Origin of the sequence: Arthrobacter sp. B10-11 (assembly GCF_033142195.1) — a bacterium.
GTDB lineage: Bacteria > Actinomycetota > Actinomycetes > Actinomycetales > Micrococcaceae > Arthrobacter > Arthrobacter oryzae_C.
Genome location: NZ_JAWMTH010000002.1, coordinates 626329 through 738015, shown reverse-complemented (window position 1 = coordinate 738015; position 111687 = coordinate 626329). Strand labels below are relative to the sequence as shown.

General features: G+C 66.2%; 112 protein-coding genes and 1 riboswitch (2 of these 113 cut by a window edge). Of the genes, 69 read left to right on the top strand and 43 right to left on the bottom strand.

The window, feature by feature from the left end:
* The 15 genes from RW112_RS09085 to RW112_RS09015 all read left to right on the top strand — a co-directional run.
* Window positions 1-406 carry the end of a Gfo/Idh/MocA family oxidoreductase gene (locus RW112_RS09085; RefSeq protein ID WP_317781425.1) on the top strand. The gene continues 773 nt to the left of window position 1, outside the view, so 406 of the gene's 1179 nt are visible here — the last part of the coding sequence; its start codon lies beyond the left edge, outside the window; it ends in the stop codon at window positions 404-406.
* A complete protein-coding gene (locus RW112_RS09080) occupies window positions 403-1422 on the top strand; it encodes a sugar phosphate isomerase/epimerase (protein ID WP_317781424.1) in 1020 nt (339 codons plus the stop codon). The genes RW112_RS09085 and RW112_RS09080 overlap by 4 nt, the downstream gene beginning before the upstream one ends.
* A gap of 91 nt (window positions 1423-1513) precedes the next feature.
* On the top strand, window positions 1514-1945 hold the full coding sequence (locus tag RW112_RS09075; protein WP_317781423.1) for a DUF3592 domain-containing protein: 432 nt from the start codon (window positions 1514-1516) through the stop codon (window positions 1943-1945).
* A 2-nt stretch (window positions 1946-1947) separates the two neighbouring features.
* Window positions 1948-2379 (top strand): DUF3592 domain-containing protein, encoded by a 432-nt coding sequence (locus RW112_RS09070; RefSeq protein WP_317781422.1) that lies wholly within the window; start codon window positions 1948-1950, stop codon window positions 2377-2379.
* Between the two features lie 216 nt (window positions 2380-2595).
* Window positions 2596-3333, top strand: coding sequence for a DUF5058 family protein (locus tag RW112_RS09065; protein ID WP_317781421.1), 738 nt, complete (start codon window positions 2596-2598; stop codon window positions 3331-3333).
* Window positions 3334-3356: 23 nt separating this feature from the next.
* Window positions 3357-4118 carry a hypothetical protein gene (locus RW112_RS09060; protein WP_317781420.1) on the top strand — a complete coding sequence of 254 codons (762 nt, stop codon included), beginning with the start codon at window positions 3357-3359 and terminating at the stop codon, window positions 4116-4118.
* Between the two features lie 14 nt (window positions 4119-4132).
* Entirely contained in the window at window positions 4133-5380 is a 1248-nt protein-coding gene (locus RW112_RS09055; RefSeq protein ID WP_317781419.1) for an amidohydrolase, read from the top strand.
* A gap of 99 nt (window positions 5381-5479) precedes the next feature.
* Window positions 5480-6478, top strand: a complete 999-nt coding sequence (locus RW112_RS09050; RefSeq protein WP_317781418.1) for an Lrp/AsnC family transcriptional regulator — start codon at window positions 5480-5482, stop codon at window positions 6476-6478.
* An 83-nt stretch (window positions 6479-6561) separates the two neighbouring features.
* A riboswitch (glycine riboswitch) is annotated at window positions 6562-6659 on the top strand.
* A 221-nt stretch (window positions 6660-6880) separates the two neighbouring features.
* Window positions 6881-8317 (top strand): L-serine ammonia-lyase, encoded by a 1437-nt coding sequence (locus RW112_RS09045; protein WP_317781417.1) that lies wholly within the window; start codon window positions 6881-6883, stop codon window positions 8315-8317.
* 26 nt (window positions 8318-8343) lie between these two features.
* Window positions 8344-9351 carry a lipoyl synthase gene (gene lipA, locus RW112_RS09040; RefSeq protein WP_317781416.1) on the top strand — a complete coding sequence of 336 codons (1008 nt, stop codon included), beginning with the start codon at window positions 8344-8346 and terminating at the stop codon, window positions 9349-9351.
* Window positions 9352-9381: 30 nt separating this feature from the next.
* On the top strand, window positions 9382-10218 hold the full coding sequence (locus RW112_RS09035) for a methylenetetrahydrofolate reductase (RefSeq protein WP_317781415.1): 837 nt from the start codon (window positions 9382-9384) through the stop codon (window positions 10216-10218).
* Window positions 10208-11680 (top strand): D-serine/D-alanine/glycine transporter, encoded by a 1473-nt coding sequence (gene cycA, locus RW112_RS09030; protein WP_317781414.1) that lies wholly within the window; start codon window positions 10208-10210, stop codon window positions 11678-11680. Before RW112_RS09035 ends, cycA begins: the two co-directional genes overlap by 11 nt.
* The gene (gene purU, locus RW112_RS09025; protein ID WP_317781413.1) at window positions 11677-12534 is read left to right on the top strand and encodes a formyltetrahydrofolate deformylase; all 858 of its coding nucleotides are present in this window, start codon (window positions 11677-11679) and stop codon (window positions 12532-12534) included. The genes cycA and purU overlap by 4 nt, the downstream gene beginning before the upstream one ends.
* 253 nt (window positions 12535-12787) lie before the next feature.
* Window positions 12788-13060: a hypothetical protein gene (locus tag RW112_RS09020; protein ID WP_305943006.1), complete on the top strand. Its 273-nt coding sequence runs from the start codon at window positions 12788-12790 to the stop codon at window positions 13058-13060.
* A gap of 50 nt (window positions 13061-13110) precedes the next feature.
* A complete protein-coding gene (locus RW112_RS09015) occupies window positions 13111-13854 on the top strand; it encodes a lytic transglycosylase domain-containing protein (protein ID WP_317781412.1) in 744 nt (247 codons plus the stop codon).
* 14 nt (window positions 13855-13868) lie between these two features.
* On the opposite strand, the gene RW112_RS09010 is transcribed toward RW112_RS09015, so the two are convergent.
* Window positions 13869-14513 (bottom strand): DNA alkylation repair protein, encoded by a 645-nt coding sequence (locus tag RW112_RS09010; protein WP_317781602.1) that lies wholly within the window; start codon window positions 14511-14513, stop codon window positions 13869-13871.
* A 141-nt stretch (window positions 14514-14654) separates the two neighbouring features.
* On the opposite strand from RW112_RS09010, the gene RW112_RS09005 reads away from it, so the two are divergent.
* Window positions 14655-15071 carry a hypothetical protein gene (locus tag RW112_RS09005; protein WP_317781411.1) on the top strand — a complete coding sequence of 139 codons (417 nt, stop codon included), beginning with the start codon at window positions 14655-14657 and terminating at the stop codon, window positions 15069-15071.
* Between the two features lie 25 nt (window positions 15072-15096).
* Here the strand turns inward: RW112_RS09005 and RW112_RS09000 are convergent, their stop codons facing one another.
* Window positions 15097-15312 carry a hypothetical protein gene (locus tag RW112_RS09000; protein WP_317781410.1) on the bottom strand — a complete coding sequence of 72 codons (216 nt, stop codon included), beginning with the start codon at window positions 15310-15312 and terminating at the stop codon, window positions 15097-15099.
* Window positions 15313-15510: 198 nt separating this feature from the next.
* Between RW112_RS09000 and RW112_RS08995 the strand changes: the two genes are divergently transcribed.
* Window positions 15511-16095 carry a histidine phosphatase family protein gene (locus RW112_RS08995; RefSeq protein ID WP_317781409.1) on the top strand — a complete coding sequence of 195 codons (585 nt, stop codon included), beginning with the start codon at window positions 15511-15513 and terminating at the stop codon, window positions 16093-16095.
* An 8-nt stretch (window positions 16096-16103) separates the two neighbouring features.
* Here the strand turns inward: RW112_RS08995 and RW112_RS08990 are convergent, their stop codons facing one another.
* Both RW112_RS08990 and RW112_RS08985 read right to left on the bottom strand, forming a co-directional pair.
* A complete protein-coding gene (locus tag RW112_RS08990; protein ID WP_317781408.1) occupies window positions 16104-16886 on the bottom strand; it encodes a hypothetical protein in 783 nt (260 codons plus the stop codon).
* Between the two features lie 133 nt (window positions 16887-17019).
* The gene (locus RW112_RS08985; RefSeq protein WP_317781407.1) at window positions 17020-17472 is read right to left on the bottom strand and encodes a DapH/DapD/GlmU-related protein; all 453 of its coding nucleotides are present in this window, start codon (window positions 17470-17472) and stop codon (window positions 17020-17022) included.
* 172 nt (window positions 17473-17644) lie between these two features.
* Here RW112_RS08985 and RW112_RS08980 point away from each other — a divergent pair, with 172 nt between their 5' ends.
* Both RW112_RS08980 and RW112_RS08975 read left to right on the top strand, forming a co-directional pair.
* Window positions 17645-18541, top strand: a complete 897-nt coding sequence (locus tag RW112_RS08980; protein ID WP_411709885.1) for an SGNH/GDSL hydrolase family protein — start codon at window positions 17645-17647, stop codon at window positions 18539-18541.
* A 75-nt stretch (window positions 18542-18616) separates the two neighbouring features.
* On the top strand, window positions 18617-18808 hold the full coding sequence (locus RW112_RS08975) for a hypothetical protein (protein ID WP_317781406.1): 192 nt from the start codon (window positions 18617-18619) through the stop codon (window positions 18806-18808).
* A gap of 46 nt (window positions 18809-18854) precedes the next feature.
* Here RW112_RS08975 and RW112_RS08970 read toward each other — a convergent pair whose 3' ends face one another.
* From RW112_RS08970 to RW112_RS08960, 3 genes are all read right to left on the bottom strand, one after another.
* On the bottom strand, window positions 18855-19202 hold the full coding sequence (locus RW112_RS08970) for a DUF202 domain-containing protein (RefSeq protein ID WP_317781405.1): 348 nt from the start codon (window positions 19200-19202) through the stop codon (window positions 18855-18857).
* A gap of 2 nt (window positions 19203-19204) precedes the next feature.
* Window positions 19205-19606, bottom strand: a complete 402-nt coding sequence (locus RW112_RS08965; RefSeq protein ID WP_317781404.1) for a YidH family protein — start codon at window positions 19604-19606, stop codon at window positions 19205-19207.
* 761 nt (window positions 19607-20367) lie between these two features.
* Window positions 20368-20697: a YegP family protein gene (locus tag RW112_RS08960; protein ID WP_317781403.1), complete on the bottom strand. Its 330-nt coding sequence runs from the start codon at window positions 20695-20697 to the stop codon at window positions 20368-20370.
* 251 nt (window positions 20698-20948) lie between these two features.
* Here RW112_RS08960 and RW112_RS08955 point away from each other — a divergent pair, with 251 nt between their 5' ends.
* The 5 genes from RW112_RS08955 (at window position 20949) to RW112_RS08935 (ending at window position 25069) form a co-directional block, all read left to right on the top strand.
* The gene (locus RW112_RS08955; protein WP_317781402.1) at window positions 20949-21503 is read left to right on the top strand and encodes a cysteine hydrolase family protein; all 555 of its coding nucleotides are present in this window, start codon (window positions 20949-20951) and stop codon (window positions 21501-21503) included.
* A 97-nt stretch (window positions 21504-21600) separates the two neighbouring features.
* Window positions 21601-22719, top strand: coding sequence for an FAD-dependent oxidoreductase (locus RW112_RS08950; protein ID WP_317781600.1), 1119 nt, complete (start codon window positions 21601-21603; stop codon window positions 22717-22719).
* 67 nt (window positions 22720-22786) lie between these two features.
* The gene (locus RW112_RS08945) at window positions 22787-23305 is read left to right on the top strand and encodes a hypothetical protein (protein WP_317781401.1); all 519 of its coding nucleotides are present in this window, start codon (window positions 22787-22789) and stop codon (window positions 23303-23305) included.
* A gap of 149 nt (window positions 23306-23454) precedes the next feature.
* Window positions 23455-24108 carry a DedA family protein gene (locus tag RW112_RS08940; protein ID WP_317781400.1) on the top strand — a complete coding sequence of 218 codons (654 nt, stop codon included), beginning with the start codon at window positions 23455-23457 and terminating at the stop codon, window positions 24106-24108.
* Window positions 24109-24121: 13 nt separating this feature from the next.
* A complete protein-coding gene (locus RW112_RS08935; RefSeq protein ID WP_317781399.1) occupies window positions 24122-25069 on the top strand; it encodes a ribokinase in 948 nt (315 codons plus the stop codon).
* 27 nt (window positions 25070-25096) lie between these two features.
* Here RW112_RS08935 and RW112_RS08930 read toward each other — a convergent pair whose 3' ends face one another.
* The 6 genes from RW112_RS08930 to RW112_RS08905 all read right to left on the bottom strand — a co-directional run bounded on the left by RW112_RS08930 (window position 25097) and on the right by RW112_RS08905 (window position 31877).
* Window positions 25097-25417, bottom strand: a complete 321-nt coding sequence (locus RW112_RS08930; protein WP_317781398.1) for a hypothetical protein — start codon at window positions 25415-25417, stop codon at window positions 25097-25099.
* A 55-nt stretch (window positions 25418-25472) separates the two neighbouring features.
* A complete protein-coding gene (locus RW112_RS08925; RefSeq protein WP_317781397.1) occupies window positions 25473-26867 on the bottom strand; it encodes an MFS transporter in 1395 nt (464 codons plus the stop codon).
* A gap of 217 nt (window positions 26868-27084) precedes the next feature.
* A complete protein-coding gene (locus RW112_RS08920; RefSeq protein WP_317781396.1) occupies window positions 27085-27465 on the bottom strand; it encodes a universal stress protein in 381 nt (126 codons plus the stop codon).
* 40 nt (window positions 27466-27505) lie between these two features.
* Window positions 27506-29476: a tripartite tricarboxylate transporter permease gene (locus tag RW112_RS08915; protein ID WP_317781395.1), complete on the bottom strand. Its 1971-nt coding sequence runs from the start codon at window positions 29474-29476 to the stop codon at window positions 27506-27508.
* An 8-nt stretch (window positions 29477-29484) separates the two neighbouring features.
* Window positions 29485-30717, bottom strand: a complete 1233-nt coding sequence (locus RW112_RS08910) for a tripartite tricarboxylate transporter substrate-binding protein (RefSeq protein WP_317781394.1) — start codon at window positions 30715-30717, stop codon at window positions 29485-29487.
* Window positions 30718-30797: 80 nt separating this feature from the next.
* Window positions 30798-31877, bottom strand: coding sequence for a PrpF domain-containing protein (locus tag RW112_RS08905; protein WP_317781393.1), 1080 nt, complete (start codon window positions 31875-31877; stop codon window positions 30798-30800).
* Window positions 31878-32152: 275 nt separating this feature from the next.
* Between RW112_RS08905 and RW112_RS08900 the strand changes: the two genes are divergently transcribed.
* On the top strand, window positions 32153-33067 hold the full coding sequence (locus RW112_RS08900; protein ID WP_305943029.1) for a LysR family transcriptional regulator: 915 nt from the start codon (window positions 32153-32155) through the stop codon (window positions 33065-33067).
* A gap of 32 nt (window positions 33068-33099) precedes the next feature.
* Window positions 33100-34278, top strand: a complete 1179-nt coding sequence (locus tag RW112_RS08895; protein ID WP_317781392.1) for an MFS transporter — start codon at window positions 33100-33102, stop codon at window positions 34276-34278.
* 64 nt (window positions 34279-34342) lie between these two features.
* Here the strand turns inward: RW112_RS08895 and RW112_RS08890 are convergent, their stop codons facing one another.
* Window positions 34343-35365 (bottom strand): LacI family DNA-binding transcriptional regulator, encoded by a 1023-nt coding sequence (locus RW112_RS08890; protein WP_317781391.1) that lies wholly within the window; start codon window positions 35363-35365, stop codon window positions 34343-34345.
* A 203-nt stretch (window positions 35366-35568) separates the two neighbouring features.
* Here RW112_RS08890 and RW112_RS08885 point away from each other — a divergent pair, with 203 nt between their 5' ends.
* The 4 genes from RW112_RS08885 to RW112_RS08870 all read left to right on the top strand — a co-directional run bounded on the left by RW112_RS08885 (window position 35569) and on the right by RW112_RS08870 (window position 41345).
* A complete protein-coding gene (locus RW112_RS08885) occupies window positions 35569-36879 on the top strand; it encodes an ABC transporter substrate-binding protein (protein ID WP_317781390.1) in 1311 nt (436 codons plus the stop codon).
* A 65-nt stretch (window positions 36880-36944) separates the two neighbouring features.
* Entirely contained in the window at window positions 36945-37871 is a 927-nt protein-coding gene (locus RW112_RS08880; RefSeq protein WP_317781389.1) for a sugar ABC transporter permease, read from the top strand.
* Window positions 37868-38698 (top strand): carbohydrate ABC transporter permease, encoded by an 831-nt coding sequence (locus RW112_RS08875; protein WP_317781388.1) that lies wholly within the window; start codon window positions 37868-37870, stop codon window positions 38696-38698. Before RW112_RS08880 ends, RW112_RS08875 begins: the two co-directional genes overlap by 4 nt.
* Window positions 38699-38762: 64 nt before the next feature.
* A complete protein-coding gene (locus tag RW112_RS08870; RefSeq protein ID WP_317781387.1) occupies window positions 38763-41345 on the top strand; it encodes a glycoside hydrolase family 78 protein in 2583 nt (860 codons plus the stop codon).
* Window positions 41346-41436: 91 nt separating this feature from the next.
* Here the strand turns inward: RW112_RS08870 and RW112_RS08865 are convergent, their stop codons facing one another.
* On the bottom strand, window positions 41437-42126 hold the full coding sequence (locus RW112_RS08865) for a GntR family transcriptional regulator (protein WP_317781386.1): 690 nt from the start codon (window positions 42124-42126) through the stop codon (window positions 41437-41439).
* Between the two features lie 106 nt (window positions 42127-42232).
* Here RW112_RS08865 and RW112_RS08860 point away from each other — a divergent pair, with 106 nt between their 5' ends.
* From RW112_RS08860 to RW112_RS08840, 5 genes are all read left to right on the top strand, one after another.
* Window positions 42233-42991 carry a 5-oxoprolinase subunit PxpA gene (locus RW112_RS08860; RefSeq protein WP_317781385.1) on the top strand — a complete coding sequence of 253 codons (759 nt, stop codon included), beginning with the start codon at window positions 42233-42235 and terminating at the stop codon, window positions 42989-42991.
* Between the two features lie 25 nt (window positions 42992-43016).
* The gene (locus tag RW112_RS08855; RefSeq protein ID WP_317781384.1) at window positions 43017-44354 is read left to right on the top strand and encodes an MFS transporter; all 1338 of its coding nucleotides are present in this window, start codon (window positions 43017-43019) and stop codon (window positions 44352-44354) included.
* 58 nt (window positions 44355-44412) lie between these two features.
* Window positions 44413-46131 (top strand): 5-oxoprolinase/urea amidolyase family protein, encoded by a 1719-nt coding sequence (locus tag RW112_RS08850; protein WP_317781383.1) that lies wholly within the window; start codon window positions 44413-44415, stop codon window positions 46129-46131.
* Entirely contained in the window at window positions 46131-47894 is a 1764-nt protein-coding gene (locus RW112_RS08845; protein ID WP_317781382.1) for an acetyl/propionyl/methylcrotonyl-CoA carboxylase subunit alpha, read from the top strand. The genes RW112_RS08850 and RW112_RS08845 overlap by 1 nt, the downstream gene beginning before the upstream one ends.
* Window positions 47895-48057: 163 nt before the next feature.
* Entirely contained in the window at window positions 48058-52938 is a 4881-nt protein-coding gene (locus RW112_RS08840; RefSeq protein ID WP_317781381.1) for an NAD-glutamate dehydrogenase, read from the top strand.
* A 37-nt stretch (window positions 52939-52975) separates the two neighbouring features.
* On the opposite strand, the gene RW112_RS08835 is transcribed toward RW112_RS08840, so the two are convergent.
* Window positions 52976-53341, bottom strand: coding sequence for a metalloregulator ArsR/SmtB family transcription factor (locus tag RW112_RS08835; RefSeq protein WP_317781380.1), 366 nt, complete (start codon window positions 53339-53341; stop codon window positions 52976-52978).
* A 341-nt stretch (window positions 53342-53682) separates the two neighbouring features.
* Here RW112_RS08835 and RW112_RS08830 point away from each other — a divergent pair, with 341 nt between their 5' ends.
* From RW112_RS08830 to RW112_RS08820, 3 genes are read left to right on the top strand one after another with little or no spacing between them, the layout of a single operon-like run.
* Window positions 53683-54048: a YegP family protein gene (locus RW112_RS08830; RefSeq protein WP_317781379.1), complete on the top strand. Its 366-nt coding sequence runs from the start codon at window positions 53683-53685 to the stop codon at window positions 54046-54048.
* The gene (locus RW112_RS08825; RefSeq protein WP_317781599.1) at window positions 54045-54761 is read left to right on the top strand and encodes a PAS and ANTAR domain-containing protein; all 717 of its coding nucleotides are present in this window, start codon (window positions 54045-54047) and stop codon (window positions 54759-54761) included. The genes RW112_RS08830 and RW112_RS08825 overlap by 4 nt, the downstream gene beginning before the upstream one ends.
* Window positions 54762-54774: 13 nt before the next feature.
* Window positions 54775-55389 (top strand): helix-turn-helix domain-containing protein, encoded by a 615-nt coding sequence (locus RW112_RS08820; RefSeq protein WP_317781378.1) that lies wholly within the window; start codon window positions 54775-54777, stop codon window positions 55387-55389.
* Window positions 55390-55455: 66 nt separating this feature from the next.
* Here RW112_RS08820 and RW112_RS08815 read toward each other — a convergent pair whose 3' ends face one another.
* The 3 genes from RW112_RS08815 to RW112_RS08805 form a co-directional block, all read right to left on the bottom strand.
* Window positions 55456-55650, bottom strand: a complete 195-nt coding sequence (locus RW112_RS08815) for a YegP family protein (protein ID WP_317781377.1) — start codon at window positions 55648-55650, stop codon at window positions 55456-55458.
* A 95-nt stretch (window positions 55651-55745) separates the two neighbouring features.
* Window positions 55746-57245: a SulP family inorganic anion transporter gene (locus tag RW112_RS08810; RefSeq protein WP_317781376.1), complete on the bottom strand. Its 1500-nt coding sequence runs from the start codon at window positions 57243-57245 to the stop codon at window positions 55746-55748.
* A 6-nt stretch (window positions 57246-57251) separates the two neighbouring features.
* Window positions 57252-58358 carry a RelA/SpoT domain-containing protein gene (locus RW112_RS08805; RefSeq protein ID WP_317781375.1) on the bottom strand — a complete coding sequence of 369 codons (1107 nt, stop codon included), beginning with the start codon at window positions 58356-58358 and terminating at the stop codon, window positions 57252-57254.
* A 255-nt stretch (window positions 58359-58613) separates the two neighbouring features.
* Here RW112_RS08805 and RW112_RS08800 point away from each other — a divergent pair, with 255 nt between their 5' ends.
* The 7 genes from RW112_RS08800 to RW112_RS08770 all read left to right on the top strand — a co-directional run bounded on the left by RW112_RS08800 (window position 58614) and on the right by RW112_RS08770 (window position 65603).
* Window positions 58614-59408: an alpha/beta hydrolase gene (locus RW112_RS08800; RefSeq protein ID WP_317781598.1), complete on the top strand. Its 795-nt coding sequence runs from the start codon at window positions 58614-58616 to the stop codon at window positions 59406-59408.
* A 117-nt stretch (window positions 59409-59525) separates the two neighbouring features.
* Window positions 59526-60872 carry a Na+/H+ antiporter NhaA gene (nhaA, locus tag RW112_RS08795; protein ID WP_317781374.1) on the top strand — a complete coding sequence of 449 codons (1347 nt, stop codon included), beginning with the start codon at window positions 59526-59528 and terminating at the stop codon, window positions 60870-60872.
* A gap of 113 nt (window positions 60873-60985) precedes the next feature.
* Window positions 60986-62350 carry an MBL fold metallo-hydrolase gene (locus RW112_RS08790; RefSeq protein WP_317781373.1) on the top strand — a complete coding sequence of 455 codons (1365 nt, stop codon included), beginning with the start codon at window positions 60986-60988 and terminating at the stop codon, window positions 62348-62350.
* Window positions 62351-62414: 64 nt separating this feature from the next.
* Window positions 62415-63416 (top strand): carbohydrate kinase, encoded by a 1002-nt coding sequence (locus RW112_RS08785; protein ID WP_317781372.1) that lies wholly within the window; start codon window positions 62415-62417, stop codon window positions 63414-63416.
* 10 nt (window positions 63417-63426) lie between these two features.
* Window positions 63427-63936: a YbhB/YbcL family Raf kinase inhibitor-like protein gene (locus RW112_RS08780; RefSeq protein ID WP_317781371.1), complete on the top strand. Its 510-nt coding sequence runs from the start codon at window positions 63427-63429 to the stop codon at window positions 63934-63936.
* Window positions 63937-63990: 54 nt separating this feature from the next.
* The gene (locus tag RW112_RS08775) at window positions 63991-64809 is read left to right on the top strand and encodes an HAD family hydrolase (protein WP_317781370.1); all 819 of its coding nucleotides are present in this window, start codon (window positions 63991-63993) and stop codon (window positions 64807-64809) included.
* 11 nt (window positions 64810-64820) lie between these two features.
* Window positions 64821-65603: a glycerophosphodiester phosphodiesterase gene (locus RW112_RS08770; protein ID WP_317781369.1), complete on the top strand. Its 783-nt coding sequence runs from the start codon at window positions 64821-64823 to the stop codon at window positions 65601-65603.
* Here the strand turns inward: RW112_RS08770 and RW112_RS08765 are convergent.
* From RW112_RS08765 to RW112_RS08755, 3 genes are all read right to left on the bottom strand, one after another.
* On the bottom strand, window positions 65600-67138 hold the full coding sequence (locus tag RW112_RS08765) for a putative bifunctional diguanylate cyclase/phosphodiesterase (protein ID WP_317781368.1): 1539 nt from the start codon (window positions 67136-67138) through the stop codon (window positions 65600-65602). The two genes, RW112_RS08770 and RW112_RS08765, sit on opposite strands and share 4 nt — an antisense overlap.
* Entirely contained in the window at window positions 67128-67469 is a 342-nt protein-coding gene (locus RW112_RS08760) for an STAS/SEC14 domain-containing protein (protein WP_317781367.1), read from the bottom strand. Before RW112_RS08760 ends, RW112_RS08765 begins: the two co-directional genes overlap by 11 nt.
* Before the next feature lie 123 nt (window positions 67470-67592).
* Window positions 67593-68621, bottom strand: a complete 1029-nt coding sequence (locus RW112_RS08755) for a hypothetical protein (RefSeq protein WP_317781366.1) — start codon at window positions 68619-68621, stop codon at window positions 67593-67595.
* Between the two features lie 142 nt (window positions 68622-68763).
* Between RW112_RS08755 and RW112_RS08750 the strand changes: the two genes are divergently transcribed.
* Window positions 68764-68919, top strand: coding sequence for a hypothetical protein (locus RW112_RS08750; protein WP_156037087.1), 156 nt, complete (start codon window positions 68764-68766; stop codon window positions 68917-68919).
* Window positions 68920-68970: 51 nt separating this feature from the next.
* Here the strand turns inward: RW112_RS08750 and RW112_RS08745 are convergent, their stop codons facing one another.
* A complete protein-coding gene (locus tag RW112_RS08745) occupies window positions 68971-70671 on the bottom strand; it encodes an ATP-binding protein (RefSeq protein WP_317781365.1) in 1701 nt (566 codons plus the stop codon).
* A gap of 37 nt (window positions 70672-70708) precedes the next feature.
* Between RW112_RS08745 and RW112_RS08740 the strand changes: the two genes are divergently transcribed.
* The gene (locus tag RW112_RS08740; RefSeq protein ID WP_317781364.1) at window positions 70709-71080 is read left to right on the top strand and encodes an STAS/SEC14 domain-containing protein; all 372 of its coding nucleotides are present in this window, start codon (window positions 70709-70711) and stop codon (window positions 71078-71080) included.
* A 38-nt stretch (window positions 71081-71118) separates the two neighbouring features.
* Entirely contained in the window at window positions 71119-71958 is an 840-nt protein-coding gene (locus tag RW112_RS08735) for a class I SAM-dependent methyltransferase (RefSeq protein ID WP_317781363.1), read from the top strand.
* A gap of 12 nt (window positions 71959-71970) precedes the next feature.
* On the opposite strand, the gene RW112_RS08730 is transcribed toward RW112_RS08735, so the two are convergent.
* From RW112_RS08730 to RW112_RS08715, 4 genes are all read right to left on the bottom strand, one after another.
* Entirely contained in the window at window positions 71971-72411 is a 441-nt protein-coding gene (locus RW112_RS08730) for a hypothetical protein (RefSeq protein WP_317781362.1), read from the bottom strand.
* Window positions 72412-72556: 145 nt separating this feature from the next.
* A complete protein-coding gene (locus RW112_RS08725; protein WP_317781361.1) occupies window positions 72557-72787 on the bottom strand; it encodes a hypothetical protein in 231 nt (76 codons plus the stop codon).
* A gap of 102 nt (window positions 72788-72889) precedes the next feature.
* Complete coding sequence (locus tag RW112_RS08720; protein ID WP_317781360.1) at window positions 72890-73822, bottom strand: NAD(P)H-hydrate dehydratase; 933 nt, start codon at window positions 73820-73822, stop codon at window positions 72890-72892.
* Window positions 73806-74552, bottom strand: a complete 747-nt coding sequence (locus RW112_RS08715; protein WP_317781359.1) for a histidine phosphatase family protein — start codon at window positions 74550-74552, stop codon at window positions 73806-73808. Before RW112_RS08715 ends, RW112_RS08720 begins: the two co-directional genes overlap by 17 nt.
* Window positions 74553-74776: 224 nt before the next feature.
* Here RW112_RS08715 and RW112_RS08710 point away from each other — a divergent pair, with 224 nt between their 5' ends.
* The 3 genes from RW112_RS08710 (at window position 74777) to RW112_RS08700 (ending at window position 77121) form a co-directional block, all read left to right on the top strand.
* A complete protein-coding gene (locus RW112_RS08710) occupies window positions 74777-74998 on the top strand; it encodes a DUF6480 family protein (RefSeq protein ID WP_317781358.1) in 222 nt (73 codons plus the stop codon).
* A 46-nt stretch (window positions 74999-75044) separates the two neighbouring features.
* Window positions 75045-75881, top strand: a complete 837-nt coding sequence (locus RW112_RS08705) for an alpha/beta fold hydrolase (protein WP_317781357.1) — start codon at window positions 75045-75047, stop codon at window positions 75879-75881.
* A gap of 115 nt (window positions 75882-75996) precedes the next feature.
* Window positions 75997-77121 (top strand): glycerate kinase, encoded by a 1125-nt coding sequence (locus tag RW112_RS08700; protein WP_317781356.1) that lies wholly within the window; start codon window positions 75997-75999, stop codon window positions 77119-77121.
* Between the two features lie 58 nt (window positions 77122-77179).
* Here the strand turns inward: RW112_RS08700 and RW112_RS08695 are convergent, their stop codons facing one another.
* Window positions 77180-77842 (bottom strand): DUF6766 family protein, encoded by a 663-nt coding sequence (locus RW112_RS08695; protein WP_317781355.1) that lies wholly within the window; start codon window positions 77840-77842, stop codon window positions 77180-77182.
* Window positions 77843-77898: 56 nt separating this feature from the next.
* A complete protein-coding gene (locus RW112_RS08690; RefSeq protein ID WP_317781354.1) occupies window positions 77899-78390 on the bottom strand; it encodes a DUF6328 family protein in 492 nt (163 codons plus the stop codon).
* A 193-nt stretch (window positions 78391-78583) separates the two neighbouring features.
* Between RW112_RS08690 and RW112_RS08685 the strand changes: the two genes are divergently transcribed.
* A complete protein-coding gene (locus RW112_RS08685; protein WP_317781353.1) occupies window positions 78584-79480 on the top strand; it encodes an SDR family oxidoreductase in 897 nt (298 codons plus the stop codon).
* Between the two features lie 43 nt (window positions 79481-79523).
* The gene (locus tag RW112_RS08680; RefSeq protein WP_317781352.1) at window positions 79524-80042 is read left to right on the top strand and encodes a hypothetical protein; all 519 of its coding nucleotides are present in this window, start codon (window positions 79524-79526) and stop codon (window positions 80040-80042) included.
* Between the two features lie 55 nt (window positions 80043-80097).
* On the opposite strand, the gene RW112_RS08675 is transcribed toward RW112_RS08680, so the two are convergent.
* Window positions 80098-81450: a uracil-xanthine permease family protein gene (locus RW112_RS08675; protein WP_317781351.1), complete on the bottom strand. Its 1353-nt coding sequence runs from the start codon at window positions 81448-81450 to the stop codon at window positions 80098-80100.
* Between the two features lie 241 nt (window positions 81451-81691).
* Here RW112_RS08675 and RW112_RS08670 point away from each other — a divergent pair, with 241 nt between their 5' ends.
* On the top strand, window positions 81692-82297 hold the full coding sequence (locus tag RW112_RS08670) for a malonic semialdehyde reductase (protein ID WP_317781350.1): 606 nt from the start codon (window positions 81692-81694) through the stop codon (window positions 82295-82297).
* 188 nt (window positions 82298-82485) lie between these two features.
* Here the strand turns inward: RW112_RS08670 and pgm are convergent, their stop codons facing one another.
* Window positions 82486-84147: a phosphoglucomutase (alpha-D-glucose-1,6-bisphosphate-dependent) gene (gene pgm / locus RW112_RS08665; RefSeq protein WP_317781349.1), complete on the bottom strand. Its 1662-nt coding sequence runs from the start codon at window positions 84145-84147 to the stop codon at window positions 82486-82488.
* 295 nt (window positions 84148-84442) lie between these two features.
* On the opposite strand from pgm, the gene RW112_RS08660 reads away from it, so the two are divergent.
* Together RW112_RS08660 and RW112_RS08655 are read left to right on the top strand one after the other, a co-directional pair.
* On the top strand, window positions 84443-85267 hold the full coding sequence (locus RW112_RS08660) for an NERD domain-containing protein (protein ID WP_317781348.1): 825 nt from the start codon (window positions 84443-84445) through the stop codon (window positions 85265-85267).
* 108 nt (window positions 85268-85375) lie between these two features.
* Window positions 85376-85828, top strand: a complete 453-nt coding sequence (locus tag RW112_RS08655; protein ID WP_317781347.1) for a DUF4190 domain-containing protein — start codon at window positions 85376-85378, stop codon at window positions 85826-85828.
* 64 nt (window positions 85829-85892) lie between these two features.
* Here RW112_RS08655 and RW112_RS08650 read toward each other — a convergent pair whose 3' ends face one another.
* The 3 genes from RW112_RS08650 to RW112_RS08640 all read right to left on the bottom strand — a co-directional run bounded on the left by RW112_RS08650 (window position 85893) and on the right by RW112_RS08640 (window position 89610).
* On the bottom strand, window positions 85893-87362 hold the full coding sequence (locus tag RW112_RS08650) for an oligopeptide:H+ symporter (protein ID WP_317781346.1): 1470 nt from the start codon (window positions 87360-87362) through the stop codon (window positions 85893-85895).
* Between the two features lie 84 nt (window positions 87363-87446).
* Window positions 87447-88877: an amidase gene (locus RW112_RS08645; RefSeq protein ID WP_317781345.1), complete on the bottom strand. Its 1431-nt coding sequence runs from the start codon at window positions 88875-88877 to the stop codon at window positions 87447-87449.
* Window positions 88870-89610, bottom strand: a complete 741-nt coding sequence (locus tag RW112_RS08640) for a peptidase E (protein ID WP_317781344.1) — start codon at window positions 89608-89610, stop codon at window positions 88870-88872. Before RW112_RS08640 ends, RW112_RS08645 begins: the two co-directional genes overlap by 8 nt.
* 112 nt (window positions 89611-89722) lie before the next feature.
* Between RW112_RS08640 and RW112_RS08635 the strand changes: the two genes are divergently transcribed.
* The 3 genes from RW112_RS08635 to RW112_RS08625 all read left to right on the top strand — a co-directional run bounded on the left by RW112_RS08635 (window position 89723) and on the right by RW112_RS08625 (window position 91445).
* A complete protein-coding gene (locus RW112_RS08635; protein WP_317781343.1) occupies window positions 89723-90049 on the top strand; it encodes a rhodanese-like domain-containing protein in 327 nt (108 codons plus the stop codon).
* 111 nt (window positions 90050-90160) lie between these two features.
* Entirely contained in the window at window positions 90161-91144 is a 984-nt protein-coding gene (gene pheA / locus RW112_RS08630) for a prephenate dehydratase (RefSeq protein WP_317781342.1), read from the top strand.
* Window positions 91145-91235: 91 nt separating this feature from the next.
* The gene (locus RW112_RS08625) at window positions 91236-91445 is read left to right on the top strand and encodes a hypothetical protein (RefSeq protein WP_043429215.1); all 210 of its coding nucleotides are present in this window, start codon (window positions 91236-91238) and stop codon (window positions 91443-91445) included.
* Between the two features lie 7 nt (window positions 91446-91452).
* On the opposite strand, the gene RW112_RS08620 is transcribed toward RW112_RS08625, so the two are convergent.
* Window positions 91453-92550: a diacylglycerol/lipid kinase family protein gene (locus RW112_RS08620; protein WP_317781341.1), complete on the bottom strand. Its 1098-nt coding sequence runs from the start codon at window positions 92548-92550 to the stop codon at window positions 91453-91455.
* A gap of 88 nt (window positions 92551-92638) precedes the next feature.
* On the opposite strand from RW112_RS08620, the gene serS reads away from it, so the two are divergent.
* Window positions 92639-93919, top strand: coding sequence for a serine--tRNA ligase (serS, locus tag RW112_RS08615; protein WP_305943082.1), 1281 nt, complete (start codon window positions 92639-92641; stop codon window positions 93917-93919).
* A 28-nt stretch (window positions 93920-93947) separates the two neighbouring features.
* On the opposite strand, the gene RW112_RS08610 is transcribed toward serS, so the two are convergent.
* On the bottom strand, window positions 93948-94991 hold the full coding sequence (locus tag RW112_RS08610) for a hypothetical protein (protein WP_317781340.1): 1044 nt from the start codon (window positions 94989-94991) through the stop codon (window positions 93948-93950).
* Window positions 94992-95264: 273 nt separating this feature from the next.
* Between RW112_RS08610 and RW112_RS08605 the strand changes: the two genes are divergently transcribed.
* Window positions 95265-96122 (top strand): HAD family hydrolase, encoded by an 858-nt coding sequence (locus RW112_RS08605; protein WP_317781339.1) that lies wholly within the window; start codon window positions 95265-95267, stop codon window positions 96120-96122.
* Here RW112_RS08605 and RW112_RS08600 read toward each other — a convergent pair.
* The 4 genes from RW112_RS08600 to RW112_RS08585 are packed head-to-tail and all read right to left on the bottom strand — an operon-like array spanning window position 96119 to window position 98353.
* Complete coding sequence (locus RW112_RS08600) at window positions 96119-96718, bottom strand: hypothetical protein (RefSeq protein WP_317781338.1); 600 nt, start codon at window positions 96716-96718, stop codon at window positions 96119-96121. The genes RW112_RS08605 and RW112_RS08600 overlap by 4 nt on opposite strands.
* Window positions 96719-96742: 24 nt before the next feature.
* Window positions 96743-97450 carry a hypothetical protein gene (locus RW112_RS08595; RefSeq protein ID WP_317781337.1) on the bottom strand — a complete coding sequence of 236 codons (708 nt, stop codon included), beginning with the start codon at window positions 97448-97450 and terminating at the stop codon, window positions 96743-96745.
* Window positions 97443-98078, bottom strand: a complete 636-nt coding sequence (locus RW112_RS08590; protein WP_317781336.1) for a hypothetical protein — start codon at window positions 98076-98078, stop codon at window positions 97443-97445. Before RW112_RS08590 ends, RW112_RS08595 begins: the two co-directional genes overlap by 8 nt.
* Window positions 98075-98353: a hypothetical protein gene (locus RW112_RS08585; RefSeq protein ID WP_317781335.1), complete on the bottom strand. Its 279-nt coding sequence runs from the start codon at window positions 98351-98353 to the stop codon at window positions 98075-98077. Before RW112_RS08585 ends, RW112_RS08590 begins: the two co-directional genes overlap by 4 nt.
* A gap of 149 nt (window positions 98354-98502) precedes the next feature.
* On the opposite strand from RW112_RS08585, the gene RW112_RS08580 reads away from it, so the two are divergent.
* A complete protein-coding gene (locus RW112_RS08580; RefSeq protein ID WP_411709884.1) occupies window positions 98503-100959 on the top strand; it encodes a phosphoketolase in 2457 nt (818 codons plus the stop codon).
* A 29-nt stretch (window positions 100960-100988) separates the two neighbouring features.
* Here RW112_RS08580 and RW112_RS08575 read toward each other — a convergent pair whose 3' ends face one another.
* The 3 genes from RW112_RS08575 to RW112_RS08565 all read right to left on the bottom strand — a co-directional run bounded on the left by RW112_RS08575 (window position 100989) and on the right by RW112_RS08565 (window position 103718).
* A complete protein-coding gene (locus RW112_RS08575) occupies window positions 100989-101741 on the bottom strand; it encodes a DUF429 domain-containing protein (RefSeq protein ID WP_317781333.1) in 753 nt (250 codons plus the stop codon).
* Between the two features lie 2 nt (window positions 101742-101743).
* Window positions 101744-103081, bottom strand: coding sequence for a carboxylesterase family protein (locus tag RW112_RS08570; RefSeq protein WP_317781332.1), 1338 nt, complete (start codon window positions 103079-103081; stop codon window positions 101744-101746).
* Window positions 103082-103226: 145 nt separating this feature from the next.
* Entirely contained in the window at window positions 103227-103718 is a 492-nt protein-coding gene (locus tag RW112_RS08565; RefSeq protein ID WP_317781331.1) for an inorganic diphosphatase, read from the bottom strand.
* Between the two features lie 151 nt (window positions 103719-103869).
* Between RW112_RS08565 and dacB the strand changes: the two genes are divergently transcribed.
* The 7 genes from dacB to folP all read left to right on the top strand — a co-directional run.
* The gene (gene dacB / locus RW112_RS08560) at window positions 103870-105462 is read left to right on the top strand and encodes a D-alanyl-D-alanine carboxypeptidase/D-alanyl-D-alanine-endopeptidase (RefSeq protein ID WP_411709883.1); all 1593 of its coding nucleotides are present in this window, start codon (window positions 103870-103872) and stop codon (window positions 105460-105462) included.
* Between the two features lie 166 nt (window positions 105463-105628).
* A complete protein-coding gene (locus tag RW112_RS08555; RefSeq protein WP_317781330.1) occupies window positions 105629-106747 on the top strand; it encodes a zinc-dependent metalloprotease in 1119 nt (372 codons plus the stop codon).
* A 69-nt stretch (window positions 106748-106816) separates the two neighbouring features.
* Entirely contained in the window at window positions 106817-107878 is a 1062-nt protein-coding gene (gene tilS, locus RW112_RS08550) for a tRNA lysidine(34) synthetase TilS (protein ID WP_317781329.1), read from the top strand.
* A gap of 29 nt (window positions 107879-107907) precedes the next feature.
* Complete coding sequence (gene hpt, locus RW112_RS08545; RefSeq protein ID WP_028270320.1) at window positions 107908-108459, top strand: hypoxanthine phosphoribosyltransferase; 552 nt, start codon at window positions 107908-107910, stop codon at window positions 108457-108459.
* Window positions 108460-108664: 205 nt separating this feature from the next.
* Complete coding sequence (ftsH, locus tag RW112_RS08540; protein WP_305943095.1) at window positions 108665-110734, top strand: ATP-dependent zinc metalloprotease FtsH; 2070 nt, start codon at window positions 108665-108667, stop codon at window positions 110732-110734.
* A 9-nt stretch (window positions 110735-110743) separates the two neighbouring features.
* Window positions 110744-111388, top strand: coding sequence for a GTP cyclohydrolase I FolE (folE, locus tag RW112_RS08535; RefSeq protein WP_317781328.1), 645 nt, complete (start codon window positions 110744-110746; stop codon window positions 111386-111388).
* 11 nt (window positions 111389-111399) lie between these two features.
* Window positions 111400-111687, top strand: the start of a protein-coding gene (gene folP, locus RW112_RS08530; RefSeq protein WP_317781327.1) for a dihydropteroate synthase. 648 nt of this gene lie beyond the right edge of the window; 288 of the gene's 936 nt are visible here — the first part of the coding sequence; its start codon is at window positions 111400-111402; its stop codon lies beyond the right edge, outside the window.

The window sequence follows — 111687 nt, the reverse complement described above, 5'->3', positions numbered from 1 at the left end:
CGGCAGCTTCGAGGTCTCCCGCGTGGCCGCAGGCCACGCCAACAGCCTCAACTTCGAGGTGTTCTGCGAGAACGGTGCGGCCAAGTTCGACCAGCGCCGCCCGGCCGAAATCCAGCTGTTCCTCAATGACGGTTCCGGCAACGAGAACGGATACCGCCAGGTCATCCTCGGCCCCGGCCACCCCTACATTGCCGGCGGCCTGGCCATGGACGCCCCTGAAGTCGGCTTCGGCCAGAACGACGCGTTCGGCTACCAGGCCCGGGCGTTCCTGGAGGAAGTGGCCGGCCTCAGCGAAGCGGAGTCGCTGCCCCGCTGCGCCACGTTCGACGAGGGCGTCCGCAATATGGAGCTGCTTGGCGCCGTCACGAAGTCCGCACTCAACAACGGAAAGAAGATCACGCTATGAAACTCGGGGTCTACAACGCCATCCTGCACGACCGCCCGCTCCCCGAAGCCCTGAAAGTCATCGCTGACCTCGGGCTCACCGGCATCGAAATCAACACCGGCGGGTTCCTGCCGGCCGTGCACGTCCCCGACATGGACCAGATCCTGGAAAGCGACGCCGCCCGCGACGACTACCTGGCGATCTTCGAGGGGACAGGCGTGTCCATTGCCGGCCTGAACTGCAACGGCAACCCGCTGCACCCGAAGCGGGAAATCGGTGAGAAGCATGCCGAGGACATCCGCCGCTCCATCCGGCTGGCGCACCGGCTGGGACAGGACCGCGTGGTCACAATGTCCGGCCTGCCCGGCGGCGAGCCGGGAGCCACCACCGTCAACTGGGTGGTCAACGCCTGGAACTCGGCGGCCCTGGACGTGCTGGACTACCAGTGGGGCATCGCCGCCGATTTCTGGAAGGAAACCGACCGCCTTGCCGCTGACCACGGCGTGAAGGTGGCCCTCGAGCTGCATCCGCAGAACATCGTGTTTAACACCGCTGACGTCCGCAAGCTCATCGAGCTTACCGGCGCCACGCACGTCGGTGTTGAGCTGGATGCCTCGCACCTGTTCTGGCAGCAGATGGATCCGGTCGCAGTGGTACGCGAACTCGGCCCGCTGGTGTTCCAGGCAGCTGCCAAGGACGTCCGCGTCAACACGGAGAACGCCGCGCTCTATGGCGTGCTGGACAACAGCTTCCGCCGGCTCGCGCCGGAGGAAAACCGCACAAACCTCGGCGGCGACGAGTGGGCCAACGAATGGCCCAGGAACTCCGCCTGGGACTTCGTCGCGCTGGGCCGCGGGCACGACACTGCGTACTGGACCGAGTTCCTCCGCGCCCTGTACGAGGTGGACCCCAACATGCTGGTCAACATCGAGCACGAGGACGTTTCGCTGGGCCGGATCGAAGGTCTCCAGGTGGCGGCCAAGGTGCTGCGCGACGCCGACGCGGCGCTTACCTCCTCGCTGCACCTCACGTCCTAGGACCGCCAGGTTCCGGCCGGCGGCCGCCCCGAATGAGGGGCAGCCGCCGGCCGATGGCATACTTCTTGGTGACTGGAACCTGGGGGGACACGTGAAGATCGCGCTGTACATCATTTGGGCGCTGTTTGTTGCCGGCGTAGTTTTTTCGATTGTCCGCCTTTCGCGGAAGACCAAGCGCCGCCAACAACTCACTGCCAGCTGGCCGAGGGTCCAGGCGATCGTCACCGGGAGCGTGGCCGGCTGGACAAACGGCGGAGGCGGAAGCAGCCGCAGCCGGCGGTTCTACCCCACCTACCAATTTGCGGATCCCCGCGGGACGCTGTTCGCCGGCGAATCCGAAGTGTCTTACGCCAACCAGCCCGCTCCGGGCTCGTCGGTGGAAGTGATGTATAACCCCATCAATCCCAACCAGTCGTTCCAGGTGTCGTCCCAGGACAGTACGGTGATCGGCTGCCTCATCCCATGCTTCGCGGCGATTGCTGCGGGGTCCTTCTTGTTTATCAGCATCGTGCCGGTGAGCTGAGCATGGAGTCCATAGAAGCGCTGTTCGTCGGGGTGCCCGCGTTGTTCCTGGTGGTGGGATTGCTCATCACGGCGTTCTCCCTGGCGGGCTCATTCCGACGGCGATACGCACAACGCGGCTGGGTGCCGGTTCAGGCTACAGTGACCGGCAACCTGCACGGGAAAGACGGTCCCGCCAGCAACGGCCAGCACCGCTTTGCCCCGTCCTACGAGTTCCAGGACTCCCATGGCCGGCGATGGCTTGGCCAGTCAGACATCTACGGTGCGGACCAGGAAATCATCGGCACACACATCCCGGTGCTCTACAACCCGGCGAACCCCGCTGAATCGACGCGGCCCGTCTTTGTCGTCTCAAGGGGCAGCCTCTCGGTAGGCCTCATCCTCGCCGCCTTCGGAGCAGGCGGAACGGCGATGTTCACCGCAGTGTTCCTCTAGCCGGGCTGATTCGCCCCGACGCTGTGCCCGCCCCTTTCCGCGGCCGGGAAATTTACACCAGCGCTTCATTTTTGTGATCTATCGGAAATCTGAAAACTGTGTACTTATGGACAACTCGTGCTGTAAAAATGAAACAAACAGGCACAAGGAGTTCATGAAGTATTAATTTCGGACACTCAATTGAAGAGTGTTCCCTCAGTTTCCCGAGGAGTAAACGTGGTTGTCGCAGCTGTCGATCCCGGTTCCACAGACATCACCCCTTTGATTCACCACCCAGTCCTGTGGGCGTCCGCGGTGGGCGTTTTCGCCGTCGTCATCCTCCAGTCGCTGATCTACTTCAAGGCGATCAGGAAGGCGGCGCCGGCCGCTGAGCTGACGCCGGTGCAGGTCAACAGCTCGGTCCGCTCCGGTGCCGTGGCGGCCATCGGCCCTTCCCTTGCCGTTGCCCTGATCGCCATTTCGCTCCTCCCGCTGTTCGGAACCCCCGCGGTCCTGACACGCATCGGCCTGGTGGGCTCGGCTGCCTTCGACGTTGCCGCAGCCGGCATTTCGGCAGGCACGCAGGGCGCGCAACTGGGCGGACCCACATACACCCAGAAGATTTTCGCCCTCGCCTTCGCCGCCATGACCATCGGCGGACTCGCCTGGATGCTGACGGCGCTGATCCTGACGCCCATCCTCAGCAAGGGCGACGCCAAACTCCGCAAGGTGAACCCCGCCGTGATGGCCATTGTCCCGACGGCGGCGCTGCTGGGCGCCTTTTTCACCCTCGCCTTCCAGGAAGTACTCAAGTCTCCCGTCCACCTCGTCACCATGCTCGCCTCCGCTGCAGCAATGGGCGTGTGCCTCCTGCTTGCCCATAAGCTCCGGCTTCCCTGGCTGCGCGAATGGGGACTTGGAATGTCCATCATCGTGGCACTCTCAACCGCCTTCCTCATGACCGCAGCCGCCTGAAACCCCCGACTGGAGCCATTCTGATGTCCACCATGACTTCCCCTGAAACATCCGCACGGTTTTCGGCCTTCGACCGCACCACGTCAATCTGGGGTCCCATCACCCTGGGGCTCGGGCTTCTGATCTCCCTTGCCGCGGCCCTGTACGCCGCCTTCGGCGCAGGCATGGGGGTGACACCCCTGGAGCTGATCACCGCCGTCGGCGCTGTCCTGGCCACTTTCGGCATCATCGCCGTGATTGAGCCGGTGTCCTACTTCCCCATCCTGGGACGGTCAGCCATGTACCAGGCCTTCCTGATCGGCAACATCGCCAACAAACTGCTGCCGGCTGCCATCGTGGCGCAGGCCAACCTGGGGGAGAAGCCGGGTACCCGCCGGGCGGAACTCATCGCCGGCAGCGCCATCATCGGCGCGGTGCTGGTCCACATCACCACCCTCATCCTCTTCGTCGGCGTGCTGGGCACATGGCTCGTGGGAATGCTCCCCGCGCCGCTCATCGCCACGGCCCGCAGCTACATCCTGCCCGCGATTTTCGGCGCCGTAGTGCTGCAGAGCGTGATGGCGATGAAGAGCCGCCGCACCACGATTGTGGCTGTTGTTGTGGCCGCCATCATCGTTTTCGTGGTGGTGCCGCTAGCTCCGGGGCTGACGTACTTTGCCACCGCGCTGGCTGTCATCATCACCATCGCAGCCTCCTGGTTTGCGCGCTCCAAAGCCCCGCAGGCCCTGGTTGAACCGGCCGCCGGCGACAGCGCGCGCGCCCGAATTTCCGAACCCACCCACTGAAAGGGAAGCCAACTATGACCACCACCACAGGCGTACGCCTGACCCCCGCCGTCGAAGTGCCCGAAGACTTTGTGGAGGAGTACGTCGGCGTCTACAAGCACCTGCATGCCCACCCGGAACTCTCGGCCCAGGAGTACAGCACCGCGGAGTACATCGAACAGCACCTTGCCGGCCTGGGCATCGAGTCCTTCCGTTGCGGCGTGACCGGGGTGGTCGGCGTCCTGAAGAACGGCGACGGACCGGTCATCGGCTTCCGCGCCGATACCGACGCCCTGCCCATCGCCGAACAGACGGGCCTTGACTACGCCAGCGAGGCCACCGGCACCCTGCCGGACGGGACCGTCGCTCCGGTGATGCACGGCTGCGGGCACGACACGCACATTGCCGCCGCGCTGGCGCTCGCGTCGCTCCTCACGGACCGCAGCGAACTGTGGGCCGGAACCCTGGTGCTCATCTTCCAGCCCGGCGAAGAGACGGCGTATGGCGCCAAGGCGATGATCGACGACGGCCTGTGGGACCGGGCTCCCAAGCCAGAGGTGGTGCTGGCCCAGCACGTCATGCCGGTCAGCCAGGGAAAACTCATGATCCGGGGCGGGCACATGGCCAGCCTGGCCGATTCGTGGAAGATCACCGTCCACGGCAAGCAGGCCCACGGCTCGCAGCCGGAAAAATCGATTGACCCTATCGTGGCCGCCGCCGCCATGGTGCTTCGCCTGCAGACCATCGTCTCCCGCGAGCTGGCACCTTCGACGCCGGCAGTCGTCACCGTTGGAACCTTCCATGCGGGCCTGAAGGAGAACATCATTCCGGACTCCGCCGAGTTCTCGGTCAACGTCCGGACGCCCGATGAGGACACACGCGCCACCGTGCTTGCCGCCATCCGGCGGATCATCTCGGCCGAAGCCGAGGCCTCGGCGGCGCCGGAACCCACCATCGTGGAACTGAACAGCTTCCCCCGCTGCTACAACGATCCCGCCTCCGCCGACCGCGTGACTGCAGCGTTCACAGCGGATTTCGGCGCTGATGCGCTGATCGACTCACCGCTCGGCATGGGGTCCGAGGATGCGGGGTGGCTCAGCGACGCCATCGGCGTGCCTGGCGTGTTCTGGGCCTTTGGCGCCTTCGACCCGGAGCTCTTCGAGGGCGGGGCAACACCCGCCGGGAACCATTCGCCGCAGTTCGCGCCGGACGCCCGTGCCGCCGTCGTCGGGGGAACGGGTGCCGCGCTCTCCGGAGTGCTAGCCTATCTGGGCCGGAACTGACTTGAGCGGGGCGGCGGCGCGTCCGCCGTCCCGGTTCCGTTCAGCGGGAGCAGGCTGCCGGCGTCGTACTTTCGCAGCCGCAATGAAAGGAGCCGGGACATGGAGCAGCTTGACGTCCTGGACCGGCAGATCGTGGCCGCGCTGGTTCGGAACGGACGCGCTCCCTGGCGCCTGATCGCCGATGTCCTGGGGCAGCAGGAACGCACCGTGGCGCGCCGCGGCAACAAGCTGCTCGAAGCCGGGGTGGTGCGCACAAACTCCTTCGTCAATCCATCATCCGTCAGTGCGCGGTCGGCCTTCCTGCTGCGCGTGACGGCGGCGCCGCGCAATCTTCGCAGTGTCTGCACTTGGCTGGCGGTGCAGGAAGAGTCGTCGTGGGTCACCGCACTGTCCGGCACGAACGAGGCCGTGGCGGAGCTGTTTCTTTCCCCGGATGAACTCGGCGGGCTTCTCTACCGGCGCCTGTCCGGGGTGGACGGTGTGCAGTCCTTCGCCATGACACCGCTGCTGGAGTATTTCCGGACCCCCAGCGGCTGGACTCCGGACGTACTGGACAAGAAACAGTACGCCGCGCTCCACCGCGACGAGGACGGCCGGCTGGCCGGAATCCGCACCGGCCAGCCGGGTGAGGCACTTGATGAAACGAACCGGTCGCTGGCCGAGCTCCTCCACCGCAACGGCCGGGCCACCGTGGATGAGCTGGCCTCCGCATTGTCGGTCTCCAAGGCAACCGTCAGCCGCCGCCTTGAAGCCATGACCAACTCCGGTGCCCTGTTCATCAGGGCAGTGGTGGATCCCGCAGTGCTCGGATTTCCCGTGGAGTCCCTCCTTACCCTGACCCGTTCCGGGAAGGCGGCGGAGGCGCCGGCGAAGTACTTGGCCAGCCTTCCGGTGACCCGCTGGGCCGCCGCCTCCGGTGAGGACGTGCTGGCCCAGGTGGCTCTGCCAGGCCTGGACGAACTCCGGCTGCTGCTCGACGATCTCCGGCAGATGGACACGGTCACATCCGTCCGGTCTTCGGTCTATGCCGAGATCTTCAAACGCAGCACCGTGATGTACCGGGACGGGATTCCGGAGCGCCCGGCACGGGCGGAATGATCCACACGAAGTAACTCTGTTGCATGTTGTCCGCCGGACGGGATAATGTGTGAGCCGTGTCACCGACAAGTGGCACACGCTTTTGATCTGCGGCGGGAGAGTCCTGCCGGTACGTTCAGCAGGCGCCGTAGGAGCAAATCCTCCCCAGGAATCTCTCAGGCCCACGTACCGCCGCGGCGAGGCAACTCTGGAAAGTAGTCCGGTCTCCGGGCTCACCGACGGTGCAAGCGGCACCCCGTAGCAGCAGGGTCCGCGGAAACTCTCAGGTCAGATACAGAGCGGGGAGGAACCCGAATCATCGTGGCGCCATGCGCCACCTGAATTATGGAGTTCCTCGTGACCGTTCAGTTGTTCCCCAAAACCTCCGCCCCGCTGCGCCCGGGCACCTAAGGACACCCGGCCATGGCTGTTGGTGTGTTTGATCTTTTTTCCATTGGAATCGGGCCGTCGAGTTCGCATACGGTGGGTCCGATGCGGGCTGCCGCGGTGTTCGCCGAGGAGCTGAAGGCGTCCGGTGACCTGGACCGGGTGGCGTCGCTGCGGGTGGACCTGTACGGTTCGCTGGCTGCGACCGGGCACGGGCACGGGACCATGACGGCCATCCTGCTGGGGCTGGAGGGTTTTCATCCGGAGAAGATCCTGCCGGCGGAGGTGGAGGAGCGGCTGGCGGCGATCGCGGAGACCGGGAAGCTGCAGCTGGCCGGCGCCGGTGACGGGCTGGGTGTGGCGTTGCCGTACGGGGTGAAGGACATGGTGCTGCGACCGTTGACCATCCTGCCGCGGCACACGAACGGGATGACGTTCACGGTTTCGGACGAAAAGGGGGAGGTGCTGCACCAGGCGACGTTCTTCTCCGTCGGCGGCGGGTTCATTGTCCGTGAGGGTGAGGAGGACGCGGCCCGGCAGGAGCTGGAGGAGTCCAAGAAGGAGCTGCCGCTGCCGTTCCGGACCGCTGCGGAGTTGCTGGGCCGGTGCCAGTCCAAGGGCCTGTCCATCGGGGAGATCATGTTCGTCAATGAACGGGCGTCCCGGTCCGGGGAGGAGATCCGCGAAGGGCTGCTGCACATCTACTCCGTGATGGAGGAGTGCGTCGCGGTGTCCCTGAAGCGTGAGGGGCTGCTGCCGGGCGGGCTGAAGGTCCGCCGTCGGGCCCCGGACTGGCACGAACGCCTGATGAAGGAGACCCGGGACCAGGATTCCCGGGACCCGGAGTACCGGGATCCGAAGTACTGGCAGGAATGGGTCAACCTGATCGCCCTCGCCGTGAACGAGGAGAACGCCTCCGGCGGGCGGGTGGTCACGGCGCCGACGAACGGGGCGGCGGGGATCATTCCGGCGGTGCTGTATTACGCCCTGCATTTCGCGCCGGGCATGGATAAGGCGACGCAGGCGGACCGGGATGATGTGGTGGTGAAGTTCCTGCTCACCGCCGGTGCCATTGGTGTGCTGTACAAAGAGCAGGCGTCGATTTCGGGTGCCGAGGTGGGTTGCCAGGGCGAGGTGGGCTCGGCGTCGTCGATGGCCGCTGCCGGTCTGGCCGAGGTGATGGGCGGCACTCCTGCGCAGGTGGAGAACGCGGCGGAGATCGCGATGGAGCACAACCTGGGCCTGACGTGTGATCCGATCGGCGGTCTGGTGCAGATCCCCTGCATCGAGCGGAACGCCATCGCTGCGGCGAAGGCGATCAATGCCGCGAAGATGGCGCTGTGGGGTGACGGGACGCACCGGGTGTCCCTGGACGAGGTGATCGTGACCATGCGCGAGACCGGCCGGGACATGTCCTCCAAATACAAGGAAACGGCCATGGGCGGCCTCGCCGTCAACGTCGTCGAATGCTGAAGTCGAATGCTGAAGGAAAGAGAACTATGACACTGGCACCAGAAGGCCGGAAGATGCTGCGTATCGAGCAGCGCAACGCGGCCACACCGGTGGAGCGTAAGCCGGAGTGGATCAAGGCCAAGGTCCAGATGGGCCCGGAGTTCGTCCAGCTCAAGAACCTGGTCAAGAAGGAAGGCCTCCACACCGTGTGTGAGGAGGCCGGCTGCCCGAACATCTTCGAGTGCTGGGAAGACAAGGAAGCCACGTTCCTGATCGGCGGCTCCGAATGCACCCGGCGCTGTGATTTCTGCCAGATCGATACCGGCAAACCCTCCCCGGTGGACATGTTCGAACCCACCAAGGTGGCCCGCTCGGTCCAGGCCATGCAGCTGCGCTACGCCACCGTCACCGGCGTGGCCCGCGACGACCTGGCCGATGAAGGTGTCTGGCTCTACGCCGAAACCGTCCGGAAGATCCACGAACTGAACCCGGGCACCGGCGTCGAACTGCTGATCCCGGACTTCTCCGGCAAACCCGAGCACATCGCCGCGATCTGCGACTCCAAGCCCGAGGTCTTCGCGCACAACGTCGAAACGGTCCCGCGGATTTTCAAGCGCATCCGCCCGGCGTTCCGGTACGAGCGGTCCCTGGATGTGATCACGCAGGGCCGGAACCTGGGCATGGTCACCAAGTCCAACCTGATCCTGGGCATGGGCGAGACCCGCGAGGAAATCTCCGAGGCCCTGCGCGACCTGCACCAGGCAGGCTGCGACCTGATCACCATCACCCAGTACCTGCGCCCGTCCGAACGGCACCTGCCGGTGGACCGCTGGGTCAAGCCGCAGGAATTCGTGGACCTCGCCACCGAGGCCGAGGAAATCGGCTTCCTCGGCGTCATGTCCGGACCGCTGGTGCGTTCCTCCTACCGTGCCGGCCGGCTCTGGGCCACCGCGATGCGCAAGAAGGGCTGGGAAATCCCGGCCGAACTCGCCCACATCGAGTCCTCCGGCAGCACACGCCAGGAAGCCAGCTCCCTCATCGCAGCACAGCGCTGAGAACAACGGATTGAGAACCAGAGAGGACCAATGATGTTCCCCACCAGAATCGAGATCATCCCTTCCGAGGGAATCGTTGACCGGATCCGGGCGCACGTGCCCGTGACCACAACGCTCACCGTCACGTGCCTGCCCCACCACGGCATCGAGCGGACCATGCGTGCCGCCGTGCAGCTGGGTGTGCTCGGCTACAACGTCGTCCCGCACCTCGCCGCGCGGAGCGTGCATGACCGCGCAGAGCTGACCGGAATCCTCCGCGACTGCAACGTTGCCGGCATCCGGGAAGTGTTCGTGATCGGCGGAGACCGGAGGCAGCAGGCCGGCCAGTACGGGTCCGCCCTTCCGCTGCTGGAAGACATCGCGCAGTACTCCGGCGGCATGATGCGGGCGGGCGTTGCCGGTTACCCGGAGGGCCATCCGGGGGTTGGCCCGGTGGACCTGCTGGATGCCCTGCTGGCCAAGCAGCACCTGGCCTCGCACGTCGTCACGCAAATGTGCTTCTCCGAGCCGAAAATCCTCGATTACGCCGCGCTCCTGCGCCGCGAAGGGGTGCAGCTGCCCGTCTGGGCCGGCGTGGCGGGGTCCGTCCCCCGGACCAAACTGGTCTCCCTGGCGACGCAGATCGGCGTCGGAAGTTCGCTGAAGTTCCTCAGCCGCAAGGGTCCGCTGGCGCGCAAGCTCCTCAGCGGTGACCGCTATTCGCCGCAAACCCTGGTGGCCGGGCTGGAAAGCCAGCCGGGAAACATCGCAGGCATCCATCTCTACAGCTTCAACAACCTTGATCCGGTCCCCGGCGGGCCGGACCAGGCGTCAACGTCCGCAGCACTCCAGTCCGCTTTGATCCGAGGAACAGCACGTGACAACTAAGACCCTGACTTTCCACCAGGAGCCGCACCTTGAACGGCAGCTAAGCAACCGGCACATCCAGCTGATCGCCATTGGCGGCGCCATCGGCACCGGCCTCTTCATGGGTTCCGGAAAGACCATCTCGGCGGCCGGGCCGTCCGTCATCTTTGTGTACATGATCATCGGCTTCATGCTGTTCTTCGTGATGCGGGCCATGGGCGAACTCCTGCTGTCCAACCTGAACTACAAGTCCTTCAGCGACTTTGCCGCGGACCTCCTGGGTCCCTGGGCCGGCTTCTTCACCGGCTGGACCTACTGGTTCTGCTGGGTGATCACCGGAATCGCGGACGTCATTGCCATTGCCGGCTACTCGAAGGAACTCTGGCCGGGGCTGCCGCTGTGGATCCCGGGCCTGGCCACCGTGGCCATCCTCCTGCTCCTCAACCTTGTCACGGTGAAGGCGTTCGGCGAGACCGAGTTCTGGTTCGCGCTGATCAAGATCATCGCCATCGCGGCGCTGATCATCGTGGGCATGTTCATGATTTTCACCGGGTTCCAGTCCGACGCCGGTCCTGCCACCTTCTCGAACCTGTGGAGCCACGGCGGCTTCTTCCCCAACGAATTCATGGGCTTTGTGGCCGGCTTCCAGATCGCCGTGTTCGCCTTTGTGGGGATTGAGCTGGTGGGCACCACGGCCGCGGAAGCCAAGGATCCGGAGAAGAACCTGCCCAAGGCCATCAACTCCATCCCCATCCGTGTGCTGCTCTTCTACGTGGGCGCCCTCATCATCCTGATGTCCGTCACCCCGTGGACCCAGTTCCAGGCCGGCCACAGCCCGTTCATCGCCATGTTCTCCCTGGCCGGACTGGGCGCCGCGGCCACTGTGGTGAACCTGGTGGTGCTCAGCTCGGCCATGTCCTCGGCCAACTCCGGCATCTACTCCACGTCGCGCATGGTCTACGGCCTGGCCCAGGAGGGCGACGCCCCGTCAGTCTTCAGCAGCCTGTCCCGCCGCAAGGTCCCGCAGAATGCGCTCTTCCTCTCCTGCGTCCTGCTGCTCTCCGGCGTGGTGCTGATGTACGCGGGCTCCGACATCGGCAAGGCCTTCGACATGGTGACCACCGTGTCCGCCGTCTGCTTCGTGTTTGTGTGGTCCATCATCCTGGCCAGCTACCTCGCCTTCCGCAGGCGCCGTCCGCAGCTGCACGAGGCGTCCAGGTACCGGATGCCCGGCGGCGTCCCCATGGTCTGGGTGGTGTTCGCCTTCTTTGCCTTCGTGCTGTGGGCGCTGACCACGCAGCCGGATACGCTGCTGGCGCTGCTGGTGACGCCGGTGTGGTTCATCCTGCTCGGCGCCGCCTGGCTGGTACTGCGCAGCCGGCCCGCGCACCTGGCCCGTTACGCCACGTTCCAGGCTGAACTCGCCCAGGACATGGAGCCCGGAACGGCCCTCACCCGCGAACTGGGAGACGTGAAGAAATGAGCCCCGCCGAGCACGTCCTGACCCTCGACTGTGCCGAGTCTCCGGGCATTGTCCACGCAATTTCTGGATTCCTGCTGGACCACGGCTGCGACATCATCGACAACAAGCAGTACGGGGACCGCCAGGAGGGTCACTTCTTCATGCGCGTCCACTTCGCCTCGGCGCCGGAGGCCTACAGCACCGAGGAGCTGCGCCGGGACTTCACGTCACTGGCGCACAAATGGCAGATGAACTGGCAGCTGGAGCCGCACGGCCGTAAACGCCGCGTCCTGGTGATGGTGTCCAAAATGGGCCATTGCCTCAACGACCTGCTCTTCCGGGCCCGTACCGGGGACTTCCCGGTGGAGATCGTCGCCGTGGTCTCCAACCATCGCGAGCAGGAGGACCTGGTGCGGTGGCACGGCATCCCGTTTTTCCACCTGCCGGTCACGAAGGACACAAAGCCGGACGCGGAGGCGCGCCTGATGGAGCTCGTCGACGCCTTTGACGTGGAACTCGTGGTGCTGGCCCGCTACATGCAGGTCCTGAGTGACGAGCTCTCAGCCAAGCTCGCCGGTCGGACCATCAACATCCACCACTCGTTCCTGCCCAGCTTCAAGGGTGCCAAGCCCTACCACCAGGCCTACGAACGCGGCGTTAAGACCGTGGGTGCTACCGCCCATTACGTCAATGCGGAACTCGACGAGGGCCCGATCATCTCGCAGCAGGTGATCGACGTGGACCACACCTACACCGCGGACGACCTGGTGGCCGTTGGCCGGGACGCCGAATGCGCCGCGCTGCGCAACGCCGTGCGCTGGCACTGCGAAGGCAGGGTCCTGCTGCTCGGCAACCGCACGGTGATATTGCGGTAAGGCGCTCGCTTAGAAGTACGACGTCGGCGGGTCACCCGGGAAGGTGGCCCGCCGACGTCGTACTTTCCTCTTCACCCCGGAGTTTTTGTCCAGATAATGGGGGCTCAACGTCCCGGAAGTCGCGTTATGTGGACAAAAACTCGGCGATGCCGTGACGTCCGACTCGTTCGCCGCTGTGGGGGAATGCCGGGACCCCGGAGGGCCTTGAACTAACCGGGCCCCGACTACCGGTTTGCCTCTCGAGAGGACCTCTTTGCCTACTTTTATTCCGTTCACCGTTTGCGCCACTGTCCGCGAAGACCACAAGCGCTCTTTCCGCACGGACATTGAGCGTCTCACCTCCAGCCATCGCGGATGGGCGCCGCTGGACGTGGTGAAGTCCACCAACACGCAGGCGTTTCTGCGGGGAGCGGTGCCGAACGGCGCCCACACTGCCACGGATGCGAGCCTGGCCCGCTATCTCCAGGAGCGGCTGGTGGCCGACAGTGACATCCACTTGGATCTCACCGTCAGTATGGAGCGGTAAGTTATACCCGGCTGACTAACAACACGCCGGAAACGAGAACCACTAAGTCCATGCTCCGACTCAAACGCCTTGCGGTCTTTTGCCTGTTCGCGACCTGCGTCATCAGCGGGCTCCTGTTCTGGGCGCTCGGCCAGTCCGGCGCGGCCGGGCTGCGGGGCCAGCCTCCACCGCCGCAAGCTGGCATGAAGCTCACTGCACTCCCGGATTTCAGCGCCCGCGCCGTGGACATTACCGACGGCACTGTGGATCCGGAGTGGCTTGCCAGGACGGCGAAACAGACCGGCATACCTGCCCGGGCGCTGCAGGCTTATGCAGCCGCCGCGGAGCTCGCCAACACCGCCACCCCCGCGTGCCGGGTCGGATGGAATACCGTGGCCGCCATCGGCTTTGTGGAGTCCGGACACGGGAGCCATGGAGGCGGGAGTCTGTCCGGCACCGGGCAGGCAAGCGGGCCGATCATCGGACCAAGCCTCGACGGCGGCGGTTTCGCCGCCATCCCCGACACGGACGACGGCGTCCTCGACGGCGACGCTGTCTGGGACCGCGCCGTGGGACCCATGCAGTTCATTCCCACCACGTGGGACCTGGCAGGGCGGGACGGGAACGGAGACGGAATCGCCGACCCGCTGAACATCGACGATGCCGCACTCAGCGCCGCCTCGTACCTGTGCCGGGGCGGCCGTGACCTCACCACCGCCGGGGGATGGAGCGGCGCAGTGCTCTCCTACAACCAGTCCGATACCTACCTGCGGCAGGTGCGCGACCAGGCCAACGAGTATGCGGCGCTGTCCTGAGCCGGAAACTCAAGCTACATGGCGTTCTGTCGACGGACCATTTCGGCGATCCAAATGGGCGCGAAAGGTGACGTGCAGTTCGGCGGCGTCGGGTAGTCCTTGAGGACCTGCAGGCGTTCACCGATCTCGATGGCACGGGCGCGGTGGCCCGGGTGCTCGATCCCGATCTGCGCCAGGCAGTTGTTCATCGCCCACTGCAGGCGGTCCGGGGCTTCCTTCATCTCCGCCTCAATGACGTCGAGCAGTCCTGCGAGGTCGAGGCCCTCGGGCTTCTTCGCCACGCGCTCAGCGGTCAATGCCCAGCCGGCACTCGCGACCACCGGATCCGGATCTGCGAACCACGCCAGGCGCAGCTCTTCGGAATGCGGGTTTTTCTTCACCACATAGTTCACGAACCAGTCGTGCACCTTGGGGGTGCCCGCTGCGCGCACCATGACGTCCAACTGGTTACGCTCGAATGCCTTCGGGCGGCAGATCAGGATCGCCAGCAGCTTCGCCGCGGTGTCTTCCGTCTTCCAGAGCTGGAGCGCGAGGTCCTGCTGCGTCTTCAGCCGCTTCGCCAGCGCGCGGAGCTTGCTGAGGTTCACACCGTGATCATCACCGTGTTTCTCGTTCACCTCGCGCATCCTCGGATCCTCGAGGGCGGCCAGCTCAGCCATCACCTCTGCCACCGTCGTCTCGGCCACTTCCGCCTCCTGTTCATCGCGCGTGAGGTTCAGCTTAGTGGGCGAATGGATGAGCAGCGCTCAGGAGGTCCTGTGGCCCTGTTACCAGGGAAGGCCGGCAAATAGCATGGCGTCATGGAACAACTGCAGGACATGAACGCTGACGAACCGGCATTGTCAGCCACCACGGTTTTCGCCAGTCTCGCGGAGTTGAGGGACGCGCCCGGCTATAGCCCGAAGGCAATCGCCGAACGGCTGGTCAACTCGTTGGGTGCAGATGCTGCGGCACCGCTGCTGGGCATCAGCGTGGAACTTCTGGAACGCTGGGCGTCGGGCCAGGATGCGCCGGATGCGGGCGGCCGGCTCGAGCTTGCGGACCTGGATGCCCTTGTAGGGCACCTCCACTCCGCTTTCACGCCGGCGCAGGCAATGGTCTGGATGTGCAATCCCAACGTGCAGCTGGGATCCAGGCCAATCGACGTTTACCGTACCCAGGGATCGGCACGGGTGATCGGTGCCATCCGGGCCTACGTGCAAGGGGATCTCGGCTGATCGTCAGAACGTGATGACGCGCAGGTCAGGCGCTGAGCGATTCTTCTGCCTTCGAGCGGATGAACTCGTGATCCTCCGGCGATAAGACCACCTCGCCATGCTGGCCACTTCCTGAATCTTCCCCTGTTGCCTTGGAGATAATTGTGGTGATGGTCCGGGGCAGAATCCGGCACCCCGGGTTGTCGATGAGCCACTTCTGCGTGGGCTGGTCGAGCCGGTCCCAATGATCCCTGATGTTCATCTGAATCGATGCTGCCTTCCTGCTGAGTGCGGGCGGAACGGTGTGCAACATGACAGGCTATGGAGTCCCTTGAAGGTGGTTCCGGCTCAAGATACGCCTGACGGATGACGAAGGCAAGGCCCCTGGCCCTGCGCCTGCGTCGTCGTAAACGTCATGGACAGTTCCGGACCGGGCATGCCGTCAAGGCAGAATGGAGGCATGACCCTTACGACGTTCGCCCTTGTCCGCCATGGCCAGACTGACTGGAATGCGCAGCGCCGCCTGCAGGGATCCACTGATATTCCACTGAACGACGTCGGCCGCGGACAGGCGCGCGACGCCGTCGCCGCCCTGTCCGGCCATAAGTGGGACACCATCGTGTCCTCGCCACTGAGCCGTGCGGCGGAAACTGCCCACTTAATTGCCGAAGGGCTGGGACTCAGCGTCGCCCGGCACGTGCCGGAACTCACCGAGCGCAGCTTCGGGCCGGCGGAAGGGCTGCAGGCCGGCCCCGAACTTGAAGCCCTCCGCGTTCCCGGCGGCTTCCGTGGCGCGGAGAGCGAGGACGAAGCGGCCTCCCGCGGCCTGGCAGCCCTGGAAGGACTGGCCGAAGAGTTCCGCGGCCGCCGCGTCCTGGTGGTGGCCCACGGCACACTCATCCGCGTCAGCCTCAGCCGCGCTATCGGCCGCACGCTGCAAAGCGTCGACAACGCCGTACTCAACCTGGCCCACCACCACGCCGTCGACGGCTGGCAGCTCGAATACTTCAACGGCGAGCGGGTGACGGCTGCCGTCGAAGCCTGACCTTCCGCCTAGGACGGGTAGTACTCCTCCGTCGGGGCGAACCCCGCCCGGTCCACTCTTCGGTGGTAATGCACCCCTGCAATGCCGCCCGCGACGGCGCCGAGAAGGGCCAGGGCCGCGACGGCGATGAGGGCAATGACGCCTGTGGTGCTCAGCTGGCCCTGATTCAGGGGAAATCCAAGAAACTCGCTGAGTGTGGTGAGGACATTGAGCTGCCCGCCGAGGCCGCCAAAAAGAACCACACCAACCACAATCGCGCTCATAAGCACGGCCCACAGCCACACCATGAGCCCCTGGCCGACGCCGTTGAAGCGCGCCATCCGCCCTGCAACGTACCCGCCCAGGAAATACGCGAGGAAGGGGATCGCCAGGAGCATGGCGGCACCCGTCACACCACCGGGCCATGGTGATGACTGGCCTGCACCCGACACCAGGTCCGTGCCGGCCAGCAGCCCTGCCCTCACAGCCGCCAAAGCCAGTGCCGCCAGCAGGACAGTCATTGCGGTGGCCGTCAGCCAGCCGAAAAAGGCCGATCCGATCTTGATGCCGCCGAACCGCTCCTCTTCCCGGGCAACGACTGCTTCGCGGATAGCGGCCACCGCCACTTCGGGGAAGAAAGCCCCGGCCGTGCCGCCGGTCTCATCGGCGTACCCTTGGCCCCCGCTGTCAGGTGCACCACGGTCGTCGGGGGTGGCGCCGTCATCCAGGGCAGCGCCGTCGGAGGGGATCCCGCCGTCGGAACTTTCGGCCCCGCGCCCTTGCCCGCCATCGGGATCCCATGGGCTGCCCATCTCGCGTCCCCGCTCTCAATGCTCAAACGGTGGGTATGCCTCCACGGTAGTCGCACGCCGGCGTGCTCCGCGAGAGCCTTTAGGCCCCCCTCTGGAACCGCCGACTTTGGCACCGCTCACGCGTCATGCGCGCTCAGGCGGCCTTGCGTGTTTTACGGCTGCCGTCCGGGCGGGACCGCTGGGAAGCGGCCGCGGACGACTTGCTTCCGGCCGTGATGTAGCTGCCCGAGGCGACTGTGCTGTCGCCGTGCAGGCGGACTCCGTGGCCAATGACCGCGCCTCCTCCGATCCTGGAGTGGCTGCCCACCCGGACCCTGTTTCCAACCACCGCTCCGGGCCCCACATACACGGCATCGCCAATCACCACGCGGTGGCCGATGCGCGCCCGCCGGTCGATCCAGCTGCCGCCGCCAACCCGGCAGCCCCTGCCCACCAGGGCGCCGGCCTCCACATAGGCAGTCGAACTAATGAACGACGTCTCATCCACGTCCGCACCGCGGCCGATCAGACCGCCGCCATTCGGGTGCCGGCGGTAGCTGATGACCTTCCCGGCGTCGTCTTCGACTGTTTCGATTTTCCTGCTCATGACCTTCCTGTCAGTCCGGCGCAACCCGTAGCTGCGGACACTCGTTTTAACGTCTGCGGAGCGGCGGGCATTCCATTGACAAAAACGGCATTTGGTCCCTTTTGCGGAACATGTGGGCCGCTCCGGTGGTTAATGAGAAAAAGGGCGCAGGCTTCCCACAAGGAGGTGCGTGGTGGCCACACAGGACAAGGATCTGTCAGGGCGGGGGATCCGCGGTGGCGGCGGCAGTGCGGAGTACGCCGCCGGTGCCGGCGGGCACCCATGGCGCAGGTACGTCGCCTTGGGGGACTCGTTTACCGAAGGAGTGGGGGACCCCGACCCCCGGCGTCCCGGCGGAGTGCGCGGATGGGCCGATCGCGTGGCTGAGGAGCTAGGTAATGGCTGTGCGGACTTTACCTACGCGAACCTTGCCGTGCGTGGCTTGCTGCTGGAACAGATCCTGGCCCGGCAGGCCGGGCCGGCGCTGGCTCTGGAGCCGGATCTGATCACAATTTCCGCCGGCGGCAACGACCTGGTCTTCCACGGCAGCGACCCGGACAAGCTGGCGGACAAGCTCGATGCCGGCGTCGGGCTCCTAAGTTCCAGCGGTGCCACCCTGGTTCTTTTCACAGGTCCCGACTGGAGGTTGACGCCCGTGCTGGGCCGCAACCGGACCAAGGTTGCGGTTTTCAACGAAAACATCCGCGCGATCGCCTCCCGGCATGACGCCGTCATTGCTGACCTGTGGGGTTTGCGTGAACTCCGGGACCCGCGGATGTGGGATCGGGACAGGTTGCATCTTTCCCCGCTCGGCCACCACACCGTGGCAATGAGAGTGCTCGATGCACTTGGTGCACCGCATGTGCTGGTGCAGCCGGAACCCGGTGTGGCACCCGCAGACCTGGTGCAGGCCAACTGGCGGCAGGCCAGGGCTGAAGACCTTGAGTGGGCCCGGAGGTACCTGCTGCCGTGGGCTGTGCGCCGGTTCCACCGGCGTGCCCCTGCTGTGGAACACACGGCGAAGCGGCCGGCCGCGGATCCGGTGAACAGTCCGGGGCAACCTGCCATCGCCATGGAGGGCCAGGGGTAGGCCGGAGTACGTCAGGCGTCGCTCATGCTGGAGTGTCGTCCCTCCGGTGTCGGTGCCCTGCCATAAACTCACTCAGTGGCAGATTCCAGCACCGACCCCAGTGCAAACACAGGCAGTGCGAACACGGTGGTGATCCCGGTACTCGAGGGCCAGACCTGCATTGGTGAGCTGCTTCCGGACTTCAAGGACATCGTCGGAATGAGCTCCGCTGAAGGGGTGCTGACAGCCGCAGGCGAATCTGCAGACGGCCAGCAGATGCTTTTCTAACCGGCTGCCCGTTGACTGGCCGGCTGTGCCGGCTGCCCACCGGCCCTTACGGCTGCAGCGGCAGGAACAGTACCGTGTAGATCCCCAACAGGGCGAGGACGACGACGCTCGCGGCAACTGCCGCCGTCGAACCTGCATGCGGTGCCATGGTTTCGTGCCTGATGCCCCGAACGGCGCGATGGAAACGCCTTTTCTGGGTGAGGTTGATGGCAACTGCCGTGACGATGGCGCCCCCGACGAGCGTTCCGACGAACCAGCCGTGATGGGGCAGCCACCGCAGGAAGACTGCTGCTGCGATCACCATCGACATCGTGGTGCGGCTCCAGGCGAGATCGGTCCGTTCAGGTTGAAGACCCGCGTCGCCGTGCCAGGCGGAGTCGCGCTGGGCTGTCACGGTCAGGCCGGCCGGGCGATCACGAAAACCACCATGATGGCTGCCACGAGGGCTCCTCCGATGGCCAGCACCGGGGCGATGAGGGGCAGCGGCAACGGCGCCTTTGACCGCATGGCGCGTTCCACGTTCACCCACCGGAAGAACGAGCCGCCGCCGATCACCAGTGCCAGGACGAGCAGCAGCACTGCGATGGTCTTGCGCAATTCCGGGCCCAGGAGGTCGGCCATAAAGGCTTCGACGGCCACGCCGCCGGCCAGCAGGGCCAGCGAAGTGCGGATCCACGCCAGGAAGGTGCGCTCGTTCGCCAGGGTGAACCGCGGATCGGGCTCGGTGCCGCCGCGGAGGATCCGGGAAGCGAGCCAGCCCCTCGTGTCCGGCTCTCCGGTGTTCGGATCTTCTGGCAACGTGAATCCTTCCGTACGCGGCAGGGCAGATGTGCTCCCTTCTCTTGCCTACCATGTTTCCGGCCGTGGTGCCGCACGCTTGGGTGCACGCCGGGGCTGATGGTCCGCCGGATTCCGTGCCCAATTGGGTAGCGTTGTACGTCGTGAGCACCGGACAGAGGATTGTGGGCACTGCGTCGCTGTGTTGTGCCGTCGTCCTCCTCATGGTGGCGTTGGCTGCGCCGGCGGCCTCTGAACCGTGCCCTGCAGGCCAGGTTCCGGTGACCCCCGGCGGCGTCTGTGTTCCGTTGAGCCCCTTGCTTCCCGGACCAACAACGCCCACGACGGCGGTCCCGACCGCGCCGGCACCCTCGACCACGGTGACACCGGACCCTGCACCGGGAGGCCCTGTTCCCGGCCCAAACAGCCCGACGGCGACCGCCCAGCCGCTTGCGCCGGGAACCGAACCGCCGGGAACCCAACTGCCCGAAAGCCAGGCGCCCGCAAGCCAGGCGCCGGGAACCGACGCCAACGCTGCCGGGAACGCGACCGGGACGCCGTCACCGGGATCTTCCGCAGTTCGGGCATCTGCGGTTCCCACGTCAGCTGCCGAGACGTCGCCTACCGTTCCGGCGGCGCCACCTGCCCTGCAGCAAACGAGGCCCCGGGCAACGTTGGCTACGGCGGGCTGCATGCTTGTTGCCGGCGGAATCCTGCTTGTTGCCGGGGCCGCAGTCGGCTTCAGGCTGCGCCGTCCCGCGGCCGGGGTGCGCGGGGCGTGATTACGCCACTCCCGAGAGGTGCGGCACGGCCGCGGGCCGCCGCACTGCCGCGTGTTTGCGGAAGCCGTCAACCGGGGTCCGCCGGGGTTCGCAGGCCGCGGTGACCGGTGCCGGCGTCGCAGCAGCCGAGGTCGGAACCGAATTGCCGGCCGGGCAGAGGTCGCTGATCAGGCCCATTCCCGCGCACTCGCGGACTGCCTCGATGGCCGCCACGGCTGCGGATTTGTCCCGGTACGGAGCGGACACGGCCAGTTCGGTTCCGTCGGGCGTGGTGAGCCGGAACCGGTACTGCGCTTCTGCGTCAACGAAAACTTCAAACTTGCCGGCCATAACTAATCCTTCCGGTCTGCGGAGCCCGTCCGCCGGCGGCTTCGCCGCGAAACAGGCCGAGCGCATCTCTGCGAACATCTTCCGCTGGTCTGGTCGAACGATCAGAATTGATCCGTTCATCAAGTGCTTTAAGTCTGTCGCGGCCCCGTGCAGGCCCACAAGACCGATCAAGTTAAGCCCACGTAAAATGCATGCAACGGATCGCCGCCCGGGTCCCGTCGAAGGCCCCGGCGCGTACAAAGGAGCTCGCTATGACCAAACTGTCGGATCGACCCAACACCGCCTTGATGGTGATCGACGTCCAGAACGGCGTGGTGGCCGATGCGCACCAGCGTGACGCCGTCGTGGCCAACATCGCCACCCTCGTGGACCGTGCCCGCGGCGAAGGAGTGCCCGTCGTGTGGGTCCAGCACTCGGATGAGCAGCTGGAGAAGGGCAGCGGGGCCTGGGAACTGGTGCCCGAACTGAAGCGCCGGGAACAGGAACCGCTGGTGCATAAGTCCTTCGCGGACTCCTTTGAAGACACCGACCTGGAAGATGTGTTGGCCAGGGAGGGCGTGGGCAGGCTGGTGGTGTCCGGAGCGCAGACTGACGAGTGCATCCGTTCCACGATCCACGGTGCCTTTGTGCGCGGCTACGACGTCACGCTCGTGGGTGATGCGCACACCACTGAGGACCAGAGCGAGTGGGGAGCGCCGACGCCGGACAAGGTCATCGCGCACACCAACCTCTATTGGAAGTACCACACGGCTCCGGGGCGGACGGCGGCGGTTGAGGAAACGAAGGACGTAACCTTCGCAGGCTGAGGCGGTCCGCTAGCCGCTCCGTCGCAGGAACTTTGGCAGAATGGAACGGCGAAAGGCCTCATGAGGAGGCCGCGCGACTGGGTTGGGTGGAGCTGTGGTGGATGTTGATGTCGTTGTAATCGGCGGAGGGGCGATGGGCTCCGCTGCTGCCTGGCAGCTTGCCCGTCGCGGGCACTCGGTCAGGCTCCTGGAACAGTTCGAACCGGGCCACCACATCGGCGCCTCGCATGGTGCCACCCGCAATTTCAACATGGCCTACGCCGAGGCCGATTACCTGGACCTGGTCACCGAAGCCAAGGACCTCTGGGACGAGCTTGCCGGCGAAACGGGCACGCAGCTGCTGGACCTCGTGGGGCTGGTGAACCATGGCAACGTCGGCAGGCTGCGGGACGTCCGTGCGTCGCATGCGGAGCGCGGCATCGACAGTTACTTCCTTCCGGCCCCTGAAGCTGCGGACCGCTGGCGAGGCATGAATTTCCGGGGCGAGGTCCTGGTGGTTCCCGGCTCGGGGCGGGTCCGCGCCGCCGATGCGCTGCTGGCGCTGCGCCGGGCCGCAGAGGCGCACGGCGCCCGTTTTGAATATTCGACGCCGGTCCGGGACATCCGCGTCGTCGGCGACGACCACGCCGTCGTCGTGACTGACTCCGGCGAGATCAGCGCGCGCCGCGTGGTGGTCACCGCCGGTGCGTGGACCACCAAACTGGTGGGGAACCTGGTCCGGCTCCCGGGACTCGTGGTGACGCAGGAGCAGCCCGCGCACTTCACGCCGCTGGATGACTCGCTGACCTGGCCCAGCTTCAACCACAACCCCGATCCCGGCGATCCCCGCGACGCGTACTGGTACAGCCCCGTCTACGGAATGCTCACTCCGGGCGAGGGCATCAAAGCCGGGTGGCACGGCGTGGGACCGGTGACGGACCCTGACGCTCGCAGCTTTACTCCCGAGCCGGTCCAGCTGGAGGCGCTGGTGCGGTATGTCCGGGAGTGGCTGCCGGGAGTGGACGCGGCTTCAGCGGTTCCGATCAGCTGCACGTACACCAGCACGGCTACTGAGGACTTCGTGCTGGACCGCTTTGGCCCGGTGGTGGTGGGCGCCGGCTTCTCCGGCCACGGGTTCAAGTTCACGCCGGCGGTCGGCCGGGTGCTGGCAGACCTGGCCGACGGCGGCAGTGGACGCCCGCTTCGGCTCCCGGCACGCTTCGCGGCCAGCCGTTAGGCTGCCGCAAACCCCGCGCTGCCGTCCGGCGGGACGGATTGTCCCGGAGCGGGTAGCGTGGGATCACATGTGCAACGGTCGACTGGTTCTCTGCGTCCTCGCGGTGCTGTCCGTCGTCGCTGCCGGTTTCCTGGCCTTGGCGTTGCCAGCAAGCGCCGCGCCCTGCCCGGACAAAGAGCCTCCGGCCGCTTCCGGCCGCGTCTGCGATTCCGGCGGACCGCCTTCCCCTGCTCCCACAGCTCCGGCACCTGCCGGTCCCGTCCAGGGCGGGGCCGGCTCCGCCGAAACTCAGCCCATCGTCACTGACCCCGGCGTGGCCAACGTGCCGGCACAGGAAACCGTGTCCGGGGAGGGCACGGCTCCGGCTCCTTCGGCGTCAGCCGGAACGCCGTCGGCCGGCACCGTCACGCCTCCGGGAGTGGCGACGTTCCCGTCCCGCTCAGCCCGGACCCTGACGGCCGCACCGCCGGATTCCGGCGCGGCCGGGTCCGGTCCCATGGCCGGATACCTGGTTGCGATCGGGGGCGGAATGCTCCTGCTCTCCTCGGTCTTCGGTTTCATGCGGTTCCGCCCTGCTGCCCGGTGAGCTTTCAGCTCCCGTTCAGCCGGCTCGGATAGGCTGACGGCGCAAGGCCGTTGACTGCGGGCGCCATCCGGGGCTGGTGTTGACGGTGCGTCCGGCCAACGAGGGGTATGAACCGTGCCGCAAAAGCCCGAACTGAAGCGGGGCCAGCCATGATGCCCGCAAACACCGTGGACGAGCTCACCGGGATAGCCGGTTTCGCAGCGCGCGGCATTGATGCCCTGGGGGAGTGGGGCGTGGGGCTCTTCACCTTTGCGGAAACCATCATCCCGCCCATCCCCAGCGAGGTGATCCTGCCGCTGGCCGGCTTCCTCACCAAGCAAGGGACCATGAGCCTGGTCCTGGTGTTCATGACCAGCACGCTGGGCGCATATGCCGGCGCCCTGCTGCTGTACTGGCTGGGGGCCAGGCTGGGCCTGGAGCGGGCCATCCGCGGGCTCTCCAAGCTGCCGCTCATGGACCGGGAAGACTTCGAGAAGGCCGCGGACTGGTTCCAGCGCCACGGCAAGTCGGCCGTGTTCTTCGGCCGGTTCCTGCCGGGCGTGCGCAGCCTGATTTCGTTGCCCGCCGGTGCGGAGAAGATGAACCTGGCCACCTTCAGCGTCTTCACGATCGCCGGGAGCGGGCTGTGGAATGCCCTGCTGATCGGCCTGGGTGTCCTGCTCGGCGCGCAGTACCACCTCATTGAGGAGTACTCCAAGTACCTCAACTACGCCGTTTATGCCGCACTGGCCGTCGCGATTGCCTGGGTTTGTGTCCGGGCGTACCGGCGGCAGCGGGAGCGCGTAGGCCAGAACGAGCGTTAGGGAAGTGGCTGGGATGGGCACGGAAGCGCACGGCCGGATCGTCGTCGTCGGCTCCCTGAATGCGGACCTGACCATTTACTGCGAACGGCTCCCGCTGCCGGGTGAGACGGTCCACGGCACCGGGTTCGCTGTCAATCCTGGCGGCAAGAGCGCCAACCAGGCCGTGGCGGCCAGCCTGCTGGGCGGGGCCGTCAGCCTCATCGGTGCCGTGGGGGACGACTCCAACGGCGAGATGCTCCTGGCCTCGGCTGCCGGGGCCGGTGTTGACATCTCGCGCGTGCGCACCTCGGATTCCGCTGGCACGGGAGTGGCCGTCATCGCGGTGGACGAGCACGGCGAGAACCACATCATCATTTCCGCGGGCGCCAATGGAACCCTGTCACCCGCCGATGTCGCAGCGTCCGCGGACGCATTCGACGGCGCCGCCGTGGTCTGTCTCTGCCTCGAAGTCAGCCTCGATACCGTGGACGCCGCTGCCCGGATGGCGCACGACGCCGGCGCAACAGTCCTGCTGAACCTCTCGCCGTACGGCGAGGTCCCGCAGGCCCTTGCGGACCTGTGCGATGTCCTGCTGGTCAACACGCATGAGGCGTCGCTCTTTCTCGGTTCGGAAATTCATGATGCGGACGACGCCGGCTGGGACCGCATCCGGGATCGTTTCGCCGGACGCGGCCTGCAGCGGGTTCTGGTCACTTTGGGGGCGAACGGTTCGGTGGTTCTGGATTCGCTGGCCGACGGTGGGGACCGCGTGGTCCGGATTGCGCCGGTCAAAGTCCACGCCGTCGACACCACTGGTGCCGGTGACGCGTTCACAGGCGCCGTGGCCGCACGGCTTGCTGCGGGGGAGCCGCTGGCTGACGCCGCGGCGTTCGCCTCCGTGGCTGCGGCTCTCGCCACCACCCGCAAGGGCACGCAGGCCGCCTATGCCGGAGTGGCGGACGTGGAACGGATGCGGGGTTAGTTCTTCCGCCCGGGCGGAACCGCGGATCTACTGTGCGTCAGTGGGCGCTTCTGCGGCGTGCTTTCCATGGGGCGCAGGTTTGATGACAGGCATGGCCGCTGTATCGAAGAACTGGAAGTCCGCCGCCGGGACACGGATGGTTCCGGCGGCCTCCGCCTTGTCCCGGATGAAGTTGTGGTCCGCCCGGGAGAGTACGATCTGGCCGTGCGGGTCGCGCTCGATGTCCCCCTGCGCTTCCTCTTCGATCTTTGCCGACATGGCCCGGGGCAAAACCAGGCATCCCGGATTCTCCAGGAGCCACGTCCGGGTCTCGGAATCGAGGCGGTCCCATCTGTCTGTGAGGCTCATATGCTGCCGTCCTGTTGTGCCATTCTGGATAATTCCGTCCAGACTACGCCCAGCGTCAGTCGGATGATAAGACTTCCTGCCCTTCTGCCGCCCGTGCATAGGACGCCGAGACCCGGCGGTAGACCGGGGTGAGGAAGGCCAGCAAGGCCGCAATGATCATGATGATCCCGGCGATCAGGAACACCAGGGCGATGCCGCGGGACGTTCCCTCGCCCAGCAGCGGGGCCAGTTGGGCGGCGCCTTCGGCAGACCGTGCGTACGGAATGATCCAGACCTGGGCGATCGGCGCGATGAGGAACGCGGTGATCGGCGCTGCCGCGGACTCGAAGGCCATGGCGAATCCGAACACCCGGCCCTGCCGGGGGAGGGGTACTACCTGCTGGATGACCGTCTGCTCGGCGGCCTCCACGAAAGGTATCAGGACCAGGTACAGCCAGATGCCGGCGATGTACAGCCACGCCCACTCCCGCAGCGTGAACACCGATCCGAGGAGCCCCATGACGACCACTGCGATGAGCATGGTGCGCAGGGGGTTGGACCCGAGCCCGAACTTGCCGATCAGTGCGCCGCCCACGAGGAACCCGGTGGAGCCGACCGCGAAGACGGTGCCCCACACCTCCACGGGGAACATTTCCAGGCCGTACGGATCCATCAACGCCATGTAGACGCCGCCGATGAAGTTGTTGAATGTGGTGAACAGGATCAGGGCGAACAGTCCGGCGATGGCCAGGACGGCGGCGAGGGAGCCGCGCAGGTCGAACGCGCCGTGGGCGTCCGTGGCGGCCACCCGCACCTCCTCCGGAAGGCGGAGCGTGAGCAGGTGCGCGAAGGCCAGCCCCGAAAGCACGACGGCGACCAGAACCGTCCACCCCATGCCCAGGAGCCCCACCGACAGCCCGGAGAGCACGGAGGTGACGATGAAAGCCAGCCCCTGCACCATGCCGACCATGCCGTTGGCGTTGGCCCGCCGGTCCGGCTCGATAAGGATGGTGACTGTGGTGGAGAGGGCGACGTTGCGCATGTTCTCCACCACCGCGCCCACCAGGATGACGACGGCGAAGATCCAGAACCACGGAGTTGTCAGGTCCAGCATCCGGGCAGTGGGCGTCAGCAGGAACATGACCCCGGACAGCACGAACATCACCAGTGTGAAACCGGCGGCGAAGCGCATCACGGCCAGCTTGCGGTAACGGTCCACGAACGTGCCGAAGCTGATGCTGGAAAGGGCGATCAACAGCATGTAAGCACCTCCGATCACCCCGGTGGCGATCACGTTGCGCGTCTCCAGGTACACCCAGAACGTCAGGGCGAACCACAGGTAGCTGGTGGTGATGTTGGCGAGGGCGGTGTTCACCAGGATCCCGGCGAAGGTGCGGGACCTCTGCTCCGGACTGCGCAAGGAGGAGTCGACACCGTCAGGAGTGGCCAGCCGCGGTTCCTGCTCGGTCATGCGACCAAGTTTACTGACAAGGGACCGGTGCGGACACGGTCAGCGGGGATTTCGCAGGGGGAGTCATGGGAGGAGGCAGGGTGACCTCGGGGTCACCCTGCCTCCTTGTGCATGCTGCGCCGTCCCCGCGCCCGTCCGTCGGGCTACCTGTTGCGATGGAGTGCGGAAACTGCAGCACGCGGGCCGGACGGAAGGTCCGGCGGTCTGTGCCGGCGGTTCAGAGCTTGTCGGGCCGGACGGCGAGCACGGGGCACGTGGCGTCGAGGAGAATCCGCTGAACGGTGCTGCCGAGGATGAGCTTGCCCACCATGGATCGGTGCCGCAGGCCAATGACGATCATCTCAACGTTGCGGTCCTGTGCGATCTGGATGACGGCGTCGCCTGGATCTGCCAGGACGGACGCTTCCATGGTCAGCGTGAGCCCGGCCGCGGTCAGCTGGCTTTCCAGCTCCTGCAGTTCCTGTGTGTCCAGGTCGTGGTGGCCACGGCCGATGTTCACGATGAGAAGGTCCGACCTTCTCAGGTGGGCTTCCTTGATTCCTTCAGTCAGGGCCTCCCTGCCCTCGGGGGCGGGTGCGTAGGCTACGAGTATGGTCATGGGTTGTCCTCCAATGGCTTCGATGACGTGGCGTCGGTTTCTAGACGAGTGTGTTGAGCCAGCCCTGGGGCAGGTCGATCGGCAGCAGCGACGGGAGGGCCAGGAGTACCACGTAGAGCACGCCCGTGTAGATGACGGCGACTTTGAGCCGGGCCCGTGCGACGATCAGCAGGAAAGCCGGGATGAAGATCATGACTGCGACCAGGTAGCCGAGGACGGCTGTGAGCGCCAGGAAGCCTGTCATCCAGACGAAGGTTTTCAGCGCGAACTTTGCGTCCAGGGTCCAGCCCGCCTTGTCGGTCCTGGCGCGAAGACGTGTCCGGATCTCAATGAAGAGCAGGATGCCGGAGAAGACCAGCCCACTGATGCTCACCAGCTGGGGAACCAGCCTGGCTTCCGGAGAGAACCCCGCGGATGAGATCAGCGCCGCGGCGAAGGCCAGGGCGAAGATGCCTGACGCGGCGAGCGACCAGGTGGAATTCTTCAGCGGGGCCTCGTCATCCTCGGGCTGCTCGTCCCGGTGTCCGTCGTCGAGGTTGGTCTTGCGGCGGGCGCGGATGAACTTGATGAACGCCCAGATCATCGGCAGGACCAGGATTGCCAGGAAGACCAGCACGCCGGGGCGTGCCATCCAGTCGAATCCTTCGTACAGGCTGTCCGTGAGGAAGTAGTAGCGTTCCAGCGGGATGGCCAGGACGAAGCCGATCAGGAACGGCGCCCGGGGGAACCCGGTCGACTTCAGCAGCCAGCCGAAGACGCCGAGGATGACCATGATCCAGAGGTCGCCGAGCTGTCCGCCTTCCTGGAAGGAGCCCAGGAGCATGACGGCCACGAGGCCCGCCGCCAGGACCGCGAACGGGACCTTGGTCAGCTTGGCGAGCTGCTTGACGCTGAGGAAGCAGAACAGCGCGCCGAGGATCGAGGCGATCGCGAAGGACCAGACGATCAGGTACATCAGGTCAAGGTGTTCGGTGATGATGGAGGGCCCCGGCTGGATGCCGTAGGTCAGGAGCATTCCCAGCAGCATGGCTGAGGGAACACCGCCGGGGATGCCGAACAGCAGGGTGGGGATCAGGTCGCCGGCTTCCACGGAGTTGTTGGCGCTCTCGGGGCCCACGATGCCGCGTGGGTCGCCCTTGCCGAACTGCCGCTTGTCCTTGGCCGTCGCCACGGCCTGACCGTAGGCCAGCCAGGTTCCTGCGGTGGCGCCCACGCCCGGCAGGACGCCTGCCCAGATGCCGATGAGTGCTCCACGGATGACCTGCGTCCAGTGGCTGAGCCACTCCCGGATGCCTTGTCCCCAGCCGCCGCCGAGGGTGATGGTTTCCTTCTGCCCACGGCGCTGGCTGGCGCGCGACGCAATTTCGGCGAGGCCGAAGATCCCCAGGGCTACGGCTACCAACGACAGGCCGTCGCCAAGGAACAGGCTGCCGAAGGTGAAGCGCTCCTCCGCCGTGGTCGGTGACGTTCCGACCATGCCGAGGACAAGGCCAAGGAGGCCGGCCGAGACACCTTTGATGATGTTTCCCCGTGACAGGACAGCGGCAAGCGCTACACCGAGGACGGTCAGCATAAAGAGTTCGGGGCTGGCAAAGGACAGGACCAGGGGCCGGGCCAGCGGGATCGCCAGGGTCAGGCCGACGGCACCGATGATGCCGCCGGCCATGGAGGAAAGGAAGGCCAGTGTCAGGGCGCGGGCTGCCTGTCCCTTTTTCGCCATGGAATATCCGTCAAGCATGGTGACGCTGGCTGATGCCGAGCCCGGCGCCCCGAGCAGTACGGCGGAGACGGTATCTGAGGTGTGGACAACGGCAAGGGCGCCGATGAGGAGCGCCAAAGCCTGGGGCGGTTCCATGCCGAACGTGATGGGCAGGAGGATCGCGACGGCTCCTGTGCCGCCCAGTCCCGGGATGAGGCCCATGATCAGACCGGCCACGGTGCCGATCAGGAGCATGATGAGCAGGGAGGGGTCAGCGAGGGATGCCAGCGCTGCCATTGCGGAGTCAAGCATGATGGTCCTTATTCAACGTGGATGTTGTATTTGCTCGCGAGCAGGCCCGTGACATAGGACCGGACGGAGCTGCTGACGGTGTAGGCGTCCCGGACGCGGTCGGCCACGCCGGTATCCGCGACGAGGGGATATCCGCCGAGTACTTTGGAAGCTTTCTCCTGGAACCCGCGGTCCGTGCCGAGTTTCTCGCTGGACTGGCGCAGCAGCTCGTAGGCTTTCCCGGGTGTCTCCTCAGGAACCCACAGACCTTTTTGATATGTGTAGGTCAGTCCGAGCAGGGTCTTGTACGCCTCGAACTTTTCGCCTGCGGGCTTCTTCCCGTGCAGTGTTTCGTAGGCTTCTGCGACCGTGGGAACGTCGGGGAAGTTAGGATCGCGCACCACGTCCCCGGCGTCGTTCAGCTGGCCGAAGGACATCAGGACGACGGCTTTGCCCTCCTTGACGATGCCCGCGACGGCGGAGCCATAGGCCGACGTCGTCTGGTAATCCAGGTCGATTTCGCCCCGTTGCAGAGCGAGGTTGACCGGCCCCCGGCCTTCGAAACCGAAGGTGCTTGTGACGTCTGCTTCGAGCAGGTCGAAAGCTACCAGGGTGGTGATGTCCAGGCCTGTGGCGCTGATCCCGCCGAACTCCAGTGGCCGGTCCCGGTTGATCAGGTCCTGCACGCCGGCCACTCCGGCTTCGGCGCGGGCGTAGATGACGCCGCCGGTGCCGTTGACGACGACGGGCTTGAGGTCCTCGAAGGAGTACTTCACGGCCGAACGGCCCAGCACCCACGGCACCACTGTCGATGCCGTCCCGACGAGGATCTCCGTGCCGTCGGTCTTGGCGGACCGGGCGAACCGGTTGGTGCCCAGGATGCCTTCGCCGCCGGCTTCGTTCACGGGCGCAAACCCGGGACGGCCGGGGACGTAGTTTGTCAGTTCGGTCCCGATGAAGCGCGCCCAGGTATCCGTTCCGCCGCCGGACGCGAGGGGGATCAGGAACTCCAGGGTTTCTCCGCTAAAGTCCCCGTCCTCGGTGCTGGACGGCGGGTTCAACAGGCTTCCGCCCAGGACGGTGGTCGCAGTGCCCAGCAGCGCGAAGGCGCCGACGGCGGCAAGGATGGTGCGCCGGGAGTGCTTGGGCGGATCGGGCTGCTCCGTTGGTTCAGCCTGCCCGAATGCCTGCCCGAATGCCTGTCCCGTGGTGCTTTCAGGGGAGAGCCCGGGCGGCTCCAAGGATGACTTATTGCTCGTCATTGAGGAATCCTTTGGTTAGTGCCTTCCTCAATGCAACACCACTTCGGGTCAACGAGAGGAAGGCTATTTTTTGGTTCCGCTTACCAGGACTCTGGCAGCAGCAGTTCTGCGTCAGCGATGCGCCGGGAGCTTCGGATGGTTCCGACGACGGGGACGCCGTCGCGGGTCTCCGCCCATGTCTGGACGAGCCCGGCAGGGGTGCGCATGATCAGCCCGGATGAGCCGTCAGCTGTCAGGAGCTCCCGGACCACGGTGCCTTCGTGCTGTGCGGCCATCGTCAACGCGACGCTTCCTGTGATTGCCAGGGCGGGATGGAGCCTGCCCATGGAGAGCATCCTGACGTTGAGGTCTGCTTCATCCTCCGCGGTGGCTCTGCCAACCAGTGCCAGCTTCGGAATGGCCCGCTCAGCCTCAGCACGTGTCGCGGCAAGGCCCATGCGGACGGCTGCATCCCTGCGTACGTCGTCCAGGTGCACAAGCAGCGCAGCCTGGCCGTCAATCTCCGCGGCCGTTTCGTCTCCCCTGAGGCCAAGCGACTCGGCGTCCAGAATGATCAGCGGTGCACCCGCGTCAATGAGCGTAGCCGGAACTTCACGCCCGTCGAACGTCACCTTCTCCACCGGTTCCCCCGTGGGAAACAGCTTCCCGGTGGTCCTGCCTGCGGGATCCAGGAAGCCCATGCCGACGGACAGGCCGGGGAATGGAACGCCCGGAATGACCTGCGTGCCGGGATCCTGAAGTTTGCCGTCCGGGGTGGGAACCTTCTGCAGTATGAGCTGATCGGTGTTGGTGTTCAGTGTCCGGACCGAGGTGCTCTCACGGCCGGCATCCACCCAGCCCCGCTGAATGGCATACGGGGCGACCACGGCTGAGCAGTTGCCGCAGTTGCTGCCCCAGTCCACCCTTTGCTCATCGACGGCGACCTGCGCAAACGTGTAGTCGACGTCGGCCTCGGCGCTGAGGGAACGGGACAGGATGACTGCCTTGCTGGTGGTGGAGGTTCCGCCGCCTACACCGTCGATCTGGCGGTTGTCGGGGCTGCCGAACAGACGGAGGAGGACTTCGTCGACACTCTTGCCGGGGACCTGGAGGTTGTCCCACTCGAACACCCAGCATTTGCTGGTCCCGCCTCGCATCCACGCTGCTGGGATTCTAAACATGATTGCTTCCACACCTTCCTGGGCCCTTCATTGGGCCTTAACGCCATGCCGGCTGGTCTAAGTGTGATCCGCGGCTCATGTGAATTACAAACGCTAAATTATGCAGGAGTATGCACTTTTGCTTCAATCACTGCGCGGAGATCCGGCTAATTTTGCGTGCTTTGCCCTTACTCCCGTCTCCAAACCTCCGATGTCGCGCCGAATTACCGGTCCCGATGAAGCGTGGGAATAGGATTGTGAGGGGGGAATAAGAAACACTTCAAAGGAGGCGGGCTGTGCTGAACGTCCGAAGGCTCGAATTGTTGCTCGATGTGGTGGAACTGGGATCCATTACCGCTGTTGCTGAAAAGCATGTGTATTCGCCGTCGGGGGTGTCGCAGCAGCTGCGGCGGCTGGAAGCCGAAATCGGCCAGCCGCTTCTGCAGCGGCAGACGCGCGGCATGGTTCCCACCGATGCCGGGCATGTCCTCGCATCACACACCCGCCGTATTCTGCGGCAGATGGCTGCTGCCGAAGCGGACCTGGCGGAAATCGCGGGGCTCCACCGGGGCAGCCTCACCATGGGGACGTTTCCCACCCTGGGCGGGTCGTTCCTTCCTATCGTGATCAGCAGGTTCAAGAAGGAATATCCGGCGATAGAGCTGCACGTCCGCAGCAGCCGCTTTGAAGAACTGGTTGAAATGCTCGAAAACGGCCAGGTGGGGATGTCCCTGCTCTGGGACTACGAATGGAACCGGATCAATCCGGAAGACTTTGCCCTCACAACCGTTTTCGAAGACGCAACCGCACTCATCGTGGGCAAGGACCACCGCTTGGCACGCCGGAAGCAGGTGGACATGGCGGACCTGGCCTCGGAGGAATGGATCGTTCGCGGAGATCAGCATCCCGTCGTCGAAGTGCTGCAAAGGAGCGCAAGCGCCGTAGGGTTCACGCCCCGCATCGCTTTCCAGGCCAACGACTACCAGGAAGCGCAGGCCATGGTCAGTGTGGGCCTAGGCATAGCGCTGGCCCCCCGAACAGCGGTGGTCAACAAACACCCCGGCGTCAGCATCGTGTCCCTCGGCTCGACGGCGCCGTCCCGGCGGGTGCTCCTCGCGCACCGCCACGACAGAGTGCGCGCAGCCGCCGAAATAGCCTTCCAAACGACGCTCCTGGAGGTCGCCAAAGATACAACCGCGGACTTCCGGTGAGGGACGGCAGGCAGTCGCGACGCTGGTTATGGATGCTCATCGCATCCGCAGTGCTGTGCCAGATCGCCCTTAATCTGGCGCGGCCACTCATCTCCTACAAGGTGCTGGCCCTCGGCGGCGACTCCGTTGCGGTGGGCCTGACCTCGGCCTCGTTTGCGCTTCTTCCGGTCGCGATCGCCCTGTGGCTCGGGCGGATGTCGGACCGCCGTGCGTCGATGAAGGGAATCACCCTGGCCGGGACGCTTTTGCTCGCAGCCGGTCCGTTCCTGCTGTCCACCGCCCCGTCCCTCCTGCTAGTCGGCGTCGCCAGTGCAGTGCTGGGCATCGGGCACTTGTGCTTCACCATTGCCGGGCAGTCCGCTATCGCCAGGTTTGTCCCCCTCAGCCGCATGGACGCGGCCTTTGGCTGGTTCACCGCGGCATTCTCCCTGGGCCAGCTCGTTGGTCCGCTCCTGGCGGGCCTGGCCATGGGATCTGCAGGGAACGCGCCCGCGGACGCCCGGCTTATGGACGCCAACACGGCACTGCTGCTCGCCGGTGCAATCTCGATGCTGGCCATTCCGGTCGCCCTGGGGTCCTCGGTGAAGGATCGGGCACCCGCACGGGAGGCCGCGGACGCGCCGACGCCGCAGAAATCCCCCTCGAAATCCGTGGCCCACCTCCTGGGCATCCCTACGGTGAAGACCAACATGCTGGCCAGTCTTGCGCTGCTGGCCACGACCGACATCATTGTTGCGTTCCTCCCGCTGCTGGGAGAAGAGCGCGGGATCGCCCCTGTTGGAATTGGCGTCCTGCTGGCCATCCGGGCAGCTGCCTCGATTTCGTCCCGCTTACTCCTTCCCGTGATGCTGTCCCGCTGGAGCAGAACCGGGCTCATCACCGCCAGCCTTGCGGGCGCGGGGGCCACCTTGGCGATCCTGCCATGGGTGTTCTCGAATCCTTTGCCGGCTGCCGTCCTGTTGGCCATCGTGGGATTCTTCCTGGGGCTGGGGCAGCCGATCACGATGACCCTAATTACCCAGGCTGTTCCCCCCGAGTCACGGGGGGCAGCGCTGGCACTGCGCCTGCTTGGCAACCGGCTCGGGCAAGTTGCCTTGCCGATCAGTGCAGGACTGCTGGCCGCCCCGGCGGGGCCGGGCGGTGCCCTGTGGATGTCCGCGGCAGTGTTGTGCGCCGCGTCCATAAGATGGCCAAGGAAGCCCAAAGCCTGACGGCCCCCTCGTCGCAGTCCACTGCGACAGCGAGCTTTAGAGCACCTGAGGGGTGGTCGTTGGACTAGCGCGGGGGCCCGGATGTCTTGCGGATGACAAGCTTTGGCGGAACGAGGGTGGACACGGGTTCGCTGCGGCCCTCGATCCGTTCCACCAGGAGCCGGGTGGCAATGGAGCCCATCTCGATGCCCGACTGGTCCACGGTGGTGAGGGCGATCTGGGGGAGGGCAGCGGCCAGGGCGTTGTCGTAACCCACCACGGAGAAGTCCCCCGGGACCGGTATGCCGAGATCATAAAATCTGGCGAGCACGCCGAAAGCTGCCATGTCGGTGCCCGTGTGCACCGCTGTGGGAGGAGTGGCCCGTCCGAGCATCTGGTCCGCGGCCACTGCTCCGCCTTCCTGGCTCCATCTGGATTCCAGGAGGTCAACCTCATCTTCGAGGCCGTTGCGGACCATTGCTTCCACGTAGCCCTTGGCCCGGACGGACTGGGGCATGGTGCTTTCGTTTTTCTCCCTGCCAATGTGCAGGAGGTGGGTGATCCGCCGGTGGCCCAGTGACACCAGGTGGTCAACGATCAAGGCGCTGCCGGCAATGTCATCGCTGGCCACGGTGTCATAGTTCTGGCCCGGGCCGTGGCGGCCGAGAACCACGGTGGGAGTGCTGCGCCCGATTTTCTCCAGTTCCTCTTCGGTCCCGAAGGGGGCGATAAGCACAAGACCGTCCATCTTCCTGTCCATCATGGCCTCGATCATGCGCTGCTGTTGGTTCAGTCCCCTGTTGGCCTCCCCGATAAACACCTGGTAGCCCCGAAGCTCCGCCTCCGCCCGGATCCCTTCAATCAGCACCGAGACAAACGTGTTGGAGAGGTCAACCACAAAGACGCCGAGGGTGAAGCTGCTCCCGCGCATGCCGCGGGCGAGGGCTGATGGCCGGTATCCCAGGGCGTCCATGGAGGTTTCCACGCGCGTTTTCATAATCTCGCTGACCCCGTAGGCTCCCCGGAGGACCTTGGAGACTGCAGCACGGGACACCCCGGCGTGGAGCGCGACGTCACTGATGGTCGCCCTCTTGGTCTGTCCCGTCACAACGCCTCCCTCCTGAGTGGTCGTAGAAGAAATTGTAGACTGATCTACGAAAATCTCTTGCGTTTGAATGTGAGCTCCCTTACAGTGGAAAAAGTAGACCGATCTACACAACCATCTTCAAGAGACAGTATTTTTTCCTTTCGACTCATTTGAAACGTTCCACAGGACCGCCAAAGGGCCTGCGGCTTTACAAGGAGGTAAAGATGATCAGGACCCCACGGCGCTGGTCCGTCCTCGCCGGAAGTGTCACGGCGGCAGCACTGGTACTCACCGGATGCTCGGCCGGCGGAGGCGAGAGCAGTGATGCAAAGACCATCACCTGGCTGGTCGACAACACCGAGAACACCCTCACTTATGCGGAAAAACTCGCCGAAGACTTTCATGCGGCGAACCCGGACATCAAAGTAGAGATTGAAACCAGGCCGCAGGGCGGCGACGGCGACAACATCGTCAAGACCAAGCTTGCCACCGGCGACATGGCCGACGTTTTTTCCTACAACACCGGTTCGCTCTTCCAGCAGATCAATCCCGAACAGAACCTCGTACCGCTGACCAGCGAGCCGTTCATGGACAACGTCTCAGAGTCCTTCAAGCCCGTTGTGACCGCGGGAAGCGAAGCCTATGGCGTGCCGGTTGGAACCGGTTCGGCCGGAGCTGTCCTCTACAACAAGAAGGTCTACCAGGACCTGGGCCTGTCCGTTCCAAAGACCTGGGCTGAGTTCATGGAGAACAGCCGCAAGATCAAGGACGCCGGCGTTGCTCCAATCATCCAGACCTACCAGACCACCTGGACGTCCCAGCTGTTTGTCCTGGGTGATTTTGCCAATGTGGCTGCCGCCAATCCCGCTTTCGCAGAGGACTACACCGCGAACAAGGTCAAGTATTCGACCGACCCCGCGGCCATTAAGGGCTTCGAACACCAGGAGGAGGCCTTCAAGGCGGGGCTCTTCAACGAGGACTTCGCCTCCGCCACCTATGCGCAGGGCTTGGAGAAGCTGGTCAACGGCGAGGGTGCCCAGTACCCCATCCTGAGCTTCGCCCTCCCGGAGATCAAGGTGAGCTACCCGGACCAGCTCAATGATCTGGGGCTGTTCCCGCTCCCCGGTGATGATGCTTCGAAAAACCGCCTGACCGTCTGGCTGCCCGGAGGCGTCTACCTGCCCAAGTCGACGGAAAACGTTGAGGAAGCCAAGAAATTCCTGGCCTTCATCGCGAGCAAGGAAGGCTGCGCGTCCCAGACAGCGGCCGTCGGGGCCAACGGTCCGTACCTGGTGGAGGACTGCACACTCCCTGATGATGTCCCCGCCGCCGTGAAGGACATGCTGCCGTACTTCGAGGACGAATCCAAGAACAGCCCCGCGCTGGAATTCCTCTCCCCGGTCAAGGGCCCCGCCCTTGAACAGATCACCGTCGAGGTCGGCTCGGGAATCCGTTCGGCCAAGGACGGTGCCGCCCTCTACGACGAGGACGTCAAAAAGCAGGCGCAGCAGCTCAACCTGCCCGGCTGGAACTAAACCTCCTACACCACCACGCCGTCCGGGCCGCGCTCCGGCCCGGACGGCACTATGGAGACACTCACATGACAACCAACACCACAGTGGCCGTTCCGGCCAAGCGGTCCCTGGACGCCGCAGCTCCCAAAAGGAGCAAGGGCAAGTCGGCCTATCCGTACTGGTTCTACCTGCCTGCCGCCGTCGTTTACACGGTTCTGTTCCTCGTTCCCACCTTTGCCTCGTTCTTCTTCAGCTTCACCCGCTGGAACCTTACGGAGTTCACCTGGATCGGGATGGACAACTTCGTCCAGTTCTTCTCTGAGCCGGCGCTACTCAAAGGGCTGACCAACACCTTCATCTACGGTGTGGTCACTTCCGGCCTCAAGGTCATCCTCGGAATGCTCCTGGCTGTGCTGCTGACATCGCAGATCATCGCCCGCGGCTACCTTCGCTCCGTCATATTCTTCCCGGTGCTCCTGAGCAGCATCGGCGTTGGGATCGTCTTCACCGTGCTGATGGACCCGTCCAGGGGAATGATCAACGAGGCCCTGGCCGTCGTCGGCATTGAAGGACCCAAATGGCTCACCGACCCCGCCTGGGCACTCATGTCAGTGGCGTTCGTGGATGTCTGGAAGGGCGTCGGCCTGGCAACGGTGATCTTCATCGCCGGCATTGTCTCCATACCGTCCGAGTATTTTGAGGCCGCCAAAATGGACGGCGCCAGTTCGTTCAAATGCTTCTGGAACATCACTGTGCCGCTGGCCCGACCGGCCACCGCTACCGTGATCATCCTCTCCCTCATCGGCGGCCTGCGTTCCTTCGACCTGATCTGGGCCATGACCAAGGGCGGCCCCGGGTTCACCTCCGACGTGATCGCCTCCGTGATCTACAAGCAGTACCAGGCAGGCTTCTACGGACTGTCCACCGCCGGAAACGTGGTCCTGTTCCTGATTGTCACCGCCATCATCGTGCCCCTGTCCATGTTCCTGAACCGCAAGGAGGTGGAAGCATGACCGCCGCCCTGAAGCGCTATGGCCTGGGCATACTGGCCATCAGCGTCACTATCGTCATCTTCGTCATCCCGCTGCTCTTTATGGCTTTGACCGCCATGAAGGACCGCAGGGAGGCAAACCGGCTCGAATTCTCCTGGCCCACCAACTTCGCACTGGTTGAGAACTTCCAGGAAGTCCTGTCCGCCCGCCGCTTCATGTTGGTCACCGCCTTCATCAACAGCACCATCCTCACCGTGGCCAGCGTCGCCATCATGGTGATCCTCGCGGCGATGGTGGCATGGGTCCTGCAGCGCCGGCGGAGCCGGTGGAACCCGCTGATCAACTTCCTGATCCTGTCCGGCCTCATCATCCCGCCTGCTGTCGTCCCCACCATCTGGGTCCTGCAGGGACTGGGGCTCTTCAAGACCCTGCCCGGCCTGATCCTGATCGAAGTGGCCTTCGGCCTGTCGTTTTGCATCATGCTCTTCCGGGCATTTATCTCCACGATCCCGCGGGAACTGGACGAGGCCGCGGTCATCGATGGCTGCGGGCCCGTGCGGCTGTTCTTCCGCGTGATTTTCCCGCTGCTGCGCTCCGTCATCGTCACCGTGATCGTGGTTCAGTCCGTGGCAGTGTTCAACGACTTCCAGCACCCGCTGTACTTCCTGCCAGGCGATGCGAACGCCACCGTGCAACTGACGCTGTTCAATTTCCAGAGCCAGTTCACCACCGCATACAACCTGCTCTTCATGAACATCCTGCTGATCACCATCCCTCCGCTGGTCATGTACCTGTTCTTCAACCGCCAGATCGTCGCCGGTATGACGGCCGGAGCCGTCAAGGGCTGACGGCCCGCCACTCAAGACCCGAGCCGGGACGCTGCCGTCCGGCGCCTAACAAGGAGATACTTCTATGCCCACCACAGTCCAGGCGGTAACTTTCGAGCACCTGCCCCAGGCCCTCGGGATCGGGACCCCCGTTCCCCGGATCTCGTGGAAAACGAAAGCCGAACCCGGCTGGACGCAACAGGCGTACGAGGTGTCCGTCACCACATCCGCCGATGCGTGGACGAGCGAACGGATTGCCTCCGGCGACTCGGTACTCGTCCCCTGGCCGGGCCAGCCCCTCGGGTCGGCCCAGCGCGCCGAAGTGCGTATCCGGGTGTGGGGCGCAGGCGAGGAGGAGCCAACTGAATGGAGCCTTGCTGCGCCCGTGGAGACCGGGCTGTTGGACGCCTCCGACTGGACTGCCACGGCGGTTTCCCCCGGCTGGGATGAGGACCCCGACGCCGACCGCCGGCCTCCCCTGTTGCGCCGGAGCTTCATGCTTCCCCGCCCGGTGGTCTCCGCCCGCCTGTACGTGACGGCGCACGGCCTCTACGAAATGGAGATCAACGGCGCCCGCGTGGGCGACGATGCCCTCTCACCGGGGTGGACGGTCTACGGCAAGCGGCTGCGGTACTACACCTACGACGTCACGGACCACGTGGAACAGGGCGAAAATGCGATCGGCGCCTGGCTGGGGGACGGCTGGTTCCGGGGCCGCATCGGATTCCAGGGCGGGCATGCAAACATCTACGGTGAAAAGCTGGCGCTGCTTGCGCAGCTGCAGGTAACCCACGATGACGGCTCCACCACAGTCGTCGGCACCGACGGTGGCTGGAAGGCCGCCTTTGGCCCGATCCTGTTGTCCAGCCTCTACAAGGGGGAGAGCTACGACGCGCGCCAGCTGCCCCAGGGATGGAGCAGTCCCGGCTTCGACGACGGCGGCTGGCAGTCCGTCGTCGGCGTCGAGCGTGACCCCCGTACTCTCGTGGCGCCCGAAGGGCCGCCCGTCCGCTGTACCGGCGAAGTCCGGCCCGTGCGGGTGTGGGAGTCGCCGTCCGGAAAGACCTTGCTCGATTTCGGGCAGAACCTTGTGGGCAAGCTCCGGGTAACCGTTCAGGGTGAGGAAGGCGCCGTGGTGACCCTGCGGCATGCGGAGGTCCTTCAGGACGGCGAGCTCTACACCCGTCCCCTGCGCGGGGCCGACGCTACGGATGCCTACACCCTGGGCGGCGGGGAAACTGAAACGTGGGAACCCCGCTTCACGATCCACGGCTTCCGCTACGCCGAGATAACCGGATGGCGCGGCGGGAACGTCGCTGAGAACGTCGTGGCCTGCGTCTATCACACGGACATGGAACGCACGGGCTGGTTTGAGTGTTCGAATGCGGACCTCAACCGGCTGCACGACAACGTGCTGTGGAGCATGAAGGGCAACTTCGTCGACATCCCGACCGACTGCCCGCAACGCGACGAGCGCCTTGGCTGGACGGGGGATATCCAGGTTTTCGCCCCCACCGCGAGCTTCCTCTACGACTGCTCCGGCATGCTGGCCTCCTGGTTGAAGGATGTAGCGGCCGAGCAGCTTCCTGATGGCACGGTGCCCTGGTACGTGCCGGTCATCCCCGGCGGCAACTACTGGAGCCCCATCCGTCCCGGCGCGGTGTGGGGTGACGTCGCCGTGCTCACGCCCTGGATACTTTATGAACGCTTCAACGACGCGAAAATCCTGGCTGACCAATATGAAAGCGCCAAGGCCTGGGTGGACCTGATAGACCGCCTCGCCGGCAGCGGCCACCTGTGGAACACGGGATTCCAGCTGGGAGACTGGCTGGATCCCACCGCACCGCCCGAGGATCCCACCCAGGCGATGACGGACAAGCACCTCGTTGCCACTGCCTATTTCGCCTGGTCCGCCCGGCATCTGGCGAAGTCGGCCGCGGTATTGGGAAAGACCGACGACGAGCTTCGCTACCTGGAACTCAGCCGTGCGGTGGAAGTGGCTTTCGCCCGTGAATATATCCATGGCGACGGCCGCATGACCAGCGACGCACAGACTGCCTATGCCCTGGCGATCGCGTTCGGGCTGTTCCCCGACGACGACGCCAGGCAGCGGGCCGGGCGGCGCCTCGCCCGGCTGGTGCACGACGGTGGAAACAGGATCGGGACAGGCTTCGCCGGCACTCCCGTGGTCTCGGACGCACTCACGGCGGCAGGGGAGCTGGAAACGGCCTACAATCTCCTGCTCGAGAAAGAGTGCCCCTCCTGGCTGTACGCGGTGGCGCAGGGCGGCACCACCATCTGGGAGCGTTGGGATTCCATGCTTCCGGACGGCTCCATCAACCCCGGCGAGATGACGTCCTTCAACCACTACGCACTGGGTGCGGTGGCGGACTGGATGCACCGCGTGGTGGCCGGAATTGCTCCGCTGGAGCCCGGGTACCGGCGGATCCTGTTCCGTCCGCAGCCCGGGGGAGGGCTCACGTCAGCCTCCGCCCGGCACGAGACGCCCTACGGGATGGCGTCGATCGCGTGGCAGCGGAATGGCGCGGGCTACACGGTGGAGATCGAAGTACCCACCGGCGCTACAGCCCGGGTCGAGTTGCCCGGGCAGGAACCCCGGGACGTCGGATCCGGAACGTTCGACTATTCAGTGGCCCCTGTGAGCTAGGGGCCGGCTGTCCCGCTGGCGGGCGGTTATGGAGCAGGGGCGGCACCACCGTGGGTGGGGCCGCCCCTGCCCGTATGTCAGGGCCGCGTCCTCATTCCCCGTGGACTTCGGCCTGCTTTGCCTCGGAACGGTCCAGGTAGGCCAGCAGCAGCTCGGCGGCCCGTTCGGGTTCGCCGGCCTCGAGGGCCTCGCAGATCTCCTCGTTGTCCTTGAGGTAGCCGCTGTAGAAGTTGGCATCCATCGTGGCTTTGTGGAAGAACAGCCGCATCTCTGCCAGGACCTGGGACATGATCGTGTTCAGCCGGCGGCTGCCGGCCAATGCGACGATCGCCCTGTGAAAGTGCTGGTTGGCGGTACCCAGCCCCTCGTCGTCGTTCGCTGCTGCGGCGATCTTGCCTTCCTCCACCGCCGCCCGCACGGCTGCCACTGCCTCCGGGCTGCCCCCGCCACGGATGGCGCTGACTTCGATGGTCCGGCGGACGGTGTAGACGTCGTGGATATCGCCGGGCTCAAGGCTCGCCACAAAAACCCCCCGGTTGGGGTGCCGCACCACCAGCCGTTCGCTGGCCAGCTCGGCAAAGGCCTCGCGCACCGTGTTCCGGGAGACGCCGAGGTCCTCGGCAATGGTGGATTCGGTCAGGCGTGTGCCGGGGAGCAGAATTCCTTCGGCCAGCTGCAGGCGCAACTCATCTGCCACCCTGTCCGCCACCGAGGGCATCGCAACACGCAGCCTCGCGGCGGCGGCGGACGTGCCCTGAACTGCTGCTTCGGAAATGGCCATACTCCAGAATTTACACGATCGTCACATCGTTGAATCGAAGGATTGTTGAACAATCGCTAAATTTGGTGCATCCTAGTAGGAGGAACCCGATGAGACGAGGATCACAATGGTGTACATGGACCTGAACAGCGACGTAGGCGAGTCCTTCGGCCGCTGGACCCTGGGCGACGACACGGCAATGTTCCAGTCCGTGTCCAGCGCCAACGTGGCCTGCGGTTTCCACGCCGGCGATCCCACGGTCATCCGCCGCACCTGCCGCGAAGCCGTGCAGGCCGGCGTCATGATCGGCGCCCACGTGGGCTACCGTGACCTCTCCGGCTTCGGCCGCCGCTTCGTGGACATCGACCCCAACGAACTGGCTGACGACATCGTCTACCAGATCGGCGCGCTGCAGGCTCTGGCCGCCACCGAAGGCGGCCGCGTCCGCTACGTCAAGCCGCACGGCGGCCTGTACAACGCGATCGTTTCCCACACCGCACAGGCACGCGCCGTCGTCGACGCCGTCAAGTCGATCGACGCCGGCCTCCCGATCCTGGGACTGCCCGGCTCGGAAGTGCTGCGGCTGGCCGAGGCCGCCGGACTCCGGGCCGTCTCCGAAGCCTTCGCCGACCGCGCCTACAACCCCGACGGCACGCTCGTCTCCCGCTCGCTCCCCGGAGCCGTCCTGCATGACCCGGCCCGCGTGGCCGAACACGTGCTGCGCATGGCCACCGACTCAGCCATCCGCACCGTGGACGGCTCCATCCTGAAAATCAACGCAGACAGCATCTGCGTCCACGGCGATTCCCCCGGAGCCGTTGCCATGGCTGTCGCAGTCAAGGCTGCGCTTTCCGACGCCGGAATCACCATCAGGGCTTTCGCCTAAACCGCATTCGCTTAAGGACAAAACCATGACGACACACCACACGGCCGCCCGCTCCGGCCGAAAGATCCCGCCCGGAGCCGTGAAGGCCTACATCGCCAGCCTCACCGGCACCTCGCTGGAGTACTACGACTTCGCCATCTACTCGGTGGCCTCCGCCCTGGTCTTCCCCAAGATCTTCTTCCCGGGCAATGACGAGTTCGTAGGACTCCTCCTCTCCTTCTCCGCCTTCGCCGTGGGCTACCTGGCACGCCCCATCGGCGGCGTGGTCTTCGGCCGCCTCGGTGACAAGATCGGCCGCAAGCACGTCCTGGTGGTCACCCTGATGCTGATCGGCGTCGCCACGGTGCTGATCGGCCTGCTGCCTGACTACTCCGTGATCGGAGTGGCAGCCCCCGCCATCCTGGTGCTCCTGCGCCTGGCCCAGGGCATCGGCGTCGGCGGCGAATGGGGCGGTGCCGTCCTGCTCTCCAGTGAATTCGGTGACGCCAACAAGCGCGGCTTCTGGTCCTCCGCCGCCCAGATCGGCCCGCCCGCCGGCAACCTGATGGCCAACGGCGTCCTGGCACTCCTTGCCGCAACCCTCAGCACCGAAGCCTTCCTCTCCTGGGGCTGGCGCGTAGCCTTCCTGGCCTCCGCACTGCTGGTTGTCTTCGGCCTGGTCATCCGCCTCAAGCTTGAGGAAACCCCCGTGTTCAAGGCCATCGCGGCCCACGGTGAACAGCCCAAGGCACCCATCACCGAGGTGTTCCGCAAGGAACCCCGCGCCCTCGTGGCAGCTGCCCTGTCCCGCGTCTGCCCCGACATCCTCTACGCACTGTTCACCGTTTTCGTGGCCGTTTACGCCACCAAGGAACTCGGCATGACCACGGGCAACGTCCTTACCGCCATCCTCATCGGCTCGGCGTTCCAGCTGTTCCTGATCCCGCTGGCCGGCGCCGTCACGGACCGCTTCAACCGCCGCCTCGTCTACGGCATCGCCGCGGTGGGCACGGCACTCTACATTCCGGTGTTCTTCCTCATGATCGAGGGCAAGTCCGTGCTGATGCTGACCGTCGGCGTAGTGATCGGCCTGGCGTTCCACGCCTTCATGTACGGCCCGCAGGCCGCCTACATCACCGAGCAGTTCCCGGCCCGGCTGCGCTACGCCGGCAGCTCGCTTGCCTACACCCTGGCCGGCGTGATCGGCGGCGCCGTGGCACCCCTGATCTTCACCGCCCTCTACGCGGCCTCCGGTGACTGGTTCCTGATCGCCGCTTACCTCCTGGTGGCCTCCGCCGTCACGGTGGTGGGCCTGACCCTCGGCCGGAACCCGCAGACCGCTGAAGAAGAGCGCCTCCTGCACGACGTTCCCGCCACAGCCTGAGGTCCGAAACCGTCCACCAGACCACCAGCAACGAGCAAACAAATTGATTGAGGCAGCCATGGAAACCCTGAGCGTGCACAAGGTCCTTTCGGTGCGGCCCGTGGGAACGCGCGCGGTGCTCGCGGAGCTCACCGGAACGCAGGACGTCCTCGCCCTGCAGACCCTGCTCCTGGAATCGCCGCTGCCGGGCCAGACGGACGTGCTGGCGGCCGCAGAGACCGTGATGGTCCGCGCGGACTCACCGGCGGCCGCCCGCCGCATGGCCGCGCTCCTGCTGGAACTGGACCTCACCGCTCCCGCCACCCGGGACGGCGGCCTGGTGTACATCGATACCGTGTACGACGGCGAGGACCTCGCCGAAGTGGGGCGGCTCACCGGTCTGGGAATTGACGGCGTTATCGAAGCCCATTCCCGCCAGGTCTGGACGGTGGCTTTCGCAGGTTTCGCACCGGGGTTCGGCTACATGGTGGGGGAGAACAAGGTACTGGAAGTTCCGCGCCGCAGCTCGCCCCGCACCGCCGTTCCCGCGGGATCGGTGGCGCTGGCAGGCAACTATTCAGCGGTGTACCCGCGCAGGTCCCCGGGCGGCTGGCAGCTGATCGGCCGGACCGGGGCCCGCATGTGGGACCTCAGCCGGGCCGAACCCGCTCTCGCCAGCCCCGGCCATCGCGTCCAGTTCCGGGCCGTCCGCGATGTGGTGACCATGGCACCGGAGCACGACGCGTCCGGAACGGCGCCCGGCGCCGGGCAACTCGCCGGGATTCCTGACCGGGAAACTGCCTCCGGGCTGCGGATCGTTTCACCAGGGCTGCAGAGCCTCATCCAGGACCTCGGCCGGCACGGCCACTCCGCCCTGGGCGTCTCTGCCGCCGGTGCGCTGGACAGGGCCTCGCTGCGTCGCGCCAACCGGCTGGTGGGCAACAGCCCGTCCGCCGCGGCCATCGAAACGGTGGCCGGCGGACTCCGGGTCCAGGCTGCCGGCGACCAGGTCCTGGCCGTTGCCGGGGCGCCGTCGGCACTGACTATTGACTCGCCGTCAGACGCTGAATCCGACGCCGATACCGGCGCCGCCTCGGGCACTGCCCAGCGCAGGCGCACCGTTCCCATGGCCACCCCGTTTGCCCTGCTCGACGGCGAAATCCTTACCATTGGTGCGCCGGAAGCCGGCTTCCGCAGCTACCTCGCCGTCCGCGGCGGAGTGGACGCCCCGGCGGTGCTGGGCAGCCGTTCCACGGACACCATGTCCGGCATCGGCCCCGCGCCTCTGGCCCCGGGGCAGCTGCTGGCAGCCGGCGACGTCACCGAGTCCGGTGTCGTCGGCAGTCCGGAACTGCAGCCGGACTTCCCCGGTACCGGGGTCACAGTGCTGGACATCGTGCCCGGCCCGCGGGCCGACTGGTTCGACGAGGCCGCCCTTGAGTCCCTGTGCGGACAGGACTGGGTGGTAAAGCCTCAGTCCAACCGCGTGGGCATGCGGCTGGACGGCACGCCGCTCCAGCGCAGCCGCCAGGGCGAACTGCCCAGCGAAGGCACCGTTGCGGGCGCCATCCAGGTCCCGCCGGAAGGACTTCCCGTGCTCTTCCTGGCGGACCATCCCATCACGGGCGGCTACCCGGTGATCGGCGTGGTGGTGGACCACCAGCTGGACCTTGCCGCCCAGGTGCCGATCGGCGGCAGCATCCGCTTCCGCCGTGTTGCCGGGCAAGCGTCGGCCGGACCGAATTCCGCTGAACAAAATGCCCCTGAACAGACTTCCCCAGACAAAGTGAGTAACTAATGCGCAAGGTCCTGATCGCCAACCGTGGTGAGATCGCCGTCCGGATTGCCCGAGCCTGCGACGACGCCGGGCTGGAGTCCGTCGCCGTGTATGCGGACATCGATGCCGATGCCATGCACGCCGGTGCTGCCAGCGAGGCCTTCAGCCTGGACGGGAACTCCCCGGCAGACACGTACCTGAACATCCCCAAGCTGCTCGACGTGGCTGCCAGGTCAGGTGCCGACGCCGTCCACCCCGGCTATGGCTTCCTCTCCGAGAACGCCGACTTTGCCCAGGCCGTCCTGGACGCCGGACTTGCGTGGATCGGCCCGTCGCCGGAGGCCATCCGTCAGCTCGGCAACAAGATCACGGCCCGCGAGATCGCCGTCCGCGCGGGGGCTCCGCTGGTGGCCGGCAGTGACGGTCCCGTGGATTCTGCAGCGGAAGCCCGCGCCTTCGCTGAGCAGCACGGCCTGCCCATCGCCATCAAGGCGGCCTTCGGCGGCGGCGGCCGCGGCCTGAAAGTGGTCCGCGCGCTGGACGAAGTGGAGGAAGCCTTCGACTCCGCCGTCCGTGAGGCCGTGGCAGCCTTCGGCCGCGGCGAATGCTTCGTGGAGCGCTATCTGGACCGCCCGCGCCACGTCGAGGCGCAGGTGCTGGCGGACACCCACGGCAACGTGGTGGTGGTGGGAACCCGCGACTGCTCCCTGCAGCGCCGGCACCAGAAGCTGGTGGAGGAGGCGCCCGCCCCGTTCCTCAGCGACGGCCAGCGCCAACAGATTTACGACGCCGCCAAGGCAGTCTGCCGGGAAGCCGGCTATTCCGGCGCCGGCACCGTGGAGTTCCTCGTGGCAGCGGACGGCACCGTGGCATTCCTGGAGGTCAACACGCGCCTGCAGGTGGAGCACCCCATCACCGAGGAAACCACGGGGATCGACCTGGTCCAGGAGCAGTTGCGGATCGCTGCCGGGGAAACCCTGCGCATCACGGCGGACCCGGAGCCCCGCGGCCACTCCTTCGAATTCCGGCTCAACGCCGAGGATGTGGGACGCGGTTTCCTGCCCTCGCCGGGGACCATCGCCGAATTCCGCGGCCCCACCGGCCCGGGCATCCGCCTGGACACCGGCGTCCGCCCGGGGTCCTTTGTGGCCCCGCAGTTCGACTCGCTGCTGGCCAAGCTGATCGTCACCGGCGCGGACCGCCAGCAGGCGCTGCGCCGGGCACGCCGGGCACTCGCCGAGATGGAGATCACCGGGGTGGCCACCGTGCTGCCTTTCCACCGCGCGGTCCTGGAGTCGCCGGACTTCACCTCCGAGGCCGGCCTGGGCATCCACACCCGCTGGATCGAAACCGACTTCGCGGACCGGATCCCGGCTGACCCCGGCTACAGCACCGCCGCCCCCGACGGCGAACGCCTCACCATCACGGTGGACGTGGACGGCCGCCGCATGGCTGTGGGGTTGCCCGCTGACCTGCTGGACGGCTGGGCCAGGTCGGGCGGAGGACTCCCTGCCGGCGTTTCGGTAAATGCCGACGGCGGCCCTGCCGGGTCGGGCGCCGAGGCCGCCCACCCGGGGGAGCTCCGCTCGGACATGGCCGGAACCGTCGTGAAGTGGCTCGTGGAGCCGGGCGCCGAAGTGTCGGCGGGGGACGCCGTCGTCGTTCTTGAGGCGATGAAGATGGAAACGCAGGTGGCCGCCCACCGCGACGGGACGGTCACGGACCTCCGCACCCAAGCCGGAGGCGTGGTCGCTGCGGGAGCGGTGCTGGCACTGATCGGGTAGTCGCGGCCGGAGGGGCGCAATGCCGTGGTCCGTGTCGGGCGCTCGGCATACACCCGCGGACGCTGGACGTGCCCCCGGTAGGCGGCCATGATGAAAACATGCGCGGTTGCCGATTCACCGGCGCCGGTTGCGGCGGGGCTCCGCGCACTGGAGGCGCAGTGGCATGGCACACAAAACCGGGTCCGTGAGGCACGCCCAGGACGGCGGGAAATTTGAGCCGGACGGGCAGTTCCTGGCCGCGTACTATGCCCATGTCGCCGCCGAGGACCTTCAGAACTACGCGCCGGAGACCCTCCGCAGCAGGGCGATGCACCACCTGACCGTGGCGACGTCGCGCGCACCGGGGGAGGCCGCCGTCGGAATCTTCAACGAACCGGATGCGCGCATCATTGAAGTGGCCGCTGAAGACATGCCGTACCTGGTCCAGTCCCTCACGGCAGAGCTCACGCGCGACGACGCCACAATCCGCCTGCTGGTGCATCCGGTGTTTGAGGTGCGTCGCGATCCCGTCTCCAACGTGCTGTTGGAGGTCCGGCCCGGGCCCGCGAGGGAAGGGCTCACTGTCGGGCCTGCACACGGAGAGGGCGGAGATGCGGACGTGCCGGTCGGAGTGCCCGGCACTGCGAAGCGGCAGCCCGAGGCGTGGGTGGCGGTGGAAATCGGCAGGATGCCGGACGAGCCGTCCGGCGAGGCGCTCGCGAAAAGGCTGAAAGCGGTGCTGGCCGATGTCCGTGCCTGTGCCGAAGACGCACCGGAAATGGACCGCAGATTTGCCGACGCCGTCGCTGCCGCGGGCACCGTTCCGCCGGCAATGGTTCCGCCGGCCGGGCAGCTGCGCGAGCTTCTGGGCTGGCTGGGGGACGGCAATTTCATCCTGCTCGGCTACTGCGAGTATGAACCCACGACGGCGGACGGCCAGGAGATCACTCCGCGCCCCGGCTCTGCGCTGGGTCTGTTACGGCACCGGCCGGCGGCCGGCGTCCACCGCGGACACGGAGGGGAGGTGCGGATGCCGTGGCCGAACGCGTGCACCCTCGCGACCTCGGACCTCCGGTCCACCGTGCTGCGGGCCTCCTACCTGGACGAACTGCGCCTGCAGCTGCTGGACGGTGACGGTGCCGTCGTCGGGGAACGGCGGTTCGTGGGGCTGTTCACGCCGGGTGCGGCCCACCAGTCCGTGCGCCGGATCCCGGTGATCCGTGAAAAGGCCCGGATGGTCCGGGAACGGCTGGGACTCCAGCCGAGGTCGCACCGGGCCAAGGACCTTGTGGCTGTCCTCGAGTCCTTCCCGCGCGACGAGCTCTTCCATGTCGGCATCGACGACCTCACCCGGCTGGCGTCCGAGATCCTGCGGGCCGAAGAACTCCGCCGCCCCCGCCTGTTCCTCCGCCCGGACAGCTTCGGCAGGTTCATGTCCGCCCTCGTCTTCTTCCCCCGCCGGCGGTACAGCACGGCGGTGAGGCTGCTGATGGAGCAGGAACTCAAGGCCGCCTTCCACGCGGAGGCCATCGACTTCGAGGTACGGCTCACCGATTCCCCCATGGCGCGCATCTTCTTCCGCATCCTGCTCACCGGTACTGCCTCGTCCGCGCCGGACGTCCCGGGGCCCGGCGTCGGCCCCGCACAGCTGGAGCGGCGCTTGATCTCAGCCACGCGCTCGTGGACGGAAGGGCTGGAGGAGGCTGTCCGGGAGCATTTCCCGGCATCAGAGGCTGCCCGGCTCACCGCCCTCTGGTCCGACGCTTTTCCGCCAAGCTACCGGGCAGACCATGAGGCGGAAACCGCACTTCAGGACATCATCAATTTCGAATCCTTCGACCTGGACGGCGCAGGCGGCCGGCCGGCCGGCAACCCGTTGCTCACCGTCCATTGGCCGGGAGAAACTTCTTCGCCGGGCAAGGACGCCAGGCTCCGCCTCTACCTGACCCGGCCGCGCAGCCTCACCCAGATCCTGCCGCTGCTGCACAACCTGGGGCTCGACGTCCTGGACCAGAGGCCGTTTGAAATCAGGCGCGGGACGGGCAGCAAACTGTACCTCTACGATCTGGGCGTGAACTATCCCCCCGGCGTGGACCCGGCCGCCACGAGCGGACTGCTCGCAGATGCTTTCGTCGCCGCCATGCGCGGGGACGTCGAGTCGGACCGGATCAACACCCTGGTCATCCGCGAGGGCGTGGACTGGCGGCAGGCCTCCATCCTGCGGAGCTACGCGAAATACCTCCAGCAGCTGGGGAGCGCCAACTCCTACGGCTTCATCGCGGACACCCTGACGGCCAATGTTCGGGCAACACATGCGCTGCTTGCCTTGTTCCACGCCAGGTTCGACCCCGAACTGGATGCCCGGCGCAGGTTCCGGAACACAGCCGCCGCCCGGGCAGAGCTGCTGTCCGCAATTGACGAGATCCCGGTCCTCGACGCCGACCGGATGCTGCGTACGTTCATGAACCTGGTGGAAGCCACGGTGCGCACCAACTTCTACCAGGACAAGCCGCACCTCAGCTTCAAACTGAATCCCGCGGCCATCTCCGCCGCCCCGTTTCCCCGGCCGAAATACGAGATCTGGGTCTATTCGCCGCGGGTGGAAGGCGTCCACCTCCGGTTCGGGGAGCTCGCCCGCGGCGGCCTGCGCTGGTCCGACCGGAGCGAGGATTTCCGGACGGAAGTCCTGGGGCTGGTCAAGGCGCAGAACGTGAAAAACTCCGTCATCGTGCCCACCGGCGCCAAAGGCGGTTTCTACCCGAAACAGCTGCCGGACCCGGCAGTCCACCGGGACGGCTGGCTCGCCGAGGGGCTGGAGTGCTACCGCACCTTCATCAAGGGCCTGCTGGACCTGACCGACAACCTGGTCACCACGGCCACGGAGCAGGCAGTAGTGGCTCCGCCCCGCGTGGTGCGCCACGACGGTGACGACTACTACCTCGTGGTGGCCGCGGACAAGGGCACCGCGTCCTTTTCCGATGCAGCCAACGCCGTGGCCCTGGAGTACGGCTACTGGCTGGGGGACGCCTTCGCCTCCGGCGGATCGGTGGGGTACGACCACAAGGAGATGGGCATTACCGCGCGCGGCGCCTGGGAATCGGTGACCCACCATTTCCGCGAACTCGGCATCGACCCGCAGCGCGAGGAGTTCACCGTGGCAGGCGTGGGGGACATGAGCGGGGACGTCTTCGGGAACGGGATGCTGCTCTCGCCGCACATCAGGCTTGTGGCGGCCTTCGACCACCGGCACATCTTCCTCGATCCCGCGCCCGACGCCGCGGCCTCCTTTGAAGAACGACGCCGGCTCTTCAACCTGCCGCGCTCTTCCTGGGAGGACTACGACCCGTCCCTCATCAGCGAGGGCGGCGGCGTCCACTCCAGGCGCGCCAAGGCGATCAGCATCACCGAACAGGTCCGGACCTGCCTGGGCCTGCAGCCCGGAACCGCGGCTCTTCCGCCCCATGCCCTGCTTCAGGCCATCCTGCGGGCGCCCGTGGACCTGCTCTACAACGGCGGCATCGGCACGTACATCAAGGCGTCCTCGGAGAGCCACGCGGACGTGGGCGACAAGGCGAACGACCCGATCAGGATCAACGGCAGCGAAGTGCGCGCACGGGTCGTGGCCGAAGGCGGAAACCTCGGCGTCACCCAGCGCGGCCGCATCGAAGCCGCGCTCGCCGGTGTCCTTCTCAACACCGATGCGATCGACAACTCTGCCGGTGTGGACTGCTCCGACCATGAGGTCAACATCAAGATCTTCGTGGACCGGATGATTGCGACAGGGCGGATGCCGGCCACGGAACGCACCGCCTTCCTGCAGTCCCTGGTGGACGACGTGGCCCGCCAGGTGCTGGCCAACAACGCGGACCAGAACGTCCTCCTGTTCAATGACCGGCATCTCGTCCTCGAATGGAGTCCCGGCTTCCAGCGGACCATCGAGTGGCTGGAAACCGCCACGGACCTGGACCGCGAGCTGGAGGCTTTGCCCGGCACCGAACAGATTGAGGAACGCGTGCGGCAAGGACAGGGACTGACCACCCCGGAACTGGCCGTGCTCGCCGCCTACGCGAAGACGGAACTGGCCAGGGAACTGACGGCCAGCGACCTCGCCGACGATCCGTGGTTCAAACGGGTCCTTCGCGGCTATTTCCCGCCCCGGCTCGCTGAGCGTTTCGACGCGGAGCTCGATGCACATCCCCTGCGCAAACAGATTGTGTGCACCGTGCTGGCCAACGACATGATCAACCTGGGCGGGATCACGTACGCCTTCCGGGCCATCGAAGAAACCACGGCCACCCCCGCAGCGGTGGCCAGGGCCTTCGTCGTCGCCCGCGAGGCCTACGACCTGCCGTGGATCACGCGCAAGCTGGCAGCCCTGCCGCCAGAGTTCCCCAGCGAACACTCCGCCGGAGTGGCCATCCACATGCGCCGGGTCCTGGACCGGGCAACACGCTGGTACGTCACCCATGACCACCGAGACCAGCCTGTCACCGAGGCGCTGGCACGGATCATGCCCACCATGGAGCTGCTGCGGACACGGACAGCCGACTACCTGCGCGGCTCCGACCTTGACCGCGTGCAGGACCGCCTGGCCCACTGGGACGCCGTCCGGCTCCCGCACGACCTGGGCGCGCGGGCGGCGGACATGCTGGAAAGTTTCGGGCTGCTGGACATCTCACTCGTGGCCGGGCAGACCGCCGAGCCGATCGAGGTGACCGCGGACCTCTACTACGCAGTCTTCCAGCGCATCGGCGCCGCCAGCCTGCTGCTGCGCATCACCGACCTCCCCAGGCAGAGCAGGTGGGAAACCCTTGCCCGCGCCGCCCTGCGCGACGACGTCTATTCTGCCGTGGCGGACATGACTGTCTCCGTGATGCAGATGACCCCGGTGAGCGACCCCGGCCAGTCCGATTCGGTGGAGCGCATCGTGGCGTGGGAGCGCGGGCACCAGGAACAGCTGGCCAGGATCAAGGACACCCTCGCCGAGGTGACCAAACCGGGGCAGGTGGACATCGCCTCGATCTCCGTGGCGCTGAAACTGCTCCGGACCCTGGTGCGGCAATAGGAACTCTGCGCTACTGGTCGGACCGGCCTCTCCGGGGCTAGCGGGCGGCGGGTTCCCCCAGGGGCTCATCCAGCGTCATCAGCGAAAGTCGGGTGGACTGCAGGACCGTGCCGAGTAGCGACCGGGCCGAGAGGAGGAGGCTGCTCACCTCAGGGCAGGAGAGTTCGTAGAAGAGCCGGCCCTCCTGGCGCGAGGGCACAATGAGGCGCTGGCGGCGGAGCACCCCGAGATGCTGCGAGAGGTTCGAGGGCTCAAGGCCCGTCTCGTCGCGCAGCCGGCTGACGGCCACCGGGCCGTCAGTGAGAATCTCAAGGACCCGGATCCGCGCGGGGTGGCCCATGGACTTGAACAGTTCGGCCTTGACCTCACTGAGGACCACGCCTGCGGGCAGATCGTTCTTCATCGGGCCTCCCTTCGTACGTCCACAATTCGGCGATAAACATAACGCCTGTTCAACTTTTCAACGACATACAGCCTATGACAGACAGAAAGGTCTGTCTCCAGACAGCGTGAATCGGCGCGAATCCGCATCTATATCGTAGCCCCGGCCGCCAAGGGATGATCGGTGGATTTAGTACGCGGGCACCTCTTGCGCTGACAGCTTGAGTAGTTCAGACTTTCATGAATTCATCAATTTCAGACGGCCGATGGCAAGCGCCCGGCCACACATGGATGGATTCAGGCTGCTTCCGCTGACAACGGCGTCACCGGGAGTGGCATGATCCCAACTTCCAGGAGGGTTCAATGGCAGGCATGTTTGAACTATTCGCCGAGGCGGATGCATCCTTTAGATTTCGGCTGACGGCTCCGGACGGGACAGTCATGGCGCTCTCCAGGTCCTTCCCGGACAAGCGCGCCGCCATCGCCGGGATCGCCGCCGTGCGCGAGTACGCAGGAATGGGCTTCATCACCGAAATCCCGGCACCTAAACAGGCACCGACACAGGCAGCTGCGCAGGCACAGGCACCGGCAGCATTGCCGAACCGTTCCCGGCTATCGTCCGCAGCGCGCACCTTCGGCGGCCGGGCGGCACGCCGCAAACGGCAGGTCCTTGTCCGGTGGCGGCAATCGCTCAGGCCCCGGGTAGTCACCAATATCCCTGCTTGGTGAATCCCATGGCCGCGCGGAAAGTCCACCAGGCGAACTCCGGCGTTCCTCCGGCGGAGCAATGCCTTGCCGGGACGTTCCGGTACGACGCTGCGACCGGCAGGCTCGACTGGTCCGACGAGGTGTACATCATCCACGGCTATGGCCGCGGGGAAATTGTGCCCACCCTCGACCTGTTCCTCTCGCACAAGCATCCGGACGACCGGAACCGGGGCCGCGATATCTTCTCCCAGATCCGGCTCACGGGCGGCAGGTTCTTCAGCTTCGACAGGCTCATCGACGCCCGCCTGCGGGAGCACAGGATCCTGACAACGGGGGAGGGGGTCCTGGACCCGGGCGGCACGCTGAGCCACATTGCCGGTTTCGTCATCGACCTCACCGCCACGCTCCGGCGTGAGACCGAACAGTTCGCCCGGGCAGCCGTCACGGCGTCCAATGCGAGCCGCAGCACCATCGAGCAGGCCAAGGGAATCCTGATGGGCGCCCTGCATATAGGGGCGGAGGAGGCCTTCAACCTGCTCGTCAGCCACAGCCAGCACACCAATATCAAGCTGGCAAGGGCTGCGGCGAACCTTGTGGACCTGGCCAACAACGCCAAGGACCCCACACTTCTGGACGGCTTCATTCAGGCCCTTCGGCGCGGACCTGCGCGGCGCCTGCCCGGAGTCATGGGCGTGCACGGTCCGCCGCAAGGTCACCCGCAGCGCTCCATGTAAAATTCGTTCTACCATGACTGCCGAAGACGCCAACCGTTCATCCCTGCTGCCCGCCAGGGCGCTGGCGGGCCGGGATGACCCCGTGGACCGCATCCTTGCCGCCGCGTACGACCTGTTTTCCCGCCGCGGGATCCGCGATGTTGGCACCAACGAACTCATCAGTCGATCCGGCGTGGCGAAGGCGACCTTCTACCGGCATTTCCCGTCCAAGGATGCCCTGGTCCTGGCCTTTTTGGCGCTCCGGGACCAGGTATGGACCGTGGACCTTATCGTTTCCGAAGCCCGCCGTCGGGGCAACACCCCGGAAGAACGGCTGCTCGCCGTTTTCGATGTCTTTGGCGACTGGTTCCATCGCGACGACTTCGAAGCCTGCACGTTCATCAACGTCCTGCTCGAGATGGGTCCCGAACATCCGCTGGGAAAGGCGAGCATCGGTTACCTGAGCCGGATCCGCGGTCATATCCAGGCACTTGCCGAGGAAGCCGGGCTGAGCCGCACCGAGGAATTCGCACGGTCCTGGCACATCCTGATGAAGGGCTCAATCATTTCCGCCACCGAAGGGGACTTCCTGGCGTCAAAGCGGGCCCAGCAGATGGCCGGCTGGCTCATCGAGCACCACCGCAGCTGAGCGGTCAGGCGTGTTGCAATGGACGCCAGGCCAGCCATGCGGGGCCCCGCGCCCCGTGGCAGCCCGTTACTGAGGAGGCGGACTGCTGTAATCGGCGATGTGCGCGGTGGCAGCGTGCTCGCGGATCTCGGTAACTCCGGAAGCGGCCGCTGCGCTGTCCCGGTAGATTCCCGAGACGGCCAGGATGTTGCCTGCGCCGTTGACGAGCCGGATGCGGACGCCGCCGTTTTCCGCGACGACGAGTTCGAATTTTCCTGCCATGCTGAACCTCCCCCAAGGTGGTGAGCCTGCCGGGTTGGCCGCAGGCTGCTTCCTCCACCATAGATGACAATTCTTGTCACACGAACTACACAACGTTATGTGGCGTTGAGCTTTCCCGCGAGCCGCTCGCGCATCCGGGTGCTCGCGGCGTTCAATCCGATCAGCTCCACTTCCCGGCCATGCCTGCGGTACTTCTCGGTGACGGCGTCGAGGACGGCGATGGTGGAGGCATCCCACAGGTGGGAGGCATGGAGGTCGATGATGACCCGGTCCACCGTGGGCGCGGCATCCCTGGCATATTCGAACTGGGTGTAGAGATCGTTGGAGGAGGCGAAGAACAGCTCGCCGTCCACCGTGTACGTCGCCACCGTCTCGCCGTTGAGCTGGATCTCCGTCCGTTCAACGGTGGCAAAGTGGGCCACCCGCCGGGCGAACATGGCCATGGCTGCCAGCACACCGACCCCCACCCCGATGGCCAGGTTGTGCGTGGCCACCACGGTGCCCACGGTGATGAGCATGACGGCCGTTTCGGACTTGGGCATCCGCTTGAGCGTCTTCGGAGCGATGGAGTGCCAGTCGAACGTGATGGCGGAAACGAAGATCATCACGGCCACGAGCGCAGCCATGGGGATCAGGCCCACAATGTCACCCAGCGTCACTACCAGGACCAGCAGGAAAACGCCGGCAAGGAACGTTGAGACGCGGCTGCGTGCGCCGGAACCCTTGACGTTGATCATGGTCTGGCCGATCACGGCGCAGCCGCCCATGCCGCCCAGGAAACCGGTGACGATGTTGGCTACGCCCTGCCCCCAGGATTCGCGGGTTTTGTTGGAGCGGGTGTCCGTGATGTCGTCAACGAGTTTGGCCGTCATGAGGGATTCCAACAGGCCCACCAGTGCCATGGACAGGGCGAACGGGGCCAGGATCTGGAAGGTCTCCAGCGTCAGCGGCACGTTGGGCAGGAAGAACGTCGGCAGGCTTTCCGGAAGCTGGCCCTTGTCCTGGACGGCGGGAACGTCGATATTGGCCAGCACAGCAAAAAGCGTGAGGGCCACAATGGCCACCAGCGGGGATGGAACGGCGGAGGTGAGCCTCGGGAGGGCAACGACGATCACCAGGCCCACGGCCACCAGGGGATAGACCAGCCACGGAACGTTGATCAGCTCGGGCAGCTGGGCCATGAAGACAAGGATGGCCAGCGCGTTGACGAAGCCCACCATCACCGAGCGCGGAATGAAGCGCATGAGCCGGGTGACCCCCAGAAGCGCCAGCAGGATCTGGAAGACCCCGGCCAGGATCACAGCGGCGATCAGGTAGTCCAGCCCGTGGCTGCGCATCAGCGGGGCGATCACCAGGGCAACCGCTCCGGTGGCCGCGGAAATCATGGCGGGCCGGCCGCCCACGAAGGAGATGGTGACAGCCATGGTGAAGGATGCGAACAGCCCGATCCTCGGATCCACCCCGGCAATGACGGAGAATGCGATGGCCTCGGGGATGAGTGCCAGCGCCACCACCAGCCCGGCCAGGGCTTCGGTCTTGAGGCGGCGCGGGGAACGGAGCGTAGCCCGGACGGACTGGAGTTGCTCGGGCTTCATGTCTTCCTAAAGCTTGGTCTGGCGGTAGCGCTCGATCTGCTTCAGCCGCCGCAGGAGGCTGTCGCGCCGGGGGTGCGGAACGACGTCGGGCGCCTCTGCGGTGAGGTCGATGTGTTTGGTGCCGTACTGCCACAGCAGCAGGTCATCCAGCAGCCGGTCCGGGCCGGGGGAGTACCTGTGGTCCAGTGCCTTGCGGACTTCGGTGATCCGGTTGGCGCTGAGCAGCTCTGCCAGTTGTACGGTCTGGTTGAGGCCGTGGGCCGCCATGAGTTCGGCTGCCCAGCCCCAGTCGTCATCCACTTTACGGTCAACGTGCGGCAGGAGGGTCCGCCAGACGTCGCGGATCCGGTTCGGCGTGAGCTGAGCTGCACCCTCCCCGTCGGTATCCCAGTAGCCGCGGACCTCCTCGTAGCGTTCATGCAGGTCCGCAAAGGCGCCTTCCACGGTTTCCAGCATTGCCGCCGTGGCGGTGAACTGGCGGTCGAAGTGCGGGGTCCAGGCCCGCGGGTCCTCGGCCTTGAAGCGGATGTCGTGCTCTATCTCGCTCCACGCGTGCGCGAAGACCGTGCGGATCTGGCACTCAAAGAAGTAGCTGCCGTTGGGCTGGAGGTCCGGATTGAAGACCTGCTGGTACTCCTTCACCGCCTCGTTCTGGATGGTCCGCAGGATCAGGTGGCGGCTGGAGTATCCGTAGGTGCCGGACTCAATGGAACCGATGTCTTTTTCGCGGTCGCCGCGGCAGTCGAAGAGCTGGCGCTGCCGCTTGATCAGGTTGGCCACCACGGCGTTCTCCGCCGGCAGCTTGGTGATGACGCGCACGCCCACCATGTCATTGAGGGTCCGGAACGGGTCGGGGAACTTCAGCACGGGCGGTCCGCCCGGTTCCAGCGGCTTCTCCGTGCGGGAAATCTTTTCCTTGAATGACTCCACTGTCTTGGTGCGCCCCGTGACGAACAGGGGAGTAACCTCGGTGTCCTTGAGCATGCTCCGCAGCGTCAGCAGGACTTCCCGGGTGACCAGCTTCAGGGCAGGGCGGACCCGCTCGTAGAGCTCCACGTTTTCCTGCACGGATTCGCGCAGGCCTGCGTCCAGGCGGTCCCAGTTGGTAGCCATGCTTCCAGCTTACGGGCGGCGTGCGACAGCCACGGGGGTGACACCCTTGCGTCTGTTCCTCGTTGGAGCCGCCGCGGTGCGGGACGCCGCCGTCGGACGCGCCGGCGCAAAGCTGTCCGGCACCCAAGGTAGGCTCGGCACATGGCTGATGTGCGGCGTCGGACCCTTCTTTCACGGGGCCTGCTTGGCGCCGCCGCAGCAGTGACACTGGGGGCACTGTCCGCTTCCTGTTCGTCGGGCCCGAAGGAGGACGCAGTGAAGCGGCACAAGTACCAGTACGGCGACGGCCCCAGCCAGTGGGGTGAACTCTTCCTGCCGGAAGCCCCGGGCACCCGCGGCGTGGTGGTGGTCATTCACGGCGGGTACTGGCGCTCGCAGTACGGTGCCGAACTGGGCGAGCCCCTTGCCAGGGACCTTGCCATGCACGGAATGCCGGCGTGGAACCTGGAGTACCGGCGCGCCGGAAACGGCGGCGGCTGGCCCCACACCTTCGAGGACGTGCTGGCGGGTATCGACAAACTGAGGGACGTCGCCGCGATCCACGGGCTGGGCCTCGACAAAGTGGTCGCATTGGGCCACTCGGCCGGCGGCCACCTGGCCGTCTGGGCGGCCGGCCGGTCCCGGCTCGCGCAGCTCGGCGCACCGGACCCCGACCGCCAGCTGCGGCGGAAGAACGACGACGACGCCGTGCACCTGACCGGGGTGGTCAGCCAGGCCGGCCTGCTGAACCTGGCCGCGGCCGAAAAGCTAAACCTCAGCAACGGCGCAGTCAGCAACCTCCTTGGCGGGTCGTCGGAAAGATACCCCAAACGGCATAAGTACGCGGACCCGATGAGCGCGGTCCCGCTGCGTGTTCCCGTCTACGCAGTGCACGGCAGCGACGACGACGACGTCCCGGTCAGCCAGTCCACGTCCTACGCCGGCGCGGCCAAAGCCGCGGGTGCGCCCATCCAGCTGCTGCACGTGCCCGGGGACCACTTCGCCCTGATCGACCCCAAGGCGCCGGCCTACCGGAAGTGCCGGGACCTGGTGCAGGAACTCCTGGGCTGACCCGTAATGCGGCCATCACGTTTGGCCCGGGGCAGCGTGCGTCGCCTAGACTGGACGAAGGTGAGCCGGGAAGTCTGGTCGGCATGGTTTTGTCGACTCAACTTTTAGGACTTCCCCGTGAGCCAAACACCCCCGCCCGGCGCTAAACCGCGCACCATCCTCGGCTACGGCAGCTACGCGGAATCGCTGCGCATCGGCGAGATCCTGCGCAAGGAGACCGTAGGCGGCGCCCTGCTGGTGGCCGCGGCCGTCATCGCCTTGATCTGGGCGAATTCACCGATGTCCGGCAGCTACTTCGCGCTGCGGGACTTCCGGATCGGCTACGAGCCCTGGCACCTCGAACTGAGCCTCGGCGCCTGGGCCGCCGACGGGTTGCTGGCCATTTTCTTCTTCCTGGTGGGACTCGAGCTCAAGCGTGAGTTCGTGGCGGGCGACCTCCGCCAGCTCAACAAGTCGATTGTGCCCGTGGCGGCCGCGGCCGGCGGCGTCCTTGTCCCGGCGCTCATCTACGCGGCAGTGAACATCTACAGTCCGGAAACCCTGCGCGGGTGGGCCATCCCCACCGCAACGGACATCGCGTTCGCCGTGGCGGTCCTGGCCATCATCGGCTCCCACCTGCCCAGCGCCCTGCGCATTTTCCTGCTCACCCTGGCAGTGGTGGACGACCTCATCGCCATCAGCATCATCGCGTTCTTCTACTCCAGCGACATCCAGGCTGCGCCGTTGCTGTTCGCCCTCATCCCGCTGGCGCTGTATGCCTTCCTTGCCCAGAAGTACCGCCGCTTCTTCGGCGCCCACTTCATGGCTGCCTGGGCCATCCTCCTGCCGCTCGGCATAGCCACCTGGGCGTTGGTGCACGCCTCCGGCATCCATGCCACGGTGGCCGGGGTGCTGCTGGGATTCGCCGTGCCGGTGCTCCGTTCCAGGGCCAGCGGAGGTCCGGAAGCCGGACCCGGGCTCGCGGAAATCTTCGAACACCGTTTCCGTCCCATCTCCGCGGGCGTGGCAGTGCCCATCTTCGCTTTCTTTTCCGCCGGCGTGGCCGTGGGCGGCTGGGATGGCCTGGGTTCCGCCCTGTCCGGCCCCGTGGCCATCGGCATCATCATGGCCCTGGTGCTGGGCAAGCCCCTCGGCATCATGGGCACCACCTGGATCCTCACCAAGGCCACCCGGGCACGGCTGGACTCATCGTTCAAGTGGATCGACGTCTTTGGCGTCTCCCTCCTGGCCGGAATCGGCTTTACCGTCTCCCTGCTGGTCGCCGAACTCAGCTTCGGCCACGGCAGCCTGCATGACGACCACGCCAAGGTGGGCATTCTGGCGGCGTCCTTCCTCGCCGCAATCCTGGCCACCGTGGTGCTGCGGACCAGGAACCGCCAGTACCGCCTGGCGGAGGAGCGGGAGAAGGTTGACTCGGACCAGGACGGCATCCCGGACGTCTACGAGCACGAGAACCAGGCCTGACGGCACGGGAACCCTTGCCGTGTGATACCCCTGTGGGTATGGTCGAGTAAAGGGCAGGCGCGGGGCCCGACGCCCCGGCGCCGCCGCCCGCCGCCACGGTCGAGGAGGAAATCATGGACGTCGTTGTCATCGATACCCCGCAGCTGGGGGACCGGAGCTACCTTGTGCACGACGGTACGGTGGGGCTGGTCATCGATCCACAGCGGGACACCGACCGCGTGGAAGCCGCTGCCCGTGAAGCGGGCGTGACCATCACCCACGTCGCTGAAACCCACCTGCACAACGACTACGTCACCGGCGGCGTGGAGCTGGCCAAGGCGCACGGCGCGAAATACCTGGTCAACGCCGCGGACCCTGTGCAGTTCGAGCGTGAAGCCATCACGGACGGCCAGACGGTCCGGGTGGGATCCCTGACAGTGAAGGCCGTGGCCACTCCGGGCCACACCCACACGCACCTGTCCTTCATTGTGGACGACGGCGACAAGCAGGCCGTCTTCTCCGGCGGGAGCCTGGTCTACGGTTCCGTGGGCCGGACGGACCTTGTGGCGGCGTCCGACACGGTGGGCCTGACCCACGACCAGTATGCTTCCGCCCGCCGGCTCGTGGCCGAAGCCCGGCCCGATGCTGCGCTGTTCCCCACCCATGGCTTCGGCTCGTTCTGTTCGTCGGGCCCCGCCACCGGCGCCGGTTCCTCCACTGTCGGCGAGCAGCTCACGGCCAACCACGCGCTGACTGATCCGGACGAGGACCACTTCGTCGAGGAACTCATCGCCAACCTCACCGCCTACCCTTCGTACTACGCGCACATGGGGGCCATGAACGCCAAGGGGCCCGGCCCCGCGGACCTCACCGTCCCGGAATCGGTGGACCCCGCCGAACTCGCCCGACGCCTGGAAGCCGGCGAATGGGTGGTTGACCTCCGCCGCCGCGTGGCGTTTGCCAGCAACCACCTGAAAGGCAGCGTCAGCTTCGAATACGGCAGCGGCTCCAATTTCACCACGTACCTGGGCTGGGTCCTGCCGTGGGATGAACAGCTCACTCTGGTGGGCTCGCGCGAGGACGTCGAAAAGGCCATCCGCGACCTCTCCCGCATCGGCATCGATTCCCCCGACGCCGCCGTCGGCACGGAACCGAAGGCACTGGCCCCCGATGCCGCCGTCGCCTCCTACCCGCGTGTGGGCTGGGACGGCCTGCTGGCCGGCCGCGCGGACGGCGACACGGTGCTCGACGTGCGGCGCCCCGACGAATTCGCGGACTCCCACGTTGCCGGCGCCGTCAACGTCCCCGTGTACCAGCTCCTGGCCCGTTTGGACGAGGTCCCGGCCGGGAAGCTGTGGGTCCACTGCGGAACGGGCTACCGCGCCGGAGTCGCCGCCAGCCTGCTGCAGCGTGCGGGCAGGGACGTGGTCCACCTGGATGCGAAGTTCGAGGATGCCTCGGCCGCCGGAGTTCCCATGGGCAAGGGCGCTACGGCCTAATCAACCCACATCACGCTCGCGTCATCAGGAGCGCGCGCACCCCGTTCTCTGGCAGAGTATGACCATGCTCACAGTTATTGGCGAAGGCCTGGTCGATGTTGTCCAACGCTCCACGGGGATCGAAGCCCACGTGGGCGGCAGTCCGCTCAACGTGGCCGTGGGACTGGCACGGCTGGACCACCCCGTGCAGTTCATCGGCAGGTTCGGGCGCGACGCCTACGGCGAGTCCGTGGCCGCCCACCTGAAATCCAGCTCGGTGATGGTCCCGCAGGGCCCGGACGCCCTGCCCACCAGCGTGGCCACTGCGTTGATCGACGACGACGGCGCCGCCACCTACACCTTCGACCTCGCCTGGGAACTTCCCGGCCTCGCGGACCGGCTGCCGTTCATGCTGCAGGGCACCACCCTGGTGCACACCGGTTCGATTGCCACCATGCTGGCGCCGGGCGCTGCGGAGGTGCTTGCCGCCGTCGAGCATGCGCACCCTTCCGCCACCATCAGCTTCGACCCCAACTGCCGCCCCAGCATCATCACAGACGTGGACTATGCCCGCCGGCAGGCGGAAAAGTTCGTGAGCCTGGCAGACGTGGTGAAGGCCTCCGATGAGGATCTCGAATGGCTCTACCCCGGCGTGGACGTCCTGGATTCTGCCCGGCGGTGGCTCTCCCTGGGCGGGCCCGAGGGGCCGGCCCTGGTAGTGGTGACCCGCGGCGCGGCCGGCCCGTGGGGCATCACCGCCGCCGGTGAAGCGGAGTTCCCCGCGCCCACGGTTGATGTTGCGGACACAGTCGGGGCAGGGGATTCCTTCATGGCCGCCCTGATTTCCGGGCTGGTGGACCGCGGCCTGGCCGGTGCGCAGAACCGGAAGGAGTTGCGCGAACTGCCGGCCGAATCACTCCGCGAACTGCTGGCCCATGCCGCATGGGCCGCCGCCGTCACCGTGTCACGGCCGGGAGCCAACCCGCCCACGAGGGCAGAGCTGAACCACTTCGAACTCGAGAGCCTGGAGCGCGACGCGGCGCTCGCCGGCGACGACCTGAGGAATGCCGACTCCGCCAGCAACTGAAAGGCAGCAGATGTCCCGCCACGATTCCCCGACCCTGCACGTCACCAGTGAGTCCTTCCGGGACGGCCAGACCCTGTCGCCCGCCCAGCGCAGCGGCAAGATGCGCGCCGGAGGGCAGGACGAATCGCCGCAGCTGAGCTGGAGCGGCGCTCCGGCCGGAACCAGGGGCTACGCGGTCACGCTGTTCGACCCCGATGCCCCGGGCCGCGGCGGCTTCTGGCACTGGGCCGTGCTGGACCTGCCTGCTGCTGTCACGTCGCTTCCGGCCGGCGCCGGTTCCGAGGGCGGCGGGCACCTTCCGCCCGGTGCGCTGCAGTTGAAGAACGACGGCGGTTTCCACGGCTACCTGGGGGCCGCGCCTCCGCCGGGGCACGGGCCGCACCGCTACATCATCACGATCTACGCCCTCGACGTGGAGAACCTGGGGCTCGACGCCGGGTTCAGTCCGGCCAAGCTGGAATCGAAGCTGGCCCCGCACATTCTGGGCCGAGGGACGCTCACGGGAATCTTCGAACGCTAAGCCCGTCCGCCTCCCGCGAAACTGCCCACAGCCGGGCCAACGTAGACTGGCAGTATGCGGCTGGTAGCAAGTGACATTGACGGAACGATCCTCGGGCATGACGGAAAGATCAGCGACCGGACCATCCGCGCCTTCCACGCCTGCCGTGACGCCGGCGTCGAACTGGTGTTCGTGACCGGGCGCCCGCCGCGCTGGCTGCACCCGCTGGAGGACCAGCTGGGACATGCCGGAACCGTGATCTGTTCCAACGGCGCCGTGGTGTGGGACCTCGAGGAGGCCCGCCTGGTTTCGGCCCGCGCCCTTGCCCTGGAGGCGGTCTTCGAGGCCCGCCGCATCATCAAGCAGCTGCGGCCGTCCGCCCTGTTTGCGGCGGAAACGCTCACCGGCTTCCACCTCGAACCCGGCTTCATCGAGAACGACTCCAGCGAACTCCTGTCCGAGTTCACCCCGGCCCCGCTCGCCAGCACCCTCACTGCTGAGGACGCGGTGGTGAAATTCCTGGCCATCGTCCGGGAAGGCACCGCCGATGACTTCCTGGCCGAAGTGTCACCGGCGGTGGCCCACCTCGCGTCGGCCACCCACTCGGCCCCCACCGTGGCCATGCTGGAGCTCGCCCTGCCGGGCGTCAACAAGGCCGTGACCCTGGCCGAGTACGCCGCCACCCTGGGGATCGACGCGGCTGACGTGGTGGCGTTCGGGGACATGCCCAACGACATCGAGATGCTGCGCTGGGCCGGCAACGGCTACGCGATGGCCAGCGGCCACCCGGAGGCCATCCGTGCCGCCGGGCAGCAGGCGCCGCATTTCGACGACGACGGCGTGGCCCAGATCCTTGAAGCCAAGCTGGCCGAACTTGGCGTGAAGCACGCCTAGGCAGGCGTGGAATGATGGAGCCGCAGCCTTTCTTCGCCGCCGGAAGCGCCTCCGCGCGCATTGCGATGGCGCACCGCGGATTTTCCCCGGACGGGCTGGAGAACTCGATGGCGGCGTTCCGTGCCGCCGTCGAACTCGGCTACCGCTACCTGGAAATGGACGTCCACACCACCGCCGACGGCGTGCTGCTGGTGTTCCACGACCCGTCGCTGGACCGCGTGACGGACGGGCAGGGCCGCATCGCCAGGCTCCCGGCCGGGACGGTGGCACAGGCCCGGATCGGCGGCGTGGAACCCATTCCGCTCTTCGAAGAACTGCTGCGTGCCTTCCCGGAGGTGCGTCTGAACCTGGACATCAAAGACTGGAATTCCGTGTCCAGCCTGGCCGCGGCCATTGAGCGGCACGGCGTCCACGACCAGGTGCTGATTGCGAGCTTCTCGGACCGCCGCCGCCGTGCAGTGGTCAAGCGGTTGAGCCGGCCGGTCGCGGGGTCGGCCGGAATCGTGTCCAACGCGCTCTTCACGGTCCTGGGCCCGGTACTTCCGAGGCCGGTCATCCGCCGGGCGCTGCGGGGCATCCACGCGCTCCAGGTACCGGTCAGCTACGGCGCCGTCCGGGTGGTGACGCCGGGCTTTGTCCGCCGGGCCCACCGGCACGGCCTTCAGGTCCACGTGTGGACCATCAACGACGCCGCGGAGATGCACCGGCTACTGGACCTTGGCGTCGACGGCATCGTGACGGACCGGGCTGACCTCCTCAAGAAGGTTCTCCAGGACAGGGGTCAGTGGGACTAGCCGCCGTGGTTGGCCGCCCGCTGAGCGTCCAGCACCGCGGCGAACTCGTCGGCCGGGACTGGACGCCCGAAGTAGTATCCCTGGGCGCTGACGCACCCGATGCTGGCCAGATGCTGCGCCTGTTCGGCGGTCTCCACCCCTTCCCAGACTGCTTCGAGGCCGCATGCCCGGATCAGCTGGAGGATCGCGGCGATCAGGTCCGGCTGGGCGGGGTCGGTGCCCAGGTCCTTCAGGAGGGACCGGTCCACTTTGACCTTGTCCACCGGAAGCCGGCGAAGGTAGCTGATGGAGGAGTAGCCGGTGCCGAAGTCGTCGATTTCCAGCCCGACGCCCAGCTTCCGCAGGCTGTTCAGGGAGTACCGGTCCAGCTCGTTGCCGCTGACGATCGCACCCTCGGTCAGTTCGAGGACCAGCAGTTCCGGGCTGATTTCGGCCCCGGTGAGGGCGTCCCGGACCTCTTCGATGAACTCGAGGCGCTGAAGGTCCGCGGCGGCGATATTGATCCGCATGGAGAAGTCGTCTCCCGCGAGCCCCACGGCCCGCCACTCCCGCAGTTGTTCGACGGCGGCGCGCAGCACCCAGCCACCCAGCTCGGAGATGAGGCCGGCATCCTCAGCGAGGGGAATGAATTCATCCGGCATCACCATGCCGCGGGACGGGTGCCGCCAGCGGACCAGCGCCTCTGCGCCCTCGATCCTCCCTGAAGCCAGCTCGACCACGGGCTGGTAGTAGAGCACCAACTCGGACCCGGAAATGGCTGCCCGCAGGTCCTCAAGGAGCTGGCTCCGCAGCTGGCGGGCATGCAGCATTGCCGGCTCGAACACCTTGAGCCTGTTGCGTCCGCCGGCCTTGGAGGCATACATGGCCACGTCAGCTTCCATGAGTAGCTGTTCAGCGCTCTGTCCGGTTCCGCCGATGCACAGTCCCATGCTGGCGCCGCACTGGACGGCGTCGTTTTCGAGCTCCACCTGGCTGTCCAGGGCGGCGAGGATGCGGTTGCCCACACTCGCGGCGCGGGCGAGGGTGGTGGACGGCATCAGGACGGCGAACTCATCGCCGCCCAGGCGGGCCACGGTGTCCGTGTCCCGGACGGACGCTTGGATGCGTTCGCCGACGGCGGCCAGCACCTGGTCCCCGGCGGCGTGGCCCAAGGAGTCGTTGACGCCCTTGAAGGCATCAAGGTCCAGCAGGAGGACGGCGGGCGGCAGGCCGCCGACCTCGGCCTCCGCGAGGGCGTCGTTGAGGGCGCTGACCAGTGCTGTGCGGTTGGCCAGGCCCGTCAGCGAGTCCGTCAGCGCCATCTTCTGCATTTCAAGATGCGCTTCGTTGAGCAGCCGGGTGCGCAGTTCAACGCGTTGTTCCAGCTCCTGGTACATGATCTGGAGGTCTTCGGCGAGGAGGTTGGTACCCATGATGACGGCATCCAGCTCATCCCTGGCGGGCGATACTTCGATCCTGGAGTGGAGCTCTCCTGCGGCAAGGCGGACGATTCCGTCCAGCAGCTTGCCAAGGCGCGGATCGCCGTCAGTGAACATGGGCGGTTTCCTTCAACCACTCGAGGGCCTCAGGCTCGGACGTAAAGTACCTGGCCGGCCCGGACTTGAAGTCGCCGCCAAGGATGAAATGCGCCAGGATCCGGTCCACGGGGGTCTGGCCCAGCAGTGCCCAGGCGGCCACTGTGCCCACGTTGCTGAAAACCGCCCTCGCTGCCCTGCTGACGGACGCAACGTCCGTGACATCCATCAGCACAGCCAAGGCGGAGCCGGGGTGCGGGGTCTGGAGGCCGGCAGCCAGCAGGCGTGCCGAATGCTCATCGAGGTGCTCGTCCCGGGGGAGCACGATCCGGACGATGTGCTGTTGTATCAATTCAAGCGGCTTAGGCATTCATCCCCCGAACATATAAGAGGCGCCGTTTGGCCTCCCAGGCACCACCGACCTCCGGAGAGGCTTGGGACTAAAAATACACTGTCCATCCGCGTTCGGAGTGCGCTAGCTGACACCGGCTGCAAACGCGCGGACCTGGGCGCTCCGTTCGGAGGCGGCCGCGTCGTCGAAGAGGGCGGCGGCATCCGCCAGTCTCTGCAGCGCTTCGTCGCGCTCACCGTTGGCCAGGAGGGATTTCCCCAGCAGGAACGAGGCCTCGCCCGCCGTTTGGGTGGCCAGGATTCCGGCTTCGGTGCAGAGCGGCCTGAGCATGTCGATTGCGGTGGCCATGTCGCCCGTCAGGAAGTGCCAGTGCGCACGGACAAAGGACATTTCCAGGAGGTCGCGGTTGCTGCCGCCCACCACTTCGGTGGCGAGTTCGGCCCGCTCAATGCAGCGGAGCGTGGCAGGTTCGGTGAGCTCGGCCTCCAGGCGCATCACTGCCGACGCGCGGTTGAACCTTGCCCAGAGGTCAACGTCCTTCGACGGCGAAAGGCTCTCTGCCGCCATGTCGTGGTACCGGCCGCCGTCCGTCACCCGGCCGGTAAGGAACGCGACGTTTCCTATCACCCAGTAGGCCTTCCCGGCGGTGTCCTCGTCCACGAGGTCGGTCAGAAGACCCTCCAGCATGAGGCACTGCTCCCACGCCTCGTCGAGCCGGCGGCTTTCCGCGAGGGCGGCGATGAGCGCCCGCTGTGCCTGGATATGGAGGTACACGTACTCCGGATTGCCGGCGACAAGCGTGGCAGCGGATGTTGCTGCGGAAACGGCATCGGGCAGTCGCCCCAGGCCCTGCTGCGACAGCGCCAACAGAATGAAGGCCCGTGCGCCCAGGGCAGGTTCCGCGGTGGAGAGCGGGTGGCCGGCCAGGTACGTGATCAGCTCCATGCACTCCTGGATTTTCCCCAGGTCCTTGAGGCATTCAGCCTGGAAGAGCGTCATGTTCCACCAGGCGGTCTGGTCGCCCTCAAGAAGAGCCAGTTCCGCAGCTCTGCGTGCCTCGTCCCGGGCCCGCGAGTACTCGCGGCCTTTCCAGCTTTCGCGGGCCTGCAGCTCGGCGACCACATGCGGTAACAATTTCCGTGGATTCGGCATATTTCCGATTATCCCCCGGAAAGGATCAGCACCTCACACTTGCGGCTAAGTTTCCCGCTGTTACCGGGAATCAATTGATCTTGTGACCGTATACTGACGCTTGTAATGAGTTTTTGCGCCTAATTGATTGAAAGGACCGCGGATGAAGAAGATTGCCGCAACATTCTTGCTCACCGGCGTCCTGGCTGTCGCAGGTTTTGCTGCGCCCGCCACGGCCGCTCCCAAGTCGGATACTACCGTCAGCACTTCAAGCAAGGCGCCCACCACGCAGGCACACATCGGCTGGTGGCCGGACTAAGCTCGATGCGCTAACACTGCCCCTGGATTCCGCATCCGGGGGCGGTGTTGTTTAAGGGCCGGAAACGGGCAGTTGCACGCTGATGGTGGTGCCTGCGCCCAGTTCCGAACTGACCGCCAGGTATCCCCGGTGAGCCTTGATGATGTCGTAGGCAATGGCGAGTCCCAGGCCACTGCCCGGGACGGCGGTGGACGTCGCGTTGGAGGCACGGAAAAACCGGGTAAAAAGATGCGGGATTTCTTCTTCGGGGATTCCTACGCCTGTGTCGCGCACACGCACATTTACGCCGGGTTCCCCGTCCGTCATTGCCTCAAAGCGGCAGCTGACAACAATCCGGCCTCCGCGGGGCGTAAATTTGATGGCATTTGAAACAAGATTCGTAAACACCTGCTCCAGCTGAACTTCATCAGCAATTATTCCGGCATCCCTGTCACAAAGCTCCAGCGAGATGGTCACATCCCCAAGTTCCGCGAGCGGACGGAGCGCCACGGTCACAATCTGGAGGGTGTGCCCCAGCTGGACAGGCCCCGGATGGAGGGTGGCGCCGTCGTAATCCTGGCGCGAAACCGTGAGCATGTCCTCGATCAAGCGGCGGAGCCGCTCGGAGTTACGGACGATGATGTCCAGCATCCGGTCCACCTCGGCGGGCACCGGCCCGCCCACGCCGTCCTGGATCATGTCCAGGTAGGCGGAGATCGACGTCAGCGGGGTCCGCAGCTCATGGTTGACCGTGGCCAGGAAGTCGGTTTTCGCCTGGTCAAGCTGCCGCAGCTGCTTGACCACCTGCTGCTGGGCGCTCATCAGGTGGCTCTGGATGAGGCCGTACGCCACGTTGCCGGCGACGTGTTGAATCAGCGATATCTCGGTGCGCGTCCAGACCCGAGGCTCCTCCAGCTGGGCAATCCAGATAACGCCGAGCGATGCCTTTCCCTCGCCCACGGGCACGAACGCGGAGGCCCACGGGCCCATGCGCTCAGACCACGCCGCCAGCTCCTGGTCCTCAGGGGCCCACTCGTGGAAACGGTGGTCGTCCACGGCGAGCACTTCGGCGTCCGCCCACAACCGGTCCGCAACCTTATGCGCCGAGGACTCTTGGATACCGAGTCCCTCCGGCAGGGCTGCAAGGCCGGGGCGGTGCCACTGGGCAGCGATCCGCGGCACGCGGTGGTCGTCAAACGTGGTGAAGAGGACGCGGTCAGCGCCGAACGTTTCCCCGAATCCCGTCACCAGGTATTCCGAGATCTGGTGGGGGTCGTGGGTCGCGCGCACGGCGGCGGACACCTCCCGGAGCTTTTCGCGCAGCCGTTCGGCGCTTTGCCGGGCTTCGGAGCGCTGCGCAGCGCGACTGATCAATACGTCCGCCCGGTGAACCAGTTCCGCCGGCGCGGCGGGTTTTGCTATGTAGTCAGCCATACCCAGCATCCGGACGCTGTCCGTCGCGGATTCGTCTGCCAGATCCACCAGAAGAAGCAGCGGCGAATCCACCGGGGGGCCTGCCAACGAATGATCCGCGACGACAATGCTGGGACGGTGTTCCGCGAGCAGTGCGGCCAGGCTTTCGTGGCTGGAGGCCTTGGAAACCTCGAACCCTGCGGCCGACAGAACCGCGGCGGTAGCGGACAGGCGACTGCTGTCCGGATCCGCCACGATGGCTGTGCGTGGTACCAGTGAATCCTCCTGTGCCTGAATAACCACACTGCCCCCTTCGGTCCACGGTTGAGTACATTGTAGGGTGACATCAGTCGCACGCATTCCGTGCGTGCTGGCCCTGGCGGAAGGAAGGCTGGATATGTCCGGAAATCGCGAGGTGGAAAGTGAAGCGGACTTGACGCTCGGCGCCGACGGCGTTGTCCGGCTGACATGGCCACGGGACGCTGTAATAACGGGCCCGGATGCAGAGCGTGCCATGCTCAGGGTCAACGAGTTGTGCGGCGAAGACCGGCATCCCATGCTGGTGAACATGGCCACCACCGCTGATGTGACCCGCGGCGCCCGCGCAGTGTTCGGGCGGCCGTGCCAGGCATCCCGGATCGCACTGCTGGGTGCGTCACCGGTTGACCGGGTCCTGGCGAATTTCTTCCTGGGGATCAACTCAGTGCCGTGCCCCACGAAGTTCTTCACGTCCGAGCGTGACGCCCTCACCTGGCTTGCCTTGACGTAGTTCCTTCGGCGTTAACGTGGTGCCCCTATATTTGGACAATGCTCGCTGCCCTAAGAAAATACCTGATGGTCCCCAAGCTATTGCGGTTGTCCGCGGGCGCACCGAAAGACCACCACCTTGCCTGGGACAGGTTCTGGTCCGGCGTAAAAACCACCGGGGCCAGCGGCGACGTTCTGTGGGATTCCGGCAGCGACCACGAGATGCAGGGCTACCTCGGCAGGCTTCGCCTGCACCTGGACCCGGCCCTGCCGGTGGTGGACATCGGCTGCGGCAACGGCAGCTTCACCCGGCAACTGGCCAGGCATTTCCCGCATGCGGTGGGCGTGGACGTCTCGGACCACGCAGTCCGGCGCGCCCGCGCCGAATCGGACGGGCTGGCCAACATCTCCTACGCCGTCCGTGACATGACGGCTGCCGGTGCCGGGAGTTGGCTCGGGGAAGAGCTTCATGCCCTGGGCGGAGGCAGGGGCGGGGGCGGTGCGCCGCGAGCCGGAGCGAACGTCTTCATCCGCGGCGTCCTGCACGTACTGGGGGAACGTGACCGCTGTGCCCTGGCCGAGAACGTCCGTGCCATCACGGGGGTCAACGGCCGCGTCTTCCTCGCTGAAACAGACTTCCGGGGAAACGCCATCGATTACGTGTCACACCTCGGCGCGACCCTTCGGTCCATCCCCGCGCCCCTCGAAGGAGCCATCCGCGGGTTGCCGATGCCGGGACGCTTCGGCCCCAAAGAACGGAGCCTGGCATTCCCGGCCAGCCGTTGGACACTGATCGAGGACGGCCCGACGACGATCGAGACCATGCCCTTGTCCAACCCCGTCCGCGCCGACCTTATCCCGGGCTATTTCGCCGTGCTGCGGGCCAGAAACCGGGACTAGTTCCTGCCGTCGCTAGCCGCGGCCCATGCTGGTGCTGGGGTCGCCGTCCGCCTCGGACGGATCAGCCCGCAGCTCGTCCGGGTCAGGCCCGGGAAGACCGCCGGGGCCCGGTGTGTCATGCGCGGATGCGACGCCCAGGCCGGTATTGCCCCCATCCGGGCCTTCACCCGGTTCCGGGCTCCCGCCGGGTTCCGGGATCTGATGCGGATCATCCAGCGGCGGGGCGTCGTCAGGCCTGGTCTGGGGCCGCTCCGGCGGAGTCCCCGGCGGGGTTTCCCCTGGATCCACGGTATCCGTGGCATTGGAACCCTCACTGATGGAGGAATGAACCCGAATATCCTCCTTCGGGTTGCCCGGATCCGGCACATGTCCGTCGTCAGTTCTGGGCGCCGTGCCCGCCAGGTCCTCAACAGCGTTCCTGGCAGCCTCTTCGATGCTGTCTCCGATACCCATCGATCTGCTCCTCACTTTTCCACCGGCACTGCCTGTCGGCAGGAACCGATAAGCAGTGGTGCTGTCTCTCCAGATTTATCAGCATGCTTATGAATAGTCCAGAGCCCGACGGCGGACCCGTGGGTGCGTTTGTAGAAGCTGCCGGTCAGTGCCCGCGGTGGAAGAGGTTCGAAATCCTGCTGTGCTTCTGATTGGCGGCGCGGCCGTGGACCCGGGGAACGGGCTTCCCGGCAGTCCTGACATGGATGCCTGCAGCCCGGGTGGACTTGGGACCTGCCGCCCTGGCGTTCATCCGGGTTTCGCTGTCCGACTTGTTCGGCTTCAGATCGAGGTGCTTCATGAACTTTTTCATGACGCGGTCCAGAAGATTTGCCATGACAAGAATCTCCAATCTGTTCTGGCGGGCCCTTGCGGGCCCTGTTCTTTCAGCTCGGTTCTTTCAGCTTTGCACCGTGGCCGAGGCGCCTGCAAGGGTTCGTCAGGTACCAAGTTCCATCATCAGGGCCGGCAGCTCGTCGGCAAGCTCCCGGGCCAAGTACCCAAGGCTCCCGAGCCGGCTCGCCAGCCTGTCGCCGGCGGCGGCGTGGAGATGGGTGCCCCAGCAGGTGGCCTGCGCATCCGATGTTCCCCGGGCTCTGAGCCCTGCGATGGCCCCGGCCAGGATGTCACCGCTGCCGGAGGTACCCAGGCCGCCGTATCCGGTGGTGATTTCCCAGACCCGGACGCCGCCGGTGCCGTCGGAGTCGCCGGCGATGACGCCCTGGCAACTCACCACTGCACGGTAGCGCCGGGCGATCTCGGCAACGTCCTGATGCAGGTCCTTGACGTCCCGCCCCAGCAGGATTCCGGACTCGGTGATGTTCGGCGTCAGGATGAGCCGCCCGGCCCACGGACCGAGGTCATTGAGGAGATCCGGAAGGCAGCCCAAGGCGTAGGCATCAAGCACGACGGCGGGCCTGTCGGCGGACTCACCACCGGGGCTGTCGACGTCGGCGTTCGTGGAATCGAGTTTCAGCAGCTCCCTCAGGAGGGACTCCGTTTCCTCCATGTCATCCAGTCCCGGGCCCACCAGGATGGCCGCTGCTTTTCCCAGTTCGTCGGATAGAGCGGATACCCCGTGGCCCTGGACGGCGCCGTCGTCCGTTTCAGCAAGGCCCACCACCCCTGCCTCCGGCAACGCCACCGCCACCTGCACCGCCGTCGAACCCGCCACCGCCAGGGTGAGCCGGCCCGCGCCGGCGCGCAAGGCGGCGGTGCCGGCCAGGAGTGCGGCACCCGGAGTTTTGCGTGCACCGCCGATGACCAGCACAGATCCGCGGTCGTCCTTGCCGGACCCGCCGCCCGGCAGCGGCCAGCCGCGCAACAGGGTGGGAGTGACGGGCTCGGCTGCCGGTTTAGGCGGGGTGGACATTGGCGTCTCCCGCGTGTTCGGTCACCGCAACACCTTCGCTGACCAGGTGGTCGGCCATGTTGAAGCTCTCCAGGATCCAGGGGCCGGTCCCGTCCGGACGGACGAACCGGGTGAGGGAGGCGTTGAGGACGGTGGACGTCGCGGCGATATCCAGGACCTCCGGCTCGGTGAGCCCCTCCAGGATGTAGCGGAACAGCAGGATGAGGGCGTCGTGGCACACCAGCACCACCCGGTCAGCGCCCGGCTGACGTTCGAGGTCAGCCAGCAGGGAGCGAAGGCGAAGCACGACGTCGGCCCAGGACTCGCCGCCGGGCGGCCGGTAGTAGAACTTGCCCAGCCACCGCCGACGCGCCGCTTCCTCCGGAAGTCGGGCTTCCACGCCCGCGGAGGTCAGCATGTCCAGGATGCCCAGTTCCCGGTCGCGGAGCCGTTCGTCGATGAGGATCGCTGCCGGCCAGCCGCCGGTTTTCACGGCGAGTTCGGCCGTCTGGCGGGCACGGACGTACGGCGAGGACCACACCGCCGCGGCGCGCTGCTCATCGGGGAAATCAGCGAACAATCGGCCGAGGGCCAGCGCCTGGTCCCGTCCGGTGGCCGAAAGCTCCACGTCGGCATCCCGTGCCGGCACCTCGATGACATGGGCTCCGGACTGCCTGGCCATCGTGGCGGCCACGTTGCCCTCGCTTTCGCCGTGGCGTACCAGCAGAAGCTCGGTCAATCCCGTACTCATGGAACCCTTTCCTGAAGAATGTCGGTCATCGGATTGCGGCATTGCTACCCCCTTGGTCCGGGCCTGTTCCCCAGGCCGTCATCGCGCATTCATCGGCTGTCGATAGCTCAGGAAGGCCCACGTTACTACTGCCGGTGCGTCCTTGTCGCGGCATCCAGGGAAGGCTAGGCTGGCCACCCATCGGCTTGCATGTCTTTCCCTTCCCCGAAGAACGGATGAAAACCATGAGCAGTTACCACCCCGAGAACGACCCCTCGAATCCGGACCGGCCCGGCCGGGACGAAGCGGAGAAGGACGGTCTGGCATCCAAGGATTCCGGTGCCACTGCAAACCCTGACCCGCTGGAAGGCAACATCACCGGCTTGGAGCCCGGCGGAGGAGTTCCGCCCGGCGAAACGCCTCCGGCGGAGGACTCGATGAGTGGGGACCAGGGGCACGAGGAATAGCGGAGTCACCGCCGCCGCGGGCTATCCTCGACGGATGAAGGATGCCGTGGCAACAGAAGTCGAGGCCGGCGGCCTTCGGGGACGGATGTACGTCTCGCGCGCCGTATCCGGGGCCCGGCCGGGCGTTCCCGTTCGGCCGGGCGCTCCCGTTCGGCCGGGGTCCGCGGCGGAGGACCCCGCTGTTGTCCTCATTCACGGCATCGGAGTCTCGCACCGGTACCTTGCCCGGCTGCACCATGTGCTTGCAAGGACGGTGGACACCGTTTCGATCGACCTCCCCGGCTTCGGCTCCTCGCCACGCCCCGACCGCCAGCTGACGGTCGCGGACCACGGACGGTTCATCCACGACGTGCTGGATGGCGCCGGAGTGGGGCCTCGCGTCCTGGTGGGCCATTCCATGGGGGCGCAATTCGTCCTGGAGGCGGCCCTGCAGCGGCCGGACCAGGTATCGCACGCGGTACTGATGGGACCCGTGGTGGACGTCCGGCACCGCACGGTCCTCCGCCAGATGCTTGCGCTGACCAAGGACGCGCTCCTGTTCGAAACACCGGGCTCGAACGCAGTGGTCTTCAGCGATTACCTGCGGTGCGGCCCGGGCTGGTACTTCAAGCAGCTGCAGGTCATGATGGACTACCGCACCGAGGAGCGGATCAGGGAACTCGGCACGCCCGTCATGATCCTGCGCGGCGCCACGGACCCCATCGCCACAGGCGAATGGTGCCGGATCCTGGCCCGGCGGGCACCCGCGGGCACGTTGGCGGAGGTCCCGGGCTGCGGGCACGTGGTCCAGTACACCGGCACGGCGCAGGTGGCCGAGGCCATTAGCGGCTTTGCCGGCCTCCCCGGTTCCGAGGCTCCGGAACAGATGCTGCGCCGCCGGTAACCAGCCGTCGAAGCGCGCCGCTCTGCGGAACCCTTCGTTGCTGCACCGTTCTTTACATTGCAGGTCTTTACACTGCAGGCAAGCGCTTTCCGGCGGATGCTGGCAGGATAGACCCATGCGCATTCTCATCGCTCCGGACAAGTTCAAAGGGTCATTGACCGCTGCCCAGGCAGCCAGCGCCATTGCCGAGGGCGCGCTGCGCGTCTATCCGGATGCCGTGGCCACGCAGTTTCCAGTGGCCGACGGCGGGGAAGGCACCCTCGAGGCCGCCGTCGCGGCGGGCTACGAAGAGCGGCTGAATGCCGTCGTCGGACCCATCCTGGCGCCTATCGGTGCGGCCTGGGCCCTCCGCAAGGACGCTTTTGGCGGTACCACCGCCGTCATCGAAACCGCACAGGCATCCGGGCTGGCGCACATGGAGCCCACGCCGGCGAATGCGCTGCGGGCCCACAGCTACGGCTGTGGGCAGCTAATCGCCGCAGCGTTGGACGCAGGAGCCACGGAAATCGTGCTGGGCGTGGGCGGTTCGGCAATGACCGACGGCGGCAGCGGCGCCTTGCGCGCGCTCGGCCTGAAGCCGCTGGACGCCGCCGGAAACGTGGTTCCTTTGGGCGGCGGTTCCCTGGCGGATGTTGTGGGCGTTGACGTTTCCGGACTGGACCCCCGGCTGGCCGCCGTGAAGTTCCGGATTGCCGTGGACGTTCAGAACCCGCTGTTCGGAAATGAGGGAGCGGCGCACGTCTTCGGCCCGCAGAAGGGGGCCGACGCGGACGCCGTGGAACTGCTGGACGCGGGGCTCCGCAACTGGGCATCCGTTCTCCGGCAGGCCACGGGCCACGACGTCAACGTTCCCGGAGCCGGCGCGGCCGGCGGCTTCCCGGCGTCATTCCTGGCTTTCAGCGGCGCCACCCTCGAAGGCGGCTTCGCGCTGGTGGCGGGCCTGACCGGCCTCGCCGGCCAGTTGGCTGAAGCCGACCTGGTGATCACCGGCGAGGGTTCCATGGATTCGCAGTCGCTGGAGGGCAAGGCTCCGATTGCGCTGGCGGATGCTGCACATGAGCGGGGGATCCCCGTCATTGTGGTGGCCGGCCGCATCCTGGTCACGCCGGAGGACCTCGCCAAGCATGGCGTGGTGGCTGCGGCGCAGCTGCTGGACGTCGCAGCCAGCCCGGAAGACGCCGTCGCCAACGCTGCCAAGTACCTTGCCTGGGCAACCAGCCAGGTCCTGGAAGGCGCCTGACAGACGCGCTGGACAGAGACGCCCGACGGCGGCCGCCGGCTAGCAGCGGCCGGGGCCGCTAGGCCCCGGTCTCGTAGTGCGGTTCGGCCACCGGCTTGGACTCGGGCGATCCCCGTTCACGCAGGTAGACGGAAGCGCCCACCAGCACGGCAACGGCCAGGAACTCGCTCTGCCAGTTCTGGAAGGACTCGAACCAGAACCGGCTGGTGGCGAGGTATCCGAGCAGCGTCACACCCGGCTGCCCGTGGCTTTGCTGTTCCTCGCTGTACTCTTCGCTGCCGCCAATGGCATGGATGGTAAAGGATGCGAGGAACAGCAGCAGGAACATGATGGACAGGGAGTGCTCATACAGCTTCAGCACTAGCCCGCCGCGGCGCACCGGCCATGGCGTGGATGCCTTCACGGTCGCATCCCGCGGGTCCTGGTCCTGCGGCGCGGTACGGCCCATCGGTTTGGATTCCGAGGAGCCCTTCTGGAGGAGGAAGACCGTCAGGATGACGTACATGCCCATCTGCAGGAACTCCGATTCCCAGTTCTCGAAGGTGGCTTCAAGGAATGCCCCGGTGCCAAGGTACTCGGTGATGGTCACTGCCGGCTGGCCGTGGGCCGTCTGGTCTTCGCTGTAGTCGCTGGCCCCGCTAATGATCATGCCGCCGAAAAACACTAGGAAAAGTCCGATGTTGGCCAGCAGCAGCCCGTGTTCCTTAGCCCACTTCTTCATGGCGCCTCCCGATGAGTTTGATCGAACCGGGCGAGGATTACGCCCGGGCCTTTCGGCTAGTCCTGGGATGCCCGCTTGTGCAGCCACATCGGCACGAAAACAAGCAGCAGGATCATGACGGCGAGGAGCCCGCCGCCAGCGAGAAGCCCGGCCTCCCGTCCGGCGGTCACATCGAACACCAGCGACGCCGTTCCGGCGCTCAGGAGTGCGACTCCGGCCAGGGCCACTTTGGCAATCCGGTCAGCACTCTCGACGAGGGTTTCCTTCAGCTGCTTCCGGAAGAGCCTGCGATGCACGCTCACGGGGAGGAGGATGAGGGCCGTGATGAGTGCGGCCAGTACCACGTTGGCTAGATAGAGGCCCACCTGGTAATCGTCCAGTCTCTCGAAGCGTTGCTGGAAGGGAATGGTCAGGAGAAAGCCTGCGAGGATCTGGACGCCGGTCTGCAGTACCCGGAGTTCCTGGAGCAGTTCCGCCCAGTTGCGGTCCATCTGCTCGTTAACGGTCTCGTTCCTGCCGTCGCCAACCACGGCATCGTGTTCTGACATGGACTCACCTCCGGGCCTGGCGCGCGGCGCGCGCAACTGACTCTCAACCTAGGCTTGAAGCCTCGCACTAGCAATACTAAGTTTGCTGACTAATTTGTCCAAAACGGTGGACTTGCCCTGTCCGCTGGGATAGTTTCGAAGAGCCGGTCACGCACCGGACGCAGGCAAAACCGAGACATTAGCGAGGTGGAGAATGACCGAAAACAAGCAGGACCACCAGCCGCAGGACCCCCGGACGGGCTACCACGAGGGGCCGTTCCCGGAACAGGTGCAGGAACAGCCGGGGCTCACGGCGCCCATGGAGCCGAAGCCTGATCATGGCGAGGAAAGCTACGAGGGAAGCAACGCGCTTGCAGGCAAGGCGGCACTCATCACCGGGGGAGACTCAGGGATCGGAAAAGCCGTGGCCATTGCGTTTGCCCGCGAGGGGGCCGACGTCGCCATTTCCTACCTTCCCGAAGAGCAAGCCGACGCCGAGGACACAGCGGCGTGGGTCCGGAAGGCCGGGCAGCGGGCTCTGCTGCTGCCGGGCGACGGGCGCAGTGAAGAGTTCAGCACCAGGATTGTGGAGGACACGCTCGCGGAGTTCGGCCACCTGGACGTGGTGGTCCTGAACGCGGCCTACCAAAAGAACCGCGACAGCTTTGAGACGCTTCCCACCGAGGAATTCGACCGCGTTTTCAAGACCAACCTCTACTCGCTGTTGTGGACGGCCAGGGCCGCCGTGCCGCACCTCAAAGCAGGGGCATCCATCATCACCACAGCATCGATCCAGGCCTTCAACCCGTCGCCGGGCCTCATCGACTACGCCATGACCAAAGGCGCGCAGGTGGCGTTCACCAAGGCACTGGCCCAGGAACTCGGGCCCAAGGGCATCCGGGTTAACGCGGTTGCCCCGGGGCCCATCTGGACGCCGCTGATTCCCGCCACCGAATGGCCGGAGAAGCTGCCGAAGTTCGGCCAGGACACTCCGTTGGGCCGGGCAGGTCAGCCCGCGGAGCTCGCGGCCGCCTACGTCCTGCTCGCCTCGGATCACGGATCCTACATCTCCGGCGCCGTTCTTCCGGTGACGGGCGGCAAGGGCCTCTGATCCCCAGACTCACCAAACAAGTGCGACCAGCAGGAGGTATGACATGACGCAGGAGAACCAGGGAACGCCCATCGAGGAAGAAGGCGGTTACGGAACGCCCACGGTCGAGCAGGAAATGGGTGGTGCCGACACGAAGAAGTTTGCCCAGCCGCGTGAGGAAGAGGCATTCGACGCGGCGGGCTTAAGCCAGGACAGCCCGGATGGCGAGACCTACCCCGCCGGGGCGCCGGACCTCAGCCAGTTCGGCGCCGAAGACCAAGACAGCGCAGGAGAACCCGGAGCGGGACGCTTCGGAGGAACGGAGGACCAGATGAGCGCAGAAAATGAAAGCGCGGACCCCGGCTTCGAGCCGGACACCACGGGGACAGATGGCGGTGACGCGGCGGTGCCTTCTTCGGAGGCGGAAATGGACGAGTCCAACACCGAGGATCCCGATGCCGGGCGGCCGTTCTCCTCGGAGCCGGGGCAGGACGCGGCCGGGATTCCGGACGGCAGCGGCACCGACCTGCCGGACAGCAAGGCGCCCAAAGACCGCGACGACGACACCTTCGACGCCGGATAATCCAAGGCCGGGTTGACGGGCGGGCGGCTTATGAAAGCCGCCCGCCCGCCGTCGGTTACCGCCGCTTTTTCGGAGTCCGCTTGGCGGCGTTAATGGCGGCCTTGGCTGCCGGGGGCAGGCCCGCCTGCTCGGTCTCCGGTTCAGCCACGCTCCCGCGGGCCTTCGCGATCGCCGTCATGCCGTGGTAGATGACCAATGCGGCGGCGGAGCCCAGGGCGATGCCGGTGAACGTCAGTTCGCCGATGGTCCAGGTGTAGTCGGCGATCCCGATGATCAAGGCCACCGCGGCGGTGGTCAGGTTAACCGGGTTGGAGAAGTTGACCTTGTTCTGGACCCAGATCTTGACGCCCAGGACGCCGATCATGCCGTACAGCATGGTGGCCGCACCGCCCAGCACTCCGGCGGGAACCGTGGCGATCAGTTCGCCGAATTTGGGCGAGAAGCTGAGGATGATCGCGAAGATGCCAGCCACCCAGTAGGCGGCCGTCGAGTACACCTTCGTGGCGGCCATGACACCAATATTCTCGGCGTAGGTGGTGGTTCCCGAACCGCCGCCGAAGCCGGCCAGCACGGTGGCGGCGCCGTCCGCCATCAGGGCACGGCCGGAGACGCCGTCGAGGTTCTGGCCGGTCATGGCGGAGACGGATTTCACGTGGCCGATGTTTTCGGCCACCAGCACAAGCACCACGGGGACAAAGAGCCCCACGACACCCAGGTGGAATTCTGGCGTCTGGAACTGCGGCAGGCCCACCCAGGCCGCTGAGTCCATCTTGGAGTAGTCCACCTCACCGCGGATCATGGCCACCAGGTAACCCGCCACCACGCCCACCAGGATGCTGAGGCGGCCCAGGATGCCTTTGAACAGCACGCTGACCAGGATGATGGTGGCCAGGGTGATCACCGCGGTGACAGGGGCGGCATCGAAGTTGTTTTTTGCTGCCGGGGCGAGGTTCAGTCCGATCAGGGCCACGATGGCTCCGGTGACAATGGGCGGCATGAGCCGGTTGATCCAGCCGGCTCCGAATTTCTGCACCACGGCGCCGATGACGGCCAGCCCGGCGCCGGCGAGCACCACTCCGCCCAGCGCGCCGGGAACACCGAACTGCTGCTGCGAGGCCATGATGGGGGCGATGAACGCAAAGCTTGAGCCGAGGTAGCTGGGCACCCGGCCCTGCGTGATCACCAGGAAGAGCAGCGTTCCGATGCCGGAGAAGAACAGCGTGGTGGCCGGCGGCATGCCGGTGATGATGGGCACCAGGAACGTGGCACCGAACATGGCCACCACGTGCTGCATCCCCACTCCGATGGTCAGCGGCCAGGTTAGGCGTTCACCGGGGGCCACCACCTCGCCGGGGCGGACCGACTTTCCGTTGCCGTGAAGCTTCCATTTGGTACCAAGCATGCTCATGGCCGGGAGCCTTTCAAAGAAGTATGTGTCGGGAGGGGGAAGGAATCTTCCGGAGCAACATTACCGCGCAGGCCGTGCGGCGCGCCCCGGCCGGCAGGCGTACAGGCAGGCACCCGTTCCCGCGGCGTGGGGAACGTCACGCGCAGTCACGGGAAGAGGAACTATTCGCTTGAAGTTGCAACTATAGAAACCAGAACCGCCGGCCGCCTCCGGGTGAGCGGGCCCCTCGAAAGGTATGCAGATGACAATTGCCCATGAAGAAGCAGTGATCGACGCAGCCGCAGTGGATGCGATTTTCGCTGAAGCCCGTACGGCCAACGCCTTCACCGGTGAGGTCACGGATGAGCAGGCCCGCGCCATTTACGAACTGACCAAGTTCGGCCCCACGGCTTTCAACTCCCAGCCGCTCCGCGTGACCTACGTCCGCTCCGATGAAGCCCGCGCACAGCTCGTGGAGACCCTCTCGGCGGGTAACCGCGCCAAGACCGCTTCCGCTCCGCTGGTCGCGGTCCTCAGCTACGACACCGCCTGGCAGGATCAGTGGGACAACTTCCTGCCCGGCTACAACGCCCCCAAGGCCATGTACGATGCGTCGCCGGATCTCGCGGCCAGCACGGGCAACAACAACGCACACCTCCAGGCCGGCTACTTCATCCTGGCGGTCCGCTCCCTCGGGTTCTCCGCCGGCCCCATGACCGGCGCTGACTTTTCCGCCATTGATGCGGCGTTCTTCCCCGCCGGGGACCAGAAGAGCTTCCTGGTGGTCAACATCGGCCAGCCCGGTCCGGACGCCTGGGGCGAAGCGAAGCCGAAGTTCGCTTACGCGGACGTCGTACGCACGGTCTAGGCGTCGTACGCACCGTCTGACCCTCTCTCACTTAATGCACGTTAAGCAGCGACGCTCTCTCACTTACTGCACATTTAACAGCGATGCTCTCTCACTTTTCTAAAGAAAGTGAGAGAGCATCGCTGTTTTTCCGGCATTAAGTGAGAGAGCGTCGCTGTTTTTCCGGCATTAAGTGAGAGAGCGTCGGGTCAGGCGATAACCCCGTCAACCAGTGCCTTGGCTTCGGCCTGGACCTCCTTGAGGTGCTCGGCGCCCTTGAAGGACTCTGCGTAGATCTTGTAGACGTCCTCGGTGCCGGACGGGCGGGCGGCGAACCACGCATTCTCGGTGACCACCTTCAGGCCGCCGATCGATGCGCCGTTGCCCGGAGCCTCGGTGAGCTTGGCCGTGATCGTCTCGCCGGCGAGTTCGGTGGCGGTGACGTCCGACGGCGACAGCTTGCCGAGCGCTGCCTTCTGCTCGCGCGTGGCGGCGGCGTCGATCCGGGCGTACACGGGATCGCCGAACTGGTCGGTGAGGCCCTTGTAAAGCTGCGAAGGAGACTTGCCTGTGACGGCCGTGATCTCCGAGGCCAGCAGGGCCAGCAGGATGCCGTCCTTGTCCGTGGTCCACACGCTGCCGTCCATCTTGTTGAAGGACGCACCGGCGGATTCCTCGCCGCCGAACGCGCCTTCGCCGGACAGCAGTCCGGGAACGAACCACTTGAAGCCCACGGGAACCTCAACGAGTTTGCGGCCCAGGCTCTCGGCCACGCGGTCGATGATGGAGGAGGACACGAGGGTCTTGCCGATCACCGACTCCGGGTTCCACCCCTTACGGTGGCGGTAAAGGTAATCGATGGCGACGGCGAGGTAGTGGTTCGGGTTCATCAGCCCGCCGTCCGGTGTGACGATGCCGTGGCGGTCGGCGTCGGCGTCGTTGCCCGTGGCGACATCGAAGGGTGCGGACCCGTCCGCACCAACAGACATCCGGTTGATCAGCGAGGCCATGGCGGACGGCGAGGAGCAGTCCATCCGGATCTTCTCGTCCCAGTCCAGGGTCATAAAGGCCCACTGCGGATCAACAGTGGGATTCACCACTGTGAGGTTCAGGTGGTGGCGCTCCCCGATCTCCCCCCAGTAGTCCACCGAAGCGCCGCCCATGGGGTCGGCGCCGATCCGGACGCCGGCCTCGCGGATGGCGTTCAGGTCCAGCACGGACGGGAGGTCGTCCACGTAGCTGCTCAGGAAGTCGAACTTCCCGGTTGTCTCAGCTGCCAGGGCATCCGCAACCGGGATGCGCTTGACGCCGCGGAGCCCGTTTTCCAGGAGTTCGTTGGCCCGGTTGGCGATCCAGCCGGTGGCGTCAGTGTCCGCAGGTCCGCCGTGCGGCGGGTTGTACTTGAAGCCGCCGTCACCGGGCGGGTTGTGGCTCGGAGTGACCACGATGCCGTCCGCCTGCGGTGCGCCGGCAGGGGCGTTCCGGTTGTGGGTCAGGATGGCGTGGCTCAGCGCAGGAGTCGGCGTGTAGCCGTGGCGGGCGTCGATCAGCACATTCACGCCGTTGGCTGCCAGGACTTCGAGCGCGGAATTTTGGGCCGGTTCGCTGAGGCCGTGCGTGTCTTTTGCCATGTACAGCGGGCCGGTGATGCCCTGCCCGGCACGGTATTCCACGATCGCCTGGGTGATGGCCACGATGTGGGGCTCATTGAACGAAGCCTTCAGGCTGGACCCCCGGTGCCCGGAGGTGCCGAACGCAACGCGCTGGCCCGGATCGCTCAGATCGGGGGAAACATCGTAGTACGCATCCAGGAGCGCAGTGAGGTCAACAAGGTCTTGGGGTTGGGCAACTGTGCCCGCGCGGCTAGCCATGGCACCAGCATGCCAGACGACAGCGGGGCACAACACGGTTTGTCCGGAATCCGGCCCCTATGACGCCGAATTTCATCCGGCATTTACCAATTTATTGCCTTTTGCATTTATTAAGGGGCAGTAATTCGCCGCAGAAAAGCGAGTAGTGGCGCCAAAACTACCTATATACCGGCTGTCCGCAGGCTGCTAATTTTCTAAACAAATTACGACGGCGGTGCCCTCCGCCGCCGTCAGCGTTGCAGTGAATCCAGTTGCGGCGTACCCGGTTGCGGCGAATCCAAGGGGAGGTCAGTTCATGGCAGCAGGCGACGGAGCGTCAGAGCAGTCACGGCTGGCCGCAGAGCGCATCGCTCGGCTCAAGCGCCGGCTGGACCATCCCGAGCGCGCCGCCGAACCGTGGGGTGCCGGCACGGAGGGGGGGCGCCTTACCGCGAACCGGCTGGGCGAACTGACCCCGCAGGGCTGGTTCCTGCTGCACGACGTTCACTGGCCCGGGCGGCCGCTGGCTAGTCTTGACCACGTGCTGGTGGGGCCCGGAGGAGTTGTGGTGGTGGATGCCAAGACGTGGTCCGGCAACGTTGAAGTCCGGGACGGCGTCCTCAGGCAGAACGCCTATTCACGCAACCCGGGAGTGGAGGGCGCCCTGGGGCAGGCGGCAGCCGTGGCTGCGCTGCTCGACGCGCCCCACCGCCACCTGGTCCGCTCCATCATCTGCCTGACCGGCCAGCCGGACTTCGCCGACGTGACGGGCTCCGGTGTCGCTGTGCTGGGCATCAACCACGTAGTTGCGCGGGTGGCGGCACTCCCGGCAGTACTTGACCCGCCGACGGTGGTCGGCCTTTATTCTCGGCTGGGACAACAATTGACCCAGCCGCAGTCACCCGGAGCGCGAAACTACCCTCATGTCCCCACCCGCTCGAACCAGGGTGCGGTGTATCCGCCGCCGCTTCCCAGCCGCTATCACGGCTCAGCGGCCGGCAACGTCACAGGCGGCCCCGTCTCCCTGCACATGGGGAGATCTGCACAGGACCGCGGGCGACAGTTGGCGGCCGGTTTATGGACCCTGCTGCTCCTGGGGGTCGTGGTGTTCTCACTGTCGGTGCCGCTCTGGGCCCGGTAGTCGTCCGCTGGCTGGCTTCTCAGCTGGAGGGTCACGGGTCTATCACGGCCGCCCACCTCCGGGCGGCGCGTTGATAGGCTGGGTTAGCCACCAAAAAGGGGATTTCCCATGACGAACCAGCCTGCCTCCGGTGATGAGGGGACGCCCGAGGGCTACCAGCCGCCGTCGTATATTCCACCGCAAGGGTCACAGCCAGTGCCTCCCGGACCGTATGGCCAGCCGCCAGCCTATGGCCAGCCGCCGGCTTACGGCCAGCAGCCCGGACCGTACGGCACCGCCTACGGGCAGCCCTCCTACTACGGCGCGCCGCCCGAGCCCAAGGGACTCAGCATCGCGAGCCTGTGCTGCGGCATCGCGGTGTTCCTCGGGCTGGGTCTTTTCATCCTGCCGCAGATTGCCGCCGTGGTCCTGGGCCATCTGGCACTGCTCCGGGAACCCGCAGGCCGCGGGCTCGCCATTGCCGGCCTGGTCCTTGGCTACCTCGGCCTGGCGCTTACGGCGATTGTGCTCACGTTCGCCGTGGCGGCGATCTTCGCCGCAGCCAACAGCTACGGCTACTGAAAGGTCCGGCTGGCTGCAGGACTCCACCGGACCTTTCGACGGCGGGCGACGGCGGCTCATCGGCTCAGCGTACGCCGCCCATGAGCTTCCTGATGGCCGGCGAGGCTGCCGCGAGGCCGACGGCGAGCACCATGGCGGTGCCGCCGATGCCGATGAAGTACGGCAGTTCGTCGTCGGGGTTGTACAGCCCGGACAGGATGCCCGCCAGTGTGGTGCCGAGGGAAACCGAGAGGAAGAACAGGGCCACCATCTGCGTGTGGAATGCCTGCGGGGCCAGTTTGGTGGTGACGGACAGCCCGATGGGGGAGAGGAAGAGCTCAGCCAGGGTGAAGAGCAGCAGGATGCCGACCAAGGCCAGGAGGGGCGTCTTGCCGCTGCCGGCCAGCGGGATGAAGGCCAGGAAGGCGAGCCCCATCACGAACAGGCCGATGGAGAACTTCAGGGCCGAGCCCGGCTGCCTGTTGCCGAGGCGGGTCCACAGGGCTGCCATGATGCCCGCGAAGATGATGATGAACACCGGATTGATGGACTGCACCCAGGCTGCCGGCATTTCCCAGCCGAACACGTTCCGGTCCAGTTTCTCCTCCGAGTACACGGCAATAAACGTGAACTGCTGCTGGAAGAGCGCCCAGAACGCCGCGGAGGCGACGTACAGCGGGATAAAGGCCACCACCCGCTTGCGTTCGGTCCCATTGACCTTCCTGCTGGAGAAGATCAGGCCGAAATACAGCAGGGAAGCGCCGATGGCCGCGTAGGCCATAGACATGGCCAGGTTTTCCGCGTTGACCGCCCCGGTGGCCAGGAGGACCGCCACCGCGGCGGCAATGCCCAGGAAGATCAGCCCGTACCGGGTGCGCTGGTTTGCCGGGAGCGGGTTGGGCACGCGGTGCGCCTCGTCGGGAAGTTTCCTGCGCCCAAGCGCGTAGATGCCAAGCCCAAGGGCCATGCCGGCGGCGGCGGCGCCAAAGCCCCAGTGGAACCCCTGGCTTTCCTGCAGCCAGCCGGTGACCAGCGGGCCGATCAGCGCGCCGGCGTTGATGCCCATGTAGAAGATGGAGAAGCCGGCGTCGCGGCGCTCGTCCTTCTCCCCGTACAGGGTGCCCACCAGCGCGGTGGCGTTGGCTTTCAGGCCGCCGGAGCCGACCCCCACCAGCACCAGGCCGGCAATGAGTCCCGGGATGCCGGGCACCAGGGCCAGGGCAATGTGGCCGGCCATGATCAGGACGGCCGAGCCGAACAGGACGCGTTCCGAACCGAAGAGCCGGTCAGCGAGCCACGCGCCGAGGATGGTCGAGAGGTAGACTCCGCCGCCGTAGGCGCCCACCAGGCCGGCGGCCAGGCCCTGCTCGATTTCCAGGCCGCCCTGGGCGGCCGTGAAGTACATGTAGTAGAGGAGGATGCCCTGCATTCCGTAGAAGGAGAAGCGCTCCCACATTTCCACGGAGAAGAGGCTGGCCAGCATCTTTGGGTGGCCGAAAAATGACGTGTCGCCCGGCGTCGTGGCGGGGCGATCGGATAAATGAGTGGTGCTCATTTACTTAAGAGTGGCACTGCGGTGCGTGATTGTCACATTCCCGCAGGGAGGAATCAAGGCGGACTCGCTGGCCGGACGCTCCGGTTAGAACCCGATCTGCGCCGCCACTTGCAGCAGCAGCGCCTCGGATCCGATCGGCCCCACCAGCTGGATCCCCATGGGCAGGCCGGCGCCGGGCGAGCCTTCCGTCCAGTGCACGGGGATGCTGATGGCGGGCAGGCCGCACACATTGACCATGCTGGACCACGGAGCGAATTCGCATTGCTTCCGGTAATCGCCGTCGGCGTCGCCGGCCCATTCCGAGGCGGGCCAGTAGCCGTCCCCGTGGGAGGCTCCCGTGAACCAGCCCACGGGACGCGGTGTCTGGGCCAGTGCCGGCGTCAGCATGAGGTCCCACTGGGCGTACTGGGAGACTGTGTCGCGCTCGAACTGCCGCAGGAAGCCCAGGGCCTCGTTGAGTTTCGACGCACTCCTTTGCTGCGCGCGACGCCGGAACGTGCGCGTGAGCGGGGTCAGCAGCGCTTCGCGCTGCGGCGCAATCCGGGCGCTCCCGACGCCGGCCGTCCACGCCGTCGTGAACGCATCCGGGTAGCGGTTGTCATACCGGATGGCCGCTTCGGCGGTGGAATGTCCCGCCGCTTCGAGCAGGCGGACGCCTTCCTTGAGCGCGTCCATGGCTTCCTGGTCCGGCATAAACGGAAAGATTGCCTGCCAGGGGCTGTCCAGGCTCACGCCGATCCGCAGCCGGCGCGGCGGCCGGGACAGGGATGTGAGGTACTGGCCGGAGCCGGCTCCCGGCGCGGACACCAGGGCGTCAAGCATCAATGCGGCGTCCCCCGCCGACCGCGCCAGCGGGCCGGCCACCACCAGCCGGGCGGGATCTCCGGTGCTTTCGCCGGCCGGGACGAGGCCGCGCCCCGGCTTCAGGCCCACCAGCCCGCACGCCGCCGCCGGGATCCGGACGGAGCCGCCGCCGTCGGACCCGGGAGCGAACGGGACCAGGCCGGCCGCAACGGCTGCGGCGCTGCCGCCCGAGGAGCCGCCCGAGCTGCGGCTCAACGCATGCGGATTCCGCGACGGCGGTGCGATCAGGTTTTCGCTGTAGGCCGTCAGGCCGAACTCCGGAACCTGGGTCTTGCCCAAAGAGATGGCGCCGGCACCCTTCAATACCGCCGCCAGGGCACCGTCCACGGTTGCCGGCTTGCGGTCCAGAGCGGCGCTGCCGTGGGTAGTCACCACGCCCGCTACATCGGTCAGGTCCTTAAAGGCCACCGGCATGCCGTGCAGTTGCGGGAGCTCCGGCAGGCGGGAATGCGGCGGGCGGGAGTACAGCGCATCGGCGGCCGCGGCATCGGCCAGCGCCTGTTCCGCAGTGACAGTGATGAACGCGCCGAGGCCGGGATTGCGTGCCGTTATCCTGGCAAGGAAGTGCTCCGTCACCTCCCGCGCGGAGAGCCCGCCCGAGTGGAGCGCATCGCGGAGCGCCACCGCGGATAATTCGTGGATTTCAGCCAAGGAAGCGGGCCTCCAGCCGCTCTTCGGCCACGGTAGCGGCGTCACCTTCCACTTGGCGGGTGACGCGGTACGCGGACTTGCCGCGCACTTCGGTGACCGCCTCCACAAGGTCCGTCCCGAAGTAGACCAGCCCCGCGCCGTCGTCCGTGCAGTGTGTTTCGCCCAGCGTGCCGTCTGCCACGAGCCGGTGCACCAGCGGGCGGCGTTGGTCCTCGGAGTCATAGTGCACGCCGTTCGCATAGGGCAGGAAGCCCAGGGCGTTTGTCACGGGACGCAGCTGCGGTCCGAACGAATCCGTGGTGCCGCCCTGGTACCAGCAGATGGACCCCGCCGAGACCCCGGCGAGGACCACTCCGCGTTCCCACACCCGCCGCAGGATTCGGTCGAGGCCGTGCGCCCGCCACACGGCCAGCAGGTTCACCACCGACCCGCCGTTGACCCACACCACGTCCTGCTCCAGGAGGTGCGCTTCCGGATCGTCGATGCTGGGCATGGTGAAAAGGTTGAGGTGGCTGAAATCGAAGCCCGCGATTCTCGCCGCCTGGTCCATCTCCGCGTTGAACCAGCGCTGGTCGCCCGCTGCAGTGCCGATATGCGTGACGCGCGGCGCCCGCCCGGTAACGCCGGAAAGTTCGACGGCGTGGTGCAGCAATGCGTCAAACTCCAGGCGTGAACGCGACCCGGCTTTGTAGCCGCCGGATGTTGCCAGGATGGTTGGCTGTTGGGCTGTCATCAACGTTCCTCCCTTGCGGTCCCCTTGAAGCGTAACGTGCCCCGGATTCGGGATGGCCGCCCGGGCGGAGGCTACGCTGGAGGTAGACCTTCATTTTCCGGAGAGGACACCCATGAGCGACTTCGAAACTGTGACCGTGACCGACGTTCCGGCGGACGCCAAGATCCTTGACGTCCGGGAAGACTACGAGTGGTCGGCCGGGCACGCCGAAGGTGCCCTGCACATTCCACTTGACCAGCTGCCGGCCCGGCTCGGCGAGCTGGATCCGGACGAGGACCTGTACGTCATCTGCCGCACCGGCGGCCGTTCCTTCCGAGCGGCCCAGTGGCTCGTGGGGCAGGGCTATACGGCCCATAACGTTGCCGGCGGAATGGACCAGTGGCTCGAATCGGGCCTGCCGCTTGTTTCGGACAACGGCCTCAAGCCCGTCATCCTCTAAATCGTGCCCCGTTCGCCTGCCGGGCCCTAGCCGCCCGCCCGGGCCCTAGCCGACCGCCCTGGCCCTTGCCGCCCCCCGGGCGGCCTTGAAGTTATCTGAGAAGGACAGTCCATGCCCGCGATGCCCGTCACCTACACCTTCCTCGGCCCGGAGGGCACGTTCACCGAGGCCGCGCTGATGCAGGTGCCGGGCGCCGCTGAAGCCGTCCGCATCCCGTCCTCCAACGTGAACACCGCACTCGACAAGGTCCGGAACGGATCCGCGGATGCTGCCATGGTGCCCATCGAGAATTCCGTGGAGGGCGGGGTTACCGCAACGCTGGACGCCATCGCCTCCGGCCAGGAACTGAGGATCGTCCGCGAAGCGCTGGTGCCCATCAGCTTCGTCCTGGTTGCCCGCCCCGGCGTGGAAATCCCGGATATCCGCCGGATCTCCACGCACGGCCACGCCTGGGCGCAATGCCGGCTCTGGGTGGAAGCCAACATGCCCGATGTGGAATATATCCCGTCGTCCTCCACCGCGGCCGGCGCCATGGGGCTGCTGGACGAAGAGGGAGCCCACTACGACGCCGCCATCTGCGCCCCGATCGTGGCCACCGAGCAGCCCGGACTCCGGGTGCTGGCCGAGAACATCGGGGACAATCCCGGGGCGGTGACGCGCTTTGTGCTGGTCAGCCGGCCCGGTGCGCTGCCGCACCGCACTGGCGCGGACAAGACCACCGTGGTGGTTCCGCTGCCGGAGGACCGGCCCGGTGCGCTGATGGAAATCCTGGACCAGTTCGCCACCCGGGGCGTGAACCTGAGCCGCATCGAATCACGCCCAACCGGGCAGTACCTTGGCCACTACTTCTTCAGCATCGACGCCGACGGCCACATGGAGGACGCCCGCGTGTCCGATGCGCTGGCCGGGTTGCACCGGATCAGTCCGGCCACGCGCTTCCTGGGCTCCTACCCGCGGGCCGACGCGCAGAGTCCGGAGGTGGCGCCGCACACCTCCGACGAAGCATTCCACGCCGCACATGAATGGGTATCGGGAATACTGAAAGGGGCATCGACCGAGCCTGTTCATGCCCCGCAAGGTTCGCCCACAGCTTAGGCAAATGCCCTTCCGGGTACTTCCCCGCCTGCACGGCAGTGCGTATGCTTGCCTGATCCATTGGGGAGACCTCTACCGGAAGGAGCGGGTCATGTCAGGATCCAGCAGCGACAACGACGGCCAGGGAATGATTGTCAATCCCAAGCCCACTGCGGATAACCAGGATTGGGACGGCGACGACGCCGACAGGGCGGATCGCCTGCGCTTCGAAGAGGAGCAAGCCATGATCCGCGAGCAGTCCGAAGCCCGCGCGGCGGCAAAAGCCGCAGCCGAGGCGGAGGAGAAAAAGGCCAGCGCCTGAGTCCGGCCTACTGCTTCGGGGAGGACACTTCCCCTGCGGGCGTTTCGGCGCCTTTGCTTTCCGGAACACGAACCAACAGCGAGCCCGGCTGGACCTGCACGGTGACGTCGGTAGCCTCTCCGGAGGGATCGCCGTCCACCTGCGTGGCCACCGGCTCGGCGCATTTGATGACGATCTTGCCGGAGCGGTAGTAGCTCATCACCGGCAGGTTCCGCTTGTGCTTGAACATGATCTTTGTGTACATAGCGATCCACCCGATGGCGCTGCGCGGGCTCATCACCACCACGTCCAGCATGCCGTCGTCGATCATTGCCTGCGGGATGAAGTCGATGCCGCCGGGAATGAGTCCGCAGTTGGCGAAGAGCACACTGCGGATCTTCCGGGACTGTTCCGGCTGGTCGTCCAAGGCGATGGAAACCTTTTTGCGGCGCCCGGGCAGGTGCCTGACGCCGGCCTCGGTGTAGGCGAGCCAGCCCACGGCCTTTTTCAGCCCGTCGTTGGTATCCCCGACGACTTCGGCATCCATGCCCATGCCGGCGATGACCAGGAATGCGTGCTCTGACGAGGCGCCGGTCCGCGAGTTCCTGATGCCCATGCGGGCCGTGTCGATGTGCCGCTGGTGTCCGAAGAGTGCTGTCTGGATGCTGCCGTGGACATCGTTGACGTCCAGGTGGATGTTCCTGGCCAGCAGGTTTCCGGTACCCAGCGGGATCAGTCCCATGGGTACGTTCGTGTGGGCCAGCTTCTCAGCCACCACGCGAACGGTGCCGTCCCCGCCGCCCACCAGGACGACGTCGGCCCCGCTCGCGAGTGCTGCCTCAGCCTGCGAATATCCGGGGTCCTCGGCCGTGGTTTCGAAAAAGACGGGGGCTTCCCATCCGGCGGACAGGCAGGCGCGCTGGATCAGGGCACGGGCCTCGTCCGACTTGGCCTTGACCGGGTTCATCACCACGGCCACCTTTTGTTGCACCATGCCCGGATGGTGCGTGTCCTCCTGGACGGCACTGCGAGTATGCAGTGCCTTCAGCCTCCGCACGCCCCACCAGCTGGAGACCGCGAAAGCCAGGGCCGCAGCCAGGATGAGGTAGAGCAGCCAATCGTTCATGGTGCTCCAACACTATCCCGCGGCGACTATCCCGCGGCGACGTGCAGCGCCACCGCGTCATGGCGGGCGCATTCGATACTCTTGTCTGGTGATCGACGTAAAAGACCTCAGCGAAAATCCGGACAAGTTCCGTGCCAGCCAGCGCGCCCGCGGCGCCGACGAGTCCGTGGTGGATGCGATCATCTCGGCAGACGCGGCACGGCGCGCGGCCTTGATCCGCTTCGAAAACCTCCGCGCCGAGCAGAACGCGTTCGGCAAGAAGGTGGCCCAGGCCAAGGGCGAGGAAAAGCAGGCCCTGTTGGCAGAGGTCAAGGTGCTGGCCGCATCGGTCAAGGCCGCATCGGCTGAGGCTGACGTCGCCCAGGCCCAGCAGGAGGAGCTCCTCCGTGCCATCCCAAACCTGATAGTGGACGGCGTTCCGGAAGGCGGCGAGGACGACTACGTTGTGGTCAAGACCGTCGGCGAACCCCGGGAGTTCCCGGATTTCGAGCCGAAGGACCACCTGGAAATCGGTGAGCTGATCGGTGCCATCGACATGGAGCGCGGCGCCAAGGTATCGGGTTCACGCTTCTACTTCCTCCGCGGCGTGGGCGCCCGGCTGGAGATGGCCCTCCTGCAGATGGCCATGGAGCAGGCCATTGATGCGGGCTTCGTCCCCATGATCACCCCCACGCTGGTCCGTCCGGAAACGATGCAGGGCACCGGATTCGACGTCAAGCACGACGCCGAGATCTACCGCCTCGCCGAAGACGACCTTTACCTGGTGGGCACCTCGGAAGTTGCCCTGGCCGGGTACCACGCGGACGAGATCCTGGACCTCTCCGCCGGCCCCATCCGCTATGCCGGCCAGAGTTCCTGCTACCGCCGCGAGGCCGGCTCACACGGCAAGGACACCCGCGGAATCATCCGGGTCCACCAGTTCAACAAGGTGGAAATGTTCATCTACACCACAGTGGAAGAAGCCGCTGCCGAGCATGAGCGCCTGCTCGCGTGGGAAGAGGAGATGCTGGCCAAGTGCGAGCTCCCTTACCGCGTCATCGACACCGCCGCCGGCGACCTCGGCAACTCTGCTGCCCGGAAGTTCGACTGCGAGGCCTGGGTGCCCACGCAGGGCGCCTACCGCGAGCTCACGTCCACCTCGAATTGCACCACGTTCCAGGCCCGCCGCCTGAACATCCGCGAGCGGGTGCTGAACGAGGACGGCGCACCCAAGGGAACCCGCGCCGTCGCCACCCTGAACGGCACGCTGGCCACCACCCGCTGGATCGTGGCCATCCTGGAGCACCACCAGAACGAGGACGGCTCGGTGAACGTCCCCCGGGCGCTCCAGAAGTACCTCGGCGGACTGGAAGTGCTGCCCGTCCTGTAGCTTTTGCTGGTTTGCTGAGAAATCCCCGTCACGTGGTCGAATCCCCGGGTAACGCCGGGGGGATTTGGCCACGCGGCGGGGATTTCTGCCCCCTGATCCCCGCAGCCGCGAGCTTACGACGCAGTAGCCCGGCGTTGGTTGCGGTCTTCCAGTCCCAGCGAACCACCTTGTAACCGAGCGCCCGCAGCCTGTCTTCCCGTTTCTTCTCGGCAAGGATGGCCTCGCGAGTGCTCATGCCGCCGAGGAGTGCGTCGTCGAGGTACTTTGCGTCGCCGTCGAACTCCCCAATAACGCGTTGTTCGGGCCAGAAGAAATCCGTGCGCCCGATGAAGCCTTCGTCATCGTAGAAGGGGTGCTGCAGGACCGGCGCCGGAAGCCCGAGGACGTGGATGAGCGCCCTGCTCCGGGATTCACCTACGGACTCTGATGCCTCATCGGCCAGGGCAAGTACTTCCACGACCCGCCGGCGTTTGGCCGCCGACGGGAGCTGGTCCGACCAGTCCTTCAAATCCTTCCGGGTGAGGCCCTCGCCGTCAGTGCGGCGGCTTCCCAGCACCGCATCCACAACGGCCACAGCCTCCGGCAGCTCCATTCGGACGATGCAGTCAACAACCGTCTGGACGAGCGAAGTGACTGCCACGCCCCGGTGTTCCACGACGTCAGCCGCCCAATGATGCCGGGAGATTCCGTAGCCCCGCACCTGTTCCAGCCCGGTGAGGCCGGTCTTCGGATCCTTGGAAGCACAGGTGGTTGCCGGGAGCCTGCCAGCCCTTTGCGGTGACTGCGTGATGATGTGTATGTGCTCAGGCACCCGGGGGAGGGGCAACCGCCATAGGCGAAGAGCGGTGAGGTAGCAGAATGCGGCCGACGGATCACTGCACGCCACCGCCGCCACCGTAGCCGCGTAGCGTTGCCAGGCTTTAAGCGCGAGCCATGCCGGCTTGCTGCAGTAGACGCCGAACCTGACCCGCACCAACTCGCCGTTGCTATACGCGCGGCTCAGGCTCCGGCTACTTCCAGTGAGGGCACGCCGGCGGCTGGCAAGGATGAGGGAGGCGGAAGCGGAATCCATGCTCCCATGCTGGGCTGGCCATCCCGACGCATCCAGACGCGCCTGCATGGGTGTGGATAAGTAACAGCAACTCCCCTCGAGGTGGACTCTTCCCCCGGGAACGCCGCGGGGAATTGACCGGACGGCGGGGATTTGTCCGGCTATCCGTTCCAACCGGGTGACACGCCGGTAAACACCCACAATGTGGACAAGCTGTGGGTGTTTACCACAAGTTCACAATGGCTGTGGCGTGCGTCCTAGCGGCTGTCCGGGGGCGTCTGCTGTACTAGGTGAATGACAACATTGACTGAAACCTCAGTCGCTGGCAACGATGACCAGCGAAACAACGGCAAGAACAACTCCACCAAGCTCATGGTGGCCCTGGACGTGGACGGCACGCTGGTCAACCACGACGGCCACATGTCGGTGCCCGTGCGTGAGGCGGCCCAGGCTGTGGTCGCAGCCGGCCACGAGGTCCTGATCGCCACCGGCCGGTCGCTGAATGCCACCCTGCCCATCATTGAGCAGATCGGGATCGAGACCGGCTACGCGGTGTGCTGCAACGGCGGCGTGACCCTCCGCCTGGATCCGGCCCACCCCGACGGCTACGAGGTCATCCGCAAGGCAACCTTCGATCCCGGCCCGGCGCTCCGTGCCCTCCGCAAGCGGCTTCCCATGGCCAAGTACGCGCTGGAGGACGAGGACGGCAACTTCCTGTCCACTGAACGCTTCCAGGACGCAAGCTTCGGCGTGGAAGCAATCGGCGTGGACTTCCAGACCATGCTCGATGCCACGGCAGTGCGCGTGGTGGTGTTCAGCTCCGAAAACACGTCCGAGGAGTTCAACGAAGCCATCAAGCACATTGGGCTGTCCGGCGTCACGTATTCCGTGGGCTGGACCGCGTGGCTGGACATTGCAGCCGAGGGAGTTACGAAGGCCAGCGCCCTGGAGCACCTCCGCGGGCACCTGAGCATCGAGTCGCACCTCACTGTGGCGATCGGCGACGGCCGCAACGATATCGAGATGCTCACATGGGCAGGCCGTGGCGTCGCCATGGGCCAGGCTCCCGACGAAGTGATTGCGGCCGCGGATGAGGTCACCATGTCAGTTCATGACGACGGCGCCGCGCACATTCTCCGCAGCCTCCTTTAGCGCACCTCGAGGATCAGCTGGAGGAGCCGCGCCGCCGCCGGGCGGGCTGCGTGTTCCTCGTTCCACTGCGCCCTTGCCACAGCCTTGCTGACGGCCTGCGTGGTGATGCCAAGCGCCTGGGCAACGGCCTTCTGCTGGCCCCGCACTCCGGGAGTCAGCAGGTCCAGCACACGCCACTCAGCGGCGCTGCGGTCATGCACGATGTGGCCGAGGAGCTTCAGGACGGCCTCCGCTTCCGCAGCAAGGTCGGCCAAGGGGCCGTCAACCGCAACAGGAACGCGTTCCTTCCCGTTCCGCGCCCGGTCCACCGCCCGGCGCGCATAGATGAGTCCGTGTCCGGTGGCGTCCTTGACCTGGTTCGGCAGCGGCTCATTCACCGGTCCCACGCCGATCCCCACAAACCAGCTGCCACAGCGGAGGGCAACCAGGGCTGCCTCCACGGCCTGATGCGGGAACTCAACAATGCCCTGGACCTCGTCCTCAACGGAGCGGTCGAAATCGAGGCGCGCGGGGATGTGCCGCAGGTCCTTGAGCAGCTGCGGCACCCGGTCACCGTCGCGCCGGCTGTCCGTTTGATTGATGGTCAGCGTGAACATTCTGGATCACAGACTACCCGGTGGCTAATCCAAAGACACCGCGGAATGGACGACGGCGGGCGGCAGCGCTTGGAATGCGGCTGCGGCTTCCGGGGCGCCAGTATTTCTCAGACCCTTCTGGATCATGCCCACCAACTGGTCAGGGCTGTTCCGTGTGGTGAAGGTGAAGAAACGGAGGGGCCTGCCGGCGCCGTCCGAACTTGATGCGGGCTGCGCTGTGGCTGTTAACCGTGATTCCTTGGCGCGGAACACTACCGCGAACTGTCCCCGCACGCCCAGTGAAATCTTGTCCTCAGGGTTCAGCGTCCTCAGCAGCCGGTCCGCGTCCGTTCCTGCCGGAGCCACAACGGAGCGAAGGGTTCCGGCGTCGATGTCCTCCCAGAAGATTGCCCTTGCAGCGTGCTTCTGGCTGTAGCGGTAGAGAAGGCCGCGGTCGAAAACGAGGAGCCGCCGGAAGCTCCAGAGGAGCGTTAGCGACCAGAGGACCAAGCCCGTGAGAATGCTCGCCACAGCGTATAGCGAAAGGTTGGAGAATAGGCCGGGACTTCGGGAGGACGTCGGCTGGCCTGTGAACTCGGCTACGGCGGCGAAGACGAAGCCTGCGCCGATGAACCACGGCAGGAGCTTCCAACTGATGTGCCATGACAGCTCCGTGTACCGCAACAGGCCCAGTTCTTGCCCGTACTGTCGCTCAGCCCGGCGTGCCAGCCAGGTCCTTCCGGGTTCAGCCACGCCGGTTGCCGTTGTCGTAGAGGTTGGGCAGCTGATCGTGCTGTTCAGTGGCGGCCTGTTCAGCGGCAGCAAGCTGGGGATCCGGGACCGGGGCCGCCCCGCGGGAGACGCCTGACCGGAGGTCGACGGCAGTGAACTTCGCCTCGAACGTATCCCCGCCTCCTCCACCGAGGGCGGAAGCGAAGGCCACCAGGTAATAGAGCGGTGCGAATGACCAGCAGACGGCGCGCCAGCCGCCCAGCCAGGCTCCAGACGTCGTGCCGTCCGCGATTCTGACAGAACGCATCCCGGCGGCCGCGTCGCCCAGGCTGCCGGTAGTCCCCATGATCATGCCGTAGGCAAATAGCACCAGGAACCAGACGGCGGCGAGGGCCGCGAGGAACAGCCCGTTGCTGGCAAGAAGTGCAAGGGAGAGGGAGCCCAGGACGAGGTTCTGAATCAGGGAGTTCAGTACCCCCATAAGGACGCCGGCAACAGCAAACACTACGGCGGCATCCAGCGCACGTCCCCAGAAATGGGACCAGTCGGCCTTGCGGACATAGCGCTCACCCGTGCGGGTGTAGGCCAGCACGGGGCGTCCCGTGACAGCATCCAGCAGTCCCGTGCTGCTTTTTGGGGTGCGGCTCATGCGTTGCGGACCAGCGAACCGAGGGCCGATTCAAGGGTGGCCTTGGAAGCTTCCCGTAATTCGAGACGGACCGGCAGCACCCCTTCCGCATGGACGTAGGCATAGAGCCAGCGTTTCCCGGTGGAGACCGTGCGTTCAATGGATCGCCATGAGGTGTCTGCGTTGATGACTCTATCTAGCTGCACGCTTTGCCGGTTGATGCTGTCCGCCGCTTTGCTCATGGTGCCTGCTAGCGTCCGCAGCTGGGCAATGTCTGCCCCGTAAAATCCGGCCATCTGCAGTCCCCCCGCGTGGTGCTTCGCTCTCAAGTTTCCAAGCCAGCCTAGACGTTCCCGCGACCTGCCGCGATGGAGAGGCCTGCCCATCGCGGTGGACTGCTCATCGAAAATGTCCGGGGTTGTGTCAGCCGCGTGGAAATGTTGCGATGGAAGCTGTGCCACCGACGGAGAGCCCTAGTGAAGCGAGGACTGCAGTGACCAGTGACGTGAGTGATGCCCTGCTTGGTGACTCCGAACTCGGGCTCGTGGACCGCTGGTGGCGGGCGGCCAACTACCTGTCCGTGGGCCAGATCTACCTCCGCTCCAACCCGCTGCTGCGGGAACCGCTGCGCGCTGAGCACACCAAATCCAGGCTCCTGGGCCACTGGGGGACCACCCCGGGCCTCAACTTCGTCTACGCCCACCTCAACCGGGTCATCCGACGGGACCGGCAGGAGATGCTTTTCATCGCCGGGCCCGGTCACGGAGGTCCCGCGGTGGTGGCCAACGCCTGGCTGGAGGGCACCTACTCGGAGATCTACAGCAACGTAGGCGATGACGAACCTGGGCTCGCCGAGCTCTTCCGGCAGTTCTCCTACCCCGGCGGCATTCCCAGCCATGCCGCTCCGGAGACCCCGGGTTCCATCAGCGAAGGCGGCGAACTCGGCTACTCCCTGGCCCACGCCTACGGGTCCGTCTTCGACAATCCCCAGCTGATCACCGCCGTCGTCATCGGTGACGGCGAGGCCGAAACCGGGCCGCTGGCGGCCAGTTGGCACTCGCACAACTTCCTGGACCCCGTGGCTGACGGTGCAGTGCTGCCCATCCTGCACCTGAACGGCTACAAGATCGCCAATCCCACGGTCCTGGCCCGGATGCCGGAAGCCCAGCTGGAACAGCTGCTCCGCGGCTACGGCCACAAGCCGCACTTTGTCACGGTCAACGACCCCGACGACGTCGAGGGGGCGCACCGCGACTTCGCCGCCGTGCTGGACACCTGCCTCGCCGAGATCCGTGCCATCCAGGCGGAGCGGCGCAACGACGGCGGCTCCGCTGACGACGGCGGTGCTGACTCCGGTGCCGCCCAGTGGCCCATGATTGTGCTGCGTTCACCCAAGGGCTGGACCGGCCCGAAAACAGTGGACGGCAAGCAGGTGGAAGGCACATGGCGCAGCCACCAGGTGCCGCTGTCCGAGGTCCGCACCAACCCCGGGCACCTGGCCCAGCTGGGCGAGTGGCTCGAATCCTACCGGCCCGGCGAACTCTTCGACGAGCACGGCCGCCTCCGGCCCGACGTCGCGGAGAACGCGCCCGCGGGGGAGCTGCGGATGAGCGACACACCCTACGCCAACGGCGGCATTCTGCTGCGCGACCTCAAGCTGCCGGACTACCGCAAGCACGCCGTCGAGGTGCAGCAGCCGGGTGTGGAGCGGATCAGCGCCATGATCACCCTGGGCTCCTGGATGAGGGATGTGATCTCCCAAAACCCGGAGACGTTCCGGCTTTTCGGCCCCGATGAGACGGCGTCCAACCGCCTGCAGGACGTCTACGACGTCACGGACAAGGTGTGGCAGTACCGGATCGACGACGTCGACGAGCACCTTGCGCGGGCCGGCCGCGTGATGGAGGTGCTCAGCGAGCACCTGTGCCAGGGCTGGCTGGAAGGCTATCTGCTGACCGGCCGGCATGGCGTGTTCAGCTGTTACGAGGCCTTCATCCACATCGTGGATTCCATGTTCAACCAGCACGCGAAGTGGCTGAAGGTCCACCGGGAGCTCGCCTGGCGCCAGCCGGTGGCCTCGTTGAACTACGTGCTTTCCTCGCACGTCTGGCAGCAGGACCACAACGGTTTTTCGCACCAGGACCCGGGCTTCATCGACCACGCGGTCAACAAAAAGGCAGAGGTCATCCGGGTGTACCTCCCGCCGGACGCCAACACGCTGCTGTCCGTGATGGAGCACTGCCTGGCTTCCAGGGACTACGTCAACATCGTGGTCAGCGGCAAGCAGCCGTCCCCCACCTGGCTGGGACCGGCCGACGCCGCGCACCACTGCCAGCGGGGACTGGGCATCTGGGAGTTTGCCGGATCGGAGGTCCCCGGCGAGGAACCGGACGTCGTCCTGGCCTGCGCCGGGGACGTTCCCACCGTGGAAACCGTCGCGGCCGCCCAGCTGCTCAAGGAAGGTGCGCCCGGGCTGAAGATCCGCGTGGTCAATGTGGTGGACCTGATGCGGCTGCAGGACGACCGCGAACACCCCCACGGGCTGAGCTCACGCGACTTCGACGGCATCTTCACCGCGGACAAGCCGATCATCTTCGCCTACCACGGCTACCCGTCCCTGATCCATCGGCTGGCGTACCGGCGGACCAACCAGGAAGGCCTGCACGTCCGCGGCTACAAGGAGGAGGGCACCACCACGACGGCGTTCGACATGGCCATGCTCAACGGAATCGACCGTTTCCAGCTGGCCATCGACGCCATAGACCGGGTTCCCGGACTGGCGGAGCGGCACTCCCTGCTGCGCCAGTCGTTGCAGGACCGTCGGATCAGGGCCCACAACCACACGCGCACCCACGGGGAAGACCAAGAGGAGATCCGCGACTGGACGCTGAACGGCGGGTAGGCCGCCGGTCCAACTGGCGGGGGCGCGGGCTACCCGCGCAGGCCGGCGAGCTGACCGGACGGCAGATGGATCCAGCCTTCGCTCAGGGCTGCGGCGCCATGGTCATCCGGCGGCGTCAAGGTCTGGCCGAGGCTGACGGCCCGGGCAGTAAGGGAGGCGATAACGGCGTCGAACATGTCATCCGAGGCGGCCAGGACCTCCCGCTGTCCGGCCAGGTCCAGCCAGGGCGCGGCCGTGGTGAGGCTGTCCAGGATGACGCCCAGACGCTCCGACTCCGGGCCGCCGCGCCCCTTGTAGCCACGGGCGTGGATTCCCCAGAGCTTCAGCGAAGCCGCCGGATAGACCTCCGCCAGCCGGCCGGATCCATCCCTGGCCTGCGGTCCGTGGTCCCGTGCGATCTTGGCCTGGATGACCGCACAACGCATGGCCGGGTGGGCCAGCCGGTCGGCGGAGACGCTGAGCGGGATCAGCCCCGTCTCGCGCGTGACGAAACGGTCGGTGTCCCGGTAGGCCAGGAGCCGGCGGCCCTCGATCCCGTCGTGGTCCAGCACCGGATGCGCATCGAAATTCAGGTGCCCGGCGAGGAAAGGAAGGAAGGCGTCCGGCCAGCCCACCGGGCAGTCAATGCCCGTCATGTCACAGCTGCCGAACAGGGCCACGATCTCCTGGTCGGTGACGTCCAGGGCGAGATGCACCAGCCGCGCACCGCCGCCCGTCCACTCGATCACGGCCGCCGCGGTCTTCCTGGTGGCTGCGGCGAGGTCCACGCCCAGGGTTCTCACGGTCAGACCGCGCGGTAACGGAGTGTGCCGGGAAGTTCTCCCTGGCTACCCAGGCCTTTCCCGGAGGCGAACTTGGCCCAGGTGGCTCGGAGGGCGCGGCCCTGGGCGTTGATCTCGTCCCAGGTGGCCCCCGCAACGAGCCCGGCCGCCGCCCACGTCTGTTCGTCGCCGAACAGCAGCGGCAGGTCAACCGTGTGGGCCGCGCCGAAGAAGTTGCCGGGCGCCGCCCAGGTCAGCACGTAGCTGTAGGCTTTTCCTCCCGCCCGGGAGTGTCGCCGGGCGAACTTCCTGGCGGAGCGGCCGTACACAGCTTCGGTCACCGCCCGGCTGACGGCGTTGACGACGGCGGTTCCGACCACCGGGATTTTGGCCAGGCGGCCGGCCACGGGGTTTCCCGGCAGGAACATGCGTGCCTCGTCGGCGGTGTGGCCGATCAGGACCTCGATTCCGGGCGCGGCCGAGTTCCACGCGGCTTCAATCTCATGTTCGGGCGGCAGCGGTGCGTGTCCGTACTGCGTGCCGAACGGCATGGCGGCCTTCAGCCCGAACTTCCGGGCCACCTGTGAAACACGGCCTTCAATGGCAACCACGTCCATCGCGGGGGTGTGTTCGGTGACATGTTCAGCCGCGACGCCCATGGCGGCGCTCATCTTCTGGCGGCCCCGGGTGATGCCCAGGGGTGCGCTTTGAATGATGGCGCGCTGGAACAGCGCGGGTGCCTCCGCCGTCGCCATCAGGTGGGCGACGGCGTCGCCTCCTGCTGACTGGCCGAAGGCGGTCACGCGTTCCGGATCGCCGCCGAAGGCGCCGATATTGCGCTGCACCCAGCGGAACGCCTCAAGCTGGTCCAGTAAGCCGAGGTTTGCCGGCCGGCCCGTTCCGGTTGCAAGGTAGCCGAACAGGCCCAGGCGGTAGGTGACCGACACAACGATGATCCGGTTCTCGGCCACCAGGGTCCGGGGGTCGAAAATGGCCAGGTCTCCGGAGCCGGACGTGTAGGAACCGCCATGGAGCCACACCATCACGGGTACGCGCTCGCCGTCGGTGAGGCCGGCCGGAATGGTGATGGAGAGTCGCTGGCAGTCCTCGCTGCCGGGCAGTTCACCGTAGCGGGTCCCCAGGATGTCGTCCAGGAACGGGACCGGACCCTGCGGGCACGCGGGGGCGGGGGAGGTGGCTGCAAAGGCCTCCGTCCAGGCGGGTGCACTTGACGGCGGCTGGAAACGGCCCGCCGTCGCGTACGGGATCCCGGTGGCGCGCAGCACGTCACCGTCCCGCCAGCCGGTGACCGGGCCGCAGGGCGGGTCAAAAGAGGGGGGATTCAAAGACTCGGAACTCACGAGGCAACGATTTCACAGATTCACTGCGGTGGGGCAACAGAAAATCCCCGCCTCCCGGACCTTTCCCCTTCGCATGACGCGGGGATTTGTCCGGGGGACGGGGATTTGTGGGGCAGGACGCACTAACGCGACCTGCCGGTGGAAATTAGTGGCCGGCTGCCGGAACGTAGCGCTTGATGGAGGCTTCCAGCTCGGCTTCGGCTGCGGCGCGGTCGCCCCAGCCTTCGGCCTTGACCCACTTGCCCGGCTCCAGGTCCTTGTAACGGGTGAAGAAGTGCTCGATTTCCTTGATCAGGAATTCGCTGACGTCGCTGACCTCTTTGATGTGGTCGAAGCGGGCATCGGTGGGCACGCAGAGGACCTTGGCGTCCCCGCCGCCGTCGTCCGTCATGTTGAAGACGCCGATGGGGCGGGCTTCAACGATGACGCCCGGGTGCAGATCGAAGTCCTGCAGGAGCACCAGTGCGTCCAGCGGGTCGCCGTCTTCGCCGAGGGTGTGCTCGAAGAAACCGTAGTGGGTGGGGTACTGCATGGAAGTGAACAGAACGCGGTCCAGGCGGACGCGGCCGGTCTCGTGATCGACTTCGTACTTGACGCGTGATCCCTTGGGAATCTCGATGGTCACGTCATGCTTCATGGAATGCTCCTCGACTTCAGGGTGTTCGCGGCACACAAAAAGACCAGCAAACGGAGTGTCGGTGCCGCCGACTACTATTGAGGATATAGCGATAGGCCCAGGTTTCATGAACTAGTGGGGACATTTCAGGACTATAAGGACCAACAGCAGCATGAAACGCATGATGAGCCGCGCGGCCAGCCATCCCTGGATTGCGATCATCAGGCGGCAGCTGCCGATGGTCCTGCTGAGCATCCTGGTTGTGGCCCTGGCTGTCCCCGCGGCCATGCTGGCCGCCCCTGCGCTAACCGGCCAAGGCTCCGGCTCCAAAACCACGGGGGCCGCTGTTCCGGCCTGGCAGCAGGTCCCGCGGGACCTTTCCCTTCCTCAGGGCATTTCACCGCTCAAGGACTCGGCGCCCGTCCCCTGGCCGGACACTCTCTCCGCGCAGCTCAACGCCACGCTCCAGGCCGACGGCGGCGGGTCGTTCACCGGCGTGGTGCAGGACGCCGCCACTGGCCAGGTGCTGTTTGACCGCGACGGCTCGCAAGCCCGGGTGCCTGCCTCCAACATGAAGCTCCTCACTGCCGCCGCCGCTGTCCGCGCCATCGGACCGGACCAGCGCTTCAGCACCAGGGTGGTGGCCGGCGCCGAGGCAGGCTCTGTGGTCCTGGTCGGCGGTGGCGACGTCCTGCTTGGCGCTGGCGAGTCGTCCCGGGACACCGTCATGGGCCACGCCGGACTGGCCACGCTGGCCCGGCTCACGGTCCGGTCCCTGCAGGACAACGGCGTCACGGGGCCGGTGCAGGTGCGGCTGGATGATTCCTTGTTCACCGGACCGGCGCTGAACCCCACCTGGAACCTGGAGGATGTGGCCGCCGGTGAGACCGCGCCTTTGTTCCCGCTGGCCCTCAACTCCGCCCGCTACGATCCCGCCGTCATTACCGGACCGCGTCCGCAGGACGCCGCCATGAACGCGGCCGAGGCGTTCACCGCGCAGCTCACGGCGGCAGGCGCCGACGCCGGGCTGTCGGTGACGCCCGGCGTCGTGCGCGCCACTGCGCCAGAGGCGCAAAATCAACAGGCGCAAAATCAACAGGCGCAAAATCAACAGGCGCAAAAGCAGAAGGCGCAGGAACCGTCAGACGACGCCACTGAGGGCGACGCCGGCGCAGCCGGTGCGCTGAACCCGGGCACGCTGCTGGCCGAAGTACAGTCCGCCACGCTCCGCCAGCAGGTTGACCTGATGCTGCAGACCTCGGACAACTATCTGGCCGAGGTGCTGGGCCGGATGGCGGCAATTGCCGCAGGGCAGCCCGGCAGCAACGACGGCGCCACCGCCGCCGTGTTCAAACAGGTGCAGGACCTGGGAATCCCCACCGAGGGCCTGCGCGTGGCGGACGTCTCCGGCCTGTCCCTTGGCAACCAGGTGTCGGCGGGCCAGCTGTCAGAGGTTGTCAGGGCCATCACGTCAGGCGCCGAACCCAGCCTGCGTGCTGCCATCGGCGGTTTTCCGGTGGCCGGCCTCACCGGAACGCTGGGCAGCAGGTACACCGACCCGTCCACGGAGCGCGGTGCGGGGCTGGTTCGGGCCAAAACCGGAACCCTGAACTCCGTGATTGCCCTCAGCGGCTACGTTGTGGATGCAGACGGCCGCCTGCTGGTGTTCTCCTTTATTGGTAACGGACTGAAGCCGGGCGCGGCAGGGAACAGGACGGCGATAGACCGCACGGCGTCGGCCCTGGCCTCCTGCGGCTGCCGCTAGCCGGCGCTCCCGGTGGTGGGGACTTCTGAACCAACTGTGGCCCCGGACATTTGTGTTCTTCTGTTCCGGTCCTGTGCCCGGCCTGTGCATTGCAGGGGCGCCGTGCCCGTTCGCCGGTCAGCGAACTTAAGGCGGAACCGCGGGGTGCTGTGATCTGATGGACGCTATGGAGTCAACTGCAGGCGATTCATCAGCACAGGCCCAGGCATTGATCAACTGGGAGCTCGCAGCGTCAACGGCCGCGCGCCTTGCTCCGGCGGGTCCTTCGCTGGGATCTGCCGAAATCGGGGCGGCCGTGGAGAACCTGCGCCTCATGGCCGACATTTCCGTGCCGCACGTCCACGACATCACCGGACTGGAGGCGGCACGCGACCTCCGGGACTCCTCCGTGCTGGTGGTGGACCGTGCCTCCTGGGCCAAGGCCAACACCCAAAGCTTTGCCGTCATGCTGAAACCGGCCATGGAAAAGATGCTGGAAGGCCGCCGCGGAAGCATGAGCCCCGGTGCCGCGTCCGTCAGCGGGGCCATCACCGGCAGCCAGCTCGGCGCCGTGCTCGCGTTCCTGTCCAGCAAGGTCCTGGGCCAGTACGATCCCTTCGCGGCGCTCGCCGAAGACTCCACCGCCCCCTCGGGCGGGCGGCTCCTCCTCGTCGCGCCGAACATCGTCCAAGTGGAGCGCGAACTCAACGTCACGCCCGAGGACTTCCGGCTGTGGGTCTGCCTGCACGAACAGACCCACCGGGTGCAGTTCGCGGCGGCCCCCTGGCTGCGCCACCACATGCTCAGCGAAATCGACAACCTCAGCGAACACCTGCTGGGCAACGTCGATACCCTCCTCGAGCGTGCCTCGGCTGCGGCGCGTTCGCTCAAGGACCGCACCGCCGCCGGAACCGCGCCGGGCCGCGGCGCCATCCTGGACCTGCTCCAGGATCCGGAGGAAAAGGCCTCGCTCTCGCACCTGACCGCCGTGATGAGCCTGCTGGAGGGCCACGCCAACGTGGTGATGGACGCCGTGGACGCCAGCATTGTTCCGTCCGTCAAGACCATCCGGCAACGATTCAACGCCCGCGGCAAGGACCGGGGAATGGTGGAGAAGTTCATCCGCAACCTGCTGGGCCTTGATGCCAAGATGCGCCAGTACACGGACGGTGCCAAGTTCGTCCGTGCCGTGGTGGATGTCGCCGGCATGGAGGGTTTCAACCGCGTGTGGGAATCGGCCGGGAACCTGCCCACCGAGCCGGAAATCCATGACGCCAAGCTCTGGCTCGAACGGATGGGCCTCTAGTTGTCCCAGCACCTCAGCGGACGACGGCGGCCCGGCCGGCTGTCGCCCGTCGTCGGCAAGGCGCGCAAAATGTTGCAGAACGCCCTGGCCGACGCCGGCTACCCGGAACGGGTGCTCGTCGCCTGCAGCGGCGGACCGGATTCGCTGGCCCTCGCGGCTGTTGCGTCCTACTTCGGCCGCCGCGGCCATGTGGACGGCCACCCCGTGTCGGTGGGCGCCGTCGTCGTCGACCATCAACTGCAGCCCGGCTCCGCCGGAGTGGCCGCGCAGACCGCGGACGTCCTTCAGGACCTGGGGCTCTCGCCCGTGGAGGTGCGGCGGGTTGACGTCGCCGCCACCGGGATCGGACCCGAAGCTGCGGCCCGGGACGCCCGCCACGCCGCCCTCGAGGAAGCCGCCGCCCGGTCCGGGGCGGGCGTCATCCTCCTCGGCCACACACTGGACGACCAGGCGGAACAGGTGCTGCTCGGCCTGGCCAGGGGGTCCGGCACACGCTCGCTGGCCGGAATGCGGCCGGCCCGCGGACTCCTGCTCCGGCCCTTCCTCGGCCTCCGCCGCGCGGACACCCTGGAGATCTGCGCCGTCGAAGGACTGGAGCCGTGGCACGATCCCAGCAACGCCGACCCCTCCTTTGCCCGGTCCCGGACCCGGGTGGAGGTCCTTCCCATGCTGGAAGAAAAACTCGGTCCCGGCGTCGCGGAGTCCCTCGCCCGGACGGCAGCGATCCTGCAGCTGGATGCCGACTACCTCGACGACGTGGCGAACCGCACGTATGAGCAGCTGGCGGAACAGTCCGGCGTCGAAATCAGCCTTCCCGAAGCAGCACTGGGCGAGCTGGCCCCCGCCATCCGGTTCAGGGTGATCGCCAGGGCGGCCGCCGCCCTCGGAGGCCAGCAGCCGAGCTACCAGCGGCTGCTGGCCGCGGAGGCGCTCCTGCGCCGGCAGGGATCGGCCGGGCCGGTGGAACTCCCGGGCGGGGTCAGCGCGTACCGCCTGTCGCTGGCTCAAATCCTGGCCGGGGAAGGGCGGAACCAGCCGGACCGGGAACTGGATGCGGCCAGCGGCGGTCCCCGTGAAGCCGCCCGCTGTGGGAAGCTAGTATTCCGGCTTCACAAGCCGCCCCAAAAATAGTCGCACCCGCATCTACACAGGAGCCATTGGTGGATTCAAACGACGTCCAGGCAGACCTCAAGCACGTTCTCTACACCAAGGATCAGATCCAGCAGCGGATTACGGAGCTTGCTGCCGAGATCGACAAGGACTACGAGGGCCGGGAGCTCCTCATTGTCGGCGTTCTGAAGGGCGCCGTCATGGTCATGGCAGACCTGGCGCGGGCACTTCACAGCCACGTTTCCATGGACTGGATGGCAGTTTCCTCCTACGGCTCCGGGACCCAGTCGTCCGGTGTGGTGCGGATCCTCAAGGACCTCGACACCGACCTCATGGGCAAGGACGTGCTGATTGTTGAGGACATCATCGATTCCGGACTGACGCTGTCCTGGCTCAAGACCAACCTGGAATCCCGCGGCACCGCCTCCGTGGAAATCTGCACCGCCTTCCGGAAGCCCACGGCTGCCAAGGTCCAGATCGACGTCAAGTACGTCGGCTACGACATCCCGAACGAATTCGTGGTGGGCTACGGCCTCGACTACGCCGAGAAGTACCGCAACCTGGACTTCGTGGGCACACTGGCTCCCCACGTCTACGAATAGGCACCCTTCCCGGGACGCCTCCCGGCCGGCCGGGCCCCGCAACGGGCTGCGGCCCGGTACCGCTACGCCTAGAGGGAACTTTTGCCCTGCATCGTGCGTGATTCACTCCGAACGGTGTATAGCTAGAAGCTGACGCAGCACCACACGCGCGCAGACCAGTCGCCGTGCAGCACTACCAGGAGGGACGGGGCCAGCCCCCGATCAGATGAAAGCTAAGAGTTTCTTCAAGGGCCCGGGCATCTGGATCGTTGTTGTGGTCGGAATGCTCCTGCTGGCCTTTGCCACGCTCGCTCCCGGCGGAGCATCCCGGATCGATACGAAACCGGGCCTTGAGCTCCTCGCGGACAGCGGCAAGGTGGAGCAGGCCAAGATCTTCGACGCGGAGAACCGCGTGGATCTTGTCCTCAAGGACAACCTGGTCATCGACGGGCAGGACAAGGGCAAGAACGTCCAGTTCTTCTACGTCAACGCCCGCGCCGCGGACGTGGTCAAGGCCGTCACGAACGCCAACCCCTCGAGCGGCTTCACTGACCAGCCCATCGAGAACAACTGGTTCTCCGGGCTGTTCTCCCTCCTGATTCCCGTGCTGCTGCTGGGCGTCCTCTTCTGGTTCCTGCTTTCCCGGATGCAGGGCGGCGGGTCCAAGATCATGCAGTTCGGCAAGTCCAAGGCCAAGCTGGTCAATAAGGACATGCCCCAGGTGACCTTCAGCGACGTCGCCGGTGCCGACGAAGCCGTGGAGGAACTCCAGGAAATCAAGGAATTCCTCCAGGAGCCGGCCAAGTTCCAGGCCGTGGGAGCCAAGATCCCCAAGGGCGTGCTGCTCTACGGTCCTCCGGGTACCGGCAAGACCCTCCTTGCCCGCGCCGTGGCCGGCGAAGCGGGAGTGCCGTTCTTCTCCATCTCGGGTTCCGACTTCGTCGAAATGTTCGTCGGCGTGGGTGCGTCCCGTGTCCGCGACCTCTTCGAGCAGGCCAAGGCCAGCTCGCCGGCCATCATCTTCGTGGACGAAATCGACGCCGTGGGCCGTCACCGCGGCGCCGGCATCGGCGGCGGCAACGACGAACGCGAGCAGACCCTCAACCAGCTGCTCGTTGAGATGGACGGCTTCGACGTCAAAACCAACGTCATCCTGATCGCCGCCACCAACCGCCCGGACGTCCTGGACCCGGCACTGCTGCGCCCGGGCCGCTTCGACCGCCAGATCACCGTCGAAGCCCCGGACCTTGTGGGCCGCGACCAGATCCTGCAGGTCCACGCCAAGGGCAAGCCGATGGCACCCGGCGTCGACCTCAAGGCTGTTGCCAAGAAGACCCCCGGCTACACCGGCGCGGACCTCGCAAACGTCCTGAACGAGGCTGCCCTGCTCACGGCCCGGTCCAACGCCAACCTGATTGACGACCGCGCCCTCGATGAAGCCATTGACCGCGTCATGGCCGGCCCGCAGAAGCGCAGCCGCGTCATGAAGGAGCACGAGCGCAAGATCACGGCGTACCACGAAGGCGGACACGCCCTGGTGGCTGCCGCACTGCGGAACTCCGCCCCGGTCACCAAGATCACCATCCTGCCCCGCGGCCGCGCCCTGGGCTACACCATGGTGGTTCCGGAGAACGACAAGTACTCCATCACCCGCAATGAACTGCTGGACCAGATGGCCTACGCCATGGGCGGCCGCGTCGCCGAGGAAATTGTCTTCCACGACCCGTCCACCGGCGCCTCCAACGACATCGAAAAGGCCACCGGAACTGCCCGCAAGATGGTCACGGAGTTCGGCATGAGCGAACGGGTGGGCGCCGTCCGCCTCGGCCAGGGCGGCGGCGAGCCGTTCCTTGGCCGCGATGCCGGCCACGAGCGCAACTACTCGGACCAGATCGCCTACATCGTGGACGAGGAAGTGCGCCGCCTGATCGACCAGGCCCACGACGAGGCGTACGCCATCCTCACGGAAAACCGCGACATCCTGGATTCTCTGGCGCTGGAACTCCTTGAGCGGGAAACCCTCAACCAGGCGGAGATTGCGCACGTCTTCCGGGACATCCGCAAGCGTGACTTCCGTGAAGTGTGGCTCTCCAAGGAAAGCCGTCCGGTGCAGACCGCCGGCCCCGTGGAGTCACGGCAGGAGCGGGCCGAACGTGAAGCCCAGGAAGAAGCCAAGGAAGCCCGCCTGGAGGAGCCGCTGGACGCCCGGCCGCCGCACCCCCAGGGCGTAGCAGGCCAGGAGACCTTCGGCGGCGGTGTTACGGACGCCGACGCCGGCGGAACGCATCACGGCTAAGCTTCTTCTGTGAATCATTTCGACGACGACGACGTTCCCGCCTCCGCCGACCACTCCGCCTCGAGCCACTCAAGGCACGGCCGCGGCACCAAGGTGGACCGTCCGCGGATCGAGGCGGCCGTCAGGGAAATCCTGCTGGCCATCGGGGAAGACCCGGACCGCGGCGGGCTCCTGGACACCCCCAAACGGGTGGCCAAGGCCTACGCGGAGGTCTTCGCCGGCCTGCACCACGATCCCGCGGAAATCCTGGCCACCACCTTTGACCTGGACCACGAGGAACTGGTCCTCGTGAAGGACATTCCGTTCTACTCCACCTGCGAGCACCACCTGGTGCCGTTCCACGGAGTGGCGCATGTGGGCTACATCCCGTCCCATGACGGCAAGGTCACCGGCCTGAGCAAGCTCGCCAGGCTGGTGGACATGTTCGCCAAGCGCCCCCAGGTGCAGGAACGCCTCACCACCCAGATCGTCGAAGCACTGGTTACGCACCTGAAACCGCGCGGAGCGATCGTGGTGGTGGAATGCGAGCACCTGTGCATGTCCATGCGCGGCATCCGCAAGCCCGGTGCCAAGACCGTCACCAGTGCCGTGCGCGGTCAACTGCATGACCCGGCCACCCGCGCCGAAGCCATGAGCCTCATACTCGGAAGGTAATAAAACAGACTATGGACTCCCTCGCTGCAGCCCCTGGAACCGGACCCGCAACAAGCCCCTTGCCCATCCTGCGTAAACCGCGGGCGGCAGCCAAGTTTGACGATCTCCCCACGGACCGCACGCTGGTGATGGGCATCCTGAACGTCACCCCGGATTCCTTCAGCGACGGCGGCAAGCACCCGACGCCGGACACCGCCATCGCGGAAGGCCTCCGGATGTTCTACGCCGGCGCCGACATCATCGACGTCGGCGGTGAATCCACCCGCCCCGGCGCAGACGAAGTCAGCCCCGACGAGGAA

Bases quoted from the DNA above. Each gene is read 5' to 3' on its own strand.
- RW112_RS09080 (WP_317781424.1), top strand. From the start codon at position 403: ATGAAACTCGGGGTCTACAACGCCATCCTGCACGACCGCCCGCTCCCC.
- RW112_RS09070 (WP_317781422.1), top strand. From the start codon at position 1,948: ATGGAGTCCATAGAAGCGCTGTTCGTCGGGGTGCCCGCGTTGTTCCTG.
- RW112_RS09060 (WP_317781420.1), top strand. From the start codon at position 3,357: ATGTCCACCATGACTTCCCCTGAAACATCCGCACGGTTTTCGGCCTTC.
- RW112_RS09055 (WP_317781419.1), top strand. From the start codon at position 4,133: ATGACCACCACCACAGGCGTACGCCTGACCCCCGCCGTCGAAGTGCCC.
- RW112_RS09050 (WP_317781418.1), top strand. From the start codon at position 5,480: ATGGAGCAGCTTGACGTCCTGGACCGGCAGATCGTGGCCGCGCTGGTT.
- RW112_RS09045 (WP_317781417.1), top strand. From the start codon at position 6,881: ATGGCTGTTGGTGTGTTTGATCTTTTTTCCATTGGAATCGGGCCGTCG.
- lipA (WP_317781416.1), top strand. From the start codon at position 8,344: ATGACACTGGCACCAGAAGGCCGGAAGATGCTGCGTATCGAGCAGCGC.
- RW112_RS09035 (WP_317781415.1), top strand. From the start codon at position 9,382: ATGATGTTCCCCACCAGAATCGAGATCATCCCTTCCGAGGGAATCGTT.
- purU (WP_317781413.1), top strand. From the start codon at position 11,677: ATGAGCCCCGCCGAGCACGTCCTGACCCTCGACTGTGCCGAGTCTCCG.
- RW112_RS09015 (WP_317781412.1), top strand. From the start codon at position 13,111: ATGCTCCGACTCAAACGCCTTGCGGTCTTTTGCCTGTTCGCGACCTGC.
- RW112_RS09010 (WP_317781602.1), bottom strand. From the start codon at position 14,513: ATGGCTGAGCTGGCCGCCCTCGAGGATCCGAGGATGCGCGAGGTGAAC.
- RW112_RS09005 (WP_317781411.1), top strand. From the start codon at position 14,655: ATGGAACAACTGCAGGACATGAACGCTGACGAACCGGCATTGTCAGCC.
- RW112_RS09000 (WP_317781410.1), bottom strand. From the start codon at position 15,312: ATGAACATCAGGGATCATTGGGACCGGCTCGACCAGCCCACGCAGAAG.
- RW112_RS08995 (WP_317781409.1), top strand. From the start codon at position 15,511: ATGACCCTTACGACGTTCGCCCTTGTCCGCCATGGCCAGACTGACTGG.
- RW112_RS08990 (WP_317781408.1), bottom strand. From the start codon at position 16,886: ATGGGCAGCCCATGGGATCCCGATGGCGGGCAAGGGCGCGGGGCCGAA.
- RW112_RS08985 (WP_317781407.1), bottom strand. From the start codon at position 17,472: ATGAGCAGGAAAATCGAAACAGTCGAAGACGACGCCGGGAAGGTCATC.
- RW112_RS08960 (WP_317781403.1), bottom strand. From the start codon at position 20,697: ATGGCCGGCAAGTTTGAAGTTTTCGTTGACGCAGAAGCGCAGTACCGG.
- RW112_RS08955 (WP_317781402.1), top strand. From the start codon at position 20,949: ATGACCAAACTGTCGGATCGACCCAACACCGCCTTGATGGTGATCGAC.
- RW112_RS08945 (WP_317781401.1), top strand. From the start codon at position 22,787: ATGTGCAACGGTCGACTGGTTCTCTGCGTCCTCGCGGTGCTGTCCGTC.
- RW112_RS08940 (WP_317781400.1), top strand. From the start codon at position 23,455: ATGATGCCCGCAAACACCGTGGACGAGCTCACCGGGATAGCCGGTTTC.
- RW112_RS08935 (WP_317781399.1), top strand. From the start codon at position 24,122: ATGGGCACGGAAGCGCACGGCCGGATCGTCGTCGTCGGCTCCCTGAAT.
- RW112_RS08930 (WP_317781398.1), bottom strand. From the start codon at position 25,417: ATGAGCCTCACAGACAGATGGGACCGCCTCGATTCCGAGACCCGGACG.
- RW112_RS08925 (WP_317781397.1), bottom strand. From the start codon at position 26,867: ATGACCGAGCAGGAACCGCGGCTGGCCACTCCTGACGGTGTCGACTCC.
- RW112_RS08920 (WP_317781396.1), bottom strand. From the start codon at position 27,465: ATGACCATACTCGTAGCCTACGCACCCGCCCCCGAGGGCAGGGAGGCC.
- RW112_RS08915 (WP_317781395.1), bottom strand. From the start codon at position 29,476: ATGCTTGACTCCGCAATGGCAGCGCTGGCATCCCTCGCTGACCCCTCC.
- RW112_RS08910 (WP_317781394.1), bottom strand. From the start codon at position 30,717: ATGACGAGCAATAAGTCATCCTTGGAGCCGCCCGGGCTCTCCCCTGAA.
- RW112_RS08905 (WP_317781393.1), bottom strand. From the start codon at position 31,877: ATGTTTAGAATCCCAGCAGCGTGGATGCGAGGCGGGACCAGCAAATGC.
- RW112_RS08895 (WP_317781392.1), top strand. From the start codon at position 33,100: ATGCTCATCGCATCCGCAGTGCTGTGCCAGATCGCCCTTAATCTGGCG.
- RW112_RS08885 (WP_317781390.1), top strand. From the start codon at position 35,569: ATGATCAGGACCCCACGGCGCTGGTCCGTCCTCGCCGGAAGTGTCACG.
- RW112_RS08880 (WP_317781389.1), top strand. From the start codon at position 36,945: ATGACAACCAACACCACAGTGGCCGTTCCGGCCAAGCGGTCCCTGGAC.
- RW112_RS08875 (WP_317781388.1), top strand. From the start codon at position 37,868: ATGACCGCCGCCCTGAAGCGCTATGGCCTGGGCATACTGGCCATCAGC.
- RW112_RS08870 (WP_317781387.1), top strand. From the start codon at position 38,763: ATGCCCACCACAGTCCAGGCGGTAACTTTCGAGCACCTGCCCCAGGCC.
- RW112_RS08865 (WP_317781386.1), bottom strand. From the start codon at position 42,126: ATGGCCATTTCCGAAGCAGCAGTTCAGGGCACGTCCGCCGCCGCCGCG.
- RW112_RS08860 (WP_317781385.1), top strand. From the start codon at position 42,233: ATGGTGTACATGGACCTGAACAGCGACGTAGGCGAGTCCTTCGGCCGC.
- RW112_RS08855 (WP_317781384.1), top strand. From the start codon at position 43,017: ATGACGACACACCACACGGCCGCCCGCTCCGGCCGAAAGATCCCGCCC.
- RW112_RS08850 (WP_317781383.1), top strand. From the start codon at position 44,413: ATGGAAACCCTGAGCGTGCACAAGGTCCTTTCGGTGCGGCCCGTGGGA.
- RW112_RS08845 (WP_317781382.1), top strand. From the start codon at position 46,131: ATGCGCAAGGTCCTGATCGCCAACCGTGGTGAGATCGCCGTCCGGATT.
- RW112_RS08840 (WP_317781381.1), top strand. From the start codon at position 48,058: ATGGCACACAAAACCGGGTCCGTGAGGCACGCCCAGGACGGCGGGAAA.
- RW112_RS08835 (WP_317781380.1), bottom strand. From the start codon at position 53,341: ATGAAGAACGATCTGCCCGCAGGCGTGGTCCTCAGTGAGGTCAAGGCC.
- RW112_RS08830 (WP_317781379.1), top strand. From the start codon at position 53,683: ATGGCAGGCATGTTTGAACTATTCGCCGAGGCGGATGCATCCTTTAGA.
- RW112_RS08820 (WP_317781378.1), top strand. From the start codon at position 54,775: ATGACTGCCGAAGACGCCAACCGTTCATCCCTGCTGCCCGCCAGGGCG.
- RW112_RS08815 (WP_317781377.1), bottom strand. From the start codon at position 55,650: ATGGCAGGAAAATTCGAACTCGTCGTCGCGGAAAACGGCGGCGTCCGC.
- RW112_RS08810 (WP_317781376.1), bottom strand. From the start codon at position 57,245: ATGAAGCCCGAGCAACTCCAGTCCGTCCGGGCTACGCTCCGTTCCCCG.
- RW112_RS08805 (WP_317781375.1), bottom strand. From the start codon at position 58,358: ATGGCTACCAACTGGGACCGCCTGGACGCAGGCCTGCGCGAATCCGTG.
- RW112_RS08790 (WP_317781373.1), top strand. From the start codon at position 60,986: ATGGACGTCGTTGTCATCGATACCCCGCAGCTGGGGGACCGGAGCTAC.
- RW112_RS08785 (WP_317781372.1), top strand. From the start codon at position 62,415: ATGCTCACAGTTATTGGCGAAGGCCTGGTCGATGTTGTCCAACGCTCC.
- RW112_RS08780 (WP_317781371.1), top strand. From the start codon at position 63,427: ATGTCCCGCCACGATTCCCCGACCCTGCACGTCACCAGTGAGTCCTTC.
- RW112_RS08775 (WP_317781370.1), top strand. From the start codon at position 63,991: ATGCGGCTGGTAGCAAGTGACATTGACGGAACGATCCTCGGGCATGAC.
- RW112_RS08770 (WP_317781369.1), top strand. From the start codon at position 64,821: ATGATGGAGCCGCAGCCTTTCTTCGCCGCCGGAAGCGCCTCCGCGCGC.
- RW112_RS08765 (WP_317781368.1), bottom strand. From the start codon at position 67,138: ATGTTCACTGACGGCGATCCGCGCCTTGGCAAGCTGCTGGACGGAATC.
- RW112_RS08755 (WP_317781366.1), bottom strand. From the start codon at position 68,621: ATGCCGAATCCACGGAAATTGTTACCGCATGTGGTCGCCGAGCTGCAG.
- RW112_RS08750 (WP_156037087.1), top strand. From the start codon at position 68,764: ATGAAGAAGATTGCCGCAACATTCTTGCTCACCGGCGTCCTGGCTGTC.
- RW112_RS08745 (WP_317781365.1), bottom strand. From the start codon at position 70,671: ATGCGTGCGACTGATGTCACCCTACAATGTACTCAACCGTGGACCGAA.
- RW112_RS08740 (WP_317781364.1), top strand. From the start codon at position 70,709: ATGTCCGGAAATCGCGAGGTGGAAAGTGAAGCGGACTTGACGCTCGGC.
- RW112_RS08735 (WP_317781363.1), top strand. From the start codon at position 71,119: ATGCTCGCTGCCCTAAGAAAATACCTGATGGTCCCCAAGCTATTGCGG.
- RW112_RS08730 (WP_317781362.1), bottom strand. From the start codon at position 72,411: ATGGGTATCGGAGACAGCATCGAAGAGGCTGCCAGGAACGCTGTTGAG.
- RW112_RS08725 (WP_317781361.1), bottom strand. From the start codon at position 72,787: ATGGCAAATCTTCTGGACCGCGTCATGAAAAAGTTCATGAAGCACCTC.
- RW112_RS08720 (WP_317781360.1), bottom strand. From the start codon at position 73,822: ATGTCCACCCCGCCTAAACCGGCAGCCGAGCCCGTCACTCCCACCCTG.
- RW112_RS08715 (WP_317781359.1), bottom strand. From the start codon at position 74,552: ATGAGTACGGGATTGACCGAGCTTCTGCTGGTACGCCACGGCGAAAGC.
- RW112_RS08710 (WP_317781358.1), top strand. From the start codon at position 74,777: ATGAGCAGTTACCACCCCGAGAACGACCCCTCGAATCCGGACCGGCCC.
- RW112_RS08700 (WP_317781356.1), top strand. From the start codon at position 75,997: ATGCGCATTCTCATCGCTCCGGACAAGTTCAAAGGGTCATTGACCGCT.
- RW112_RS08695 (WP_317781355.1), bottom strand. From the start codon at position 77,842: ATGAAGAAGTGGGCTAAGGAACACGGGCTGCTGCTGGCCAACATCGGA.
- RW112_RS08690 (WP_317781354.1), bottom strand. From the start codon at position 78,390: ATGTCAGAACACGATGCCGTGGTTGGCGACGGCAGGAACGAGACCGTT.
- RW112_RS08685 (WP_317781353.1), top strand. From the start codon at position 78,584: ATGACCGAAAACAAGCAGGACCACCAGCCGCAGGACCCCCGGACGGGC.
- RW112_RS08680 (WP_317781352.1), top strand. From the start codon at position 79,524: ATGACGCAGGAGAACCAGGGAACGCCCATCGAGGAAGAAGGCGGTTAC.
- RW112_RS08675 (WP_317781351.1), bottom strand. From the start codon at position 81,450: ATGAGCATGCTTGGTACCAAATGGAAGCTTCACGGCAACGGAAAGTCG.
- RW112_RS08670 (WP_317781350.1), top strand. From the start codon at position 81,692: ATGACAATTGCCCATGAAGAAGCAGTGATCGACGCAGCCGCAGTGGAT.
- pgm (WP_317781349.1), bottom strand. From the start codon at position 84,147: ATGGCTAGCCGCGCGGGCACAGTTGCCCAACCCCAAGACCTTGTTGAC.
- RW112_RS08660 (WP_317781348.1), top strand. From the start codon at position 84,443: ATGGCAGCAGGCGACGGAGCGTCAGAGCAGTCACGGCTGGCCGCAGAG.
- RW112_RS08655 (WP_317781347.1), top strand. From the start codon at position 85,376: ATGACGAACCAGCCTGCCTCCGGTGATGAGGGGACGCCCGAGGGCTAC.
- RW112_RS08650 (WP_317781346.1), bottom strand. From the start codon at position 87,362: ATGAGCACCACTCATTTATCCGATCGCCCCGCCACGACGCCGGGCGAC.
- RW112_RS08640 (WP_317781344.1), bottom strand. From the start codon at position 89,610: ATGACAGCCCAACAGCCAACCATCCTGGCAACATCCGGCGGCTACAAA.
- RW112_RS08635 (WP_317781343.1), top strand. From the start codon at position 89,723: ATGAGCGACTTCGAAACTGTGACCGTGACCGACGTTCCGGCGGACGCC.
- pheA (WP_317781342.1), top strand. From the start codon at position 90,161: ATGCCCGCGATGCCCGTCACCTACACCTTCCTCGGCCCGGAGGGCACG.
- RW112_RS08625 (WP_043429215.1), top strand. From the start codon at position 91,236: ATGTCAGGATCCAGCAGCGACAACGACGGCCAGGGAATGATTGTCAAT.
- RW112_RS08620 (WP_317781341.1), bottom strand. From the start codon at position 92,550: ATGAACGATTGGCTGCTCTACCTCATCCTGGCTGCGGCCCTGGCTTTC.
- RW112_RS08610 (WP_317781340.1), bottom strand. From the start codon at position 94,991: ATGGATTCCGCTTCCGCCTCCCTCATCCTTGCCAGCCGCCGGCGTGCC.
- RW112_RS08605 (WP_317781339.1), top strand. From the start codon at position 95,265: ATGACAACATTGACTGAAACCTCAGTCGCTGGCAACGATGACCAGCGA.
- RW112_RS08600 (WP_317781338.1), bottom strand. From the start codon at position 96,718: ATGTTCACGCTGACCATCAATCAAACGGACAGCCGGCGCGACGGTGAC.
- RW112_RS08590 (WP_317781336.1), bottom strand. From the start codon at position 98,078: ATGAGCCGCACCCCAAAAAGCAGCACGGGACTGCTGGATGCTGTCACG.
- RW112_RS08585 (WP_317781335.1), bottom strand. From the start codon at position 98,353: ATGGCCGGATTTTACGGGGCAGACATTGCCCAGCTGCGGACGCTAGCA.
- RW112_RS08580 (WP_411709884.1), top strand. From the start codon at position 98,503: ATGGAAGCTGTGCCACCGACGGAGAGCCCTAGTGAAGCGAGGACTGCA.
- RW112_RS08565 (WP_317781331.1), bottom strand. From the start codon at position 103,718: ATGAAGCATGACGTGACCATCGAGATTCCCAAGGGATCACGCGTCAAG.
- dacB (WP_411709883.1), top strand. From the start codon at position 103,870: ATGAAACGCATGATGAGCCGCGCGGCCAGCCATCCCTGGATTGCGATC.
- RW112_RS08555 (WP_317781330.1), top strand. From the start codon at position 105,629: ATGGAGTCAACTGCAGGCGATTCATCAGCACAGGCCCAGGCATTGATC.
- tilS (WP_317781329.1), top strand. From the start codon at position 106,817: ATGTTGCAGAACGCCCTGGCCGACGCCGGCTACCCGGAACGGGTGCTC.
- ftsH (WP_305943095.1), top strand. From the start codon at position 108,665: ATGAAAGCTAAGAGTTTCTTCAAGGGCCCGGGCATCTGGATCGTTGTT.